Annotated in this window: 72 protein-coding genes, 2 tRNA genes, 2 pseudogenes and 1 riboswitch; of the genes and pseudogenes, 28 read left to right on the top strand and 48 right to left on the bottom strand. The window is 40.4% G+C overall.

What is annotated here, in order from left to right:
- Positions 1 to 168: 168 nt before the first annotated feature.
- Positions 169 to 256: transfer RNA gene (locus NSA57_RS12585), tRNA-Ser, on the bottom strand.
- Between the two features lie 1,522 nt (positions 257 to 1,778).
- Between NSA57_RS12585 and NSA57_RS12580 the strand changes: the two genes are divergently transcribed.
- Together NSA57_RS12580 and NSA57_RS12575 are read left to right on the top strand one after the other, a co-directional pair.
- Entirely contained in the window at positions 1,779 to 2,153 is a 375-nt protein-coding gene (locus tag NSA57_RS12580; protein WP_147598906.1) for a hypothetical protein, read from the top strand.
- A gap of 142 nt (positions 2,154 to 2,295) precedes the next feature.
- Positions 2,296 to 3,006, top strand: coding sequence for a glycosyltransferase family 2 protein (locus NSA57_RS12575; RefSeq protein WP_257465010.1), 711 nt, complete (start codon positions 2,296 to 2,298; stop codon positions 3,004 to 3,006).
- A gap of 167 nt (positions 3,007 to 3,173) precedes the next feature.
- Here the strand turns inward: NSA57_RS12575 and NSA57_RS12570 are convergent, their stop codons facing one another.
- The 38 genes from NSA57_RS12570 to dnaA form a co-directional block, all read right to left on the bottom strand.
- Positions 3,174 to 5,348, bottom strand: coding sequence for a YfhO family protein (locus NSA57_RS12570; RefSeq protein ID WP_257465009.1), 2,175 nt, complete (start codon positions 5,346 to 5,348; stop codon positions 3,174 to 3,176).
- Between the two features lie 20 nt (positions 5,349 to 5,368).
- Entirely contained in the window at positions 5,369 to 5,875 is a 507-nt protein-coding gene (locus tag NSA57_RS12565) for a YfhO family protein (protein WP_257465008.1), read from the bottom strand.
- 24 nt (positions 5,876 to 5,899) lie between these two features.
- On the bottom strand, positions 5,900 to 6,619 hold the full coding sequence (locus tag NSA57_RS12560) for a lysophospholipid acyltransferase family protein (protein WP_147598902.1): 720 nt from the start codon (positions 6,617 to 6,619) through the stop codon (positions 5,900 to 5,902).
- Positions 6,620 to 6,648: 29 nt separating this feature from the next.
- Complete coding sequence (locus NSA57_RS12555; protein ID WP_243873727.1) at positions 6,649 to 7,314, bottom strand: hypothetical protein; 666 nt, start codon at positions 7,312 to 7,314, stop codon at positions 6,649 to 6,651.
- A 17-nt stretch (positions 7,315 to 7,331) separates the two neighbouring features.
- Positions 7,332 to 9,869: a DNA gyrase subunit A gene (gyrA, locus tag NSA57_RS12550; RefSeq protein ID WP_138271004.1), complete on the bottom strand. Its 2,538-nt coding sequence runs from the start codon at positions 9,867 to 9,869 to the stop codon at positions 7,332 to 7,334.
- A gap of 11 nt (positions 9,870 to 9,880) precedes the next feature.
- Positions 9,881 to 11,806 carry a DNA topoisomerase (ATP-hydrolyzing) subunit B gene (gene gyrB / locus NSA57_RS12545; protein WP_173752938.1) on the bottom strand — a complete coding sequence of 642 codons (1,926 nt, stop codon included), beginning with the start codon at positions 11,804 to 11,806 and terminating at the stop codon, positions 9,881 to 9,883.
- 290 nt (positions 11,807 to 12,096) lie between these two features.
- The gene (locus tag NSA57_RS12540; RefSeq protein ID WP_257465007.1) at positions 12,097 to 13,026 is read right to left on the bottom strand and encodes a 3-isopropylmalate dehydrogenase; all 930 of its coding nucleotides are present in this window, start codon (positions 13,024 to 13,026) and stop codon (positions 12,097 to 12,099) included.
- Positions 13,027 to 13,350: 324 nt separating this feature from the next.
- Positions 13,351 to 14,199 (bottom strand): 16S rRNA (cytidine(1402)-2'-O)-methyltransferase, encoded by an 849-nt coding sequence (rsmI, locus tag NSA57_RS12535; RefSeq protein WP_147598900.1) that lies wholly within the window; start codon positions 14,197 to 14,199, stop codon positions 13,351 to 13,353.
- 234 nt (positions 14,200 to 14,433) lie between these two features.
- Positions 14,434 to 15,189 carry a tRNA1(Val) (adenine(37)-N6)-methyltransferase gene (locus tag NSA57_RS12530; protein ID WP_257465006.1) on the bottom strand — a complete coding sequence of 252 codons (756 nt, stop codon included), beginning with the start codon at positions 15,187 to 15,189 and terminating at the stop codon, positions 14,434 to 14,436.
- Positions 15,179 to 16,081, bottom strand: coding sequence for a PSP1 domain-containing protein (locus tag NSA57_RS12525; protein WP_022067009.1), 903 nt, complete (start codon positions 16,079 to 16,081; stop codon positions 15,179 to 15,181). Before NSA57_RS12525 ends, NSA57_RS12530 begins: the two co-directional genes overlap by 11 nt.
- A gap of 1 nt (position 16,082) precedes the next feature.
- A complete protein-coding gene (gene holB / locus NSA57_RS12520; RefSeq protein WP_173752934.1) occupies positions 16,083 to 17,072 on the bottom strand; it encodes a DNA polymerase III subunit delta' in 990 nt (329 codons plus the stop codon).
- Between the two features lie 88 nt (positions 17,073 to 17,160).
- On the bottom strand, positions 17,161 to 17,748 hold the full coding sequence (locus NSA57_RS12515; RefSeq protein ID WP_147598896.1) for a nucleoside/nucleotide kinase family protein: 588 nt from the start codon (positions 17,746 to 17,748) through the stop codon (positions 17,161 to 17,163).
- On the bottom strand, positions 17,748 to 19,229 hold the full coding sequence (locus NSA57_RS12510; RefSeq protein ID WP_257465005.1) for an aminotransferase class I/II-fold pyridoxal phosphate-dependent enzyme: 1,482 nt from the start codon (positions 19,227 to 19,229) through the stop codon (positions 17,748 to 17,750). The genes NSA57_RS12515 and NSA57_RS12510 overlap by 1 nt, the downstream gene beginning before the upstream one ends.
- A gap of 113 nt (positions 19,230 to 19,342) precedes the next feature.
- Entirely contained in the window at positions 19,343 to 20,074 is a 732-nt protein-coding gene (gene nagB / locus NSA57_RS12505; protein WP_022067013.1) for a glucosamine-6-phosphate deaminase, read from the bottom strand.
- A 54-nt stretch (positions 20,075 to 20,128) separates the two neighbouring features.
- Positions 20,129 to 22,624 (bottom strand): transglutaminase domain-containing protein, encoded by a 2,496-nt coding sequence (locus tag NSA57_RS12500; RefSeq protein WP_257465004.1) that lies wholly within the window; start codon positions 22,622 to 22,624, stop codon positions 20,129 to 20,131.
- Positions 22,625 to 22,669: 45 nt separating this feature from the next.
- Positions 22,670 to 23,428 (bottom strand): copper homeostasis protein CutC, encoded by a 759-nt coding sequence (locus tag NSA57_RS12495; RefSeq protein WP_257465003.1) that lies wholly within the window; start codon positions 23,426 to 23,428, stop codon positions 22,670 to 22,672.
- A 61-nt stretch (positions 23,429 to 23,489) separates the two neighbouring features.
- Positions 23,490 to 24,251 carry a DeoR/GlpR family DNA-binding transcription regulator gene (locus NSA57_RS12490; RefSeq protein ID WP_147598892.1) on the bottom strand — a complete coding sequence of 254 codons (762 nt, stop codon included), beginning with the start codon at positions 24,249 to 24,251 and terminating at the stop codon, positions 23,490 to 23,492.
- A gap of 36 nt (positions 24,252 to 24,287) precedes the next feature.
- A complete protein-coding gene (locus NSA57_RS12485; protein WP_022067017.1) occupies positions 24,288 to 25,598 on the bottom strand; it encodes an alpha-L-fucosidase in 1,311 nt (436 codons plus the stop codon).
- Positions 25,599 to 25,619: 21 nt separating this feature from the next.
- On the bottom strand, positions 25,620 to 26,603 hold the full coding sequence (locus tag NSA57_RS12480) for an ABC transporter ATP-binding protein (RefSeq protein ID WP_022067018.1): 984 nt from the start codon (positions 26,601 to 26,603) through the stop codon (positions 25,620 to 25,622).
- A 6-nt stretch (positions 26,604 to 26,609) separates the two neighbouring features.
- Positions 26,610 to 27,593 carry an ABC transporter ATP-binding protein gene (locus tag NSA57_RS12475; RefSeq protein ID WP_022067019.1) on the bottom strand — a complete coding sequence of 328 codons (984 nt, stop codon included), beginning with the start codon at positions 27,591 to 27,593 and terminating at the stop codon, positions 26,610 to 26,612.
- A gap of 11 nt (positions 27,594 to 27,604) precedes the next feature.
- The gene (locus tag NSA57_RS12470; protein ID WP_257465002.1) at positions 27,605 to 28,507 is read right to left on the bottom strand and encodes an ABC transporter permease; all 903 of its coding nucleotides are present in this window, start codon (positions 28,505 to 28,507) and stop codon (positions 27,605 to 27,607) included.
- An 11-nt stretch (positions 28,508 to 28,518) separates the two neighbouring features.
- A complete protein-coding gene (locus NSA57_RS12465; RefSeq protein WP_022067021.1) occupies positions 28,519 to 29,439 on the bottom strand; it encodes an ABC transporter permease in 921 nt (306 codons plus the stop codon).
- 186 nt (positions 29,440 to 29,625) lie between these two features.
- Positions 29,626 to 31,236, bottom strand: a complete 1,611-nt coding sequence (locus NSA57_RS12460) for a glutathione ABC transporter substrate-binding protein (protein WP_257465001.1) — start codon at positions 31,234 to 31,236, stop codon at positions 29,626 to 29,628.
- A 459-nt stretch (positions 31,237 to 31,695) separates the two neighbouring features.
- Positions 31,696 to 32,385, bottom strand: a complete 690-nt coding sequence (locus NSA57_RS12455; protein WP_257465000.1) for a response regulator transcription factor — start codon at positions 32,383 to 32,385, stop codon at positions 31,696 to 31,698.
- Entirely contained in the window at positions 32,382 to 33,548 is a 1,167-nt protein-coding gene (locus NSA57_RS12450) for a sensor histidine kinase (protein WP_257464999.1), read from the bottom strand. The genes NSA57_RS12455 and NSA57_RS12450 overlap by 4 nt, the downstream gene beginning before the upstream one ends.
- 186 nt (positions 33,549 to 33,734) lie before the next feature.
- Positions 33,735 to 34,916: a methionine adenosyltransferase gene (gene metK / locus NSA57_RS12445; protein WP_022067619.1), complete on the bottom strand. Its 1,182-nt coding sequence runs from the start codon at positions 34,914 to 34,916 to the stop codon at positions 33,735 to 33,737.
- A gap of 106 nt (positions 34,917 to 35,022) precedes the next feature.
- Positions 35,023 to 35,122: riboswitch (SAM riboswitch) on the bottom strand.
- An 83-nt stretch (positions 35,123 to 35,205) separates the two neighbouring features.
- Complete coding sequence (locus NSA57_RS12440; RefSeq protein WP_173752928.1) at positions 35,206 to 36,498, bottom strand: UDP-N-acetylglucosamine 1-carboxyvinyltransferase; 1,293 nt, start codon at positions 36,496 to 36,498, stop codon at positions 35,206 to 35,208.
- A gap of 210 nt (positions 36,499 to 36,708) precedes the next feature.
- Positions 36,709 to 37,221 (bottom strand): shikimate kinase, encoded by a 513-nt coding sequence (locus tag NSA57_RS12435; protein WP_022067617.1) that lies wholly within the window; start codon positions 37,219 to 37,221, stop codon positions 36,709 to 36,711.
- A gap of 114 nt (positions 37,222 to 37,335) precedes the next feature.
- Positions 37,336 to 37,920, bottom strand: a complete 585-nt coding sequence (locus NSA57_RS12430; RefSeq protein WP_257464998.1) for a flavin reductase family protein — start codon at positions 37,918 to 37,920, stop codon at positions 37,336 to 37,338.
- Between the two features lie 17 nt (positions 37,921 to 37,937).
- The gene (locus tag NSA57_RS12425; RefSeq protein ID WP_147598888.1) at positions 37,938 to 39,605 is read right to left on the bottom strand and encodes a putative manganese-dependent inorganic diphosphatase; all 1,668 of its coding nucleotides are present in this window, start codon (positions 39,603 to 39,605) and stop codon (positions 37,938 to 37,940) included.
- Positions 39,606 to 39,659: 54 nt separating this feature from the next.
- Entirely contained in the window at positions 39,660 to 40,565 is a 906-nt protein-coding gene (locus NSA57_RS12420) for a S1 RNA-binding domain-containing protein (RefSeq protein WP_147598887.1), read from the bottom strand.
- A gap of 570 nt (positions 40,566 to 41,135) precedes the next feature.
- Positions 41,136 to 41,597, bottom strand: coding sequence for a DUF1002 domain-containing protein (locus NSA57_RS12415; protein WP_022067613.1), 462 nt, complete (start codon positions 41,595 to 41,597; stop codon positions 41,136 to 41,138).
- 501 nt (positions 41,598 to 42,098) lie between these two features.
- Complete coding sequence (gene rsmA / locus NSA57_RS12410) at positions 42,099 to 42,977, bottom strand: 16S rRNA (adenine(1518)-N(6)/adenine(1519)-N(6))-dimethyltransferase RsmA (RefSeq protein ID WP_147598886.1); 879 nt, start codon at positions 42,975 to 42,977, stop codon at positions 42,099 to 42,101.
- A gap of 36 nt (positions 42,978 to 43,013) precedes the next feature.
- Positions 43,014 to 45,671 carry a P-loop NTPase family protein gene (locus NSA57_RS12405; protein WP_257464997.1) on the bottom strand — a complete coding sequence of 886 codons (2,658 nt, stop codon included), beginning with the start codon at positions 45,669 to 45,671 and terminating at the stop codon, positions 43,014 to 43,016.
- Positions 45,672 to 45,796: 125 nt separating this feature from the next.
- On the bottom strand, positions 45,797 to 46,906 hold the full coding sequence (gene recF, locus NSA57_RS12400) for a DNA replication/repair protein RecF (protein WP_257464996.1): 1,110 nt from the start codon (positions 46,904 to 46,906) through the stop codon (positions 45,797 to 45,799).
- Between the two features lie 3 nt (positions 46,907 to 46,909).
- Entirely contained in the window at positions 46,910 to 47,119 is a 210-nt protein-coding gene (locus NSA57_RS12395; RefSeq protein ID WP_138270989.1) for an RNA-binding S4 domain-containing protein, read from the bottom strand.
- Between the two features lie 9 nt (positions 47,120 to 47,128).
- The gene (gene dnaN, locus NSA57_RS12390) at positions 47,129 to 48,244 is read right to left on the bottom strand and encodes a DNA polymerase III subunit beta (protein ID WP_257464994.1); all 1,116 of its coding nucleotides are present in this window, start codon (positions 48,242 to 48,244) and stop codon (positions 47,129 to 47,131) included.
- Positions 48,245 to 48,426: 182 nt separating this feature from the next.
- Positions 48,427 to 49,797, bottom strand: coding sequence for a chromosomal replication initiator protein DnaA (gene dnaA, locus NSA57_RS12385; protein ID WP_147598883.1), 1,371 nt, complete (start codon positions 49,795 to 49,797; stop codon positions 48,427 to 48,429).
- Between the two features lie 570 nt (positions 49,798 to 50,367).
- Between dnaA and rpmH the strand changes: the two genes are divergently transcribed.
- The 12 genes from rpmH (at position 50,368) to NSA57_RS12325 (ending at position 62,837) form a co-directional block, all read left to right on the top strand.
- A complete protein-coding gene (gene rpmH / locus NSA57_RS12380; protein ID WP_005423866.1) occupies positions 50,368 to 50,502 on the top strand; it encodes a 50S ribosomal protein L34 in 135 nt (44 codons plus the stop codon).
- Between the two features lie 83 nt (positions 50,503 to 50,585).
- Positions 50,586 to 50,948, top strand: coding sequence for a ribonuclease P protein component (rnpA, locus tag NSA57_RS12375; protein WP_147598882.1), 363 nt, complete (start codon positions 50,586 to 50,588; stop codon positions 50,946 to 50,948).
- Positions 50,929 to 51,138 carry a membrane protein insertion efficiency factor YidD gene (yidD, locus tag NSA57_RS12370; RefSeq protein ID WP_138270987.1) on the top strand — a complete coding sequence of 70 codons (210 nt, stop codon included), beginning with the start codon at positions 50,929 to 50,931 and terminating at the stop codon, positions 51,136 to 51,138. Before rnpA ends, yidD begins: the two co-directional genes overlap by 20 nt.
- 26 nt (positions 51,139 to 51,164) lie before the next feature.
- The gene (yidC, locus tag NSA57_RS12365) at positions 51,165 to 52,448 is read left to right on the top strand and encodes a YidC/Oxa1 family membrane protein insertase (protein ID WP_147598918.1); all 1,284 of its coding nucleotides are present in this window, start codon (positions 51,165 to 51,167) and stop codon (positions 52,446 to 52,448) included.
- Between the two features lie 21 nt (positions 52,449 to 52,469).
- Positions 52,470 to 53,396, top strand: coding sequence for an RNA-binding cell elongation regulator Jag/EloR (gene jag, locus NSA57_RS12360; RefSeq protein ID WP_257464993.1), 927 nt, complete (start codon positions 52,470 to 52,472; stop codon positions 53,394 to 53,396).
- 231 nt (positions 53,397 to 53,627) lie between these two features.
- Complete coding sequence (gene mnmE, locus NSA57_RS12355) at positions 53,628 to 55,001, top strand: tRNA uridine-5-carboxymethylaminomethyl(34) synthesis GTPase MnmE (protein ID WP_257464992.1); 1,374 nt, start codon at positions 53,628 to 53,630, stop codon at positions 54,999 to 55,001.
- 15 nt (positions 55,002 to 55,016) lie between these two features.
- The gene (mnmG, locus tag NSA57_RS12350) at positions 55,017 to 56,909 is read left to right on the top strand and encodes a tRNA uridine-5-carboxymethylaminomethyl(34) synthesis enzyme MnmG (RefSeq protein ID WP_257464991.1); all 1,893 of its coding nucleotides are present in this window, start codon (positions 55,017 to 55,019) and stop codon (positions 56,907 to 56,909) included.
- Between the two features lie 19 nt (positions 56,910 to 56,928).
- Positions 56,929 to 57,651 (top strand): 16S rRNA (guanine(527)-N(7))-methyltransferase RsmG, encoded by a 723-nt coding sequence (rsmG, locus tag NSA57_RS12345; protein ID WP_257464990.1) that lies wholly within the window; start codon positions 56,929 to 56,931, stop codon positions 57,649 to 57,651.
- Between the two features lie 124 nt (positions 57,652 to 57,775).
- Positions 57,776 to 58,825, top strand: a complete 1,050-nt coding sequence (locus NSA57_RS12340) for an ABC transporter ATP-binding protein (RefSeq protein ID WP_257464989.1) — start codon at positions 57,776 to 57,778, stop codon at positions 58,823 to 58,825.
- Complete coding sequence (locus tag NSA57_RS12335) at positions 58,809 to 59,672, top strand: ABC transporter permease (protein WP_257464988.1); 864 nt, start codon at positions 58,809 to 58,811, stop codon at positions 59,670 to 59,672. Before NSA57_RS12340 ends, NSA57_RS12335 begins: the two co-directional genes overlap by 17 nt.
- Positions 59,673 to 59,685: 13 nt before the next feature.
- Positions 59,686 to 61,197, top strand: a complete 1,512-nt coding sequence (locus NSA57_RS12330; protein ID WP_257464987.1) for a GldG family protein — start codon at positions 59,686 to 59,688, stop codon at positions 61,195 to 61,197.
- The gene (locus NSA57_RS12325) at positions 61,197 to 62,837 is read left to right on the top strand and encodes a DUF4340 domain-containing protein (RefSeq protein ID WP_257464986.1); all 1,641 of its coding nucleotides are present in this window, start codon (positions 61,197 to 61,199) and stop codon (positions 62,835 to 62,837) included. The genes NSA57_RS12330 and NSA57_RS12325 overlap by 1 nt, the downstream gene beginning before the upstream one ends.
- Before the next feature lie 131 nt (positions 62,838 to 62,968).
- Here NSA57_RS12325 and NSA57_RS12320 read toward each other — a convergent pair whose 3' ends face one another.
- Together NSA57_RS12320 and NSA57_RS12315 are read right to left on the bottom strand one after the other, a co-directional pair.
- Positions 62,969 to 63,922, bottom strand: a complete 954-nt coding sequence (locus tag NSA57_RS12320; RefSeq protein WP_147598873.1) for an alpha/beta fold hydrolase — start codon at positions 63,920 to 63,922, stop codon at positions 62,969 to 62,971.
- Positions 63,923 to 63,988: 66 nt separating this feature from the next.
- Positions 63,989 to 65,014 carry a threonine aldolase family protein gene (locus tag NSA57_RS12315; protein WP_257464985.1) on the bottom strand — a complete coding sequence of 342 codons (1,026 nt, stop codon included), beginning with the start codon at positions 65,012 to 65,014 and terminating at the stop codon, positions 63,989 to 63,991.
- 196 nt (positions 65,015 to 65,210) lie between these two features.
- Here NSA57_RS12315 and NSA57_RS12310 point away from each other — a divergent pair, with 196 nt between their 5' ends.
- The 4 genes from NSA57_RS12310 to NSA57_RS12295 are packed head-to-tail and all read left to right on the top strand — an operon-like array spanning position 65,211 to position 68,191.
- On the top strand, positions 65,211 to 65,663 hold the full coding sequence (locus tag NSA57_RS12310) for an RNA polymerase sigma factor (RefSeq protein WP_173752912.1): 453 nt from the start codon (positions 65,211 to 65,213) through the stop codon (positions 65,661 to 65,663).
- 2 nt (positions 65,664 to 65,665) lie between these two features.
- A complete protein-coding gene (locus tag NSA57_RS12305; RefSeq protein WP_257464984.1) occupies positions 65,666 to 66,379 on the top strand; it encodes a hypothetical protein in 714 nt (237 codons plus the stop codon).
- Positions 66,367 to 67,074: an ABC transporter ATP-binding protein gene (locus NSA57_RS12300; protein ID WP_306814104.1), complete on the top strand. Its 708-nt coding sequence runs from the start codon at positions 66,367 to 66,369 to the stop codon at positions 67,072 to 67,074. The genes NSA57_RS12305 and NSA57_RS12300 overlap by 13 nt, the downstream gene beginning before the upstream one ends.
- Complete coding sequence (locus NSA57_RS12295; RefSeq protein WP_257464983.1) at positions 67,067 to 68,191, top strand: hypothetical protein; 1,125 nt, start codon at positions 67,067 to 67,069, stop codon at positions 68,189 to 68,191. Before NSA57_RS12300 ends, NSA57_RS12295 begins: the two co-directional genes overlap by 8 nt.
- 423 nt (positions 68,192 to 68,614) lie before the next feature.
- On the opposite strand, the gene NSA57_RS12290 is transcribed toward NSA57_RS12295, so the two are convergent.
- Entirely contained in the window at positions 68,615 to 69,073 is a 459-nt protein-coding gene (locus tag NSA57_RS12290; RefSeq protein ID WP_257464982.1) for a nitroreductase family protein, read from the bottom strand.
- A gap of 126 nt (positions 69,074 to 69,199) precedes the next feature.
- Here NSA57_RS12290 and NSA57_RS19805 point away from each other — a divergent pair.
- The 9 genes and pseudogenes from NSA57_RS19805 to NSA57_RS12245 all read left to right on the top strand — a co-directional run bounded on the left by NSA57_RS19805 (position 69,200) and on the right by NSA57_RS12245 (position 79,521).
- Positions 69,200 to 69,517: pseudogene (locus NSA57_RS19805) on the top strand (winged helix-turn-helix transcriptional regulator).
- A 1,012-nt stretch (positions 69,518 to 70,529) separates the two neighbouring features.
- The gene (locus tag NSA57_RS12280; protein WP_257464981.1) at positions 70,530 to 71,192 is read left to right on the top strand and encodes a GOLPH3/VPS74 family protein; all 663 of its coding nucleotides are present in this window, start codon (positions 70,530 to 70,532) and stop codon (positions 71,190 to 71,192) included.
- A gap of 29 nt (positions 71,193 to 71,221) precedes the next feature.
- On the top strand, positions 71,222 to 71,464 hold the full coding sequence (locus tag NSA57_RS12275) for a helix-turn-helix domain-containing protein (protein WP_138271630.1): 243 nt from the start codon (positions 71,222 to 71,224) through the stop codon (positions 71,462 to 71,464).
- A 3,178-nt stretch (positions 71,465 to 74,642) separates the two neighbouring features.
- A complete protein-coding gene (locus tag NSA57_RS12270; protein WP_257464980.1) occupies positions 74,643 to 75,410 on the top strand; it encodes a ParA family protein in 768 nt (255 codons plus the stop codon).
- Positions 75,410 to 76,348 (top strand): ParB/RepB/Spo0J family partition protein, encoded by a 939-nt coding sequence (locus tag NSA57_RS12265; protein ID WP_022066554.1) that lies wholly within the window; start codon positions 75,410 to 75,412, stop codon positions 76,346 to 76,348. Before NSA57_RS12270 ends, NSA57_RS12265 begins: the two co-directional genes overlap by 1 nt.
- Positions 76,349 to 76,365: 17 nt before the next feature.
- Positions 76,366 to 76,905 (top strand): DUF4446 family protein, encoded by a 540-nt coding sequence (locus NSA57_RS12260; RefSeq protein WP_022066553.1) that lies wholly within the window; start codon positions 76,366 to 76,368, stop codon positions 76,903 to 76,905.
- A 25-nt stretch (positions 76,906 to 76,930) separates the two neighbouring features.
- Positions 76,931 to 78,226, top strand: coding sequence for a serine--tRNA ligase (serS, locus tag NSA57_RS12255; protein ID WP_022066552.1), 1,296 nt, complete (start codon positions 76,931 to 76,933; stop codon positions 78,224 to 78,226).
- Between the two features lie 21 nt (positions 78,227 to 78,247).
- A complete protein-coding gene (locus NSA57_RS12250; RefSeq protein WP_147598867.1) occupies positions 78,248 to 79,117 on the top strand; it encodes a DUF3881 family protein in 870 nt (289 codons plus the stop codon).
- 327 nt (positions 79,118 to 79,444) lie between these two features.
- Positions 79,445 to 79,521 (top strand) — tRNA-Arg (locus NSA57_RS12245).
- 209 nt (positions 79,522 to 79,730) lie between these two features.
- Here NSA57_RS12245 and NSA57_RS12240 read toward each other — a convergent pair.
- From NSA57_RS12240 to NSA57_RS12225, 4 genes are all read right to left on the bottom strand, one after another.
- Positions 79,731 to 81,176, bottom strand: a complete 1,446-nt coding sequence (locus tag NSA57_RS12240) for a site-specific integrase (protein ID WP_257464979.1) — start codon at positions 81,174 to 81,176, stop codon at positions 79,731 to 79,733.
- Positions 81,177 to 81,193: 17 nt separating this feature from the next.
- A complete protein-coding gene (locus NSA57_RS12235; RefSeq protein WP_226910357.1) occupies positions 81,194 to 81,394 on the bottom strand; it encodes a helix-turn-helix domain-containing protein in 201 nt (66 codons plus the stop codon).
- Positions 81,395 to 81,857: 463 nt separating this feature from the next.
- Positions 81,858 to 82,094: a helix-turn-helix domain-containing protein gene (locus tag NSA57_RS12230; protein WP_118263946.1), complete on the bottom strand. Its 237-nt coding sequence runs from the start codon at positions 82,092 to 82,094 to the stop codon at positions 81,858 to 81,860.
- A 2-nt stretch (positions 82,095 to 82,096) separates the two neighbouring features.
- Positions 82,097 to 82,513, bottom strand: a complete 417-nt coding sequence (locus NSA57_RS12225; RefSeq protein ID WP_217312504.1) for a sigma-70 family RNA polymerase sigma factor — start codon at positions 82,511 to 82,513, stop codon at positions 82,097 to 82,099.
- Positions 82,514 to 83,084: 571 nt separating this feature from the next.
- Between NSA57_RS12225 and NSA57_RS12220 the strand changes: the two genes are divergently transcribed.
- Positions 83,085 to 83,441: a helix-turn-helix domain-containing protein gene (locus NSA57_RS12220; RefSeq protein WP_257464978.1), complete on the top strand. Its 357-nt coding sequence runs from the start codon at positions 83,085 to 83,087 to the stop codon at positions 83,439 to 83,441.
- Positions 83,442 to 83,507: 66 nt separating this feature from the next.
- Here NSA57_RS12220 and NSA57_RS12215 read toward each other — a convergent pair whose 3' ends face one another.
- Both NSA57_RS12215 and NSA57_RS12210 read right to left on the bottom strand, forming a co-directional pair.
- On the bottom strand, positions 83,508 to 83,699 hold the full coding sequence (locus tag NSA57_RS12215) for a cysteine-rich KTR domain-containing protein (RefSeq protein WP_217312502.1): 192 nt from the start codon (positions 83,697 to 83,699) through the stop codon (positions 83,508 to 83,510).
- A gap of 12 nt (positions 83,700 to 83,711) precedes the next feature.
- A pseudogene (locus NSA57_RS12210) lies at positions 83,712 to 84,905 on the bottom strand (DUF6179 domain-containing protein); the annotation flags it as partial.
- Positions 84,906 to 85,013 lie beyond the last annotated feature (108 nt).

Here is an 85,013-nt window from a genome sequence, read left to right as displayed (position 1 = left end):
CTTTTTTTGTTTGTCAAGAACTTTTTTCAAGTTTTTTCAAACTTTTTCGATGTTCTTTTAAGTAATTCGCTCTCTCGCTGACAGCTTGTTTACTTTACCACATCTTCAAGCGGTTGTCAACAAGTTTTTTTAATTTTTTGAAGTTTTTTATTTCTTCAAAAAACAAAACGGAGAAGGAGGGATTTGAACCCTCGCGCCGGTTACCCGACCTATACCCTTAGCAGGGGCACCTCTTCGGCCTCTTGAGTACTTCTCCAGACTCCGAACTCATAATTTCTTATGCAATTTGAAGGCATTTATATCTGAAATGCATTGTTAATTATACAGAAGGTATTTCATATTGTCAACCTGTTTTTTATAAAAAATTCAAATTATTTTGTATTATTTTGTTCAGAGATCCTATTCCACACTTTACTTTTCTATTCTTTTTCCATGATTACCATACTTACCTCTCTACTTTTCTCCTTTCCTGTGATAAAATATATCCATGCAGAAACCTTATTTACTGCTTCCACACCCACGTTTTCCTGTTATATTTTGTTTCTGCTATATTATTTATTCGGAGGTTTCCCATGAAAAGCTCTTATGCAACTGATTCCATTTTCCTAAAAAGAACTTTGATTTTCAGACGTTCCTCTCGTTACCTGCTTGGAGCACTTTATACCATATGTATTATGCTTTTCAGCGCAGGCTCTTCTCCTGTTGTCAACAGCATGGGCACAGACAGCTCCGTCTTTTTTACAATAGGGCGCAGTATGCTGTCAGGTAAAGTCCCATATCGTGATCTCTTTGATCACAAAGGATGGTATGTCTATTTCTTTAATTATCTCGGAGCCTGTCTCAGTTCCAAAACAACGATTGGGCTTTTTATTATTGAATGCGCATTTATGATCATCAATGTAATTCTTTTATTTAAAATTACAGACTTAATTTCAGGAAACCGGGTTTCCGAAATATGCAAAAGCCTTTCTGTGGGCCTCATGCTTTTACTTATACTTAATTTTTTCACCTACCAGGGAGGGAATTTCGTTGAGACCTATGGACTGACTTTTCAGTTTCTGTCTGTTTTTCTTATTATCAAATACTATAAAAGAAAGATTATTGATCATCCTCCGCTTTTCATGTTTTTTCATGGAATATGTGCCGGAATTGCTCTGAGTCTTCGGCTTAATATGGCTGCAATGTGGGGAGGAATTGCCATTGTCCTCCTTCTAAGACTGATTTTTTATAAAAAGTATAAATCCATTCTTCTGAATGCAGTTTCCGGAAGTCTCGGAGTATGTACAGGAATTCTGCCAGTCATTATTTATTGCCTGAATACCCACAGTCTGAAGCCAATGATACAGCAGTCTTTGTTTTTTAATCTGCAGTATTCCTCAAACGGTTCTTCTGTCGAAAATTTTTTTCAGCTTTTTACAAATATCAGAGGTTTCTGTATGCTTCTTGGATGTCTTATCTCTCTGATCATTGTAATAAGATCCGCACAGTTTTCACGAAGCTTCCGGGCAATGTATGCTGTATCCCTGCTGCTCTCTGTATTTTCTGTTTCTCTGTCCGGCAGAAACTACGGGCATTACTATGAATATCTGATTCCTTTTTTTCTGCCCGCCGTCTTATTTTTAACGGAAAAGGCCGCTTTATTTTCAGAGAAACTGTTTTGTCACAGGAAGCTTCTCATCGCAGGACTTTTTACTTTTACAGGCTGTGTCAACCTCCAGATGCCTGTAAAGCTTTTTTCTCTGACAAACATACCAAAGATTTCGCAGACTGCAGACAACATGGCAGACATTTATCATAAATATTATTCTGACAGAAAAACAGTACTTACAGTTAATAACAAATCTATGTTTTATAATAAATTTAATGTAATTCCGGAAGATAAGTTTTTTTACATCCCTGCTATCAGCTACCAGACCTTTCCGGACGCAGTCAACGCACAGGTGCAATCTATACTGAGCGGCAAAAACGATATCATCATTCTTTCTTACCAGAATGCTGAAAAAAAGCAGATTTTCCCCTACGGAATAAAAAACCGGGAAATTCTTCAATATCTGTCAGATCATTACCAAATGATATATGAACAAAATCATATTCAAATGTATATAAAACAGAACTTTGCTATAAATGAACAAGCATCGAATTCTGCACAATAGGATCCATGATATACGAACATAAAAGAAATTTAAGCTCTATATGTGAATCTTATAAAGACAGATCCGTGAGAATTTTGTATACTTTTTCAAATTTTCTCATTTACAGAACCATACCTAAAACTATCAAAGGAGACATCTATTTATGGATAAATTATATATTGTAATTCCCGCCTACAACGAAGAGGCCAACATTCAAAAAACCATTCAGCAATGGTATCCCATTATTGAAAAACACAACGGCGGCGGAGCCTCAAAAATGGTTGTTGTCAACGACGGAAGCACTGACGACACCTGGAAGATTCTGTGCAGACTTTCAGAATCCATGCCCCTTCTGAAACCTCTGACAAAGAAAAACGGAGGACACGGTTCTTCGGTTCTTTACGGATATAACTATGCTGTGGAAATGGGCGCTGACTATGTTTTTCAGACTGATGCGGATGGGCAGACGGACCCCGGTGAATTTGAAGAATTCTGGAATCTGAGAAAAGATTACGATGCAGTAATCGGCAAACGAACAATCAGGGGCGATGGAAAAGCCCGTAAATTTGTGGAAAACACTGTCTGTTTACTGCTTCGGATTATTTTTGGAGTAAAAGTCCCTGATGCAAACGCCCCCTTTCGGCTTATGAAATCCGGACTGGTTAAGAAATATATAAAAAAGCTTCCCAAAAATTATAATCTCCCCAACATTATGATGACTACATATTTTGCCTACTATCATGAAAAATTATGCTTCCGGGAAATTTCTTTTAAACCCAGACAGGGAGGCGTAAATTCTATTAACATAAAAAAAATTATAAAAATCGGCTGGAATGCTCTCAGAGATTTCCGAAAGCTGAAAAAACAAATGTAAACATTTACAAGACCAAAACAATGCCGAAGCTCCCAAAACTGTTCATACATCTAATTTCTTCTGATGTCCAAAAAGGTGACATCCCCCCTCTTGCAGGAGAAATGTCACCTTTTTTCATTTGTATTTTCAACAAGGCAACAGCTTTACACTTCATCTGTTTTCAGAAACTATTTTCTTCGTCTCTTTACATAATTTCCTGTTATACATATCACTGCCCCCAGTATACCAATGACAGAAATGATTGCACCTGTGCAAATAAACGGATTGGAATAATGAAGTTCTATCTCATGTTTTCCCTCTTCTAACGGCAATGCCATATACATTATATTGGCCTGCATAAGTTCAGCCTTTTTTCCATCTACAACAGCAGTCCAGCCTTTGTCAAAAGGTACAGCCAGACATACCAGACGCGGCTCTTCTAACTCCAGAGAAGCTTTTACCTCATTCCCATCTGCACAGACCCATCCATCAACACCCTTCTCTAAGTTCTCTGCATTTTTTATTATTTTCTCCACAGGCTGAACAACAACTCTGATATTTTTAAAGCGATAGGTTCCGGTATACGGAAACTTTATCTCTATTTCTTTTTTTCCAGGCTCATTCATCTCTAAATTACACAGAAAATTATTTTTTCCATTATTTTCCGCGAATTCGTTTGCATTATTAAAAACTATTTTCTTTTTTATTTTGTTCTGAGTAATATTAATTGTAATTTTGGATTTCGTTCTGGAAATACCACTGGAAGCTCCGTCCTCATACTCAAGCCCCTCAAAAATTAAATATACTTCACCCTCGTACTGAATATCTGTCTGAATGTTCAGCGTTGCCCCTCGTTCCTGTACTTGGATCATGTTTTCTTCTAATTTGATTTTTCCTCTGGAAGTCCATATTGTTTCCGGTTCTTTCGCATCATTTGAAACAATATACTCTTTATCCCAATCACCAATATCTTTATCCCGCTCCAATACTACCGCTTCCATCAGGGCCTGCTGCTTTTGTTCTATATTTAACTGTTCAAATTCATCTCTGCCAATATATTTATCGTATGCAAATACAAACGGTAGTTTCTTTCCACTTTCCCATATAGTAAATTCTTTTTCGCCTGCTACATAATTTTTCTTTTCCTGATAAGCACCAGGTCCCTTCCTTTCTTTTGGAGTGACAAAATATTTTACTCCTCCCAGAATCTCCAACGCACTTCTTTTATCTGCCCCACGATAACTTTGCTCCTGGGTATTATTCCAGTATAATGAACTTTGATATTCTGCCACATATGGATTCGCCATGCTGAAATAAAAAGATGTCCCATACAGTCCTGTCTGTAATGTGGAGTTTTTTATTTCTCCAGTTTCTTCCTCATCATAACGCCAGGAATTTTTTTCCTCTGAAAATTCCCCCAGTTCTGCAGAAGGAATATTTTCCAATTGTCTTTGCGCACTCCCCTGTTGGATAAATCTATTTGCATCAGCTTCTCTCGTCCTGACATCAAGCGCATTAATGAGAACACACCCAACATTCATGCACATAACAAAAGTAAAAAAAATTTTACCTGGATTTTTTTGCTTCTTACTCATACAAAGCACAGCCACAAACAGTATCAGCAAAAACAAAAGAATTGTCATAACCTTAAGCTTAGTTTCTTCGCCTACCAGATATTTTCCCGCTATTCCTGCCATACATGCCAGAAGCTCAAGTACCGTAAACACAATCAAAATTATTTTTTGTCTGATGCAAAGCTTTAGGAATACCGGATACATCTTTACTACTATGTACGCCACAAGCATCGTATATCCAAATGCCCATCTGTTTGTCACATAAGACATACCATTAAATACATGAGCTATAAAAGGAATACACAAAAATCCTGTAAGTAAAACAAATCCTGTTTTTAAAAGCTTTTCCCCTTTAGTTGCAAACAACAGAATCACAGCCGGAAAAGCAATAACCGTATACCCAAGAAAAGTCTGGTGTCCCGGACTGTCCATACTGATAAATCCGGAAAAAAAGCGTGCATAATATTTAATCCCATATAACAAAGGTACTGTAGTTTCATTAGCCATCCTTCCTGTCTGGAACAGAAGCCCCAGAGAAGGCAATAGAAAAACCCCGGCTGCACATATAGCCAAAATCGTATACAGTCCAAATTTCAACAAAAGTCGAAACACTGTTTTCCATTGAATGGAATGATAAAAACCAAAATATTGAAAAACCGCATAGATTACTGTCAAAATTCCCAGCATATAAAAGAAATAGAAATTGCTGCACGCACTAATAATCAGGGCAACAATATATATCCCCGGTCCTTTTTTACGATAAATCCTGTCTACGCCTAAAAGAATCAACGGAAAATATATCAATGGATTTAAAAAAATGGATGTTTGCAGAAAAAATACAGCACGTATTCCGAAAAAAGATAAATCGGCACTCCAGCCAGAACCGCAGATGATCTGTTTCCACGGCTTCTGGCAAAGACAGAAAAAGTAATTCCGGCAAGATAGATTCTAAGAATTACAAGAACATGAAATAAGATTTCCGTATGCTCTTTAGACACAAATACAGCCAAAAGATTCAGCGGGTCTCCAATAACATAATAATGTAATGTATTTAAAACATCAGCTCCATATCCAATAGAAAAATCGTAAGTGGGAATGATAACACTATGCTTTTCAAATAAATTCCATAAAATATCCCGTAAATATTCACCATAATAAGCCAGCGCATTATAGTGCTGGCTTATTCCATCAACTGACCATATAAATGTTGATTTATTATAAATAAAATATAATGACGTACATATCATACAAATCGTAAATAAGACTGTATACCCGCCATAAAACTTAAATCTCTCTATATTTTTTGTTTTTTTCATTTTCATACTACTCCAGCCATCATTTCAGTCCCATCCGCCGTTTGCTTTTATTGTTTCTTCTATTCTTCGCTTTACTTCTGCTGCAATTTCTGTTGATTTCATATCCTTATATTCTTCATATTCCATCGGTTTCAGAAAATGCACCTGTACTGTGACGGGCGCTGCCGATCCCGTATCAAAGGATTTATAAGAATCAATCAGGGCAACAGGAATAATGGGACACTTCGCCTTAATTGCTGCCTTAAAGCTTCCTCCCTTAAACTCCTGGGGATGATTTCCCTGCTTACTCCTTGTTCCTTCCGGAAAGATCAGATAATTACGGCCATTTTTTACTTCTCTGGTCACATTGATAATGACCTGCATGGACTGTCTGATATCCTCTCTGTCGATCAAAAAGGCTTTCATACAGGCAAATACCTGCTTTAAAAACGGAACTTCCCCTACTTCTTTTTTTGCAACCACAGAAAAGGGAACCGGACACGGCGCCATGATTGCAAGAACATCATACATGCCCTGATGATTGGGATAAAAAATAAACCCGCTTTCCTCAGGAATATTCTCCACGCCATGGGCATCAATGGTAATATTTCCGCCTTTATTCGCACGTCTGTCAATCATTTTAAGAAGGGCATACCGTTCCCCTTCTGTATAATTGTCTACATGAGACGCATACCAGCACAGCTTAAACCATGCCATTGGAATAAACGGCAGATTGCGCAGCACCATCATTATAATTCTTTTCATTTCAACAGCTTTCCTCCACTACAGAAATATTAATTCAGTTTTGTAGCCAGTTTTTCCTCATATCCCGGATTCTTTTTTGAAAAAGTATCATATGCTGTCACATATTCCTTATAAGGATCTGTTTCCATAAATGACGCATATCTGGCAGCCGCTTCTTTTTTCATATCGTCTGTAATATCAGAAGGTGTAAGAATGCTGTACTTTCCCTTTTCATTCTGCTGGGTCATATAAGTACTGATACAGGGATAGGACTGTCCATCCTCCAGAATCAGACTGTATGTGATATAGACATAAGCATTCTTGCCATTTTTGTAAATTGTATCACAGGCATTTATTTCTGCTTTTTTTGGCTTATGTACTTCAAAGTATTTAATTGTGGCAGAGATTTCTTTTTCAAGATTTTTATCTGCTTTTTTTACTCCATAGCATTTTTTAATCTTCCGTTCATCTCCGTCCACATAGGATTTGACCAGAGTTTTTACCACCTTCTCAGGCGTCTTATTGCTGACCCCGCAGCTTTTTACCGCAAAAACAAGAACGATCACCAGGACCGCCAGTACTGCGGCCCCTGCAATCATTTTTATATTGATATTCGTTTTCTTTCTTCTGGAAGAAGCTGAGGATTTCCTTTTTCTGGAATTTTTGCCTGCAGGTCTGCGTTTTTTGTTGTTAGAAGACTTTACCTGTTGTACCATAACTGCTCTTTACCTCTTTATTCCTCTGTACCTGTCTCCTGGTTTTCTGTTTCAACTGCTTCTGACTGTCCGCCGTCTGCTTTATCGAGAACTTTTTCTTCTTCCTTTTCTCTGACTTTTGCAAAGCTTGCCACTGTCACACCGTCAGAAAGATTAATCAGTTTTACTCCTGATGTGATTCTTCCAAGAATAGAAATATCAGAACACTGCAGACGGATAATAATACCCTCTGTTGTGATCATCATAATCTCGTTTTCTTCATTAACAGCTTTTGCTCCGATCACATTTCCTGTTTTTTCAGTGATCTTATAGCATTTTACACCCTTGCCGCCTCTGTTCTGGCAGGTGAATTCACTGATGGAGGTACGTTTGCCCATACCGTTCTCAGATACAACCAGCAGATAATATCCCTGAGAATTCAGCTGCATACCAACAACCTCATCGCCATCCATAAGATTGATTCCTCTTACACCCATGGAAACACGGCCTGTTGTTCTCACATCTGTTTCTTTAAAGCGAATGCACTGACCGTCCTTGGTAACAAGGATAATATCTTTTTTATTGTTTGTTACCTTTACTTCAATCAGCTCGTCATCATCACGCAGTGAAATTGCCGCAAGGCCAATTTTACGTACATTTGCATAATCCCGGATCGGAGTTTTCTTCACCAGACCCTTACGGGTAGCCATCATCAGATACTGATCCTCTTCAAACTTGTTGATAGGAATAACCGCAGTAATCCGCTCTCCCGGCATAAGCTGAAGGAGATTGATGATTGCCGTGCCCCTGGCAGTTCTGCTGGCCTCCGGAATTTCATAGGCCTTCAGACGGTAAACACGTCCTGTATTGGTAAAAAACATCACATAATGATGAGTGGTTGTCATCATCAGTTCTTCAATATAGTCATCATCAAGAGTCTGCATGCCCTTAATTCCCTTGCCGCCTCTGTTCTGGCTGCGGAAATTATCCACTGTCATACGCTTGATATAACCCAGTTTTGTCATAGTGATCACAGTATTTTCCCGGGGAATCATGTCCTCCATGGAAATATCAAAGGCATCAAAACCAATAGAGGTTCTTCTGTCATCACCATATTTATCGGAAATCTCCAGCATTTCCTCACGGATCACGCGAAGAAGAAGATTTCTGTCTTCAAGAATTGCCTTTAATTTGCGGATTTTTTCCATTAATTCTGCGTATTCTGTTTCCAGTTTCTCTCTTTCCAGACCGGTAAGCGCACGAAGACGCATATCAACAATGGCCTGAGCCTGTACGTCTGTCAGCTCAAAACGATCCATCAGCTCCTGTCTGGCAATCTGAACGCTTCTGGAACCACGAATGATACGGATCACTTCATCAATATTATCAAGGGCTTTCAGAAGTCCCTCTAAAATATGAGCTCTTTCCTGCGCCTTATTCAGGTCGTACTGAGTTCTTCTTGTTACAACATCCTCCTGATGAGCCAGATAGTATTTCAGCATATCGTGGAGATTGAGAACCTTTGGCTCAAGACTTCCATTGGTTGAAACAAGGCAGAGCATGATCACTCCAAAGGTATCCTGAAGCTGTGTATGCTTATACAGCTGATTCAGAACTACATTTGCATTGGCATCTTTGCGCAGATCTATACAGATACGCATTCCTTCACGGCTGGAATGATCGTTCAGGTCTGTAATTCCGTCGATTTTTTTGTCACGGACAAGCTCTGCGATCTTTTCTATCAGGCGGGCCTTATTTACCAGATACGGAAGTTCTGTAACAATAATGCGGGACTTTCCATTAGGAAGAGTTTCAATGTTTGTCACTGCGCGGACACGGATTTTGCCGCGGCCTGTACGATAAGCCTCCTCAATTCCTCTTGTTCCGAGAATCGTTGCTCCAGTAGGAAAATCCGGTCCTTTTACAATTTCAAGAATCTCCTCAATACTTGTATCACGCTGCTCCTCAATGATATTATCAATGATCTTTACCACAGCCTGAATAACCTCCCTGAGATTATGGGGAGGAATATTCGTTGCCATACCTACGGCAATTCCCGAGGTACCGTTTACAAGAAGATTTGGATAGCGGGACGGAAGCACTACCGGCTCCCTTTCTGTTTCATCAAAGTTAGGCTGGAAATCAACTGTATTTTTGTTGATATCTGCCAGCATTTCCATGGAAATCTTGCTGAGACGTGCCTCGGTGTATCGCATGGCAGCCGCGCCGTCGCCATCCACAGAACCAAAGTTTCCATGTCCGTCAACCAGAGGATATCTGGTTGACCAGTCCTGCGCCATATTTACCAGAGCGCCGTAAATAGAGCTGTCTCCATGAGGGTGATATTTACCCATGGTATCACCGACAATACGCGCACATTTACGGTGCGGCTTGTCAGGACCGTTGTTCAGCTCTATCATTGAATACAGAACTCGTCTCTGTACCGGTTTCAGTCCGTCCCGGACATCCGGCAGCGCTCGTGAGGCGATTACACTCATGGCATAATCTATATAAGATTTTTCCATGGTCTTCTGCAGATCCACCTCATGCACTTTATCAAAAATATTGTCTTCCATTTTTTATTCTCCTAGATATCCAGATTTTCTACAAATCTTGCGTTCTCTTCGATAAATTCACGTCTTGGCTCTACCTTATCTCCCATCAGAGTTGTAAAAGTAAGGTCAATCTCTGAGGTTGCGGATTCATCCATTGTCACTCTCAGAAGGATTCTCTTTTCAGGATCCATAGTTGTCTCCCAAAGCTGGTCCGCATCCATTTCACCAAGACCTTTGTAACGCTGGATCTTATTATTATTGTCGCGGCCTATTTCCTCCAGAATACGGTTCAGCTCCGCATCATCATAGGCATACCATACCTTTTTATTTTTTTCGATTTTATAAAGAGGCGGCTGCGCCAGATAAACATATCCCTGTTTAATAAGCTCAGGCATAAAACGATACAGGAACGTAAGAAGAAGTGTTGCAATATGCGCGCCATCTACATCGGCATCTGTCATGATGATGATCTTGTGATAACGAAGCTTACTGATATCAAAATCTTCGTGGATTCCTGTTCCAAAAGCTGTGATCATAGCCTTGATCTCTTTATTTCCGTAAATTTTATCTAAGCGGGCTTTTTCAACATTGAGAATTTTTCCTCTGAGGGGAAGGATTGCCTGTGTTGCACGGTTTCTGGCTGTTTTTGCAGAACCACCCGCAGAATCTCCCTCTACAATATAGATCTCACAGTTTTTCGGATCCTTATCTGAACAGTCTGCCAGCTTGCCGGGAAGCGCCATACCGTCAAGGGCTGATTTTCTTCTGGTAAGATCTCTGGCTTTTCTGGCTGCCTCACGGGCTCTCTGAGCAAGAACAGACTTTTCCACTGTCGCTTTTGCCACCGTTGGATTCTGCTCCAGAAAAATCTCCAGCTGTCTGCTGACAATAGAATCAACAGCGCCTCTGGCCTCACTGTTGCCTAGCTTCTGTTTCGTCTGTCCCTCAAACTGAGGCTCCTCGATTTTTACACTGACAATAGCAGTCAGACCCTCACGGATATCATCACCGCTTAAGTTTGGCTCGCTGTCTTTCAGAAGCTTGTTTTTCCGGGCATAATCGTTAAATGTCTTTGTCAGAGCATTACGGAAGCCCACGATATGAGTTCCGCCCTCCGGAGTATTGATATTATTTACGAAACCATAGGTATTTTCTGTATAGGAATCATTGTGCTGCATGGCAACCTCTACCACAACGCCGTCTTTCTCACCTTCACAATATACAACCTCAGGATAAAGAGCTTCCTTGCTTCTGTTCAGATAAGTAACAAACTCCTGAATTCCTCCCTCATAGTGGAAAGATTTTTCTTTTTTTGACTCTTCTCTGTCGTCTCTGAGAACGATCTTCAGCCCTTTTGTAAGAAAAGCCATCTCACGAAGGCGCTGCTTGAGAATATCGTAATCATAAACAGTTTCTTCAAAAATTTCTTTATCAGGTAAAAAGGTTACGGTTGTTCCTGTATATTCAGGAGAGCAGTCTCCCACAACTTTCAGAGGATACATGGTGTGTCCTCTTTCATATCTCTGTTTGTATTCTTTTCCCTCTTTAAAAATAGAAACCTCAAGCCATTCAGAAAGCGCGTTTACAACAGATGCTCCAACTCCGTGAAGTCCTCCTGATACCTTATATCCTCCGCCGCCGAATTTACCGCCTGCATGAAGGATAGTAAATACCACCTCAACTGCAGGAATTCCCGCTTTATGGTTGATTCCTACCGGAATACCTCTTCCGTTATCTACAACTGTAATTGAATTATCAGGATTGATCGTCACCTGAATTTCCGTACAAAATCCTGCCAGCGCTTCATCCACCGCATTATCCACGATTTCATATACAAGATGATGCAGGCCCCTGCTTGACGTACTTCCAATGTACATTCCCGGTCTTTTTCTTACAGCTTCCAGTCCTTCCAGAATCTGAATCTGATCCGCTCCGTACTCTGTATTCTCTCCGCCCATTTGCGTCCTCCTGTCATTCTATATTTATGGCATCAACAGGCATACAGAAATCCTGCACCCACTGATAAATAGACATAGTAATACTAATTTATTATAACACAAAATGGGGGTGCTTTCCATTAAATTTGCGCAAAACGCTGAAAAAAGCTATATCTTTCAGTGAACCACTCCCCAAATGCAGAGTAAATATTCTCAACACATCTGAGAGAATTCACATAAGACATAGCTCTGTTTTTATAAATCCATATTCAAGCTCAAAATCCTGTTTTTCTGTTTAAAATTCTATTAATTTACACCTTTTCTGAAAGCAATCCAAACTCCTTCAGTAATTTCTTTTGATAATTTCTGTCCTCTGATGCCCTTTTTACATCATCAATCCGTCCTTCCTCCAAAAGTATAGATGTCAACTTGTTTATTTGTACGGCATTCTCTTCTATTTTTTGTGCCGTTTCTTCATCTCTTGCCTTCTGGGCCTCATCCATAAGCTTCTGAACCCGGTCAGGCATAATTTCCATAAATAACTCTTCTAATGCTTCACACATAAGCACATCTCCCTCTTTAAATTTGTCTTTATTGGCTTTTACTATCATGTTCATGGCAGAACGATACAAAGTGTTATCCAGATTTCCATTATACTCTCCTAAAATTTGACGAATCATATTTTCATTATCCAGATGATTTGTCAGACTTCGAAGCCAAAGATTTCTGTTCGGATCCAGTTCTGATATAACAATAAGCTGAACAGGAATCACATCACCATTTACATAATAAATTCCAGATTCAATTTTCTGAATTCTATATTTCCTTTCAAGTTTTAAATGATTCATCAGTTTTCTGGGATATTTACTACATACCAGAGAGATTGTCAAATCCTGAATCTGAATCATATTTACTGCTCTGGCATCAGCTTTATAAAAACAGGCATACCCATAAACTTTATAAAAATCATCAATGCTAAGATAGTCATCTGGACTCTTGTATTCAATAATATTATGCTTTCGGAAAATTCTTCCGATATTTTTATGTATCATTTTCCCATCTTCTTTTTTAATTACCAGAACATCTATTTCCATAGGTTTTGTTCCCAGTTGATGCTCATTCTCAAAAATCAGACTGTCTGCATCTTCCTGCAGTTCAATCTGAATATCTGCAAAAAATGCAGGGTGCCACTGCAAAACTGTTTTATCATGCTTTCTGGCATTCTCTCTGTCCTTATTCATATAGAACCTCCTTATGATCTCTCAGGAGTTTCCCCCGATATAAACTCCTGCCTTTGTAATGGGTAGTAAAGCAAGAATTTTCCGGAAAGACAGATCTGTCATCTGCTATATGAAATGTAATTAAGAATAAAAAGAAAATGTTGCTCTGTTTTTATCTTAGCATTATAAAAATCAATCTGCAACAGAAGAATTTGCTATATTTTGTCAATTTTATATCTCAATTTCACTGTTTTCCTGTAAACAAAAAGAATGCCGTACTATGATAAAATCATTCATACAGCATTCCCTTTCATATTTATGTTTTTATTCAATAATAAATAGCTTCTATTTCTCTCCATTTACCAGATACTGATAAATCTCTCTCTTACTTACTCCCCGGTCCTTTGCCACCTGCTTCATGGCATCTTTCCGTGAAAGCCCCTTGCTCTCATAAATCTCCATATGCTCCTCTATGGAAATCTCTTCCCAGGAGGCTGCTGCCTCTTCTTTCAGCTCCTGGCGGCTTTTGCCTTCAATTACAAGCACACACTCTCCAAGAGGCTTTTCGTTCTCATAATAGGCGATCAGCTGATCTATGGTTGTGTGAAAAGCAGTCTCATGCTTTTTGGTAAGCTCTCTGCAAAGTGTTATTCTTCTGTTTCCAAGGGTTTCTTTAAGATCCTTTAAAGTCTTCACCAGCTTATGGGGAGCCTCGTAAATAATAATGGTTCTTGTTTCATCCACAAGCTCCTGAAGCACCTCCCTGCGCTCTTTTTTGTCCATGGGAAGAAATGCCTCAAACGCAAATCTTCTTGTAGGAAGTCCGGACAGCGTAAGGGCTGTGATACAGGCAGCAGGTCCCGGAAGCGAAGTGACTTCAATTCCAGCTTCATAGCACATGGCCGCAAGCTCTTCTCCCGGATCTGAGATTCCGGGAGTTCCTGCGTCTGTAATAAGGGCAATATTCATTCCGCCCTGCATTTTTTCTATCAGAGTATGCGCCTTTTCAATTTTGTTATATTCATGGTAACTGGTCATAGGTGTTTTTATGTCAAAGTGATTCAGAAGCTTGATGCTGTTTCTGGTATCTTCCGCAGCAATCAGATCTACTTCCTTTAAGGTCCGGAGAACTCTGAGCGTAATATCCTCCAGGTTTCCGATCGGGGTTGCGCATAAATATAATTTTCCGCTCATATTCCTTCTCCGCTCCTTGTAATTTAAGATTTTATTTACAGTATCTGTAAATTTAAAAACTGTTTTATCCTTTTTTAATAAACATATAAATCATGAACTTTTAAATCCCTATCAAGCTTACTGTCAGTTTGCGCTTAACTTCCCGACAAATTATTTTAATATTTAAAATAATTAGCCAGAAGTTAATAAATATCGTCATCTATACAAAACCGGATTTCTGTTCCGATTCTGGATTTACACCCCGGGGCCATAGATTTTCAGTATCTCTTCTGTATACACGCCCGGCTTCTCATAAACGATCAGAGGTTTTTCCACTGTGATCCTTGAATTGCCGCCTTTTAAGGCCTCAATAAGGACCATATTCGGTTCCCGGTCTTTAAAGGGATAAACAAGCTGCATTCTTTTTGGTTCCAGTTTATACCTGGTAAGCACCTGAAAAATTTCTACCAGCCGAAACGGCCGGTGTACCATATAAAAACGTCCTCTGTCCTTTAACACCTTTGCAGTCTGACTGACCACATCCTCCAGAGTGCAGAGGATTTCGTGTCTGGCAATCGCCTTTGCCATATAGGGATTCTGCAGTCCATGCTGTCCGATCATATAAGGCGGATTGCTTGTTACCGCATGAAAAGAAGCTGCTCCGAAAATTTCAGCAGCCTCTTTAATATCACCGCAGACAATATCAATGTCCTGTTCCAGACCGTTATAAGCTACGCTTCTCTGCGCCAGCTCCGCACATTCTTCCTGTATCTCCAAACCGGTAAAATGTCCTCCCGGTGTCTTTGCTTTCAGAAGAACAGGAATAATCCCTGTGCCGGTTCCCATATCCAGAACATGTTCATCATTTTTTATTTTTGCAAAACCAGAGAGCAGAACCGCATCCATTCCAAAACAGAATTTTTGCGGATTCTGAATCACATAATATCCATTTTGGAGATCATCTACGCGTTCCCCCGGCATTACCAGACTGTCCCGCTGATTATTTTCCATGAGATTTGGAATCTCCTTCTTTATCTTCCAGCCGTTCCAGCTCTTTCATTTCCTTTTCAGAAATCTTTACTTTTTTCTTTCTGGGACGGAATTTCAGCTCTTCTACCGGATACTCCTGAATTTCTTTTTCATCATTGACTTCCACAATTACCTTTACCAGCTGTCTCAGTACATTGACGCTGTGAACAGTTCCCTGAAGTCCGTCTGGCAAGGTCACCGTATCACCTGTTCCAGGAAGCTTTTTGTTCAGCTCCTCATAAGTTTCCTGTTCATTTTTCAGGCAGCACATCAGTCTTCCGCATACTCCGGAAATCTTTGTCTGATTCAGAGAAAGATTCTGCTCTTTTGCCATCTTGATCGATACAGGTGCAAATTCAGAAAGATACGTATGACAGCACAGACATCTTCCGCAGATTCCGATTCCGCCCAGGATTTTTGTCTCATCACGGACGCCGATCTGGCGAAGTTCAATTCTTGTTTTAAAAATAGCTGCCAGATCTTTTACAAGCTGACGGAAATCAATTCTTCCGTCTGCAGTGAAATAAAACAGAACTTTGTTGTTATCAAAGGTATATTCTGCATCGATCAGTTTCATTTCCAGACCATGATCCCTGATTTTTTTCTGGCAGATTTTAAACGCTTCTTTTTCTTTCTGGCGATTCTGCTTCTCTCTTTCTTCATCTTCAGAAGTTGCCACGCGAAGGACTTCTTTCAGAGGATGGATCACCTCATCCTCTCCCACTTCTTTTGGCCCAAGCACTACTCTTCCGAACTCTATGCCTCTTGCAGTTTCAACGATCACATGATCGCCGATTTTCATTTTATATTCTTTTGGGTTAAAATAATATATTTTTCCGACATTCCGGAATCTGATACCTACTACTTTTGTCATTCTATCTCTCCCTGATCGTCAGGAACAACAGCTCAAGCGCAAGCTCAAAGTTTACGTTGGCACGGAGACGTACTTTTGTTTTTTCCAGTGCCTCCAGGATTTTTTCCAGATTCTCATAGGAGCGCTGACTGGCCTGTTCCTTGATATAATTAATTTCCTGCTTAAATACCAGATTATCAATCTCTCTGGTCGCCTTAAACATCAGGACATCTCTGAACCAGAACTGGAAAATATCCAGATAATCGTCGATACTTTGTTTTTCTCCGGATAAAAGTTTAATTTCATCCGCCAGCTCATAAACCTCCATAGAATTTGCATTTTTCAGGATTTTCAGAGCATTTTGTGTAATATTGGAAAATTCCTCCGAGGTAGCTGCTTCCTTTGCTTTTCCTATACTTCCCTGTGCAAAGCTTGCATCTATCTCCGCCTGATAATCCGGCACATGAAGACGTTCCATCAGATATTTTTTTACAAGGCTGTCATCCACAACCTTCAGATCCAGTCTGACGCAGCGTGACTGAATGGTCGGCAGCATTGCGTCTGCATTGCTTGTAAGCAGCATGATCACCGCATACTCAGGCGGCTCCTCAATTGTTTTTAAAAGAGCATTCTGGGCCTGTACTGTCATAAGCTCCGCATCCGGGATAATATAGATTTTATAAGGGCTGCAGTATGGTTTTACCGCTACATCATAAATCACCTGTTCTCTGATCTCATCAATACTGATTGTTCCCGGCTTTTCATGATTTACCATAATGATATCAGGATGATTCTTGCCCATAGCCTTTTTGCATGAGTCGCATTTCTGGCAGGGTTCTGTTCCGCCCTGCTCACACTGAAGAGTCATTGCATAGGTTGTTGCAAGAAGCTTTTTTCCTGATCCGGGTCTTCCGGTAAAAATATAAGAATGGGAAACTTTCCCTGTTTTCATTGCATTCTTTAAATGCCTGATAATTTCTTCATGTCCAATAATATTATTAAAACCAGCCATTCAGAATCACCTCACTTTTTCGCGTTTATCTTTATCCTGATAAATCACATTATATCATATTTTGTCTGTTAATAAAAAGTGTTTTTGCTTATGTCACAGATTTTATATATTTTATAATATTTCTGACACAATTATCCAGATCATCATTTTCGAACCGGATCCGGATACCTGCTGCAAGGATATTCTCCTCCGAAAAATCCTCCTGATCTGCCAGAAACCTGCGGCACATTTCTGCATACCTGGGATTTTCCTGCTGCTTCTCCCTGATAAGCGCCCTCTGAAGCCGTTCTCCGTCCTCTACCTGAATATATATCGGGCAGACTGTTTCCTCCCCGTAATATTCTTTCATTTTACGGTAGGATTCCAGAGTTCCGATCCCCAGATAATCTGTTCCCTGTGGATTGATCTGTCCGTCATCTGCAGTAAAATAAGTCCAGATTCCGTGAACCGTATGATAAGCTCTTGATTCAATCAGCCTGTTGGTTTTTCGGAATTCCTCCAGCTTATTCTCATCTGTAAAATAATACTCTCTGCCGTTTTCTTCGCCTGCCCGTATGGGACGGGTGGTATAAAGCACCAGTCTTTTCAGTCCAAGGCTCTCGTCTTTGGAAAGAATGGAGTAAATCCTGTCCTTACCGGAAGCACTCTTTCCCATAATATAAAAAATCTTTCCCATTATTCCTGTATTTTAACCTTTCCCTCAGATCTTTTTGGTACGATCTCTCTTGTATCTCTGGCAAGAACAAGAATCGTACTGTCTGACATATCACTGAGCCCCTGGAGCTCCAGTCCCTGCTCCAGATATCTTTTCATATTTTTTATCAGGAGTCCGGTAATCTGCTCCCCGGGTACAACAAGAGGGATTCCCGGAGGATAAAGGTACGCAAACTCCACAGATATTCTTCCAATGCTTTCTTCCAGAGTACATCTTTCACTTAAAGCATCCATAGCGCATGAAATTCTCATAAGGGAATTCAGCTCCGCACATCGGCACCTTTCTTTTTTAACAGCTTCCTCACTGTATTTTAACGAGTCCCGGCTGTCAATTTCTTCAACAGCTCTGCACAGTCTGTCAAATCCTTCTTCCGTATCGCCCACAGAAGTCAGGGCAATCACATAATTTTCTGCTTCCATTTCTATTTCCAGATGGAAGTCCTGCCTCAGAACTTCTGCAAGCTGTCTTCCGTTCATGTTACTGTGTACTGTAGAAAGGATGATTTTTGATCTGTCTGCATCAAATACATTCATAGCCGGATCTCCCGGCTCCACAAGCCGGATACAGGAGCCTTTTCGGAGCCGCTTCCTGGCTCTTTCCAGATTCTCAGTATATTCCGCAAACATCCTCTGTCCATCCTGTTCTATTTTGTACATACAGGCATCCATAGAAGCCATAAGAACATAGGATGGGCTGCTGGTCTGATAGATTCCCAGAAATCTTACCAGAAGATTTCTGTCCACCCTTTCACTGCACCTGTGAAGAAGAGCTGTCTGAGTCATGGAAGGCAGGGTTTTATGCAGACTGTGGATCACAATATCCGCCCCAAGCTCTGCTGCCGACACAGGAAAATAATCAGAAAAACAAAAATGCGCTCCATGGGCTTCATCTACGATCAGAGGAATATTATGACTGTGAGTAATCTCTGCAATTGTTTTTATATCAGATACAATTCCATCATAGGTAGGTGAGGTCAGAAGGACTGCTTCGATATCCGGATTTTCATCAAGGCATCTTTCCACACGCTGCGGAGAAATTCCTCCGTTTATCCCCAGTTCTGCATCCTCATGTGGATAAATATAGGAAACCTTCAGATCACGAAGATAAGCTGCATGATAAACTGCTTTGTGACAGTTCCTTGCGATCAAAATATGTCCGCCTTTTTTTACAGCAGCAGATACGGCTGCCAGAATTGCCCCGGTGCTTCCATTGATACAGAAAAAACTCTCCTGTACCTGATAGAGCCGGGCGGCGTTTTCCTGTGCTTCCTTTAAAATTGTTTCCGGATGATGAAGATTATCAAATCCGTTGATCTCCGTAATATCCTGTTGTACAGAAAAATCCCCTGCCACAGACAGGGGATTTCTCTTATGTCCCGGCATGTGGAAGGGATAGAAATCTGATTTCCCATACGCTTCCAGTTTTTTATATAATCTGTCCATTGATCTCCCTTTCTTTACAGCAGATTCAGTAAAGTAATAAGTGTTCCCATTATACTCTACCTTCAGACAGATGTCATCATGCCAGTTCTTTCTTTATAATTTTTATGAAATATTTATAATTTAATCTTGCTCATTGCAGCTTTATCGCATACAACTGTCACATCATTGTGAAGCTGAAGGATAGAAGCAGGAACCTCAGGTGTGATCGGGCCTGTAAATGCTTTTGCAATAATGTCTGCCTTGCCTTCGCCGGATGCCACAAGAAGGATTTTCTTTGCGCGCATAATGGTTCCGATTCCCATGGTGTAAGCCTGACGGGGAACGTCCTCTTCTTTCTCAAAGAATCTCTTATTTGCCTCAATGGTGCTCTCTGTCAGATCCACGCACTGAGTATTTTTGCAGAATTCTTTTGCAGGCTCGTTAAAACCGATATGTCCGTTATGTCCGATTCCAAGAAGCTGAAGGTCAACGCCGCCTGTAGCTTCTACAACAGCGTCATACTCGCGGCATGCTTTCTCGCTGTCCGGCTCCAGTCCGTTTGGCACAAAGGTTCTGCTCTTATCAATATTTACATGATCGAACAGATGAGTGTTCATAAAGTAACGATAGCTCTGGTCATTATCTCCGGAAAGTCCTCTGTACTCGTCAAGGTTTACGCTTGTAACCTGAGAGAAATCCAGATCTCCTTTTTTGTACCATTCTACAAGCTGAGCATAAGTTCCTTCCGGTGAAGATCCTGTAGCCAGTCCCAGAACACAGTCCGGCTTCATAATGATCTGTGCAGAAATAATGTTTGCTGCAATGCGGCTCATTGCCTTGTAGTCTTCTCCGCAATAAAATTTCATTTCAAAAATCCCCCTTTTCTTAGGATAAAATAATTGATATGTTCAGGACAGCTTCTACATCAGTCTGAGAAGCATATCTCCTGTACCTACATTATAACCGCTTGTGGCAAAAATTCCATTCATTTTTCCGGATGTTACAATAATAAGCGGAAGTTTTTCATGATCCACATACATTCTTCTTCCAAGAAGCTCAATGTGGTCTGCAAAGCAGTCATAATAAACCTGAATTTCCGGGAACATGGCAAGCGCCTTTTTCATTGTGGGATCCTGAAGCGCTGACTCACTCTGCACCACAAAGATAATACCGGAGCAGATTTTCCGGAAAGCTTCCGGCTGTTCCATCATTTCATTGAGAATATGTTCTGTAGGCTCTCTGCTTTCTTCCAGGAACATAAGAATATGCTTTCCTTCCGCAGTAAGCTCAGACGCCTTTACTTTTTCTGTGCCGGCTTCATCCTTACGCAGTTCAAATTCAGGAAGTTCAATATTTTCAAGCATATCCTCCAGATCTGCCTGTCTGAGGACAAGTGAAATTTCTTTCTTTTCTCCTGCTGCCATTGAAAAATAATATACATAAGCAAACATATTTCCGTTTGGCAGACGATTGGAGGTAATGATTCTGTACTCTCCCGGCTCCAGCTCTGCATTCAGAAGATCATCCTGCCATGTAAGACCTCCCAGACGAAGGGAAACATATTTTCCATTTTCCAGTCTGGCCATTGTCCAGTTCTGGAAATATTTCCATACAGTTCCATCCCCTGACTTCAGTACAAGGCTGCAGCTCTTTTCTGCCTCCGGAAGGACAGGAACAAATCTTCCGTCTTTTCTGTATTCCATGGAACGGTCTTCCGGATTCAGTCTTGCCGGAATACCCAGGGTTCTTGCAATGGCAACAAAAAGAATTTTCTTTGAGAGAGTACTTCCCACTCCCATTTTCAGGCATCCGGAAGGTGTGGTGATCACACTTGCTCTTTCCTTATCCGGAAGAGAAATGATCTTTTTGTCAACAGCGGTCCAGATTGCTGCAGGATCTTCCCGGAAACCGGCTTTTTCTTCCTCAGAAAACTCTGCTTCCACAGCGGCTCTGTATTTCATCAGAACCTCATCATCCACTCTTGGATTCAGAACATACTTTACAAAAACAGAATGTTCCATATTTTCCTCATAAGGCGCCGCGTAAGCAAGATGCTCTTCCAGAACCTCTGCCACACAGTCTGTTCTGTCTTTTTCTGTAAGTGTTTCAAGAAGCTCTGCTCTCAGAGTACTTTCCTCGCAGTCTGACTCAGACACATTCTGAAGGAATTTTTCACATTCAGGATTTACCCGGTTTTCTGTCTTTGCTATTCTCTTTGCAGACGCTTTTTCCAGTCGGATATTTCCCTCTGCCGTCTGTTCCGGCGTAGGCATATCTGTATTTATCGGAGTATCCACCGGAGCGATCATGTCAATTTCTTTCCAGATGTTTTCCTGTCTGGAATTTTCTCCAAGAGTAACTTTGATTTCTTTTTGTTCTCTTGTATCAGCAAATACACATTCACAGAATTCCCCACAGGAAACCTGTACGGCCAGACTTCCCAGACCGGTTGTGAACCTGCATTTTCCGGCTTTGTCAGTAACTCCCTCTGCAACAGGAGATAATTCCGCATAGTTCAGAACCTGGAAGGATATCTCTGCGCCCTGAACCGGTTCGCCGTCTTTATCGCATACTTCCACTGTAAATTCTGTGACCTCTGCATACCGTGAAAGCTCATTGAGCATTGTCACCATTCCGTCTTTTCCAATGGTTTCCTCATCAGAAGAAGCCGGATCAAACCAGCGGGAATGAACCATCATTGCTCTTGAAGAGGCATTTGTAAACCATCCCTTATTCAGGATCGGAAGAGGTTCACAGGCTCCCAGAAAATACCACTTTCCATCATTCCAGATTTCTACCCAGGCATGATTGTCATCGCAGTGCGACCACTTTGGCGCATATACCTGGCGTGCCGGAATCCCCACACTCCTCATGGCATTTACCGTAAATACAGATTCCTCTCCACAGCGGCCGTTTCCTCTTCTGTAAACAGTAAGAGCAGAAAGTGTTCTGTCGTCTGTACAATGATAAGTAGCCTCCTGCGCGCACCAGTAATTTACCTCAATGGCAAAATCTTTTCTGCTGCATCCGTCCATAAGAGAAAGCTTTTCGTTCTCTTCCATAAAGCTTCTGATCTCGTTATGGAATAATTCTCTGCAGGGCGCGATCTCTTCTTCATTCACTCTGTGATACAGCACGTAATTCAGAAAAATATCTTCCGGAAGAGATCTGACACCTTCCGCTTCTTTCCACAGCCTTACACTGTTCTCTGCATAATCAAGAAATACCTTAAAAGAATAATTCCCTATATCGCTGCAGGGCATTGTCATATAAAGATATTTCAAAGCAAGAGCCGTTTCCGGCTCCTGCTTTTCTATTTGTTTATCTGTCTCCTCAAATACACCGGGAAACTGTTCTTTTATTTTTTTATAACCTTCCAGAATTCTCTCCCGGTTTTCTTTCAGAAATTCACTCATATTGTCCCTTTCCTGTCCGGTATCTCACAGACATACAGGTATATTTCAATTTCTGCCGCAGAATCCGTCAAGCACCTGTCTTGCTCTGCGTACAGCCTCTTCATCAGTTCTCCAGATCTCATACTCGCTGAGAGACGGAAGCCCCATATTCACTCCTTCTCTGCGGTATTCCATTTCACTGTCCATAGTAACCTTGCCGGACATATGGAACGCTGTGGCTCCTGTTTTTGGCTGAAGCTCACGGATCACATCTGCATTCACTCCGCTTCCAACCTGGATCGTGATTCTTCCGGCGCTCTTTTCTACAAGATCTTTAAGAAGGTCTGCTCCGGCAGTACAGATATTTTTCTGTCCTGATGTAAGAATTGTATCAATTCCAAGGGAAATTGCCTGTTCCATTGTTTCATAAGGATCTGCGCACACATCAAACGCTCTGTGAAGAGTGACAGACATTCCCTCTGCATCTTCCATCAGACGCTTCATCTGTTCCATATTCAGAGTTCCATCAGGCTTCAGGATTCCAATAACAACGCCTTCTGCTCCAAGTCTGCGAAATTCTTTCACCGCCTCGCGGATCAGGATAAATTCTTCATCTGTGTAGCAGAAATCACCAAATCTCGGACGGATCAGAGCATGGATCCTGATATCTGTATGCTTCCGGATTTCCTGAAACAGCCACGGATTAGGAGTTGTTCCTCCGATGACCAGACTGCCGCACAGCTCCAGCCGGTCTGCGCCGCCTTTTGCTGCTGCCAGTGCAGACTCCACTGAATCCACACATGCTTCTAAAATAAAATCAGCCATATATCCTCCTTATTGCCCGTTTTTGCAGGCATCCAGATAAAGATTCTTTATTTTGCAGCATTTATACCAGCCTGACCCCGGATGCCTCCAGCGTCCTCACGATCGTACTGTCCGGATACTCGTCTGTTACGATTCCGTTTATATCGTCAAAATGCGCAAATTTATATGAATCATTAAAATAAAATTTTTCTTTTTCCATTACAACGTACTTATGTCTGCTGCTGTTGATCACAGCTTTTTTGGTCAGCCCGTCCTCCACTCCCAGAGTAGTGACCGTACAGTCAACCATATCCACACCGCAGCTTCCCAGAAAGGCTCTGTCAAAGCTGTACTGCTTCAATACCTCTATGGTTGCCGCTCCCATAAAACCGTTTACCCCCTGATACATGGTTCCTCCTGTACCAATGACAGTTATCATGGGATTCTGCACAAGAATCTGCAGAATATCAATCATATTGCTTACAACAACAACCTTTATCCTGGAGGCAGCAAGAAGTTTGGCAAGCTCAATATTGGTTGTGGAAATATCCAGAAAAACGGTCTCGTTGCTTTTGATAAGTCCAAAAGCCTTTTCTGCTATAATCTTCTTTTTGTCCAGATGATAATTTCGTCTGTCAATAACGTCTCTCTGGAGGGGGTAATCCTGAGACATGATCGCCCCTCCATAGGTTCTTTTCAGTTTTCCGGAATTTTCCAGGGTCTTCAGGTCTTTTCGGATACAGTCCTCTGATACATGAAATTTTTCACTGAGGGACTTTACCTTTACCTTACCCTTTTCCTGAAGACATCGTATAATAGCCGCCTGTCTTTCTTCTGTAAACATGAAATACCTCCTTTCCGTTAAGAGGTTTTTATGCTGTTACTCTTCTGTCAATATTACGTCAAGAACTGTATCTGTCTGATCCGGCAGAACAGGATCCAGACCCAGATCTGCAAATACAATATCCGGATAGTCGCTATGTACCCAGCTTGTTGATACAGGCACCTCAGCGCCTGTTGCAAGATAACGGATTCCCTTCAGACGGTCTTTCGGCACTCCCAGAAGCGGAACCGGTCCGATAGTATTTTCAAAAAGATGGAAATAAACGTGATTGCCCTTAGCTGTAACACGTCCGTAATCCGGTTTTGCAATCTGGCTCTTTCCGCAGCCGTAAATACTCTCTCCGTTTTTCTTCATCCATTTACCGATCTCCTGAAGGATCTTCATGGATTCCTCAGGAATATTGCCCTTCACATCAGGACCTACGTTAAGAATGAGATTTCCGCCTTTGGAAACACATTCTACCAGCTTCTTGATCAGCATCGGAGCCGGTTTATAAAAATGATCGGTAGCACAATAGCCCCAGTGATTGTTCATAGTCACACAGGCTTCCCAGGCAATATCATTGCCCTCCACGTCCTGAATTCCATTTGGCGGAATCATCTGTTCAGGGCTTACAAAATCGCCGTGGTACGGGGTAGGCTTACATGCTGCCAGAGAACCGTAACCCTCGCCGCTGCACTCCAGACGGTTGTCGATGATCACTTCCGGCTGAAGACTTCTTACCATATCCATAAGCTCTGTTGCTCTCCATGCCTCTCCTCTGAGATCATCATAGGAAAAGTCAAACCACAGAATATCAATTTTTCCATAGTTGGTGCAGATTTCACGGATCTGGTTATGCATATAGGTCAGATAATTGTCAAAGTTACGTCCGTCGTTTTTGTATGCCGGATTATTTCTCATGGGATGCTGTCTGTCTCCGTAATGAGGATAATCGTCATGATACCAGTCAATAATCGTAAAGTAAATTCCTACCTTCAGACCTTCTGCGCGAACAGCCTCCACATATTCTTTGATCAGGTCTCGTCCGCATTTTGTGTTTGTGGATTTGAAATCTGTGTACTGGCTGTCATAAAGGCAGAATCCGTCATGATGCTTTGCTGTAAGTACCACATATTTCATACCTGCTTCTTTTGCAGCCCGTGCCCATGCTCTCGGATCGTAATCAACAGGATCAAATTCCTCAAAATACTTCATATAGTCTTCTTTCGGAATTTCCTCTTCACTTCTTACCCATTCTCCTCTTGCCGGAATAGAATAAAGTCCCCAGTGGATAAACATACCGAATCTCGCATCCAGGTACCATTCCATTCTCTTGTTATACTCTTCTCTGTTAAATGTGTACATGACCTTCCTCCTGTGCAGGTTTTATTTTGTTGTTTCTTGCAGATCCGGATAATGACATTTTACAATATGTCCCGGTGCTACCTCTACCGGAGTAGGACGCTCTGTTTTACATTTTTCCGTACAGTGCGGGCAGCGTGTATGGAACAGACATCCGCTTGGCGGATTACTTGGACTTGGAAGATCCCCCTGCAGAATAATACGTTTGGACTTCTTGTCAGGATCCGGGATCGGAACTGCTGAAAGAAGCGCTCTTGTATATGGATGTCTCGGATTTGCGTAAAGCTCTTTTTTCGGCGCTGTCTCAACGATTGTTCCAAGATACATAACGCCGATTCTGTCTGAAATCATCTCCACAACGCTGAGGTCGTGAGAAATAAACAGATATGTAAGGTTATATTCCTTCTGAAGGTTCTGAAGGAGGTTCAGCACCTGCGCCTGGATGGAAACGTCAAGAGCAGATACCGGCTCATCGGCAATGATCAGTTTCGGCTGCACAGTAAGCGCTCTGGCAATACCGATACGCTGACGCTGTCCGCCGGAAAATTCATGAGGATAACGCTCTCCGTGAGATGGGCTTAAGCCTACAACCCCAAGAAGCTCATGAACCTTTTTCAGTCTCTCGCCTGCTGTCATATTGGTATGGATCAGAAGAGGCTCTCCGATCAAATCCTGAACCTTCATTCGCGGATTCAGAGAACCGTAGGGATCCTGGAATACCATCTGAATGTCAGATCTTAAAGGGCGCATCTCATTGTCAGAGATTTTTGAAATATCTTTTCCTTCAAACCAGATCTCACCTGTATCCGGTGTGATCAGATGATCGATCAGTTTACCTGTTGTAGATTTACCGCAGCCGGACTCTCCTACCAGAGAAAAAGTCTCTCCCGGCATAATGTCAAAGGAAACGTCGTTTACTGCGTGAACGAATTTTTTCTTTCCAAACATCCCCTTATTAGCAGAAAATGTTTTTGATATGTTTTTTACAGATACTAATGCTTCGCTCATGATCAATTACGCCTCCTTTCCAAGATCATTCATATGGTGGCATCTGCATTTATGAATACCTTCCACTGTCATAAGCTCCGGTTCTTTTTCTCTGCAGATATCTGTTGCGTACTTACATCTCGGTGCAAATTTGCAGCCCTTTGGCATTACGGAAAGATCCGGTACGCTTCCCGGAATAGACGGAAGTGATTCCACTCCGCTTCCCAGCTTCGGCACAGAAGCGATCAGCCCCTGTGTATACGGATGTTTTGGTGCAGAGAACAGTTCTTTTACAGGAGCTTCCTCTACAATACGTCCTGCATACATAACAACTACGCGGCTGCACATTTCGGCTACAACACCAAGGTCATGTGTGATCATCAGGATTCCTGTATTTTTCTTTTCACGGATTTCTTCCATAAGCTCAAGGATCTGCGCCTGAATGGTAACGTCAAGAGCAGTTGTGGGCTCGTCTGCGATCAGCAGCTCCGGCTCACAGGACATGGCCATTGCGATCATTACACGCTGGCACATACCGCCGGAAAGCTGATGGGGATAGCTCTTCAGAGTCATATCCGGCTCAGGAATACCTACGGATTTCAGTACATCATATGCTCTCTGATGAGCCTGTTCTTTTGTAAAATCATTATGAAGCAGAATTGCCTCTGTAAGCTGCTTCTCTATTTTCATACATGGGTTCAGAGAGTTCATCGGCTCCTGGAAGATCATTGCAACTTCTCTTCCGCGGATATTTCTCATACCCTTTTTATCTTCTTTCAGAAGGTCTGTTCCGTTCAGAATAACCTCACCGTTGGAAATCTTACTGTTTCTTGCAAGAAGACGCATAACTGACAGGGAGGTTACTGATTTACCGCAGCCGGATTCTCCTACCAGACCAAGGATTTCTCCTCTTTCAATAGAAAAAGAAACATTATTTACGGCTGTTACCCATGTTTTGTCCCGCTTAAATTCTGTGCGGAGATTTTTTACTTCCAATAATTTTTCTGCCATGGTTTTTCCTCCTAGTTCATCTTCGGATCCAGAGTATCCCTGAGACCGTCTCCAAGCAGGTTGAATGCAAGAACAGTAAGGAAGATCAGGATACCAGGAAACAGTACCATATGCGGAGCTGTGTTCAGATAGTTACGTCCAAGTGAAAGCATTGCGCCCCAGTCAGGCTCTGTAACATTTGCTCCGAATCCCAGGAAACTCAGGGATGATGCAGCAAGGATTGCTGTACCGATACGCATGGTAAAGTTTACGATCATAGACTGAATAGTTCCAGGGAATACATGGACAAACAGAATTCTGCTGTTCTTACATCCCAGTGAACGGGCAACCTCAACATAAAGAGACTGCTTTACGGAAATTGTTGCGCTTCGTATGATACGGGCAAAGGATGGAACCGTAAACACCGCAACAGCGATCATAACGTTTACCATACCTGGTCCGATAATAGCAACAACTGCGATTGCAAGAAGGATGTCCGGAAATGCAAAAAGCACATCACAGCATCTCATGATCAGGGAATCAACAAAACCACCGTAGAAACCAGCGATCAGTCCCAGAATAACGCCGCCGGCTGTTCCGATAACTGTAGCGATCAGAGCGCAGGAAAGGGACAGTCTGGAACCTACCATCAGACGGCTGAATACATCCTGGCCAAACTCATCTGTACCCCAGATATGAGCAGAGCTTGGTCCCTGAAGAAGGGCTGTGTAATCCGGCTGATCCGGTGCGTAAGGAACAACAAGCGGTGCAATAATTGCCATTAAAACAATAAACAGAATAAAAACAAGAGAAACAACTGCTGTTTTTCGCTTCATAAACTTTTTGGTAAATTCTTTTACCTTACTCTGCGCCTTAGGAAGCTCTTCAGCAGCAGCAAATTTGTTCTGATCTAAATTTGTATTTGTCTGTGCCATCTTTTTTCCTCCTAATTATAACGAATTTTCGGGTTGATGACTCCGTAAAGAACATCCACGATCAGGTTGATGACAATATACTCTGCTGCAAAGAACAGAAGCAGAGCCTGTACTACCTTGTAATCTCGGAAGTTAATAGAGTCTACCAGCAGACGGCCAAGTCCCGGAATAGAGAATACGGTTTCTGCCATAACAGAACCTGAAAGAAGACCGCCGATCTGAAGTCCGGCAACTGTAATAATCTCAATAAGAGAGTTTTTAAATGCATGACGCATAACAACAAGAGTTTCCTTTAAGCCTTTTGCACGGGCTGTTCGAACATAATCCTCACGCATGGTCTCCAGCATGGTAGATCTGGTAAATCGTCCCAAAACCGCCATGATTCCGGCGCCCATGGTAAGTGACGGAAGGATGTAGCTCTGCCAGGAATCCAGTCCTCCGGTAGGAAGCCACTGAAGAGCAACAGAAAAGCCCTGGATCAGCTCAAGTCCCAGCCAGAAGCTTGGCACCGATATACCCGATATGGCAATGATCATTCCGATATAATCAAGAGTTCTTCCATGAAATACTGCTGATATGATACCAAGCGCAATACCGATAATAGTCGCCCAGATCATTGCAGATACTGTGAGCATGATTGTTGGTTTCATTCTGGGAGCGATTGTCTCAACAACAGTTTTTCCGTTTTTGATGGAATCGCCAAGGTCTCCGGTAAAAAGACCTTTCATATATTTTCCATACTGTACAAGCAGAGGATCATTCAGTCCCAGCTGCTCTCTTACAACTTCTACGTCTTCCTTAGTTGCATCCTGTCCTGCGATCATTCTGGCCGGATCACCGGGAATCATATGTATAAACATAAATATTACAAATGAAATCACAAGAAGGAGAGGGATTGCGCTTGCAACACGCTTACAAAAATATTTGCCCATTCTTTTGCCTCCAGTCTGAGTTATAAAAAATAATCACTGTCCATAGTCACAAAAACTGCCGTCCCCACATCTGTGAATGGTCACAGACAGTTGAACGGCAGTTTTCTGCTAAGAACCTTTATGTTCTGTTACATACTTCTGCGGCGCCTGTCGCCCCAGTTAAATATTTACTTTTTAAATATTCTTTTACTGAGCAAGCACTGCGTTAGTGAAGTTAAATGCTCCGTCCGGAGATACATATGCGCCGGAGAGATAAGATTTGGATGCATAGAGGATCTGATCGTTTCCAAGGAACAGCCACGGAGCAGCTTCCCATGCGATTGTCTGAGCCTCGCCATAAATCTCAGCCTGTTTGTCCGGATCAGCAGTTGCAAGACCTTCATCTAACAGTTTGTCAAAGTCTTCGTTTACGAAATATGCTGTGTTTGCACTTGTAGGAGGTACCATGTCGCTGTGAAGCAGGGAACGAACAGAACCATCCATAGTGAAATCAGATGCGGACCAGTTTACATACCACATATTAACTTCTGCTTCTTCCTGATCTACATAGATCTTGTCATTCAGTGTTGCAGGCTCCATAGGAAGAACCTCAACGTCAATGTTGATCTGAGCAAGCATCTGTTTGATAAATGTCATACCTTTTACTTCCTGAGTGGAGTTATCTCCCCAGAGTGTAAGCTTGAAGCCATCCTCATATCCGGCTTCTTTCATAAGCTCTTTTGCTTTTTCAAGGTCATAAGTATAAGGAGTCTGCTCCTTGTAACCTCCGATAATAGAAGGAACGATAGAAGTTGCAGGTTTTGCATATCCGGAATACATAAGCTGAACATATGCGTCTTTATCAATAGCGTAGTTCATAGCCTGACGTACTTTTTCATCTTTCAGCTCCGGAACGTTCATGTTCAGAGTTACATATCTCATGATGTTGGAGTCTGCTGCCAGTACGTTTACATCATCGTTTCCTTTGATTGCTTCGATCTGGTCTGCAGGCATCGGATAAACGAGATCAGCCTCGCCTGTCTGAAGCATAGCGGTACGGGAACCTGCCTCCGGAACCTCTTTAATAGTAACAGTATCTACAGAAGCTTTTTCGCCCCAGTAATCTTCATTGCGCTCGAAAGTTGTGTGATCTCCCTCTTCCCACTCTGTGCAGATGAACGGGCCGGTTCCTACCGGATGGTTCATAATATCATTGCCGTACTCTTCAAGAGCAGCCGGGCTGATCATACAGATCTGTGTCATACGGTTGATAAACGGTGCCCATGGCTCAGTAAGCTTGAATACTACAGTGTAGTCATCCGGAGTCTCAATGCTTTCCACACGGTATGTCTCTGATCCGTCCTCTCCTGTTACAACAAAGGTTCTTCTCTGACGGAGATTGTTCTCTTTATCAATGATACGATCATAGTTTGCCTTTACTGCTGCCGCATTAAAGTCTGTTCCATCTGTAAACTTAACACCTTCACGGAGATGGAATGTATAGGTGAGGGAATCCTCGGAAACCTCATAGGACTCTGCAAGCTGTCCCTGAATTTCCTGGTTTTCATCAAAAGCTACTAACATTTCATAGCATCCGCGGGTTGCAGAGATCGCATTGGTATCCGGAATATTTGCCGGGTCCATGGAGCTTACGCTTCCCTCGATTGCGATCACCAGATCATTGTCCGGGGATTTCGCTTCTGTGTTGGTTGCCTTCAGTGCGTATCCGTCTTCTGCTGATGCGAATACTGTTGTGCCCATGGACAGTGTCATCACACCTGCCATAAGGGCTGCGAGAACTTTTTTACGATTCTTCATAAATCTTTCTCCTTTTTGTTTTTTTATTTGTTAATAAGTTACAATTTCGTTATGAAATATGGGTACAAAAAAAGCATCTCTTATTTTTTGCGTCTTGCAATGTTCTCATTATCTGATCTGATTCAACAGTTTGCCCCTTTGCATACTCATAAAAAATACTTTACCTTAATTCGATGTCCACAGTATAACAATTTTCTACATATTTGTCAATGATTTTTTATTATTTTTTATTGATTATTCTTACTCTTTCTTGTTTTTATCTGGTAAATAAGTATAAACAATCCAAAACAGGACGAATCAAACATTTTTCTTTTATCAGAAATTATATACTATGGTTTTCCCTCCGCAACAGAAAAAAGGACAGGCAGGAAAGTTGTCTATTCCTGCCTGTCCCCATATCATCGTTTCTTAATCATTTTATCTCCGGAGTCCTTTATTCCGTCTTTCCCTGCTCTGCCATTAAACCTTAAACCGGTAGCCTACTCCCCATATGGTTTCAATATACTGAGGTTTGGCTGTATTAAACTCGATCTTCTCACGGATCTTTTTAATATGAACTGTAACCGTAGCAATATCTCCCACAGATTCCATTGCCCATATTTCCCGGAACAGCTCGTCTTTTGTAAAGACACGGTTTGGATTTTCTGCCAGAAATGTCAGAAGATCAAACTCTTTTGTGGTAAAGGTAGTCTCCTCTCCGTTTACCCACGCCCGTCTTGCAGTTTTATCAATCTTGATTCCCCGGATCTCGATTACATCATTTTTTACAGCTCCGGATCCTACCAGACGGTTATATCGTTCCATATGCGCCTTGACTCTGGCAACCAGTTCGCTTGGACTAAAAGGCTTTGTCATATAATCGTCTGCCCCGAGTCCCAGCCCCCGGATCTTGTCGATATCGTCTTTTTTGGCAGATACCATAATGATCGGTGTATTTTTTTCCTGACGTACCTGCTTGCAGATATCAAATCCATCCACCTCCGGAAGCATAAGATCCAGAATAATCAGATCATATTCCTCTGTCATTGCCTTCTGAAGCCCTACGTCGCCTCTGTTGGCAATCTCCACTTCAAAGCCGGAAAGCTCCAGATAATCTTTTTCCAGATCTGCGATAGCCTCTTCATCTTCAATGATCAGTATTTTACTCATTTCATTGGTACCTCCTGATATTTTCTTAAAACAAAATACATAATGGTTCCGATTCCCTCACGGCTGGTGGCCCACACCTTTCCTCCATGATCCTCCATGATCTTTTTTACAATAGAAAGTCCGATTCCGCTTCCTCCCTTGGAAGAATTTCTCGAAACATCTGTCCTGTAAAAACGGTCAAAAATATAAGCCAGATCCTTGGAGGCGATTCCTTTTCCATTGTCCTCGATCTCTACCTGAACGAAATCCCCCACATCCTTTACCCGGATCTGGATCACGCCCTTTGCCTTGTCCATATATTTGATCGCATTTCCGATAATGTTATGGATCACCCGCCGGATCTGCTCTCCGTCAGCAATCACCTGTACGCTTCTGTCAACATAATTGGCATAGCAGAGCTGTATTCCTCTTGTTTCCAGCTCCAGACCGATTTCCTCTGCACAGTCAGAAAAATAATCCTCCACGTTCAGTTTACTGAACGTATACGGGATCCTGTTGGTGTCAATCTTGGAATAAAACGTAAGCTCATTGATCAGATGATCCATTTCATTTGTTTTATTATAAATGGTTCTTACATAACGGTCCATTTTTTCAGGAGTATCCGCAACTCCGTCCATAATCCCTTCCACATATCCCTTTACTGCCGTGATAGGTGTTTTAAGATCATGGGAAATATTACTGATCAGCTCCTTGTTTTCCTTATCCAGAATGATCTTTTCCTCTGCGGATTCCTTCAGTCGCCGCCGCATTTCTTCAAAATCCCGGCACAGCTCGGAAAATTCATCTGTTCCTTCCACATCCAGAACAAAATCCAGATTTCCATCCTTAATATTTCTGGTTGCCTTGCGCAGCTTCACAAGAGGAGTGGCAATACTCCTGTAAATCCAAAGCCCCACAGATAAGCTGGTAAATACAAGTATCACCAGTGCAGAAACAAAAAGATCCTTTGTCATGATCTGGATCCCGTCCTGTGATGTTTCTGAATCCGCAATGGTGATCCCATAGTCATAATCATACTCTGACGATGCTGTTTCGGCTGTTTCTGCCTTTTTTGGTCCTCTTATCTGCGCTTCCCGCATTCCGTGAAGTGTGGCGGCAAACAAAAGAAGAGGTACCAGAATGATCATAAAAAAGCCAACCATAATTCTTGTCTGTAATTTCATGAAACCTCCCTGTTCCGCCCAGTCCGAATAATCTGCATCTCCCGTTCTCCGCACTGCCAGAACAATCTGTAGTCCTGATTTTCTATGGAATATAAAAACGCACGGGCAGTAAAATCGCATTACCGCCTGTGCGTTCATTATATCACATTGCCAGATTTCTATGTCTAAATTTTCTATAAAATCATTTTAGGCAAGATATTTTTTCAGATCATCCACTTTATCCAGTTTCTCCCATGGAAGCTCTACATCTGTACGTCCAAAGTGTCCGTAAGCTGCTGTCTGTTTGTAGATCGGTCTTCTTAAATCCAGCATACGGATGATTCCTGCCGGACGAAGATCAAAGTTTTCACGAATGATCTCAACAAGCTTTGTATCAGAAAGTTTTCCTGTACCGAAGGTTTCCACGTTAATGGAAGTAGGCTGTGCCACACCGATAGCGTAGGAAAGCTGGATTTCACATTTATCTGCCAGACCTGCCGCTACAATATTTTTCGCAACATAACGTGCTGCGTATGCCGCAGAACGGTCTACCTTTGTACAGTCTTTTCCGGAAAAAGCGCCGCCGCCGTGACGTCCGTATCCGCCGTAGCTGTCAACGATGATCTTACGTCCTGTAAGCCCGCTGTCTCCGTGAGGTCCGCCGATCACAAAACGTCCTGTAGGATTGATGAAATATTTTGTGTTTTCATCAACCATATCTGCCGGAATAATAGCGTCAAATACGTATTTTTTGATATCCTCATGGATCTGCTCCTGAGTAACCTCCGGATCATGCTGAGTAGAGCATACAACTGCGTCAATACGTACCGGCTTGCCTTCCTCGTTATACTCCACAGTAACCTGTGTTTTTCCGTCAGGTCTTAAATAGCTCAGGGTTCCGTCCTTACGGATCTTGGTAAGCTGACGGGCAAGCTTGTGAGCCATATTGATGGCATACGGCATATATTCCTCAGTTTCATTGGAAGCATATCCGAACTGGATACCCTGATCCCCTGCACCAATGGCATCGATCTCATCCTCGCCCATTTTTGCTTCCAGAGCCTTGTCAACGCCAAGGGCAATATCTGCAGACTGCTCGTCAATAGCAGTGATAACTGCGCAGGTATCTGCGTCAAATCCATATTTGCCGCGGGTATATCCAATCTCTCTTACAGTATCTCTTACGATCTTCTGAATATCAACATATCCGTTTGTTGTGATCTCTCCCATAACAAGAACAAGGCCTGTTGTAGTCGCTGTTTCGCAGGCAACACGGCTCATTGGATCCTGCTCGATCAGAGCGTCAAGAATGGCATCGGAAATAGCGTCGCACATTTTGTCCGGATGGCCTTCAGTAACAGATTCGGAAGTAAATAAAATTTTTTCCATTGTGTTTTTCCTTTCTTCATAACGACCCGAAAACTTATTGTTACGGGTATTGGTAAACAAAAGAGACAGCCCGAATAATCGGACTGTCTGAATTTATCTTTCAATCCTCTTATTGTTCGATCACTCGCTCAGGCTGGCACCTTCCTCAATAGAGGGGTTGCCGTGGCTTCACAGATCCTTTGTATCTCCACCACTCTGAATAAAAGGCCGTTCTCTATTTGATTTGTAACAATCATACAATATACTCATTTTTTCCGTTTGTCAAGAAAAAATATATGAGATTTCCGGATTATCCTACACGAAGACGGAATTTCTGGATTTCCTTTTCACTGGAAACTCTCTCGATCTCTGCGCCAAGGCTTCTCAGCTTCTCTTCAAAATTCTCATAGCCTCTCTGGATATAAACGATATCATCTACAACCGTTACGCCGTCTGCTGCCAGACCTGCAATTACAAGAGCTGCTCCTGCTCGGAGATCCGGTGCGCTGACTCTTGCACCTGTAAGCTTACGTACTCCATCAATGATCGCAGAATTTCCTTCTACCTTGATGTTTGCTCCCATTCTGGAAAGCTCGTCCGCATATTTGAACCGGTTTTCAAAAATACTCTCTGTAACAATACTTGTTCCCTCTGCAAGAGCCAGGGTTACAGCAATCTGCGGCTGCATATCAGTAGGATATCCCGGATAGGGAAGTGTTTTTACATGAGTTCTGTGCAGTCTCCTTCCTGCACGGACGCGAACTGCATCGTCAAATTCCTCCACTTCACAGCCAATCTCTTCCAGCTTTGCAGTGGTTGCTTCCAGATGCTTGGGAATTACATTTTTTACTGTAATGTCTCCGCCTGTAGCAGCCGCCGCAAACATAAAGGTTCCTGCCTCGATCTGATCAGGAATAATCGAATATTCTGTGCGGTGAAGCTTCTCCACACCTTTTATGCGGATAACGTCTGTTCCGGCTCCCTTAATGTTGGCTCCCATGCTGTTCAGGAAGTTAGCTACATCAACTACATGAGGCTCTCTGGCCGCATTTTCGATAATCGTGCGTCCCGGAGCCATAGATGCTGCCATCATAATGTTGATGGTTGCGCCAACAGACACAACATCCAGGAAAATATGGCTTCCGTGAAGATTTTCCGCACTTGCCATAATCGCCCCATGAAGAATCTTTACATCTGCTCCCAGAGCCCGGAAGCCCTTCAGATGCTGGTCAATGGGACGGCTTCCGATATTGCATCCGCCCGGAAGCGGCACCTCCGCATGTTTATATTTTCCAAGCAGCGCGCCCAGAAGATAATAGGATGCGCGGATTTTTTTAATGTATTCATAATCAACGCTGATATCGGCAATGGTAGAACCATTGATCTTTACTGTAGATCTGTTGATTCGTTCTACCTGGGCTCCGATCCCGGCAATTGCTTCCAGCAAAACATTGATGTCTCTTACGTCAGGCAGATTTTCGATTAATATGGTTTCATCCGTCATGATTGCAGCAGAAAGTATTGCAAGGGCTGCGTTTTTGGCTCCGCCGATCTCAACTTCACCTACTAACGGATTGCCTCCTTTAATTACATACTGTTCCATAAAACACCTCTATGAATTATTTTCACTCCGTAAGCCGAAGCAAACACCAGAAATGTTACTGTTCACTTTGTTCACAGTAACCCAGAAATGACTTATCATATCCGAAAAATGTTAATATATTAAAATGTTCAATATCGTATTATAACATATTTTTAACATTTGTAAATAAAAAGTTAAGTATCTGTGCCTGCTTCTGCTCTTTCCTCTGCTTCAACAGTTACTTTTTTGCTTTTCCAGTGTTTCCAAAACTGCCTGCAGACATGTTTCCAGATCCTGTCCTTCCTGATCGATCACAATATCCGCATATTTTTCGTACAGAGGTGTGCGTTCTCTGTACAGATCTGCCAGCGTCTGTCCTTCCTTCAGGACAACTCCTCTTCCCTTAAGGTTCCCAAGCCGCTTTGACAGTTCGTTCAGCGACAGTTTCAGATAGACTACTGTTCCAACAGACTTCAGATGCTCCATTGCCTCCTGGCAGTAAACCACGCTTCCCCCTGTGGCGATCACCGTCTCCTCCGCCTCAATAGAAGCATTGACACGATTTTCTATTGCCTGAAATCCATCATTTCCCTCCTGAGCTATGATCTGATGGAGCTTCCTTTTTTCCTGCTTCTGTATCAGAAGATCAGAGTCAAGGAACTGATAGCCCAATACCTTTGCAAGAACAACACCGATGGTGCTCTTCCCCACTCCCGGCATTCCTATCAATGTAATGTTATTCATATATCCTCCAGACATCTCTGTCTATCTTATTATCTGCAAATAACCGGATTTTATTTTACCATAAAAAGCCCTTTTCTGCAATCCCCCGGAAAATTTGCACTTTTTTTCCATTTTTCAGCGTTTTTTAGCCTGTTTTTTTGCTTTTTTCACACTGTAACCAAAAGTCCCCAGTTTCTTTCCTGTTCCCAGATACTCCCCATGTGAATACACAATAGGTCTGGCTCTGTTTAAATCAAACCGGTTCTTCTCATCCATATATTTTTCATCTGCGTGAACTGCTGCAACCTGGGCGATAAACATGTGATGAGATCCAAGTTCCCGGATTTCTTTTACCTTGCATTCAATAGAAACAGGGGCTTCTGCTATCATCGGCACTTTTACCTTTTCTGCCTTTTCCCTTGTCAGTCCTGTCTCCTTAAATTTATCAACATCTCTTCCGGATTTTACTCCGCAGTAATCTGTGGCAAATGCCAGCTCCTCAGTAGTCAGATTAATCACAAACTCTCCTGTTTCACGGATCATGTGATAAGAGTAACGCTCCGGACGAATGGATATGGATACCATGGGAGGATTGGTACACACAGTTCCGGCCCATGCCACTGTTATAATATCATCTCTGCCCTCTTTATCTGCTGCGCTTACCATTACAACAGGAAGAGGGTAAAGCATATTTCCCGGCTTCCAGCTCTGTTTCGACATAAAAATCCCTCCTGAACCTATGCGTACTCGTTCTGCATCTGCGCAGCTTCCATTAATGCAGGAATAAGCTGTTTCTTTCTGGAAACCACACCTTTCAGATACAGAGAACCATTGTCCGCCTCCATGCTAAAAGCGCTCTCCGCCATCTCTTTACTGCCTTCGCCATAAAACAGAAGCTCTGTAGAACGGTTCATAATACTTGTAAGCATAAAGTAGACCCTGGAAACTCCATGACGGCCGCATTCACTTACCATAAACGGTTCCAGACGTTCTTTTATCACCTTAAGCTCGTCCTCGTCCATAGAACTGATCTGGCCCACGCCAAAGGTAACGTCACCCTCTGCAATAAATTTCTTATAATCCTGATAAAAGATTTCTTCCGGCGACTTGTCCTTCAGATTGCTTCCTGCCTTAAACATTTCCTTTGCAAATTCCTCTATGGAAATATCTGCGATCAGCGCAAGAGCTCCTGCTGCCATTTTATCCTGAAGAGTACAGGTAGGAGAACGGAACATCAGAGTGTCAGAAATAATGGCCGCGCAGAGAAGTCCTGCGATTTTAGGCGGAATCTCCAGTTTCTGTTCTCCATAGATCTGATACATAATCGTTCCCGTACATCCTACCGGCTGATTCCGGAAGCTGACCGGCTGCATTGTCTGAAGCGTCCCCAGCTTATGATGGTCGATAATTTCAAGGATCTCCGCTTTTTCAATATTATCAACAGCCTGATCCTTTTCATTATGATCGACCAGAACCACCTTTTTCTTATGCATATCAAGAAAATTACGGCGGGAGATCGTACCCACACATTTTCCCTTTTTGTCAATTACCGGGAATGCCCGGTGACGATGCTTGATCATCACATCCTGAATATCATCTGTAAAATCCTCTGTGTGGAAGGTTACCAGATTTTCTGTTTTCATGATATATCTCACAGGAATACTTTGATTGATCAGTCTTGATATTGTAAACGTATCATATGGGGAAGAGATCACCACAATATCCTTTTCATGAGCAAGCTTCAGGACGTTTTCTGTTACCTGGATATCCATTCCCACAATAATACAGCTCACATTCATTTCAATGGCCTGCAGATGATCCTCTTCTCTGTTTCCGAGAATGATCATATCATTCTCCCGCACGTACTCTCTCAGCTTGTCCGGGTCAGCAGTTCCCACCATAACCTTTCCTTCTGTAAAATATCCGTGTTCATTTCCTTCGATCACACTGCCGCCAATGGTTTCCGCAATACGTCTGTACTGGGTTCTTGCCCGTGACAGAAGATAACTGTCTGTTGTGTCCATATATGTCTGGGCAATATCTCCAATGGTGATCAGGCCCTCCAGACAGCCCTCTTTATCTCTGATCGGCAGAGAAACAATGCTGTTTTCCTGCATCAGATCCCATGCATTCTTTAATGACATACTCTTATCTGCTTCCGGGCTCATGCGGATATCCATATCCTTGACCTGAGTTCCGATATTACTCAGATATCCCGGAGGCTGGATCCCGAAACGGTTCAGCACATACTCAGTTTCCTCATTTATCTGGCCTGCGCGTTTGGGAACATATCTTTTGTTCTGAAATGTTCTGTTTTTTATATCACAATACGCAATGGCAGAACAGATAGAATCCGTGTCCGGGTTTTTATGTCCGATCACAAAAATCTTATCCTGTTTTCTCATAAATTCCTCCTCACTGCCTCTTTCTTCAACTGATACTGTATTTCTTTGCGATACTCAGTCCAGTTTGATTCCTGCAAATAATGATCCAAGAGAGGTAGTTGCTTCCTCACCTGCATCCGGAACCTCATAGACCTCTTCCTCAATGTCTTTTGCCATCATATCAGATGCCTCTTTTATGCTGAGACTTAATTTTCCATCCTTTACAGCAGTTACCTTAACCTTTACTCTGTCTCCCACAGAAAGAACCTCAGAGGGCTTTTTGATTCTTTTCTCGCAGATCTGGGAAATATGAACAAGACCGGAAAGACCGTTCCCAAGATCCACAAAAGCTCCGTATGGCTGGAGGCTTTCTACCGTTCCTTCTGTTACCAGTCCCACCTGAACATTTGAAATTTTTTTCTTTCTCTCTTCCTCTGCCTGCTCTCTCAGAAGTTCTCTTGCAGAAAGAATCAGCTTTTTACTGTCTTTGTCACACTCGATCACCTGAACCCGTATCTGACGGTTCAGATATTCCTCTGTATCCTCCACATATCCAAGAGAAAGTCTTGAAGCCGGAATAAATCCCCGTACACCTTCCACATACGCAATGACGCCTGCATTGGTGATTCCCTTTACTGTAACGTCAAGAGCTTCTCCTGATTCTTTATATTCCCGGATTTTTTCCCATGCGAGCACATCTGCCGCCTCAACCCTGGAAAGAAGAATATTGCCGTTTCCGTCATCTTTACGGACAACCGTGGCAGAAACCTCGTCTCCCGGATGAACTTCCTCTTTCAGATTAAATCCCGGCTCTCTGGTATAGTCTTCAGCCGGAATCACACCCTCCGCATAATATTTCAGATCAAGGATCACTTCCTTTTCGTCCACACTTACTACTGTTCCGGTAAGTATGTCCCCTTCTTCTATTTTTTTCATAGACTCATTCAGCTCTTTTTCGTAATCTTTCATTGTTTCAGCCATAATATACTACTCCCTTTCCTGCTATTATTTTCCTGCGTCCTCTGTCAGAACTGTGCAGCAGCTTTTATTTATGTCATATGATACCGCAGGTTCAAAACCCGGCATTCGCATCACTGAACCTCGTTAAGTGTCCAGTCATATTTCCTCACGAAATTCATCCTGTGTCTCCGACCCGGATTCATTAAGTGTTCCTATTATACCATACGGGGTTTCTGACCTACAACCTATTTACAGCTTAACAGCAAAAAAGCTCCCTGATTCAGGGAGCTCTATAAACGAGGAGTGCCCCGGCAGTGGTTTACCGGGGCAATTATTATGAAAAAATTTATGTGTAATGAAGAACATTACAACGTCATAACATTGTTCTTTCGAACTGTTCTTATCATAGCAATCTTTTATGAACTTTCTATGAACAAACAGTGAATCTTTCGTGTATTTGCACAATATTTTTTCTTATATTCCTCTGTTTTTTATAAAAATACTACATATTCTTCTTTGTTTTACCAAATTAATGTTGTGTAATATACATAATTTATTTATCTTTATATCCAAATTGTCTGCAACCTGTTGTCAATTCAGGATATCTTTTACCATATCTACCAGTTTTCCGAAAATACTCTTAACATCCTCTTTGGTAACTCCCAGACTCTCCAGCTTATCATATACCTTATGGACCTGCTCCCTCAGCTGTTCTTCATCAAGATCCATATTTTTAAACTTGTTATAAAGACTTACCAGAGTGCTTTTTTCAGAATCTGACAACGTAAAACCGGCTGCCTGTGCTGCGGTGTCAATCGCAGAAGAAATCTCTTCGTCAGTAACATCTGCCTGTCCAACTGAATCCATTGCAGATATGATAATGTCAACCACCTTATCCGGATCAGAGAGAAGATCTCCTATTCCGCTCTCCTTCAAAAGGTCCACTGCCTGATCTACCGCAGCATCTGTTGCAGTATCCGCGGATACGACAGCAGGCGCTGTACATGTAAGCGCTCCTGCAAGAATCCATGCACTTAATTTTTTTATTTTCATTTTTATTACCTCCGTTTTGTCTGAAACCATGTTCTGGAAAACCATTGCTGTTTTCCTGCAATTATATCAGAAATACCTTATGCCCCGTTGCCGGCAGCCTGGCAAAATGTCTTCCCAATGACCTTTGGAAATATCATCTTTTTTCTGACATCTGCTATTATATCACACTTTCAAACCTGCGCTGTAATATGTTTATGAACATTTTCCCTTCTTTCAGATCAGATCTGTCATTCATAAATCTTTCTATATTCGTTCATTATTTTTTCATATCTTAAACATGAAACTCTCATATTTTACAGATATACTATTCACATAAAAATAATACAGCCAACATTATTTTTATAATTTTCTTTTTCATATGTTGGATACCTGTAAAGGTATTCAACTCTCCTTCCTTTTAAATTTAATAAATCTTCAAGTAAAAAGCATCCGACCAGCCACCGGATGCTTTTTACATACTCTTTTTTTCTGTCATACAGTCCATTCTCTGCTGTGGCGGCATCACCGGGATGCCGTACAGCAAAATGCATTTGTCAGAGCGGCAAACTGCTCCAGACTCAGAGCTTCTCCTCTGATATTCAGAGGAAGCCCGCAGGCGCTGATCGCGCTCTCAACCTGTTCTTTTGTATAATTCAGTTCCTGGGAATTTTTCAGCCCATTGGCCATTGTTTTTCTTCTCTGGTTAAAAGATGCGCGAATAAGCCGGAACATCAGCTTTTCATTCTGCACCTGAACAGGCGGCTCTTTGTGTCTTTTCAGGCGGATCACGGCGCTTCCCACCTTTGGTCTTGGCATAAAACAGTTGGGCGGCACATTTGCTACAATCTCCGGTTCCGCATAATACTGAACGGCCAGAGACAACGCCCCGTAATCCTTTGACCCCGGACCTGTCTGCATACGGTCTGCCACTTCTTTCTGAACCATTACTGTTATGGATTCTACCGGAACATGGCTCTCAAACAGTCCCATAATGATCGGTGTTGTAATATAATAGGGCAGATTTGCAACTACCTTGATCGCCTTTCCCTGATTTTTTTCATCTGCTATCTTCTGAATATCTGTTTTCAGGATATCCCCGTGAATAATATTTACATTATCCCAGTCCTTCAGAGTATCCTGCAGTATGGGGATCAGAGCATCGTCGATCTCCACTGCCGTGACTGCTCTGGCAGAGTCTGCCAGATACTGTGTCATAGTTCCGATTCCCGGTCCTATTTCCAGTACAAAATCATCTTTTGTTATTTCAGATGCCCGAATGATTTTTTCCAGAACATGAGTATCGATCAAAAAATTTTGACCAAACCTTTTCTGAAAAACAAATCCATACTTCTGAAGAACTTCAATCGTGTATTTGGGATTTCCAAGATAAGGTCTGGTCATAATCTTTACTTCCTTTTCCGTTATTTATTTTTTATGTTACTTAAAATCCTTTTCGTAGAGAACTGTATATCCGTCCATATCTGTTCTCTTCTTGGAAATATTTCTGCTCAGTTTACGGATTCCGCCGGTAGATTTTGCAATGGCATTATCAATGATTTCCTTTACAGCGCCTACGTTCATAGGCATATCTTCTTTCTGATTCACACTGATCAGATTGTAAAGTACCAACATTGCCTGCTGATCAATCGTATAACCCCGTTCTCTTGTATAAACCATTGCAAAGTTTACAAGCTCATCATTGGTAAATACCGGGATATTGATCATAGATGTAAATTTGGACGTAAATTTCGGGAATCTTGCCATCAGCTTTCTCATTCCGATCTTTTCGTCTTCCAGAATCACGATCATTCCGTCTGTGCGGAAATCCATTGCCTTGCTTAACTGATTTACGGTTTCTTTTTTAAGCTGGTTTGCATTTTCAATTACAAGGAAACCACCTGCCATCTTTTTGACGATTGCAGGAATATTTTTGCCATTGATCTGCTCTGCAAATACATAGGCAACCTTGGCGGCTTCAAGATTCAGTTCCTTGCATATTGCAGGAATCAGTCCTGAGATCAGTCTTGTTTTTCCTGTCTCTCTTCCGCCCATAACAATAATGTTTCCGGTTCTGGACGTTTTGTCAGCAGCAGCCATCTGAACGTCGCAAAGCGCGTCTACAAGCTGCTCTCTCAGCCCAGGTACTCTTGCAAAATATGTAAACAGTTTTTTCTCGCTGTCTGTAAGAGTTTTCTCCCTGGGAATAATATCCATTGCCTCCTGAGGACGGATGGTATCAACAAACCGTTCCAGTTCCTCAGCCTGACTCAGACGGACATTTTTCTTCTTCCGAGGAGCCTTCTGTCCTGCCGGCTCTTCTTTAAATACTGTTTTTCTGTCCGGATCCGGTTTTCGGATCTCTGCATTCTTCTCTTCTGAAATTATTTTTGCAGATTTATTTTTTGAAATAGGATTACGGCTTACGACAGGAAGCTCTTCCGGTTCTTCTTCATAAAAATCATCTTCCTCGTCGTCGGATTCTTCTCCGTAAAAGTCGTCGTCATCAAACTCTTCGTAGAAGTCATCTCCGTCATCAGACTCATCTTCGTAGAAATCATCGTCCTCATCGTCAGATTCTTCCCCGTAAAAATCATCGTCCCCGTCATCATATTCATCGCCGTAGAAATCATCGTCCTCATCATCAGAAGCATCTTCATAAAACTCATCTGCTTCTCCAAACTCTTCTTCCAGAAGCTCCTCCGGATCTTTGTGATCTTTTCTTCCAGCCGGACCATTAAGGAATTCCTCTTCTGCTCTCCGAAGATCCTCTTCTGTCATATAATCTTCATCGTCAGGATCTGCTGCATGAACGTCCTCCGCCTTCGGTTCATCATCCGGAATTTCAATTCCCTGAGCAGTTGCTGCTGAAAGGATCATGTCTTCCAGATTAAAGTCAAAATCGATTTCTGCTTCCGTCTCGTTCTTTTCTGCTCCTGGCAGGACCACTTCCGGAGCCTTGGGAATTTCCGGCATAATATCACTTTCCAGATCTATATTTTTCATGGATTCCGGAATTTCAAGCTGAGGAAGCTCTGTACTGCTGTCAGAAAGTGTCTCTTCCTCCTCCAGGCGTGAAACTGTCTGATCGGAAAAATCTTCAAATATCTCATTTACATCAATTTCCGGTTCCTCAGCTTCTTCCGTCTCAGCAAAGCTGTCCTGAGAAATATTTTCTTCTTCCTGAAGAACAGAAACTTCTTCCGGTTCCAGCTCCGGAACGTTTTTATGTTCCTTTTCAGAAAAACGATCCCTGAGCATTTCTTCCTGAAGGTCTTCTTCCTCTTTTGTAAAGTCCTCTTCTTTCTTTTTGCCGTTAAAAATATCCCGGATGCCTTTGGAAATTTTTTCCTGAAGGCTTTCCGCACTGTTTACATCTCTCTCATCAATGCGAACACTTTCAATCACAGGAGAATCTTCATCCGGAAGAGCCTCATATTTGTTCTCTGCATCAGAACCGGTTTCCCGGGCTTCCCCTGACTGAGTCATCTGATCAACAGTTGTCAGATTCGGAATAAACTGTTTCTCATACTGCTCTCTTTCTTTCCCGGTAAGCTGTCCCATCCGGTTTTTCAGATCCATTGCTTTCAGCACATAACGGCCTTCGCTGAACCAGAGAATGATATCGTTGCACATTTCCAGGCATTTTTTCATATCGCCTTTCTGGTAGTACAGCTTTGCCAGTTCATAGGACCATCTCTCTGTAAACTCACGTTCCTTATATTCTTCCAGAATACGGATCTGCTCGTCCAGAGACACCTGTTTCGCTTTGCTGATCTTATATTTGAGAATATACTGGGTATTGTCATTGGGAGCAACCTCCAGATATTCCTCATAAAACTCTTCCGCTTCCTCGATATCCTGCATTTTCAAAGATACCTCGATCAGCCTGTACAAAATATTTTTACCGATAGGCGCCCGATGATATGCCAGAAGAAAAATCTCCTTACTTTCCTCATATCTCTTATTTGCAGCATAAATCTCACCAACCACGCACAGATTATGAACATTTTTTACTCTGCGCCAGTCAATGCTCTCAACAACCTCAACTGCTTCCTTGTATTTTTTCTGAGCTACAAGGTTGTCAATACGGCTCACTTTTATTCGAAATTCCTCTTTATCCAATATACATTCACCAACTTTCCATAATTAAAACAAGTTTAACATATGCATTTATGCTTGTCAAAGAACTTTCCCCGGAAAAAATAAATTCCGGGGAAAAATTACTGCTGTTTACAGTTCACTTTTTTTACTGGATTAAAAACTTCACCCTTTACAACCCTGAATACTTTATTAATGTGAAACTGATGGTTCACAAAATCATCCAGGCCTGTACAGGTGATCAATGTCTGAATATCATGGATACTGTCCAGAAGATACGTCTGACGGCTGCTGTCCAACTCTGAAAGTACATCATCCAGAAGAAGCACAGGCGTATCTCCGATTTTTTTCTTTACAAGATATATTTCCGAAAGTTTCAAAGACAGAGCGGCTGTCCTCTGCTGTCCCTGCGATCCGTATTTCCTGATATCAATACCATTTACCAGAAAACAGAGATCATCTCTGTGAGGTCCTGAAGAGGTCATTTTCATCCGGATATCCCTGTCCCTGTTTCTGAAAAGCAGCTCCTCAAAATCCTCTTCCTGTGCGCTTGGTTCATAAATAACCTGAAGAAGCTCTTCACCGCCGGTAAGATTTTTGTGAATATCACAAATGATCTCATTTAACTCTTCCACAAAAGTCTGGCGTTTGCGAATCAGCTTTCTGCCGTACTGTATCATCTGCTTATCCCACACTTCCAGCGTATCTTTCAAAGATGGATTCGCATACATATCCTTCAGAAGACGGTTTCTCTGGTTTACAATATGATTATATCCGGCCAGATCAGACAGATAGATCTGATCCAGCTGACACAGCTCCAGATCCAGAAATCTTCTTCTTTCACCAGGACCGTTTTTAATAATATTAAGATCCTCCGGCGAAAAAAATACAAGATTTACAATTCCAAAAAGCTCTCTTGCTTTTTTAACCGGAAGCCCGTTGACTGCAGCTCCTTTTGCCTTGTTTTTCCGAAGATGCATGTCCAGCTTGTAAGAAAGACCATCCTTTTTTACCATCATCCGGATGTGAGCATCCTCCTGACCGAAACGGATCATCTCTCTGTCCTTACTTCCCTTATGAGACTTTGTTGTCCCACAAAGATATACAGATTCCAGAATATTTGTTTTTCCCTGTGCATTATCCCCGTAAAAAATATTTGTTTCCCTGTCAAGATTCAGCTCAAGGGTTTCATAATTCCTGAAATTTTTTAATTGTACAGACTCTATATACATAATCTACCTGATCACTTTTATATCCTGTCCGTTAAAGGAGATCACATCCCCTTCATACACTTTTCTGCCGCGACGTTCGTCAACTTCACCGTTCACTTTAACAAGCCCGTCCTGAATGACAAACTTTGCCTCAACTCCGTCTTCTACAACTCCTGCAAGTTTCAAAGCCTGTCCCAGCTTGATAAATTCATCTCTGATTTTGATTTCCACAATGATCCTCCTTTATCTTGCCTGATTCTGGCTGATATTTACAGGCAGGATCAGATAGGTGTATGTCTCCTCATCATCTCTGATAAAACATGGAGCCTTGGGATTCATAAGGTACATATGAATATTTTCATCATCAATAACTTTCAAAGCATCGATCAGGAATTTCGGGTTAAATCCGATGAGAATATCCTTTCCTTCTTTCTCAATATCGATCTCTTCATTCATGGATCCCATGGAAGAATCAATTTTAAGCTCCATTTTATTATCTCTGATATCAATGACGATCGGTTTTTTATCCCCTTCTCTTACAAGAAGTGTGGCGCGGTCAATACAGTTCAGAAATTCTTTTTTATTTACAGACAGCTTGGTATCATAATCACTGGAAAGCATCTGATCAATGCGGAAGTATTCTCCCTCGATCAGTCTTGATACCACCATGGTCTGATCAAACTCAAACAATATATGGTTTTTTGTAAAATAAATGCTTACCTGATCATCAACCTCACCGGAAAGGATTTTGCTGATCTCACTAAGTGTCTTTCCAGGAACGACAATCTTTTTGTCAGAATATTCTCTCTTAAGAGGCATGCGTCTAATGGATATACGATGGCCGTCCAGAGACACTATTTTCAGACAATTATTCTTTATCTCAAAAAGTTCACCTGTCATTAACCGGTTATTTTCGTTTACAGCAATAGAAAACAGAGTTTGGCGGATCATTTCTTTTAATGTAAACTGTGAAAGAGTAAGAGATTCATCCCGTTCAATAACAGGAAGGTAGGCAAAATCTTCTCCTGTTTTTCCCGGAATTGTAAATTTTGCTTTTTCACAGGTGATCGTTGCTACATAATTTTCATCTGTATGGATGGTCACGTCATTATCAGGAAGTCTTCTGATGATCTCATAGAAAATTTTTGCATCAAGAGCAACCATTCCTTTTTCAGCAATTGTTCCGTCAACAATTGTTTCAATTCCCAGTTCCATATCATTTGTAGTAAATTTGATCTGGTTTGTTGAGGCATTGATCAGAATACATTCCAGAATCGGCATTGTTGTTTTAGAAGGAACAGCTTTCAAAGAGATATTAACGCTTTTTAATAAAATTGTTTTGGAACAGATAATTTTCATGTTGTGTATAACTCCCTTCCTGTTTGAAAATGGCTTTTTAAAAAAATAAATAAGAAAAAATCCGTATTAGCCGCCTTAGGGGCTGTGAATATGTGAAAAAGTCCAAAAAAACCTTAAAAATCAAGACTTTCAAACTGTATAACTTCGTGTAAAACCCCGGGTTTCATATGTGGATAAAGTAATTATCCCTGTGGATTAATTTTCTTCCTGAGGGTGTCAATGGAATTTTTCAGGTTGTCATTTGTCTGAAGTTCTTTCTCAATTTTTTCAATTCCATGCATAACTGTAGTGTGATCGCGGTTTCCGAGATTTTTTCCAATGGTTTTCAGTGATGTATCAATGATATCCCTGCATAAATACATGGCAATCTGTCTCGGCATAACTATTTTTGAGCTTCTTTTGTTTCCGCAGAGGTCTGCTGTTGTCACATGATAGTGCTCTGCCACTACAGAAATAATGTATTCCGGCGTGATCTCCTTCTGCTGGTCCGGTGAAATGATATCTTTCAGCGCTTTTTCAGCAAGTTCCAAAGTGACTTCCTTTTTTTCAAGCTTGGAACTTGCCATTACTTTATTAAAGGCGCCTTCCAGCTCACGGATATTTGATTTTATATTGGTGGCTATGTATTTTATAACCTCTTCGCTGATATTATAGCCGTCCAGTTCTTCCTTTTTATGAAGAATTGCCATTCGGGTTTCATAATCCGGCAGTGTAATATCTGCGATCAGACCCCACTCGAACCGGGAACGGAAGCGTTCCTCCAGAATTTCCATATCTTTCGGAGGTTTATCAGAAGATATGATAATCTGTTTTTTGGCGCTGTGGAGACTGTTGAAGGTATGGAAAAATTCTTCCTGTGTGGACTCTTTTCCTATAATAAACTGGATATCGTCAACAAGAAGAACGTCAATATTCCTGTATTTTTCACGGAATTTGGACATTGCTGAATTATTTCCGTTTCGGATCGTCTCGATCAGTTCATTGGTAAATTCTTCACTTGTTACATAAAGAACCTTACTGTTTTCATTATTGTCAATAATATAATGCGCAATGGAATGCATCAGGTGAGTTTTTCCCAGTCCGGCGCCTCCGTAAATAAAAAGAGGATTATAAGTATCTCCCGGAGATTCCGCAACTGCAAGAGCTGCTGCCTGGGCAAATTTATTGTTGCTTCCTACAATAAAGCTGTCAAAAGTATATTTTGGATTCAGATGAGCTTCCTCACATCTTTGATCGCGAAGAGATTTGGATTCAGACATATTATAGGAAGGAATTTCTTTTTTCGGGACATTTTCCGGAAGAATAAACTGGATTTCACAGCTTTCCATTCCCGTAACCTCGCAGATTGTAACCTGAAGAGGCAGTCTGTATTTTTTATTTACAATATCTAATAGAACACTCTGTTCAGAAGGAACGAGGATCGTGACAACGTTGTCCCTTACCTCGTATACTTTCAAAGGCTTCAGCCATGTATTGAAGGCAACGTTCGCAACATCATATTCAACTTTCACGATTTGAAGGATTTCATCCCATTTTTCTATAACTTTATCCATTTTCACTCTCCCGGTTCCTGGTTTCAGGTGTTTTTTTGTTTATATTAAGTCTGAAAGACATAAATATCCTTATATATATTATAATAAATAAAGGTTTTACGCAATCCTTATTTGAATAATTGTAGTTATACACATTTTTCCACATGTGGATAATGTGAGAGATGTGGAAAATCCCCTTTAAGTTTACATAAAACCGGAAATAGTGGATAAATACCCATGGGGATTGTGTATAAAGTTGTCCACGTAATAATCCTTGTAAAATAAAGGGATTTTTAAACATAATGTGTAAAAATAAGTCGAAAAATGTGGACATTTTTTAGGGTATCCTCAGAGTTATCCACAAGTTATCCACAAAATGTGGATAACATTACGTAAACTGAAGATTTCCACATATAGATGTTGATTCTAAACAACCGGAAGTAAGAGAAACTTTCAAACCTGATAATAAGCAGTCCATTTGTATAAAAATCTTATTTTTAGCTTGACGAACAGGGGGTTTATGAATATAATTGAAATGATGTTCTATGAAAATTTTTAAATTGGATAATAGATAAAGGAGGTGCTTTACCTATGAAAATGACATTTCAGCCAAAGAAGAGATCAAGAGCTAAAGTTCACGGATTCAGAGCCCGCATGAGCACAAAAGGCGGCCGTAAAGTATTAGCTGCAAGAAGATTAAAAGGAAGAAAGCAGTTATCAGCATAAGATCAGACATAAGACCGCAGTATTGTGGTCTTTTCTTCTATACAGGATTATTTCTGTAAGAATAAGAATTGAAGGAGGACCAGATGAAATATTCAGAGTCCTTAAAGAAAAGCAAAGATTTTCAGCAGGTTTACAGACATGGAACATCAAAGGCAAATCGGTATCTGGTGATGTACGTACTGGAAAATCAGTACATGAAGAATCGTCTGGGAATATCAGTAAGTAAAAAAGTAGGAAACAGTGTGGTCCGCCACAGAATCACCAGATTGATAAGGGAAAGTTATCGTTTAAATGAACCGTTATTTTGTAACGGCCTGGATATTGTAGTAATTGCCAGAGCATCTGCAAAGGGAAAAAGCTATCAGGAAATAGAAAGCGCTCTGCTGCATCTGGCCGGAAAGCATCATATAACAGGTGAAAAGAAAAATGAAGAATATTCTGATTAAACTGATACGGCTTTATCAAAAATATTTATCACCGATGAAGAGAACAAAATGCCCTTATATTCCCACATGTTCTCAGTATGGTTTGGAAGCAATCCAAAAATATGGCGCGATCAAGGGTGGATTGCTTGCCCTCTGGAGAATTTTAAGGTGTAATCCTTTTTCTCACGGAGGATATGATCCTGTGCCATAATCAGGAGGAAATGAAAATTGGAATTGATGATTTTAGCTACAAAGAACTCGACGCCGATCATTGGCCAGATCTCTGTTGTTATGGGCTGGATTATGAACGGTATCTACAAATTCCTTGACGGATTGTTCGGAATCCAGAATCTCGGTCTTTGTATCATTATTTTCAGTATTCTGATCTATCTTTTTATGACTCCTCTTCAGATCAAGCAGCAGAAGTTCTCAAAACTGAGTTCAGTTATGCAGCCGGAGCTGATGAAGATCCAGAAAAAATATCAGAATAAAAAAGATCAGGTTTCCATGCAGAAAATGCAGGAAGAAACCTCAGCAGTTTACCAGAAATACGGAGTATCACCTACCGGAAGCTGTGTTCAGCTTTTGATCCAGCTGCCGATCCTGTGGTCTCTGTGGCACGTAATCCAGAATATTCCTGCCTATGTAGGCAGTGTAAAAAGTGTTCTTGACGGAGTTGCTTCTCAGATTATCGGTGTCAGCGGATATACGAATATCCTTCAGGACTTTATCACTGATAATAAAATGACCCGTGTTCGTTTGATTCTTGAGGGAGAAACCGCAACCTCAAATTCTGTCATTGACTTTTTGTATGCTCTTTCTCCGGCACAGTGGGATAAACTGGGCGATATGAGCCAGTTTGCAGGATTTTCTGATGCGATTAACAGTACTGCATCTGAGATTTCCCACATGCAGAGCTTTCTGGGGCTGAACATTGCAGATATGCCATGGAACTATATCACAGCAGTTGTTGCAGGCGGATCCATTCTTCTTGCAATCGCAGCGCTTCTTATCCCGATTCTTTCCTGGGGAACTCAGGTGCTGAACCTGAAGCTGATGCCGCAGGCTGCTCAGAATGATGATGGCGCAAATCCCATGGCAAGTTCCATGAAGACCATGAACATGGTAATGCCTCTTATGTCAGCATTTTTCTGCTTCACATTCCCGGTAGGTCTTGGTATTTACTGGATTTCCAGTGCTGTTGTAAGAAGCGTCCAGCAGGTTCTTATTAACCGTCATCTGAACAAGATGGATATTGAAGTTCTGATTAATGAAAACATGAAGAAAATAGAAGAGAAGAGGGCAAAAGCCGGACTTCCGCCTCAGAAGATCACTAATCAGGCACATCAGAGTGTAAAAAATATCAACAAGGTAGAAAAAGGAAACAGTGGTTCACCGGAAGCAGAGCGTGCGAAAAAGGTTGAGGAATCCTACAAAAAGGCAGCAGCTGCAAAACCGGACAGTATTACAGCAAAAGCAAATCTGGTAAGAACCTTTGACGAAAGAAATAAGAAGAAATAGGAAGGAACGGAGGGGTTCATCATGAATGAGTATGTTCAGTTTTCTGCAAAAACGAAAAATGAAGCAATTACAAAAGCGTGTATTGAACTGGGCGTATCCAGTGATCAGTTGGACATTCAGGTGATTACTGAGGGAAGTACAGGTTTCTTTGGATTTGGAAGCAAGCCGGCTATCATTAAAGTACGTAAGCTTGAAGTTTCTTCCGAGGAAGCAGAAATCGAAAAAATTGTAGATTCAGTAAAAATTGAATCCTTTAAGGAAGAGAAAAAGGCACCGAAACAGCATTCCAGACCTTCTCATAAGGCTGAAAAGAGGGAAGAGCCTGCAGCAGAGGAAAAAGAGTCTGTAAAAGACAGGCAGCCGAAGCCGGTAAAGGAAAAGACCTTTAAAGAAAAGCCTGTAAGAGAGCCTAAGGAAAAGGTTCAGAAAGAAAAACCTGTAAAACAGTCCAGAGAGATCGAGGTACTTTCTGATCCGGAGGAAATCAAAGAAATCGAAGAGAGAGCGCTTGTATTTCTCAGAGAAGTATTTTCTTCCATGGAACTGGGCGAGGTTCAGATCACTTCAAAATACAATACAAAGGACGGCTGTCTGGAGGTTGATTTTGAGGGACAGGATATGGGAATTCTGATTGGAAAAAGAGGACAGACCCTTGATTCTCTTCAGTATCTGACAAGTCTTGTTGTGAATAAAGGTAAATCTACCTATATCCGGGTAAAACTGGATACAGAAGATTACCGCAGAAGAAGAAAAGAGACACTGGAAAATCTGGCAAGAGGAATTGCCTACAAGGTAAAGAAAACCAGAAAACCGGTTGTTCTTGAACCAATGAATCCTTATGAAAGAAGAATCATCCATTCTGCTCTTCAGGGAAATAAATTTGTAGAGACTGTCAGTGAAGGTGAAGAGCCTTACCGTCATGTAGTTGTAAAACTGAAAAGATATTAAGATGAGATACATCTGAACAAAAATGTTATTCTGGGTGAAAGCGTGAATAATACGGACTTGACGTAGGCTTTTTCCCGGAGTAACATTTTTTTATGTAAAGGTTTTTGAAGGATATATGGATACACTAATAAAAATGTCAGTGTATATTTTTTATAAACAGGTATGAGAAAGAGATCTATTTTATACCAGAAAACACAGTTTAATTTATGCATACAAACAGGAGGATTGCAGATGGAGACAACGATTGCAGCAATTTCCACAGCAATGAGCGCTTCCGGCATCGGAATCGTCCGGATCAGCGGAGAAGATGCAATGAATGTGATTTCCAGGATTTACCGGTCAAAGAATGGAAAGAAAAATATAAAAGAAGTAAAAACTCATACCATTCATTATGGATATATCTGCGATGGAGAGGAAACGGTAGATGAAGTTCTGGTAATGGTAATGCGCGGTCCAAAAACATATACAGGAGAAGACACGGTAGAAATTGACTGTCACGGCGGTGTTTTTGCCATGAAGAAGGTTCTGGAAACTGTTCTGAAAAACGGAGCGCAGGTAGCGGAACCCGGAGAATTTACAAAACGTGCTTTTCTGAACGGGAGACTGGATCTTTCTCAGGCTGAGGCTGTTATGGATGTGATTCAGGCAAAAAGCGACATAGCGTTGAAAGGCTCTGTAGAGCAGCTGAAGGGATCGGTTCTCCGGGTGATCCGGGAAATCAGGGCAAAGCTTCTTCATCATATTGCGTATATAGAAACCGCGCTTGATGATCCGGAGCATTTTGATCTGGAGGGGTATCCGGATGAACTGATGGAAGTGGTAAAGGAAGAGGCAGAAGAGGTGAAAAAGCTTCTGAAGTCTGCTGATGACGGAAAAATGATCCAGGAGGGTATCCGCACAGTTATCCTGGGAAAACCAAATGCAGGAAAATCCTCTCTGTTAAATTTTCTTGTAGGAGAGGATCGGGCAATTGTAACAGAAATTGCAGGAACCACAAGAGATACGCTGGAGGAATATATTTCTCTTCATGGAATCAGTTTAAGGATCATTGATACAGCCGGCATCAGAGAGACAGAAGATATTGTAGAAAAAATTGGTGTGGAAAAGGCCAGACAGATGGCTGAAAAAGCAGACCTGATCCTTTATGTGGTAGATTCTTCCAAGCCTCTTGATAAAAACGATGAAGAGATCATGGAGCTGCTTCATGGAAGAAAAAGTATTATTATTTATAATAAAACAGATCTGACTCCGGTGGTTTCGCCTCAGCATCTGGAAGAAAAAACAGGAAAACAGGTGATACCTGTGTCAGTGGTGGAAGGATCAGGAATAGAAAACCTGGAAACAGCCATTAAAGAAATGTTTTTCCGCGGGGAGATTTCCTTTAATGATGAGGTTTATATTACAAATGCACGTCATAAGACTGCCCTGGAAGAGGCGGAGAGAAGCCTTAACATGGTAATGGAAAGTATTGAAGCAGGAATGCCGGAGGATTTCTTTTCCATTGATCTGATGGGAGCTTACGAAAGCCTTGGAAAGATTATGGGCGAATCCCTGGGCGAAGATCTGGTAAATGAGATATTCAGCAAGTTCTGTGTAGGAAAATAGATGGAGGACAGAGGAATGTGCGCAAAGAGGTTGGAAAAAAATTGTGACATTGTTGTTGTGGGGGCAGGGCACGCAGGCTGTGAAGCAGCCCTGGCAGCGGCAAGACTTGGATTTGAGACAGTAATGTTTACAGTAAGTGTGGACAGCATTGCCCTTATGCCCTGTAACCCAAATATCGGAGGAAGCTCCAAGGGGCATCTGGTAAGAGAGGTGGATGCTCTTGGCGGCGAAATGGGAAAGAATATTGACAAGACCTTTATTCAGTCAAAAATGCTGAATAAATCAAAGGGACCAGCGGTTCATTCACTGAGAGCGCAGGCAGATAAACAGGCTTACAGCAATGAAATGCGTAAAACACTGGAAAATCAGGAGCATCTGACCATAAGACAGGGAGAAGTAACCCGACTTCTTACAGAGGAGAACCGGATTACAGGTGTGGAGCTTTACTCAGGCGCTGTTTACCACTGCCGTGCGGTAATCCTGTGTACAGGAACTTATCTGAAATCCCGCTGCATTTACGGAGATGTCAGTGACTATACTGGTCCTAACGGTCTGCAGGCAGCAAATTACCTGACAGATTCGCTGAAAGAGCTTGGAGTGGAAATGTTCCGGTTTAAGACAGGAACACCGGCCCGTATTGCAGGAAATACCATTGATTATTCAAAAATGGAAGAGCAGTTTGGAGATGAAAGAGTTGTGCCGTTTTCTTTTTCCACAGATCCGGAAGCTGTACAGATTCCGCAGAAATCCTGCTGGCTGACCTACACAAATGAAAAAACTCATGAGATCATCCGGAACAATCTGGACCGTTCACCCCTTTATTCCGGTACGATCGAGGGAACAGGACCCAGATACTGCCCGTCTATTGAGGACAAGGTAGTACGCTTTGCTGATAAAAACCGCCATCAGGTATTTATTGAGCCGGAAGGACTTTATACAAATGAAATGTACGTGGGAGGAATGTCCAGTTCTCTTCCTGAGGACGTTCAGGATGCCATGTATCATTCTGTTCCCGGACTGGAAAATGCAAAGATCGTAAAAAATGCCTATGCTATTGAATACGACTGCATCAATCCCCGGCAGCTTTATCCTACACTGGAATTTAAGAATATAAAAGGCCTGTTCAGCGCGGGGCAGTTTAACGGAAGCTCCGGATATGAGGAAGCGGCAGCCCAGGGACTGATTGCAGGCATTAATGCAGCGCTGAAGCTGAAAGGGAAAGAAATGCTGGTTCTGGATCGCTCAGAGGCGTATATAGGTGTTCTTATTGATGACCTTGTAACAAAAGAAAACCATGAGCCTTACCGGATGATGACAAGCCGTGCAGAGTACAGGCTGCTTCTCAGACAGGACAACGCAGACCTCAGACTTCGCAGAAAGGGCTATGAAGCCGGGCTGATCCAGGAGGAAACCTGGCAGAAAACACTGGACAAAGAAAAGGCAATAGAGGCAGAAATAAAAAGAACCGAACATGTGACTATTGGAGGAACGCCTGAGGTTCAGAAGCTTCTTGAGGAAAAAGGAAGCACTCTTCTGAAGTCCGGAACAACGCTTGCAGAGCTGATCAGAAGGCCTGAGCTTACGTATGACGATCTGGCTGCTGTTGATAAAGAAAGACCTGAGCTTCCGTGGGATGTCAAACAGCAGGTAGAGATCAACCTGAAATATGACGGTTATATTAAACGCCAGATGAAACAGGTGGAACAGTTTAAAAAGCTGGAAACAAAAAAGATTCCTGAGGATCTTGATTACGAAAAGGTTGGAAGCCTTCGTATTGAGGCAAGACAGAAGCTGGAAGCCTACAGACCGGTTTCCATTGGACAGGCATCCAGGATTTCCGGTGTTTCACCGGCAGACGTATCGGTACTGCTTGTATATCTGGAACAGTACAGAAAAGGCAGACAATAAATCAGATAAGGAGAAGATTATGGCATACGATTTAAGTGTACTGGATCAGGGCTGTCAGGAAATGGGCATTGTCCTGGACGGGGAACAGAGGCAGCAGTTTGTGGATTTTTATGAGTATCTTGTAGAAAAAAACAAGGTCATGAACCTGACAGGGATTACAGAATTTCAGGAGGTGCTTGTAAAACATTTTCTGGACAGTCTTGCCTGTGTAAAAGCAGTTGACATAAAAAAAGTAAAACGTATGATGGATGTGGGAACAGGGGCCGGATTTCCGGGAGTGCCTCTGAAGATCGTATTTCCTCATCTGGAAGCCTGCCTTCTGGATTCCCTGAAAAAAAGGGTGAACTTTCTGGAGGAGACCTTTGATCTCTTAAAGCTGACAGATATTACGGCTGTTCACGGAAGAGCAGAAGAATATGCAAAAAACAAAGCCTACAGAGAAAGCTTTGATCTTTGCGTATCAAGAGCAGTATCCAATCTGGCAACTCTTTCTGAATACTGCCTGCCCTATGTAAAGGTTGGCGGAAGCTTTATTTCCTATAAGTCGGGAACGGTTCAGGAAGAGGCAGAGCAGGCGGAAAAAGCAGTAAAAATCCTTGGAGGAAAAATCAGGGATGTGGTTTATTTCAGTCTTCCGGATTCAGAGATCCAGAGATCTCTGGTAGTGATTGAAAAAGTAAAATCCACATCGGGAAAATATCCCCGAAAAGCAGGAACACCTTTGAAAGAACCTCTTGTATAACTGGTTTCACAAAATCATCACACAATTCCCCTACTTTTATCACAACTTTTTCATAGAATATTCATAAGGCGGACAAACACAGAGTCCGCCTTCCATACAATCAGGGAAAAAGGAGGAGAGTTCAGTGATTGAAGTCAGCAATCTGGTCAAACGGTATGGAGACCATACAGCAGTTGACCACCTTTCTTTTCAGATAGAGAAAGGCAAAATTTATGGATTTCTTGGTCCAAACGGTGCAGGAAAATCTACAACAATGAATATGATCACCGGCTATATCGCGTCTACAGAAGGTACAGTAACCATAGACGGACATGATATTCTGGAGGAGCCGGAAAAGGCAAAAAAATGCATCGGTTATCTTCCCGAGCAGCCACCGCTTTATTTCGATATGACCGTTCTGGAATATATGAAATTTGCAGCGGATCTGAAAAAAATCCCAAAAGACAAGAAAAAAGCCATGATCGAAGAGGTCATGGATATGGTGAAAATTACAGATATGAAAAACCGTCTGATCAAAAATCTTTCCAAAGGTTATCGTCAGAGGGTGGGACTTGCCCAGGCAATTCTCGGTTATCCGGAGGTTATCATACTGGACGAGCCAACTGTAGGACTTGACCCGAAGCAGATCATAGAGATCAGAGATCTGATCAAAAGTCTGAAAAAAAAGCATACGGTTATTTTAAGCTCTCATATTCTTTCTGAGGTCAGTGCGGTCTGCGATTATGTACTGATCATTTCTCACGGAAAGCTTGTGGCAAGCGATACTCCTGATAATCTTGGAAAACTGGCAGCAGGCTCCAACAATCTGAATCTTCTGGTAAAAGGAGAAAAGAGCCGTATCCGTCAGCTTCTGGAAGAAATTTCCGGAGTAAAGGAAATCTCCATAGAGAAAAAATCAGACCAGGAGGGCTGGAATGTGACTGTCTCCACAGAAGAAAATGCGGATATCCGTGAAGAAGTATTCTTTAAAATGGCAGAAAATCATTGTCCGATTCTGGAAATGCAGTCTCAGAAGATTTCTCTGGAGGAGATTTTCCTTGAACTGACAGAGGATAATAAAAAGGATTCATCTGACACAGATAACCGGATACAAACAGCTGAAGAAGCAGAAGCTGTGATCAGAGAATCAGAAAACATGACAGAGGAGGCGGATAAACATGACAGCAGTTTATAAAAGAGAGCTGAGAAGCTATCTTACCTCAATGATCGGATATCTGTTTATCTTTTTTATACTTTTACTGACAGGAATTTATTTTTCTGCCTATCAGCTGGATGCTGCTTATCCCAGATTTGAGTATACACTAAGCGCTCTGACCTTTGTATTTCTGATCAGTGTGCCGATTCTTACCATGAGGACTCTGGCAGAGGAACGAAAACAGAAAACAGACCAGCTTCTTCTTACGGCTCCTGTTTCTGTGGGAAAGATCGTTATGGGCAAGTACCTTGCCCTGGTAACCATCTTTGCAATTCCCATGGCGATCATCTGCCTGTATCCTCTGGTAATGTCAAAATTCGGAACCGTATCTTTTGGAACTGCATATACAGGAATCCTTGGATTCTTTCTTCTGGGATGCGCAAACCTTGCCATAGGTGCGTTTATTTCCTCCCTTACAGAAAGCCAGGTTATTGCGGCAGTGCTGACCTTTGTATTTCTGTTTGCCTTTTTTATGATGAACGGAATCTCTTCCTTTTTCTCTGAAGGCGCTCTGTCTACCTGCATTACCTTTGGTCTTCTGATGCTGGCGGCTTCGATCATTATTTATACAATGATCAAAAACTTCCTGATTTCTGCAGTGATCTGCCTGATCGGAGAGGCTGCTCTTGCAGTTGTTTATGTGGTGAACAGCAGCTTTTTTGCAGGCGGCATCCAGAAAGCCCTTCAGATATTTAACATAAGCGGACATTTTGACAATTTTGCAAATGGAATTTTTGATGTGAATGGAATTGTATACTTCCTTTCTGTCATTGCAGTATGCATGTTTCTCACTGTACAGTCCATTGTAAAGAGACGTTGGAATTAAGGAGGTGGGAAGAGTGAAATTAAAAGAAAAACCGAAAAAGAAGCAGCCGGAAAAGAAAAATAAAGGAATCTCAGAGAAAAAATCCTTTAAAGAAAAAATAAAATCCAGTTTTAACGGAAAATACATCAAAAACGGTTCCTACAGTATGCTGATCAGTGTGATCTTTATAGTGATCTTTATAGTGCTCAATATGATCGTGAATGCTCTGCCGACAAAATATTCCGAGATAGATGTCAGTGATCAGAAGCTTTTCAGCATTGGAAAACAGACGGAAGATTTTCTTAAAAAACTGGATAAGGACGTAACTATTTATCAGATCGCTCAGAGCGGAGCTGAGGATGAAACGGTAAGCAAGCTTCTGAAAAAATATGAGGAAGCATCTGATCATATTAAGGTAGAAAAGAAAGATCCTGTTGTCAATCCCAAGTTTACTTCAGAGTATACAGACGCAGAGGTTTCCTCAAACAGCCTGATCGTTGAATGTGGAGAAAGAAGCAAGGTTGTGGATTATGGCGAGATTTACGAATCTTCTGTGGATTATAATACTTACAGCTATACTACCACAGGATTTGACGGAGAAGGCCAGATCACCAGCGCCATTTCCTACGTGACCTCAGAAAACCTGCCGGTTCTTTATACACTGGACGGACATGGAGAAAAAGATCTGGACGCTTCCATCCGGGAGGATATTGAAAAGGCAAATATTGAAATCCGCTCCCTGAATCTTCTTACAGAAGAAAGCGTGCCGGAAGATACTGCCTGCCTGATGATCAATTCACCGGCAACAGATATTTCTGAGGATGAGAAAAATGCAATTCTTGAATATCTGGAAAACGGCGGAAAAGCAATGATCTTCTCTGATTACACAGAAGAGTCCATGGAAAACTTTGACGCTGTTCTGGAAAACTACGGCGTAGAGCGGGCTGACGGAATTGTTATTGAAGGAGACGCACAGCACTATGCAATGCAGATGCCGTATTATATTGTTCCTGAAGTGAAAAGTGCAGAGCCTGTATCCGGTTTTGCATCAGAAGGATATTTTGTTCTTGCGCCATATGCACAGGGTATCCGTAAACTGGACAGTGTAAGAGATACTGTGACAATTGACAGCATTCTGACAACCTCTGACAGCGCATATTCCAAGGTGGATCTAAACAGTGAAACCCTGGAAAAAACAGAAGAAGATATTGCAGGTCCCTTTGATTTGGGAGTAAGTATTACAGAAACTCTTAAAGACGATAAACAGACGCAGATTATTTATTATTCTACGGCAAACCTGATGGACAGCCAGATCAATGCGGCAGTAGCAGGAGGAAATGAACAGCTGATCATGGAATCTCTGAACTGGATGTGCAGCTCTGATGAGGCAGAGACAGTTTCTATTCCATCCAAGAGTCTGCAGGTAACCGCTCTCACACCTACTGCTTATGACGTAAGCTTCTGGAAAATCTGTACAATGGGCCTGATTCCGGGAGTATTCCTTGTAATTGGATTCTGTGTATGGCTGAAAAGGAGAAAAGCATAATGAAGAGCAAGACAGTAAAACTGATTTCCGGAGTTGCTGTACTGGCTGTTCTTTCAGGAACCTACATAGGAGTTACTTCCTATGTGGATTCCCAGGAAGAAAAAGAAGCTGAGGCAGCAGATACCAGTGTCAGCGTCGTAGAAATGGATTCGGAAAAAATTACTTCTGTCTCTTTTAACGGCACAGAGGGAGCAGAAGAGGTTTTTGAGAAGGATGGAGACAAGTGGGTAAAAAAAGACGAGCCGGATTTTCCGGTAAGTCAGGATACTCTTGACGGCGCGGTAAATGCACTGACAGCGCTGTCAGCAGACCAGAAGCTTGAAAATCCCGGGGATCTCAGCGAATATGATCTGGATAAACCTCAGAATCAGATTACTCTCACGGAAGAGGATGGAAATCGCATCATTCTTCAGGTAGGAATGAAAAATGAAGCTTCCGGTCAGTATTATATGAAAAAATCAGAGGATGACAAAGATATTTATCTTGTTTCCGCTGTATCTCTGGAACCGTTTATGGGAACTTCCTATGAGTTTGCGCAGGCGGAAAGCTTCCCGGCAGTAACCTCAGCAACCATTAAAGATGTAAAAGTGGAAAAAGAAAACGGTTATCAGCTTTCTCAGGACGATGACAGCCTGTACTGGTATGTTTCTGACGGAAAAACCTCTGAGCAGGCAGATACCTCCAAGGCGGGAACAGTAACCTCTGCCATAGGTTCTCTCACCTACGGGGACTTTGTAGACTATAACTGCACAGATCAGGCCAAATACGGCTTTGATGACCCGTATGCAATAATTACCGCAACTTATCTTGCGGAAGAGGATGCAGAGGCAGATACGGACGCTACAGGGGCATCTGAGAGTGAAGATAAGACAGAGACAGCATCAGAGGCGGAAGACTCTGGGGAAGCTGAAGAAAAGCCCCAGGTGGAAAAGCAGCTTGTGATTTATGTGGGAGATGAGATTGACGGAAACCGTTATGTGAAAGTCAATGACAGTAAACAGGTGTATACAATACCAGAGACTTCTCTGACAGATATTGTAGACAAGAATATTTCAGATTTTTACAGTCTGACAGTAAATTATCTGACTGTCAATAATCTGGACAGTCTTGAAGTTCAGTCTGAGGACGGAGCTCATACCGTACAGGTTACAAGAGAAACCGCAAAAAATACAGAAGACAGTACGGAAGAAAGCGCCGGATCCGAGAAAGAAGAGGGTTCCGGTGACACCGGGGAAGCTGCTGCAGATACAGATAAAGAAAATGAAGATGCAGCGGAAAATACTTCTGATGAAAAGACCGGGACTGCAGAAGCGGAAAAAATTTCCTATGTTCTTGATGGAAAGGAAATTGAGGAAACAGTATTTACTACTTTCTATAACAAACTGATTAATATGGCAGGTCAGGAACGCCTGACAGAGGAGTATACGCCGGATGAAGCTGCTGCTTTTACCTTTGTTTTCACTGATACAGAGGGACAGAAAACAACCGTAAGCTATTATGAGTACGATTCCAGCTTTTATGCAGCAGTGACAGGTGATAAGGTTTATCTTGTAAACAAAATGGATATACGTGATCTTACAGACGCATATCAGGAAATGCTGAATACAGATTCTTCTGAAGAAAGCCAAGAAGCATCCTGACCCGTAAAATTACTGGTTATGATTACAGAATGCGGAATGCCCCCGGAAATTAATTTCCGGGGGCATTCTCTGTACAGACAGCTGTGTGGAAAAACAGCTGCAGGATCATATACAATTCAGTTGTCAGTATGTTACAGGAAAATCCCGATCTGTTCCAGGAATTTTTCCGGATCTTCCATATGGGGAAGATGCCTGGTATGAGGAATCGTAACAGATTCCACAGAAGGATTGATGCTTCGATAGCTGTCTACAACAGCAGCTCCGTTATTTTCAGCTTCTCCTTCAATAATAAAAATACTGTTGTCAATGGACTTTAATGCAGGCAGGATATTAATGTTCATAAAGCGGGAAGCTTTGCTGGCATAGGCTGCCTTTGCCTGACATCCGCCTCTGTGAGCAGCTTCATAATAAGCATCAAGAAGATTCTGATCCATATGGAAGGGATCAAAAACCATGTTTTCAATAAAAAAGTCCGAAGTATTTACTCTGGAAACAATAATGTGATAAACAAGAGTTCCAAATACAGGGATTTCCAGGAAATATTTCAGCAGACGGTCTTTTCTGGACGGCATTTGTGTCAGGTTGCCGGGGGCAGGCGGATTCACAAGAATCAGTCTGTTGAAAAGATTTTTTTCATTGCGGCAGGCCATAACGGCAAAGGAGCCGGAAAAACCGCTTGTGATCACATCTGTTTTTTCTCCGATCACATTTCTGATAAAGTCGCAGATTACCTGTACATAGACGAAATTTGTATAGGTCACTCCCGGCTTTTCAGAGCGTCCGCATCCCAGAAGGTCAATGGTGTATACCGTATGTTCCATGGCAAGCTCTTCTTCGATTCTGTTCCATTCATAGCCGCAGGCTCCGGGAAGCATATCATGGATAAGGAGAACAGGACTTCCGCTTCCTTTTTTTGTATAAAAAATTTCTCCAAAACGCCATTTATAATAGTTACGTCTGTTGGAATCAAGCATTTCCTTCAGAGATGCAGATGCGGCAATGATCTTGTTTGCAATGTGGATGATGGCTGTTGCGGAGGAGAACAGCACTACAAATGTGGTTAGACGGTTCTTGTTTTTCTTCATATGAGACCTCCTTTTCACGTGATCTGACTGCAATTATTATACGCCAAAACAATGCGTTTTACAATGCTATAAAAGAGAAAGAAGCTTTTCTACATCCTCTCTGGAAGTTGCCCAGCTTGTGGCAAATCGAATGACGGTATGTGTATCGTCAGCCTTTTCCCAGAAACTGTATACAACATCATTTTTCAGCTCTTCCAGTCTGCTGTTTTCCATAACCAGAAAAAGCTGATTGGTGGGAGAATTGTTATAAAAGGTATATCCTTTTTGACGAAGTCCTTCCCTCAGAAGAGCTGCTGTTTCAATGGCATTTCTGCCGTTTTCCTTATAAAGATCATCTGAAAAAAGAGCATCAAACTGTATGCCGCAGAGCCTTCCCTTTGCAAGAAGAGCGCCGTGCTGCTTGATCTGAGTAAGAAAATGTGCAGGAGTATTATTTTTTGTAAAAACAACAGCTTCTCCGCACAGAGCGCCGGCTTTGGTACCGCCGATGTAAAAAATATCGCACAGATCAGCAATATCAGGAAGCGACAGTTCATTTTCAGGGCAGGCGAGACCGGTAATGAGACGGGCGCCATCCATATAGAGAGGAAGCTTAAACCGGCGGCATACCTGAGAAAGTTCTTTCAGTTCATCCTTTGTGTAAAGAGTTCCGTATTCAGTAGGATGAGAAATATATACCATTCCCGGAAAAACCATGTGCTCATGGCTGTCATCTCCCAGAAAAGTCTCCATATAGTCTTTCAGTTCCCGGGCGCAGAGCTTTCCGTCATGCTGGGGCAGGGTGAGAACCTTGTGGCCTGTAAATTCAATGGCGCCGGCTTCGTGAACACTTACATGGCCTGTCTCAGCAGCAATCACGCCCTCATAGCTTTTAAGCACAGAGTCGATTACAGTCTGGTTTGTCTGAGTTCCTCCCACCAGAAAATAAACTTCGGCTTCCGGGCATTTACAGAGATCCCGGATTTTATTTTTGGCAAGATCTGTGTAGCGGTCAGAGCCATAGCCGGATAAATGTTCCATATTTGTATCCATAAGCCTCTGAAGAATTTTGGGATGAGCGCCTTCGGAGTAATCGTTTTCAAAGTATAACATAGATAAGCCTCACTTTCCTTTGTGTGTTAAAATCAGATTGCCGCAGGCAGTCTGAAATAAGATTTCCTGTTTGCTACGAAACAGTTTATCACGAATTGAAAAGTGGTACAATACAGGCATTTCTATAATTTTTATAAAAAATTTCCGCACATTTCCAGACGCTGATCCGTTAAACATTATGAGAGGAGGATTTCTGATGCATACAGATCTGGATGAACAATATGACAAAATATACCGGTACTGCTATATGAAATTAAGACATCAGCAGACAGCAGAAGATATTACGCAGGAAACCTTTCTCCGTTTTCTGGAAAATAAAACTTATAAAGATATGGGAAAAGAAATCAGTTATCTGTACAGGATTGCAAGAAACCTCTGTATTGATCAGATAAGAAAACAAAAGAATGAAGCGCTTTCAGAAGAACTTTCCGGCTGTATGGAAAATATTCAGGAGAGGATGGCAGTACATATGGATCTGAGAAAAGCCATAAAAAGTCTGGACGCTCAGGAGCAGGAGCTTGTCTTTCTGCGGTATGTAAACGAGCTTTCCGTTGGAAAAACAGCAGAGATACTGGGGATTTCCAGATTTGCTCTGTACAGAAAGGATAGAGAATGTCTGAAAAAGCTGAAAAAGGAAATGGAGGGATAAGATTGAAACAGAAACTGAAAAAAGAGCTTCAAATGCTGTATCAGCCGCCGGATCCGGTACGAAAACAGGAGTTTTTGCAGAGGATGCCGGAAAGCAGAATGAGTAATATGGAGTTTCTGCGAAGCCAGACAGGATATATAGGCAAATGGAACTGGCTTATTTCAGTAGCGGTATTAACAGGTGGAATCTGCGCCGCATTTGACAAAAACAGAATGTATACAGGTATTCTGGCAGCTATGCTTCCTGTTCTGGCTTTGTCCTTTGTGGCAGAAGGCAGTAGATCTGTACGATATGGGATGGAAGAACTGGAAATGGTATCAAGATTTTCCCTGAAAGCTGTTTTAATGGCAAAATTTATGATTCTTGGACTGGGAAATATGATTGTTCTTGCAGCTCTTTTTCCATTACTGATGTGGAACGGAACATATGAATTTCTTTCTGCCGCCCTGGTTATTCTGTTTCCATATCTTTTATCCTGTTACTGCAATCTTACAATAGTCAGAAAAGTTCGGGGAAAGGAAAGCATATATTACTGCAGCGCAGTTTCTGTATTGATCTGCGGAGCTGTTCTGGTGGTAACTTACAGCAAAATAAATATTTATTCCCTTATGAAACCCCTGGGATGGGTGCTCAGTCTTGTCATACTGGCAATGCTGACCTTCAGGGAATGGAAAATGATATTACTTCAGTCGGAGGAATGGGCATGGAGCTTTTGATTAACAGAGTATCGAAACAGTTCAGAAATAAAATTGCAGTAGACAATATTTCTTTGAATCTGACTCCCGGTGTGTACGGGCTTCTGGGAGCCAACGGAGCCGGAAAAACCACTTTAATGCGAATAATCTGCGGTATTTTAACACCGGACAGAGGGACCATTACGCTGGATGGAAAAGAAGCAGGAGAGGAAGAATACAGGGAAATCCTGGGATATCTTCCGCAGGACTTTGGATATTATCCGGAGTTTACAGGCATGGATTTTTTAATGTATCTGGCAGCCCTGAAAGGAATACCAAAGAGCACAGCAAAAAAACGCTGCCTGGAAATGATTGAACTGACCGGACTGAAAGGTATGGAAAAAAAGAAGATCAAAACATATTCAGGGGGCATGATACGCAGACTGGGAATCGCACAGGCTCTTATTAACCGGCCCAGAATTTTGGTCCTGGATGAGCCTACAGCCGGGCTTGACCCAAAAGAGAGAGTACGGTTCCGTGAAATGATTGCCAGACAGGGAGAAAACAATATTGTTCTTCTTTCCACCCATATTGTGTCGGATGTGGAACAGATTGCAGATAAAATTCTGATGATGAAAGAGGGGCAGCTTATTTTTGAAGGGACCAGACAGGAAACAGGAAGTGATCTGGAAAAGCTTTATCTTGAAAAATTTGGGGAGGTGAAAGGCTGTGAGTGATTTTAAAAGAATCTTAGGGTACGAGTATCTGAAGCTTTTTCGCCGCAAGATCATCTGGATCACCCTTGGAATTATGATATTGCTTTCCGCATTTGTAATATGTATCAGTGATATTGGACTTAATTCAGACGGACAGAATATCATTCAGTATATTCATGAAAACAGACAGAAAGAATTGGAAATTGCAGGAAAACCTGTGGATGACGCTTTGTTTGAAGAATATAAGGATAAAGAATATCCGCATGGTCTGAAGTATTTTTTGTCCTGTTTATTACCCTCAGACCAGATACAGACAAAAAATATAACAGAAGATAATGTATATGGGGAACGCAAGAAGATGCTGAACCGTGATATGGAGGAATATAAGCTGTGGGAAGGAGAAAGGGAATACTGGGAAAATCAGGAAAGCAGAATAAAAGTTCCTTTTACCTATGAAGATACAGCCGGAGAGAGAAAACTCATTGCAGCGTTTTATACAATGGCGGTCATGCAGATTATTTTTGTAGCTGTTGCAGTACCGGCGATATTTGCAGAAGAACATTTTCGAAAAGTAAATCATATTAATTTTTGCTGCAAATATGGAAAGAAAACCCTGTATGCAGCAAAAATCACAGCCGGAGTAACGCTTTCTCTTGGGGGGACCATATGCCTTGTTCTGGCCTGTGCGATCCCTGTTTTGATCCTTTATGGATTCCATGGACTGAATACACAGATACAAATGATATATCCTGCGTGCTCCCATTCTCTTATCATCGGACAGGTACTGGGCATACAGCTTCTCATACTGCTGACAGCAGCAGTTCTGGAATCGGCATTTGCCATGTTCTGTGCAGAAAAATTGAAAAGCAGTACAGGCACTATGGCTGTAATGGTTGGAATCCTTTTGCTATCCATGGCAGTGAATATTCCGGATCAATTTCGTATGGCAAGCCAGTTGTGGCTCTGTATTCCGTCCAATGCCCTGGCAATTTGGAACCTTCTGGACTGCCGCCTGATACCCCTGTTTGGAAAATATTTTACCCAGATGCAGCTTCTGCCAATTATATATGTGGCTCTTGCAGCGCTGCTGGCGGTGGGAGGCTACAGAGGATATAGAAGATATCAGGCGGTAAAGTAAAAAGAGTATGGCATCTGGCATCATTGTTTGCAGTATAGGAGTGTTTGTTGGGCTTTTATATTCATATTCAGTCGAGGTTGCTTTAATGATACACAGAAGATAAGGTGTTTTTCTGTAAAAGCTTATTTAATAACTATGAATAAGTAAATTTGAAAAAGTATACAAAATTATGGTTACTTTGTCTTTGTGAGAGCCGCATATAGAATTTATGATTTCTTTGCGTTTGCATATTACAGATTCTATTGTGCAAAGTTCTGTATTTGCTCATCTATAGTTTACTATAAAAACAAATGATATATCAAGAGTCAGACCCTGCTCAGATCTGGCTCTTGTTATTTATGAAAGCCAGGAGTAACTTCCCAAAAGTGCAGAAAATCAGCATCCTGGCTTTATATCGTGAAATGCATTGATTGATGAATGTTTCTATTCTGCCGGTGCATCATTTCCATAGCCAATAGCTAATATATTAACGGGATCTAGGTGATCTGGTAATGAAAATTCCTGTTTGATTATATCCGGCTTAAAAAAGCATACCCAGACCGCACCTAATCCCAGCTCTGTCGCCTGGAGCATCATGTGATCTGTCAAAATAGCTGCGTCAATATCTGTTGTCTGTTTGTTATCAAAAGGTCGTTTCCACGCTTTTGAATGATCTGCACAAACAATAATCGCTAATGGGGCATTATATATGTTTCCGGCTTTTGCAATACTTTTCAACCGTTCTTTGTCCTGTACAACCAATAATTTAACGGGCTGCAGGTTTGCCGCAGTTGGTGCAACATGAGCACAGGCAAGTATTTTATCCAGCTTTTCTTTTTCTACAGGCTTATTTTTGTAGGCTCTGACGGAATATCTCTTTTTTGCAATATCTAATACATTCATGCTTTTTAATCTCCTTTGTTCTTGTGAATCAGGTCAACCTGTACTATAATTATATCTGTAATACTTTATTAGACAAGAACGCACTATTTTGTAATATACTACCTGAAAAGAAAGTAAGAGAACATTATGGAAAGTAATTGCTGTGGTTTTAATTGCCCCGTTGAAGCAACCATTCAATTAATCGGCGGAAAATATAAGGCTGTCATTTTATGGCACTTAATGAATTAAACATTATGGTACAGTGAGATTCATAAGCGTATTCCAAAAATGCTGGCGCAACAGCTTCGTGAGCTGGAAAAAGATGGATTGATTAACCGTAAGGTTTACCCGGTGGTTCCGCCAAAAACAGAATATTCTTTAACTGAATTTGGAAGAACTTTAACTCCAATTCTTGATGAACTGTGTAACTGGGGTGAAAACTATTTACTTCAAAATGAATTGTAAGCCGTGATAATCAGATCTCATGCTGTGAGCTGTTTATCACGGCGTTTTTAGTGATACTTTAATTTGGGGCTTTTTGTAATCTTATAAACTATAAATGAGTAAATATCGAATCTTACACAATAAAATCCGCAGTATACGGACATAAAAGAAATATTAAGCTCTATATGTGCATTTTATAAAGACAACTTCGTGATGATTTTGTAAACTTTTTCAAATTTGCTCATTTATAGTTATAAATATATTTTTCTTCTTTTAAATGATAAAATACGAAAAAGAGCATAAATTTTTCGCTGGTTTATCTTTGTGAAGCTTACATGTCGAGATTAATGTTTCTTTTGTGGCAGTATATTGCAGATTTTACTGTGTAAAATTTGGCATTAGTTCATTTATAGCTTGTTAAAATATTGCTATCAAAAGCAACGTGATAGAAAATTCTGAAATGAAAAAGTAAAATCTGTATGTGCAAATATGAGAGACTTTCTTATTCGTTTTGTATGGGAAGTTTCTTTTTTATTCAATAGGACTATATAATGAGAAAATGTGAAAAAGCGCACAAAATTCTCGTTATTTTTGTGCGGTGTATATATAGAGTTTTAATTTTCTTTTTTCTTTGCATCCATATTGTATGGATTCTATTATGCAAAACTCTGCATTTGCTCTTTATAGTAATAGAAAATAAAATTTTAATAAAAATATTGACAGAGTTATAAAATGGGTGTATTTTTAAATCGTAAGTAGCAAGTGATAAGTAGATAGTAATCACTTCTATAAACATATGGCATAAAAGACAGTATTTAAAACTCTGAAAGCAGAGATGAAAAAAAATCTTGTTTTTAAAATGCTGAAAGTGCTTTTGAAAGTAGAAGTGTAAAGAAATCTATAATAAATTCAGGAAAAATAGATTCACATCATCTTTGAAAATTACAGAGATTGAAAGCGCCAGGTAAGGTATGAGAAACAAAGTAAAAGGAACAGACTTTGAGAGTTGAAGAGGTTTAAGGAGGAAAAAGAAATGAGAGATTTGTCAATTACTCAGGAATATTTAATTTGTGCAATGCATGGAAAAGGAAAGATTTCAGGATTCAATGTGGAAAAACTGGTGTGTGTGGTTGCCTCCGGTCTTTTAGAACTGAAAATGGAAAATTGTATTGTGCTGGAGAAAAAGAAGGTAAGAGTAACCGGTGAGCTTCCGGCTAAAAAAATGTATCTGAAACCTTTATATAATTTTATAAATCAGCCCAAACCTGTAAAAATAGAAAAAATTATAGAAGAATATAATTATTCATTTTCAGACAGGAAATTAAGGGAGCTTATTGGCGCAGTAGGTACCTCTTTAGAAGAGATGGGACTTGTAAGCATTACAGAATCTGGTATAATTAGTAAACGAAAAAATTATGTTCCTACAAAACAGGCTGTTCATTATGTAGTAGATTTGATCAGATCAGAACTTCTGGAGGATGGAGAAATAACAGAGGACATAGCCTGCCTGGTTGCCCTTCTGGAGAGAAGCAAAATCATGAAAGAATACTTTTCATCTTTTGAACAGAAGGAAATAAGGCATAAGCTGAAAGAAATTGTAAATTCTGATTCCGGACTACTGATAAAAGAAATGATTGATTATATTGAAAATCTTATTGCTATAATGACTGTCCTGACTGTTATGAATACAAATTAAGGAGAATAGATGTGTCAAGACAGAGAAGCATGGAGGTTATTCAGCAATCGGAGTATGTCACGATTGGCGAGCTGGTCAGACTTACAGATATGAGATACAGTACGCTTAAATTTTATACAGAAGAGGGAATGATTTCCTTTGAGCAGGCAGAACACAATCTTACAAGGAGATATAGGAGAGAAGAAAGCCTGGAACGTATTTATTATATCAAATCGTTAAGAGAACAGGGAAAAACAATTCCTGAAATAAAAGAAATTCTGAAAAATAATTAAAAAATAAAGGTATTGTATAAATAATATATCATTATAGAGCACAGATATAACAAAAATTCTTTTGAGTTGAAAACTTTGTATTTACTGGCTACATAGATTTCAAGAAAACATGAGTTGTTGATATTTTATGCTGCCAGTAAATAATAGAATTCAGAGAGGAGCTAAAGAATATCTGTGTTTTAACATTGAAATGAAATAAATGTAATTATATAAGAGGGAATAAATATTTGATTTAAAATAGTATGTCTATAAAAGAATGTTTCACGTGAAACATTCTTTTTTCACTGTTTAGAAGGGGGAATGATGATAACACATATAATGTGTAATAGTTATATCTATAGAGCTTGAAATACTTTGGTGATATATTTTGGATTTTACATAGTAAAATCGGGTACTTGCTTATTTACACCTTATAAACAGAACGCTTATCAAGAATTTTAAATGAGTCGGCGGAGGGAGTTGTTTTGCATTTGAAAAAAAAGGATGTTTCACGTGAAACATTTTTCTCTGATGTGCGTATATGGGGAAATGTCAGATATAAGATAGCGAAACAATCTATAAATAAGTAAATAATAAATTTTATACAATAGCGTTTATAATATGAAGATATAAACAAACTTTTTCTGTACATATAAAATCATACAGAGATAACCTCAGGGAAAGTTTGTACGATTTTTATTTTACTCGTTTATAGATGATCATAAATTCAAAATTATGCTTTGCTTCTATGAAATATATCCATAAAAATTGAAAAATTTTGGTGGTATACTTTAGATTTTGATTGTACTATACGAAATCTGATACTTGTTCATTTACAGCGTATAAGCAAATATTTATCAAAACTGTAAATGGTTATGAGAAAGGGAGGACTTTTGTATTTGAAAAAAGAAGATGTTTCACGTGAAACATTTTTCTCTGACATGCTTATATGGGGAAATATCAGATATAAGATAGCACAATAATCTATAAATAAGTAAATAATGAATTTTATACAATGGAGTTTATAATATGAAGACGTAAACAAACTCTCTTCTGTACATATAAAATTGCACAGAGATAACTCCATAACTCCGGGGAAAGTTTGTACGATTTTTATTTTACTCGTTTATAGATGATCATAAATTCAAAATTATGCTTTGCTTCTATGAAATATATCCATAAAAATTGGAAAATTTTGGTGGTATACTTTAGATTTTGATTCTACTATACGAAATCTGATATCTGTTCATTAAACAAACACTTATCAAAAAATGTAAAGGTCATGAGAAGGGGAGGACTTTTACATTTGAAAAAGAAAGATGTTTCACGTGAAACATTTTTCTCTAATGTGCGTATATGGGGAATGGCACATATAAGATAACACAATAATTTATAAGCAAGTAAACACTAAACCTTATATAATGGGGATTATAATATGTGGACACAAACAATTTTTATATAACACTACACAGAGATACACCCAAGAGAGGCTTGTATGATTTTTAATTTACTTATTACATGGATACTGATAAGTTCAAAATTATGTCGTATTTATTTTATGTAATATATCTATAAAACCTGAAGAATATTAGTGGCATACTTTAGATTTTATTATATAAAACGATAAATGAACAAATACAGAATTTTATATAATAGTACCTGCAATATAAGGACACAAAGAAGCTTTAGATGCTATATGTACATCCCACAAAGATAAGGCAATAAGAATTTTGCGTACTTTTTCAGATTTGCTTATTTAAAGATATAAAATTTATTACTTGTTGATTTAGCGCCTACAAACAGAACACTTATAAAAATTGTAAATAAATCAACAGAGATCAGCTGTTTTTACATTTGAAGAATGAGTATGTTTCACGTGAAACATACTTGTGTAATGCATTTAGATGAGGCATTATCAGTATAAAAATTATAAGCTTTCTATTGCTTTTATAAAGTTCAATTAAATTAATAATGTTTCACGTGAAACTTTGTAAATAAATGGGCACCTACGGGGAAAACATATAAAGGCTTTATTTTATTGCCTTGATATATAAATTATATTATTCTTGATAAATATTTTCATCGGTTTGTATATTATGCCTACTTTAAAAACTAAGTGGTGTCATTGATGTTTTGTGGGATTCTATTCTTATTTAGGGACAGCTACCAGAATAGGGATTGATCGTAAATTACATTAGAGAACTATTGATGAGCAAATTTGAAAAAGTGCGCAAAATCCTCAAAAATTTGTCTTTATAAGATGCGCATATAGAGCTTGATATTTCTTTTATGCTTGTATATGATAGATTCGATTCTATTGTGCAAAATTCTATATTTACTGATTTATAGTTAGAGAATATAAATTTCTATGAGTAAAATGTCATCAAAGATTTTATAGTTATGAAGCAGTAAAATTTATAAATGTGTAAGTATCAGATTTTTAAAAGTGAAAGTTATAATATGCATTGCGGCATATATAAAAGAATTATTAAATTTATATATGACATACAAAGATTAATCAGCGAAAATTTTACGTCCTTTATGTCACTTTTTTAGATTTCATATTTATAGCTGTAAATGCAAACATTTGAAAATGTACACAAATCTTCGTTGTTTGTCTTTATGAGACGTATATATAGAGGTTGACATTTCATTGTGTTCTCATATCACAGATTTTATTATACAAAATTTGTTTTTCATTTTTCTTTAACAACATATAAGCTTTAATGAATCTTTTTTGCTGTATATTACGGAGCTCTTTATTTACAAACGGATATTTGTTTATTTATAGGTGAGTAGGAAATATTGAATTATAAACTGTGCCAGAAAAGTACAAATCTATCTGCTTTAGGTATTCTGCTGTAAAAGAGCAAATTTGAAAAGAGCACAAGCTTTTTTGCTGATTTGTTCTGTCCATGTGAGACTTACATGCTGAGATTAACGATTTTTATGCCCGTATATTGCAGACTCTATTGTGAAAAAATTGGTATCTGTTCAGTTATGGTATTCTGAATAAATTATGATTAAGCAATGATAAAAAATATTTTCTTAAAGTGTATAAAATTGTTGAATATTAACAATAATTAATTTAGAGAGTTTCCTAAAATTTAATGTTTCACGTGAAACATAGAGTGGAACAATACATATAAAAGTGCTATAATGAAAACATCTCTATAATCCCTCAAAAGGAGGAAGAAAATTGGGAAGAATAATAGCGGTAGCTAACCAAAAAGGTGGGGTTGGCAAATCAACAACAGCCATCAATCTGTCAGCCTGCCTTGCGGAAAAAGGGAAAAAAGTTTTAGCAATAGATATTGATCCGCAGGGAAATACAACCAGTGGCCTGGGAGTTGATAAAAATGCAGTGGAGAACACGCTGTATGAGCTTTTGCTGGGACAGGCAGATGCAAAAAGTACAATTGTTAAAAACGTAGTGGAAAATTTGGATTTAATTCCATCCAATGTGAATTTGTCAGGTGCGGAAATAGAACTGATTGGCGTAGATGATAAAGAGTATATTTTAAAAAGAATAACGGACAAAATACGCAGAAAATATGACTATATTATTATGGATTGTCCGCCATCTTTAAATATGCTGACCATTAACGCTTTAACAGCAGCTACATCGGTTCTTGTGCCAATACAGTGTGAATATTATGCTTTGGAGGGTTTATCTCAGCTGATACATACAATTGATCTGGTAAAAGAAAGATTAAACAAACGTCTTGTTATGGAAGGCGTTGTGTTTACTATGTATGATGCCAGAACAAACTTATCTTTGCAGGTAGTGGAAAATGTTAAGGATAATCTTCAGCAGAATATTTATAAGACAATTATTCCCAGGAATGTAAGACTTGCGGAAGCCCCCAGTTATGGACAGCCAATCACTATTTATGACTCACGCTCCGCAGGAGCAGAAAGCTATCGTTTGTTAGCAGAAGAAGTAATAAACAGGGAGGGTGAATGATGGCAGTAAAAAAATCCGGGCTTGGAAGAGGTCTTGATGCGCTTTTTCCGGAAAAGTCTGTTCCTTCAAAATCAGGAGCAAAGGATACAAAAGAAAAAACAGCAGTTCATCCTGTGAAAACCTCTGAAAAGAAAGAAGAAAAAACAGCAGGCGGTCCAGTAATTGTAAAAATCTCAAAAGTGGAGCCAAATCGTGAACAGCCACGTAAAAAGTTTGATGAGGATGCATTATTGGAGTTATCTGAATCAATAAAACAATATGGAATTTTGCAGCCGCTTCTTGTATCTGATAAGAAGAGCTATTTTGAGATCATAGCTGGTGAAAGACGTTGGAGAGCTGCAAAAATGGCTGGATTAAAAGAAGTTCCTGTTGTAATAAAAGAGTTTTCAGATCAGGAGATTGTTGAAATTTCTCTGATTGAAAATATACAGAGAGAAGATTTGAATCCGGTAGAAGAGGCTCAGGCATATAAGCGTTTAATTGAAGAATTTCATTTAAAACAGGATGAGATTGCGGAACGGGTTTCAAAGAGCCGGACAGCAGTAACAAATTCTCTTCGTCTTTTGAAACTTTCACCGCGGGTTCAGGAAATGGTTGTGGATGAAATGATATCTGCCGGACATGCCCGTGCAATTCTGGGGATTTCTGACTTTGAAACACAAGAAATGATCGCTTTAAAAGTATTTGATCATAAACTGAGTGTTCGTGAGACAGAAGCTCTTGTGCGGAAGATTTTGAAACCTTCACGTCAGAAAGAGACAGTTTCAAACTCAGCAGAGGATGCTGTTTACGAAAGTCTGGAAGAAAAAATGAAAGGAATCACAGGTACAAGAGTATTTATTCACAGAAAGAAGAATAATAAAGGCAAAATAGAAATCGAGTATTACTCCAGAGAAGACCTGGAACGGATCATTGATCTGTTTGAGTCTATTGGATAAAAGGGGGATCAGATCATATGAGTGCTATTTTTGAAAATATAGGAATTGATCCCGGAATTATTATTATCATACTTTTGATTATTGTAATTATTTTGATTGGAAGTATGATAAGCTATAGTTTGAGACTGAGCAGGCTGGAGAGAAAATATAAGATGTTTATGAAGGGCAGCGATGCACAGTCACTGGAAAAGACATTTATGAGAAAATTTGCACAGATTGACCGGCTCTATGAGGCAAAGGAAAATCATGAGCAGACAATAAAGTCGATTGTCAAAAATTTCAGAGTGATCTTCAGCAAGTATGGAGTAGAAAAATACGATGCTTTTGATGACGTAGGCGGCAAACTCAGCTTTGCGCTTGCTCTTCTTGATAAAGAAAATACAGGTCTGATCTTAAATGCGGTTCACAGTCGCGATAACTGTTTCCTTTATCTGAAGGAAATTGTAAAAGGTGAATCTTATGTAATGCTCAGCCAGGAAGAAGTTGAGGCATTAAGAAAAGCTGTCAATTTTGGACTGGGAGAACTGGAAGAGGATGAAACTGACAAATTAAATTAAAAGTTAAATTTTGAGGAGGAAAATCATGTTAGATATCAAGTTTGTAAGAGAAAATCCGGAGATCGTAAAACAGAATATAAGGAATAAATTCCAGGACAGCAAGCTGGAACTGGTAGACAAGGTTCTGGAGCTGGACAAAGAAAACAGAGCCATTAAGCAGGAGGTTGAGGCGTTAAGAGCTGAGAGAAATAAAATTTCCAAACAGATTGGCGCTCTGATGGGACAGGGAAAACGCGAAGAGGCAGAGGAAATTAAAAAGCAGGTGGCTGCTTCCGGAGCACGTATTGATGAACTTTCTGCAAGAGAAAAAGAAGTAGAAGAAGAGCTTCTGAAGGATATGATGGTAATTCCGAATATCATTGATCCTACAGTACCTATTGGAAAAGATGACAGTGAAAACGTTGAGGTTGAAAAATTCGGAGAGCCGGTTGTTCCTGATTTTGAGATCCCGTATCACACAGAAATCATGGAAAACTTTGATGGAATTGATCTGGACAGTGCCAGAAGAGTTGCAGGAAACGGATTTTATTATCTGATGGGAGATATTGCCAGACTTCACTCCGCAGTAATTTCCTATGCCCGTGATTTTATGATCAACAGAGGATTTACCTACTGTGTACCGCCTTTTATGATCCGCAGCAACGTGGTAACAGGTGTAATGAGCTTTGCGGAAATGGATGCTATGATGTATAAAATTGAGGGTGAAGATCTTTACCTTATTGGAACAAGTGAGCATTCTATGATCGGTAAATTTATTGACCAGATCATTCCGGAGCAGGAGCTTCCAAAAACTCTTACCAGCTATTCCCCATGCTTCCGTAAAGAAAAAGGAGCTCATGGTCTTGAGGAAAGAGGCGTTTATCGCATTCACCAGTTTGAGAAGCAGGAAATGATTGTTGTATGCAAGCCAGAAGACAGCAAAATGTGGTTTGAAAAATTATGGCAGAATACAGTTGATCTGTTCCGTTCTCTGGATATTCCGGTTCGTACACTGGAATGCTGCTCCGGCGATCTGGCTGATCTGAAAGTGAAATCCATAGACGTAGAGGCATGGTCTCCAAGACAGAAGAAATACTTTGAGGTAGGAAGTTGCTCCAACCTTGGCGATGCTCAGGCTCGTCGTCTGAAGATCCGTGTCAATGGTGAGGATGGAAAGAAATATCTTGCTCATACATTAAATAATACAGTAGTAGCACCGCCGAGAATGCTGATTGCTTTCCTTGAAAACAATCTGAATGCAGATGGTTCTGTAAACATTCCGGAAGCACTTCAGCCATACATGGGCGGTATGAAAAAGATTGAGAAAAAGACCCGTGCATAAAACGGGTATGGAGGTGTTTTTGTGCACAGTTATCTGAGGGCGGTTGGTTTTTCCAAAGTCAGAAGCAGGGAAGAGATAAAAGAAATTATCGGAGATACTGTAAGGAACTATGATGAAAAAATAGCTGTTGAAGATCATCCGGATGGCATTTTTACAGAGTTTTCAAAGAATTATGGATGTGACTGCGGTATTACAGTGTGTGGTCAGTATGACGAATATAATCGTTTTCATGTGGATTACTATTTCCCGTTTTTCAGAGGAACCGGAATTACCACCCAGGAGCAGGTAACTGTGGAAAGACATCTGGACAGAGAGTCATTTGCAGGAGCCTGTGATGACCTGAGAATAGGAATTACTTTGATTTTTTATCTTCAGAATGCTGCAGAATATCTACAGGAAAAGGGAAAAGAGAATCTGGGTGCACAGCCGGTGACTTTGACTGGACTTGCAGAAGAAGGACGGGTTTTACTTCCTGCAATGAAAGATAAAGAAGCAGTAAAAGTGGAAAAAGAGGTTATGAAAAACAGAAGCAATCTGATTGCAGCTGCCAGAGATGGAGACGAAGAAGCAATGGAAAGTCTTACAATGGAGGATATGGATACATACTCCATGATTTCTCAGAGAATTGCAACAGAGGATCTTTTTTCCATAGTAGAATCCTATTTTATGCCATATGGAATTCAGTGCGATCAGTACAGTATTCTGGGAGAAATTCTGGATGTTCATACATTCAAAAATATTTTGACAGGAGAAGAAATTGTACAGATGACTGTCGAATGCAATAATATGCAGTTTGATGTCTGTATTAACAGAGAAGACCTTTTAGGCGAGCCAACTATAGGAAGAAGGCTGAGAGCCAATATCTGGCTTCAGGGACAGGTACATTTTTAGAACAGTAACAATATTTCTAAATTCCTGAAAAATTAATTATACTCTTGTAATTTTAATCAGGATATAGTACAATTTCAATTAGACAATACAGTATACCAGATGGTACATAGATACCATCTGGTATACTGAAAAAGAAAAGGCTTAGACTGATGGATAATTCAGACACTGACTGCGAAAGCAGAAATCATCGAAAAATCTTGATTTTAAGCCCAAAACAGATATTTGTTTCCTTAGTTAAATGGATATAACAAGCGCCTCCTAAGGGCTAGTTGGAGCAATCGCCTTTTGATATGATAACCAGATAAATTTGAATAGATTTTTGAAAATGTCCCAGTACCTCAGCAGGATAGAGGGTCCGCCTCCTAAGCGGAACGCCGCAGGTTCGACTCCTGTCTGGGACGCCACAAACAACGCTGAAAGCCTTGATTTTTCTAGGTTTTCAGCTTTTTTAATTTTGGCGTTTCTATCCTAGCTGAAAAGGGGAGCTATTTTTCTTTATGACTTCAATTCGATACTTTATAAAGACTTTTTAAGGAAGTAGGTTTGCTAACACTTTTTTATTTTTGATGAAAAAATGCTGGATTTTTGAAAATTTGCTAACACTTTTGAAAAATTACTTATTGAGTGTTTGCTTTAAAAGCTGTTCTTTCATCTCTGGCGAAAGGGATTTAAGCAGTTTAAGCAGTTCCATATCGCTGTCTGAAATGCCAGTATCTTGCTGTTGGTTACTGGTATCTTCGTCGAGAGTGGAATAAAATTCTTTGTCCATTTTCTGTGCGTTGAAACGTCTGTCCTCGTCAATGATTTTGGAATAAACATCTGTAACCATTTCTGCTTCAGCATGTCCTGTATCACCCTGTACGGATTTTACATCACCGTTTGTCATTTTCAGTTTGTAGCCTGTACTCAAATGACGTAAGCTGTGGAATACCACAATTTCAAAGTCATTTTCTTCACAGAGCTTTTGAAACCTATCTCTGACAATGCGGCTTTCTACGGGATTTCCGTTTTCTAAAGCAATGACAAGGTTATAATCGTTATATGCACTACCGAGAAATTCTTTCAATTCCTGCTGGTCTTTTTTGTACTGTACCAATAGCTGTGCAACAGTTCTAGGCAGCCAGACAGTTCTGTTACTTGTTTCTGTTTTTGGTGTTTTCAAAACAAGCCTTGTCGTACAATGAGGTTTCTGTGTAGGAAAGATTTTAATAATGTCTTTTTCTTTCAATTTTTGCATAGCCGCAGCATTTACTCTTGAAAGCTCCTTGTTGATGATTACCCTTGCATTATCCGTAGCAATGGATTCTTCATCAATAATCACATCTTCCCATGTAAGACCCGTAATTTCACCAATACGCATTGAACAGGAAAAAGCTAAGTGCATACAGATGGAAAGTAAATCATCTTCCGCAGCCTGTACCGCTTGACGGAATGTCTGTATACTCCACACTTTACGTCTGACTTTTGGAACTTTTGGTAAAGTCGCCAATGACGCAGGATTTCTCTTGCTTGTGTCTATGTACTCCCAACGGATAGCTTGATTCAAGGCGCAGCGGATAATATCATGTATCTTTTTGATGTTCGCAGGCTGTACACAGCGACCAGTTGCTTTTCTGTTTGAACGAGGTACTTCTGGTACGCTCAACAAATCATTGTAGTATTTTGATAAGCTTTTTGTTGTAATCTCATTGAGTTTCCAATCGCCAATAATCGGATTGATATAATTCTCAATACTGCTTACCTTACTGCTGAATGTGCTAGGCGACCACTTAGATGTACCGTAGAGATTGACGAAAATTTTTAGGAAATCACGCAATGTAATTTCTTCGTCAACAACTTCCAGCTCTTTTTTTGAATCTTCAATTTGGCGTGCAAATTGTTCCTCTAAAGGAACTAATACATAACCATATTTTTCTTGATAGTATTCTACAAAAGCTTTTCGCTGCTTTGCCTCTTTTCTTGTTTCCAGCGTGTCCCATTTTTGTTTTCTCTTACCCGTATTGTCTAAGTACCAGTAAATAACGGAAAAAGTTGATTTTCTTTGTTTGATTGTAGCCATAATTCTCTCCTTAATAGTCAAATTTGATTTAACCATTTATCGAAAGAAACTTTTGATACTCGTATGACTTTACCAACACGAACATAATGAAACTGACCACTTTTTACCAATGAATAAGCTGCTTTCTTGCTAACACTCAGTTGTTCAGCAATTTCCTCCACTGTATAAGTCTTTTTTTCCTTTTTTAGAGGGTGTGCATTTTGTGTATCACTTGTCACTAAAAAGACTCCTTTCTTTGTGACAGCAACAAAATCCACTCGCTTAATGAAAATTATTATAGCATAACTTTATAAAAAGCGAACGTACATTTTGCTGCTATAAATATCTTTTTTCTAACAATCAAATAGCTCTGGAAAAGCTCACTGGATTTTTACCATTCCCATTCTGATGGGCGAACCGTGTCATACGGGTGTATCATTATACAGATATACAGGTCATGGCATGGCGACCATTCCAAAAGTCGCTTACGGATCATTGCATGAATCGCTCACTTTGTTTTGAAAGGTCATGGCGTACAATATCCGTCGGCTCGCTGCATATCAAACGTATCTGATTGTTTATTCAGTTTTCAAAGACCACTCGACTGTGTTTGCCAGTCTATGAAAATCTACTATACGATAATAGACTTTCATAGAATGACAAGCAGAGGGAAAGAGAGAAAAGCTCTGCCCGTCAGAATTGTTAAACTACAATAATCTCAAAGTTTGCAATCATATCCATAACCGCAGCCTGTATTCTGCCTTTTAGTTCAGAATCGACTACCATATAGACATTACCGTACTCATCGTACAACTTGCGTAGGCTCAACTTTGATATGTAACCGTCATAGAAATTTAAAATTTCCTGTATTGCGGTTTCATCACCATTGGTAGCCGCCACAATCACAGCAAACGGTATACGTTTTGTGTTGTTCTCCACACTTATTCCTCCTCCATCATTTTTCGTATTTCTTCCAGAGTGCTTGTCCTGTGACGGTAAACAGTGGAGCGAACCACGTTCATAAGCTCTCCGATTTCTGTGTCAGACATATCCATAAAGTATGACAACAAAATAATATTGCGCTTTCTCTCTGGTAAACATTTAAGAGCTTTGCTTAACTGGTCGTCAGATACTTGTACTTCCATGCCAAGAACATTGAACACGGTATAATCGCAGGAATAATTATCGTAAACGCCAGCTTTATTCAATTCCAAATCTGATACATCAGAGAAAGGAATTTCATGCTGCAAACGTCTTGAAATGCTGCGCTTATACTTCATTGCTGCTCTCTTAATGACTTTTTTCGTAAGGCAATCAAACTGTGCTTGAATAGCCTGCTCGAAAGAAGATGACTTCATATTTTCACCTCCTTTCTGCGTGAGAGTGAGTGAGGGTTGTTTTCCCTCTATCCCCCTTTCCGCACAGTAGCTACCCACGCAGCAGCTATTTGTTGCACTTTCAGAAAAGAATTTGAAAAATATTTTTAAACAACAAAAAAGCACAAGAGCATGATGGAAATGCTGTTCTTGTGCTTTAAGAATTATTCCTGTTATATGATGTAAAAAAACACATTCAAAAGTAGACTGTACCGTTGTATAAGCTAAGATTTTTTTGACAGTAACGGATAAATCGAAGAATATCGTCTACATAGTATTTTCAATGCGGCTACCTCCTAGAGCCGCTGAATCAAAACTAATATATTGTTTTATGCTGAGAAAAAGAAAAAAGCGGCTTTTAACCGCTATCCAAATAGAAATGAAATATTTGCACGCAAAAGTGGTACTGCCGATAGCGGTTTTTTTTATTTGCCGCTAGGTAGCACTTTTTGACTTTGATACGCATAATAGGAACTGATAAACCAAACGATACGTTTTACTGTACCTGTCAGAAAATCAATAGGAACAGTAAAATGTGGTGAGGTGATTACATATGCGTAAAAAAGAAGATAAATACGATTTTAGAGCTTTTGGTCTTGCTATCAAAAAAGCTCGTATGAAAAAAGGGTTGACCCGTGAACAGGTGGGAGCAATGATTGAGATTGACCCTCGTTACCTAACAAATATCGAGAACAAAGGGCAGCACCCAAGTTTACAGGTATTCTATGACCTTGTTTCATTACTGGAAGTTTCCGTTGATGAATTTTTCCTGCCTGCGTCTGATCTGGTGAAAAGCACCAGAAGACGACAGTTGGAAAAACAGCTTGATAGCTTATCCGATAAAGATTTAATTATCATGGAAAGCGTTGCTGACGGAATCATAAAATCTAAAGAAGTGGAGGCCGAGTAATCCTCCGCTTTTTAGTTTTCAAATAAAATAAGCCGATAACCCAAGAATCTTTTTTCATTCTCGGTGTTATCGGCTCTGCGTCTTAGCGTCTGGCTCTGTTATTACTCTAATTTTAAATTTATTTACATCAATTAGACTTTCCTGTCGGCATTTTGGACAATACAATGGAAAATTTTTTAACTCTGTATCATTTCTTATCTGTAGTCTTGTCTTATTACCACATACAGGACATAAAATCCATTTGCATTTAGATTTCATTTCATTCTCTCCTTATATGATTTTTATATTATTAAGTGCATATTCGACTTCTTTTTTTTGTAAAATACTGTATTTTTTTAAAAAATCTATTAATTTTTTCTTCCATTCAACACCACAATCTAATTCACTGTATAATTCATCATCTAAAGAACATTTTTGATTAAATACTCCCAAGTCTGGAATTAGAGCTTTTATTATTATTGCTATATCATTAGGTGTAAGTGTTGAAAAGTATAAATTATACTCGTTTCCAACAAAAATATCATTTTCCAGTAAGTCAAATAAATCATATATGTTTATTTTAATATTTTGAAGATATATGATTTTTTCTTCTATGTCCGTTAGCGATTGAATGTGTGTTAATATTTTCAAAAAGTGTTGATTACTTTGAATAGAATTAAGTAGAATAACATTTGAAGTTTTATATGCTTTTCGATAAATTAGTAATTCAAAATCATCATTTATAAATGATTCAAATTTTTTCTTTATTTCATTTTTAAATCTCCAAATATACTTACTCATTTCATCTGGTAATGAGGAACAGATAAGTTTCAAAGCATATTCTATATCTTTTGACATATCTACTGAATTTTCTAATCTGTTCTTTATTCTGCCAATATCCGTTTCTTCAAGAAGTATGCCCGAACTATTGTACAAAAGAATATGACATATATCTTGATAGAGCACTAATTCAAAAATATTGATTCCCAAATAATAAATAGGAATACCTTTTAAATCTTCAAACTGTTGAACCAATTCAGGCAATTCTTTGTAAAATTTAAAACAAAAAGCATTTTCAATGGAAAAGCATTTTAAATAATATAACGCTAAGTCACTTCCTTTAAGATTATACATATCGTGATATAGCGGCAGCCCATCATACAAAGGATAATCTAAATCTCCTGCAATATAACAATAATTGAATATGGCATAATACTTCTTTAATGATTGCAAAAAATCAGGTATCTGTTCATAGAGGATACTGGAATATCTTTCATTATTGATTGGTAGCTTTTGGTTCTTTAATTGTTCTAAAATTTCTTGAATTAATAAAATATCTTTTTTTACACATTCTAAACCACTGTTAAAATAATCTCTTATATTTTTAGTTTTCAAGCAATAGTAAGATTGATTATCTTCATTAAATCCATGAATAAACATATAATTTATGGTATCCCAAATCCGAATAAAGTCGTTTTTATCTAGTGAGGTACTAGTATAGAATAAATTAAATTTATGCTATATATTTTTGAGATGATGTATGGTAAAATAGTGTTATCAAAGAAAGGATGATCGCTATGAGAAAAACATATC

The organism is Blautia caecimuris (genome assembly GCF_024622975.1).
Lineage (GTDB): Bacteria > Bacillota > Clostridia > Lachnospirales > Lachnospiraceae > Blautia_A > Blautia_A caecimuris.
This window is presented reverse-complemented; position numbering and strand designations above follow the sequence as displayed.

Excerpts from the sequence above, each read along its gene's own strand:
- NSA57_RS12580 (WP_147598906.1), top strand. The coding sequence starts at position 1,779 with ATGGCAGACATTTATCATAAATATTATTCTGACAGAAAAACAGTACTT.
- NSA57_RS12575 (WP_257465010.1), top strand. The coding sequence starts at position 2,296 with ATGGATAAATTATATATTGTAATTCCCGCCTACAACGAAGAGGCCAAC.
- NSA57_RS12565 (WP_257465008.1), bottom strand. The coding sequence starts at position 5,875 with ATGAAAAAAACAAAAAATATAGAGAGATTTAAGTTTTATGGCGGGTAT.
- NSA57_RS12560 (WP_147598902.1), bottom strand. The coding sequence starts at position 6,619 with ATGAAAAGAATTATAATGATGGTGCTGCGCAATCTGCCGTTTATTCCA.
- NSA57_RS12555 (WP_243873727.1), bottom strand. The coding sequence starts at position 7,314 with ATGGTACAACAGGTAAAGTCTTCTAACAACAAAAAACGCAGACCTGCA.
- gyrA (WP_138271004.1), bottom strand. The coding sequence starts at position 9,869 with ATGGAAGACAATATTTTTGATAAAGTGCATGAGGTGGATCTGCAGAAG.
- gyrB (WP_173752938.1), bottom strand. The coding sequence starts at position 11,806 with ATGGGCGGAGAGAATACAGAGTACGGAGCGGATCAGATTCAGATTCTG.
- NSA57_RS12540 (WP_257465007.1), bottom strand. The coding sequence starts at position 13,026 with ATGAATAAGGACAGAGAGAATGCCAGAAAGCATGATAAAACAGTTTTG.
- rsmI (WP_147598900.1), bottom strand. The coding sequence starts at position 14,199 with ATGAGCGGAAAATTATATTTATGCGCAACCCCGATCGGAAACCTGGAG.
- NSA57_RS12530 (WP_257465006.1), bottom strand. The coding sequence starts at position 15,189 with ATGGAAAATAATCAGCGGGACAGTCTGGTAATGCCGGGGGAACGCGTA.
- NSA57_RS12525 (WP_022067009.1), bottom strand. The coding sequence starts at position 16,081 with ATGACAAAAGTAGTAGGTATCAGATTCCGGAATGTCGGAAAAATATAT.
- holB (WP_173752934.1), bottom strand. The coding sequence starts at position 17,072 with ATGGCTGGTTTTAATAATATTATTGGACATGAAGAAATTATCAGGCAT.
- NSA57_RS12515 (WP_147598896.1), bottom strand. The coding sequence starts at position 17,748 with ATGGGAAAGATTTTTTATATTATGGGAAAGAGTGCTTCCGGTAAGGAC.
- NSA57_RS12510 (WP_257465005.1), bottom strand. The coding sequence starts at position 19,229 with ATGGACAGATTATATAAAAAACTGGAAGCGTATGGGAAATCAGATTTC.
- nagB (WP_022067013.1), bottom strand. The coding sequence starts at position 20,074 with ATGAAATTTTATTGCGGAGAAGACTACAAGGCAATGAGCCGCATTGCA.
- NSA57_RS12500 (WP_257465004.1), bottom strand. The coding sequence starts at position 22,624 with ATGAGTGAATTTCTGAAAGAAAACCGGGAGAGAATTCTGGAAGGTTAT.
- NSA57_RS12495 (WP_257465003.1), bottom strand. The coding sequence starts at position 23,428 with ATGGCTGATTTTATTTTAGAAGCATGTGTGGATTCAGTGGAGTCTGCA.
- NSA57_RS12490 (WP_147598892.1), bottom strand. The coding sequence starts at position 24,251 with ATGTTTACAGAAGAAAGACAGGCGGCTATTATACGATGTCTTCAGGAA.
- NSA57_RS12485 (WP_022067017.1), bottom strand. The coding sequence starts at position 25,598 with ATGTACACATTTAACAGAGAAGAGTATAACAAGAGAATGGAATGGTAC.
- NSA57_RS12480 (WP_022067018.1), bottom strand. The coding sequence starts at position 26,603 with ATGAGCGAAGCATTAGTATCTGTAAAAAACATATCAAAAACATTTTCT.
- NSA57_RS12475 (WP_022067019.1), bottom strand. The coding sequence starts at position 27,593 with ATGGCAGAAAAATTATTGGAAGTAAAAAATCTCCGCACAGAATTTAAG.
- NSA57_RS12470 (WP_257465002.1), bottom strand. The coding sequence starts at position 28,507 with ATGGCACAGACAAATACAAATTTAGATCAGAACAAATTTGCTGCTGCT.
- NSA57_RS12465 (WP_022067021.1), bottom strand. The coding sequence starts at position 29,439 with ATGGGCAAATATTTTTGTAAGCGTGTTGCAAGCGCAATCCCTCTCCTT.
- NSA57_RS12460 (WP_257465001.1), bottom strand. The coding sequence starts at position 31,236 with ATGAAGAATCGTAAAAAAGTTCTCGCAGCCCTTATGGCAGGTGTGATG.
- NSA57_RS12455 (WP_257465000.1), bottom strand. The coding sequence starts at position 32,385 with ATGAGTAAAATACTGATCATTGAAGATGAAGAGGCTATCGCAGATCTG.
- NSA57_RS12450 (WP_257464999.1), bottom strand. The coding sequence starts at position 33,548 with ATGAAATTACAGACAAGAATTATGGTTGGCTTTTTTATGATCATTCTG.
- metK (WP_022067619.1), bottom strand. The coding sequence starts at position 34,916 with ATGGAAAAAATTTTATTTACTTCCGAATCTGTTACTGAAGGCCATCCG.
- NSA57_RS12440 (WP_173752928.1), bottom strand. The coding sequence starts at position 36,498 with ATGGAACAGTATGTAATTAAAGGAGGCAATCCGTTAGTAGGTGAAGTT.
- NSA57_RS12435 (WP_022067617.1), bottom strand. The coding sequence starts at position 37,221 with ATGAATAACATTACATTGATAGGAATGCCGGGAGTGGGGAAGAGCACC.
- NSA57_RS12430 (WP_257464998.1), bottom strand. The coding sequence starts at position 37,920 with ATGTCGAAACAGAGCTGGAAGCCGGGAAATATGCTTTACCCTCTTCCT.
- NSA57_RS12425 (WP_147598888.1), bottom strand. The coding sequence starts at position 39,605 with ATGAGAAAACAGGATAAGATTTTTGTGATCGGACATAAAAACCCGGAC.
- NSA57_RS12420 (WP_147598887.1), bottom strand. The coding sequence starts at position 40,565 with ATGGCTGAAACAATGAAAGATTACGAAAAAGAGCTGAATGAGTCTATG.
- NSA57_RS12415 (WP_022067613.1), bottom strand. The coding sequence starts at position 41,597 with ATGAAAATAAAAAAATTAAGTGCATGGATTCTTGCAGGAGCGCTTACA.
- rsmA (WP_147598886.1), bottom strand. The coding sequence starts at position 42,977 with ATGACCAGACCTTATCTTGGAAATCCCAAATACACGATTGAAGTTCTT.
- recF (WP_257464996.1), bottom strand. The coding sequence starts at position 46,906 with ATGTATATAGAGTCTGTACAATTAAAAAATTTCAGGAATTATGAAACC.
- dnaN (WP_257464994.1), bottom strand. The coding sequence starts at position 48,244 with ATGAAAATTATCTGTTCCAAAACAATTTTATTAAAAAGCGTTAATATC.
- dnaA (WP_147598883.1), bottom strand. The coding sequence starts at position 49,797 with ATGGATAAAGTTATAGAAAAATGGGATGAAATCCTTCAAATCGTGAAA.
- rpmH (WP_005423866.1), top strand. The coding sequence starts at position 50,368 with ATGAAAATGACATTTCAGCCAAAGAAGAGATCAAGAGCTAAAGTTCAC.
- rnpA (WP_147598882.1), top strand. The coding sequence starts at position 50,586 with ATGAAATATTCAGAGTCCTTAAAGAAAAGCAAAGATTTTCAGCAGGTT.
- yidD (WP_138270987.1), top strand. The coding sequence starts at position 50,929 with ATGAAGAATATTCTGATTAAACTGATACGGCTTTATCAAAAATATTTA.
- yidC (WP_147598918.1), top strand. The coding sequence starts at position 51,165 with ATGATTTTAGCTACAAAGAACTCGACGCCGATCATTGGCCAGATCTCT.
- jag (WP_257464993.1), top strand. The coding sequence starts at position 52,470 with ATGAATGAGTATGTTCAGTTTTCTGCAAAAACGAAAAATGAAGCAATT.
- mnmE (WP_257464992.1), top strand. The coding sequence starts at position 53,628 with ATGGAGACAACGATTGCAGCAATTTCCACAGCAATGAGCGCTTCCGGC.
- mnmG (WP_257464991.1), top strand. The coding sequence starts at position 55,017 with ATGTGCGCAAAGAGGTTGGAAAAAAATTGTGACATTGTTGTTGTGGGG.
- rsmG (WP_257464990.1), top strand. The coding sequence starts at position 56,929 with ATGGCATACGATTTAAGTGTACTGGATCAGGGCTGTCAGGAAATGGGC.
- NSA57_RS12335 (WP_257464988.1), top strand. The coding sequence starts at position 58,809 with ATGACAGCAGTTTATAAAAGAGAGCTGAGAAGCTATCTTACCTCAATG.
- NSA57_RS12325 (WP_257464986.1), top strand. The coding sequence starts at position 61,197 with ATGAAGAGCAAGACAGTAAAACTGATTTCCGGAGTTGCTGTACTGGCT.
- NSA57_RS12320 (WP_147598873.1), bottom strand. The coding sequence starts at position 63,922 with ATGAAGAAAAACAAGAACCGTCTAACCACATTTGTAGTGCTGTTCTCC.
- NSA57_RS12315 (WP_257464985.1), bottom strand. The coding sequence starts at position 65,014 with ATGTTATACTTTGAAAACGATTACTCCGAAGGCGCTCATCCCAAAATT.
- NSA57_RS12310 (WP_173752912.1), top strand. The coding sequence starts at position 65,211 with ATGCATACAGATCTGGATGAACAATATGACAAAATATACCGGTACTGC.
- NSA57_RS12300 (WP_306814104.1), top strand. The coding sequence starts at position 66,367 with ATGGAGCTTTTGATTAACAGAGTATCGAAACAGTTCAGAAATAAAATT.
- NSA57_RS12290 (WP_257464982.1), bottom strand. The coding sequence starts at position 69,073 with ATGAATGTATTAGATATTGCAAAAAAGAGATATTCCGTCAGAGCCTAC.
- NSA57_RS12280 (WP_257464981.1), top strand. The coding sequence starts at position 70,530 with ATGAGAGATTTGTCAATTACTCAGGAATATTTAATTTGTGCAATGCAT.
- NSA57_RS12275 (WP_138271630.1), top strand. The coding sequence starts at position 71,222 with ATGGAGGTTATTCAGCAATCGGAGTATGTCACGATTGGCGAGCTGGTC.
- NSA57_RS12265 (WP_022066554.1), top strand. The coding sequence starts at position 75,410 with ATGGCAGTAAAAAAATCCGGGCTTGGAAGAGGTCTTGATGCGCTTTTT.
- NSA57_RS12260 (WP_022066553.1), top strand. The coding sequence starts at position 76,366 with ATGAGTGCTATTTTTGAAAATATAGGAATTGATCCCGGAATTATTATT.
- serS (WP_022066552.1), top strand. The coding sequence starts at position 76,931 with ATGTTAGATATCAAGTTTGTAAGAGAAAATCCGGAGATCGTAAAACAG.
- NSA57_RS12240 (WP_257464979.1), bottom strand. The coding sequence starts at position 81,176 with ATGGCTACAATCAAACAAAGAAAATCAACTTTTTCCGTTATTTACTGG.
- NSA57_RS12225 (WP_217312504.1), bottom strand. The coding sequence starts at position 82,513 with ATGAAGTCATCTTCTTTCGAGCAGGCTATTCAAGCACAGTTTGATTGC.
- NSA57_RS12220 (WP_257464978.1), top strand. The coding sequence starts at position 83,085 with ATGCGTAAAAAAGAAGATAAATACGATTTTAGAGCTTTTGGTCTTGCT.
- NSA57_RS12215 (WP_217312502.1), bottom strand. The coding sequence starts at position 83,699 with ATGAAATCTAAATGCAAATGGATTTTATGTCCTGTATGTGGTAATAAG.